At 49.6% G+C, this 115,343-nt stretch carries 92 protein-coding genes, 2 tRNA genes and 1 pseudogene (2 of these 95 cut by a window edge); 50 read left to right on the top strand and 45 right to left on the bottom strand.

The features are described from left to right. A protein-coding gene (locus JT719_RS16735; protein ID WP_207434573.1) for a TROVE domain-containing protein crosses the window boundary here: on the bottom strand, positions 1-1,276 show its 5' portion. The gene continues 242 nt to the left of window position 1, outside the view; the window shows 1,276 of its 1,518 coding nt (coding positions 1-1,276); it begins with the start codon at positions 1,274-1,276; the stop codon falls past the left edge of the window. Between the two features lie 277 nt (positions 1,277-1,553). On the opposite strand from JT719_RS16735, the gene JT719_RS16730 reads away from it, so the two are divergent. After that, on the top strand, positions 1,554-2,618 hold the full coding sequence (locus JT719_RS16730; RefSeq protein WP_207434572.1) for a WD40/YVTN/BNR-like repeat-containing protein: 1,065 nt from the start codon (positions 1,554-1,556) through the stop codon (positions 2,616-2,618). An 81-nt stretch (positions 2,619-2,699) separates the two neighbouring features. Here JT719_RS16730 and JT719_RS16725 read toward each other — a convergent pair whose 3' ends face one another. From JT719_RS16725 to JT719_RS16710, 5 genes and pseudogenes are all read right to left on the bottom strand, one after another. Further along, positions 2,700-4,121, bottom strand: a complete 1,422-nt coding sequence (locus JT719_RS16725; RefSeq protein WP_207434571.1) for an RtcB family protein — start codon at positions 4,119-4,121, stop codon at positions 2,700-2,702. A 227-nt stretch (positions 4,122-4,348) separates the two neighbouring features. After that, positions 4,349-7,198, bottom strand: a complete 2,850-nt coding sequence (locus JT719_RS25280) for an IPT/TIG domain-containing protein (RefSeq protein WP_242693313.1) — start codon at positions 7,196-7,198, stop codon at positions 4,349-4,351. 1,647 nt (positions 7,199-8,845) lie between these two features. Beyond that, positions 8,846-9,184 (bottom strand): annotated as a pseudogene (locus JT719_RS25665) (6-bladed beta-propeller); the annotation flags it as partial. A 472-nt stretch (positions 9,185-9,656) separates the two neighbouring features. Then, entirely contained in the window at positions 9,657-10,724 is a 1,068-nt protein-coding gene (locus JT719_RS16715) for a DNA polymerase beta superfamily protein (protein ID WP_207434563.1), read from the bottom strand. Continuing rightward, positions 10,693-11,475 (bottom strand): nucleotidyltransferase domain-containing protein, encoded by a 783-nt coding sequence (locus JT719_RS16710; RefSeq protein ID WP_207434562.1) that lies wholly within the window; start codon positions 11,473-11,475, stop codon positions 10,693-10,695. The genes JT719_RS16715 and JT719_RS16710 overlap by 32 nt, the downstream gene beginning before the upstream one ends. 96 nt (positions 11,476-11,571) lie before the next feature. On the opposite strand from JT719_RS16710, the gene JT719_RS16705 reads away from it, so the two are divergent. Continuing rightward, positions 11,572-13,311 (top strand): WYL domain-containing protein, encoded by a 1,740-nt coding sequence (locus JT719_RS16705; protein WP_207434560.1) that lies wholly within the window; start codon positions 11,572-11,574, stop codon positions 13,309-13,311. Positions 13,312-13,579: 268 nt separating this feature from the next. Continuing rightward, the gene (locus tag JT719_RS16700; protein ID WP_207434558.1) at positions 13,580-15,133 is read left to right on the top strand and encodes a glucuronyl esterase domain-containing protein; all 1,554 of its coding nucleotides are present in this window, start codon (positions 13,580-13,582) and stop codon (positions 15,131-15,133) included. Positions 15,134-15,524: 391 nt separating this feature from the next. On the opposite strand, the gene JT719_RS25555 is transcribed toward JT719_RS16700, so the two are convergent. Further along, the gene (locus JT719_RS25555; RefSeq protein WP_207434556.1) at positions 15,525-18,527 is read right to left on the bottom strand and encodes a DUF7619 domain-containing protein; all 3,003 of its coding nucleotides are present in this window, start codon (positions 18,525-18,527) and stop codon (positions 15,525-15,527) included. 1,670 nt (positions 18,528-20,197) lie between these two features. Here JT719_RS25555 and JT719_RS16690 point away from each other — a divergent pair. Continuing rightward, the gene (locus JT719_RS16690; protein ID WP_207434553.1) at positions 20,198-20,548 is read left to right on the top strand and encodes a hypothetical protein; all 351 of its coding nucleotides are present in this window, start codon (positions 20,198-20,200) and stop codon (positions 20,546-20,548) included. A 483-nt stretch (positions 20,549-21,031) separates the two neighbouring features. Here JT719_RS16690 and egtB read toward each other — a convergent pair whose 3' ends face one another. Next, complete coding sequence (egtB, locus tag JT719_RS16685) at positions 21,032-22,186, bottom strand: ergothioneine biosynthesis protein EgtB (RefSeq protein ID WP_207434551.1); 1,155 nt, start codon at positions 22,184-22,186, stop codon at positions 21,032-21,034. A gap of 7 nt (positions 22,187-22,193) precedes the next feature. Then, on the bottom strand, positions 22,194-22,475 hold the full coding sequence (locus JT719_RS16680; protein ID WP_341350779.1) for an L-histidine N(alpha)-methyltransferase: 282 nt from the start codon (positions 22,473-22,475) through the stop codon (positions 22,194-22,196). Between the two features lie 302 nt (positions 22,476-22,777). Here JT719_RS16680 and JT719_RS16675 point away from each other — a divergent pair, with 302 nt between their 5' ends. From JT719_RS16675 to JT719_RS16650, 6 genes are all read left to right on the top strand, one after another. Further along, complete coding sequence (locus tag JT719_RS16675; protein ID WP_207434544.1) at positions 22,778-23,032, top strand: hypothetical protein; 255 nt, start codon at positions 22,778-22,780, stop codon at positions 23,030-23,032. A gap of 223 nt (positions 23,033-23,255) precedes the next feature. Next, entirely contained in the window at positions 23,256-23,684 is a 429-nt protein-coding gene (locus JT719_RS16670) for a hypothetical protein (RefSeq protein WP_207434542.1), read from the top strand. 92 nt (positions 23,685-23,776) lie between these two features. Beyond that, positions 23,777-24,355, top strand: a complete 579-nt coding sequence (locus JT719_RS16665; protein ID WP_207434540.1) for a hypothetical protein — start codon at positions 23,777-23,779, stop codon at positions 24,353-24,355. A gap of 30 nt (positions 24,356-24,385) precedes the next feature. Next, the gene (locus tag JT719_RS16660; RefSeq protein WP_207434538.1) at positions 24,386-24,865 is read left to right on the top strand and encodes a hypothetical protein; all 480 of its coding nucleotides are present in this window, start codon (positions 24,386-24,388) and stop codon (positions 24,863-24,865) included. A 222-nt stretch (positions 24,866-25,087) separates the two neighbouring features. Next, positions 25,088-25,513 (top strand): VOC family protein, encoded by a 426-nt coding sequence (locus JT719_RS16655; RefSeq protein WP_207434536.1) that lies wholly within the window; start codon positions 25,088-25,090, stop codon positions 25,511-25,513. Positions 25,514-25,682: 169 nt separating this feature from the next. Beyond that, the gene (locus tag JT719_RS16650) at positions 25,683-26,108 is read left to right on the top strand and encodes a hypothetical protein (RefSeq protein WP_207434534.1); all 426 of its coding nucleotides are present in this window, start codon (positions 25,683-25,685) and stop codon (positions 26,106-26,108) included. 440 nt (positions 26,109-26,548) lie between these two features. On the opposite strand, the gene JT719_RS16645 is transcribed toward JT719_RS16650, so the two are convergent. Next, positions 26,549-26,620: transfer RNA gene (locus tag JT719_RS16645), tRNA-Glu, on the bottom strand. A 178-nt stretch (positions 26,621-26,798) separates the two neighbouring features. Here JT719_RS16645 and gap point away from each other — a divergent pair. The 3 genes from gap to JT719_RS16630 all read left to right on the top strand — a co-directional run bounded on the left by gap (position 26,799) and on the right by JT719_RS16630 (position 29,232). Next, positions 26,799-27,797 carry a type I glyceraldehyde-3-phosphate dehydrogenase gene (gene gap, locus JT719_RS16640; RefSeq protein WP_207434529.1) on the top strand — a complete coding sequence of 333 codons (999 nt, stop codon included), beginning with the start codon at positions 26,799-26,801 and terminating at the stop codon, positions 27,795-27,797. 179 nt (positions 27,798-27,976) lie between these two features. Further along, positions 27,977-28,882, top strand: a complete 906-nt coding sequence (locus JT719_RS16635) for a diacylglycerol/lipid kinase family protein (protein WP_207434523.1) — start codon at positions 27,977-27,979, stop codon at positions 28,880-28,882. Positions 28,883-28,887: 5 nt separating this feature from the next. Then, a complete protein-coding gene (locus JT719_RS16630; protein WP_207434521.1) occupies positions 28,888-29,232 on the top strand; it encodes a translation initiation factor in 345 nt (114 codons plus the stop codon). Positions 29,233-29,933: 701 nt separating this feature from the next. Here the strand turns inward: JT719_RS16630 and kdsB are convergent. Further along, positions 29,934-30,680 carry a 3-deoxy-manno-octulosonate cytidylyltransferase gene (gene kdsB, locus JT719_RS16625; protein ID WP_207434519.1) on the bottom strand — a complete coding sequence of 249 codons (747 nt, stop codon included), beginning with the start codon at positions 30,678-30,680 and terminating at the stop codon, positions 29,934-29,936. Between the two features lie 161 nt (positions 30,681-30,841). Then, positions 30,842-32,518 carry a T9SS type A sorting domain-containing protein gene (locus JT719_RS16620; protein WP_207434518.1) on the bottom strand — a complete coding sequence of 559 codons (1,677 nt, stop codon included), beginning with the start codon at positions 32,516-32,518 and terminating at the stop codon, positions 30,842-30,844. 290 nt (positions 32,519-32,808) lie between these two features. Between JT719_RS16620 and JT719_RS16615 the strand changes: the two genes are divergently transcribed. The 8 genes from JT719_RS16615 to JT719_RS16580 all read left to right on the top strand — a co-directional run bounded on the left by JT719_RS16615 (position 32,809) and on the right by JT719_RS16580 (position 38,764). Beyond that, the gene (locus JT719_RS16615) at positions 32,809-33,036 is read left to right on the top strand and encodes a DUF2905 domain-containing protein (protein ID WP_207434516.1); all 228 of its coding nucleotides are present in this window, start codon (positions 32,809-32,811) and stop codon (positions 33,034-33,036) included. An 85-nt stretch (positions 33,037-33,121) separates the two neighbouring features. Further along, on the top strand, positions 33,122-33,886 hold the full coding sequence (locus JT719_RS16610; protein ID WP_207434514.1) for a YdcF family protein: 765 nt from the start codon (positions 33,122-33,124) through the stop codon (positions 33,884-33,886). Positions 33,887-34,084: 198 nt separating this feature from the next. Beyond that, complete coding sequence (locus JT719_RS16605; RefSeq protein WP_207434512.1) at positions 34,085-34,630, top strand: RNA polymerase sigma factor; 546 nt, start codon at positions 34,085-34,087, stop codon at positions 34,628-34,630. A 2-nt stretch (positions 34,631-34,632) separates the two neighbouring features. Continuing rightward, positions 34,633-35,472 (top strand): anti-sigma factor, encoded by an 840-nt coding sequence (locus JT719_RS16600; protein WP_207434510.1) that lies wholly within the window; start codon positions 34,633-34,635, stop codon positions 35,470-35,472. A 144-nt stretch (positions 35,473-35,616) separates the two neighbouring features. Then, a complete protein-coding gene (locus JT719_RS16595; protein ID WP_207434508.1) occupies positions 35,617-36,219 on the top strand; it encodes a DUF2064 domain-containing protein in 603 nt (200 codons plus the stop codon). A gap of 201 nt (positions 36,220-36,420) precedes the next feature. Then, the gene (locus JT719_RS16590) at positions 36,421-37,110 is read left to right on the top strand and encodes a DUF2461 domain-containing protein (protein WP_207434506.1); all 690 of its coding nucleotides are present in this window, start codon (positions 36,421-36,423) and stop codon (positions 37,108-37,110) included. Between the two features lie 244 nt (positions 37,111-37,354). Then, a complete protein-coding gene (locus JT719_RS16585) occupies positions 37,355-37,819 on the top strand; it encodes a peroxiredoxin (protein ID WP_207434504.1) in 465 nt (154 codons plus the stop codon). Positions 37,820-37,876: 57 nt separating this feature from the next. Beyond that, positions 37,877-38,764: a TolB family protein gene (locus JT719_RS16580; protein ID WP_207434502.1), complete on the top strand. Its 888-nt coding sequence runs from the start codon at positions 37,877-37,879 to the stop codon at positions 38,762-38,764. An 87-nt stretch (positions 38,765-38,851) separates the two neighbouring features. Here JT719_RS16580 and JT719_RS16575 read toward each other — a convergent pair whose 3' ends face one another. The 3 genes from JT719_RS16575 to JT719_RS16565 all read right to left on the bottom strand — a co-directional run bounded on the left by JT719_RS16575 (position 38,852) and on the right by JT719_RS16565 (position 42,055). Then, a complete protein-coding gene (locus JT719_RS16575) occupies positions 38,852-40,171 on the bottom strand; it encodes a metal-dependent hydrolase family protein (protein WP_242693312.1) in 1,320 nt (439 codons plus the stop codon). Continuing rightward, a complete protein-coding gene (locus tag JT719_RS16570; RefSeq protein WP_207434500.1) occupies positions 40,161-41,117 on the bottom strand; it encodes a PhzF family phenazine biosynthesis protein in 957 nt (318 codons plus the stop codon). Before JT719_RS16570 ends, JT719_RS16575 begins: the two co-directional genes overlap by 11 nt. A gap of 134 nt (positions 41,118-41,251) precedes the next feature. Beyond that, positions 41,252-42,055, bottom strand: a complete 804-nt coding sequence (locus tag JT719_RS16565; protein ID WP_207434498.1) for a DUF1206 domain-containing protein — start codon at positions 42,053-42,055, stop codon at positions 41,252-41,254. A 1,369-nt stretch (positions 42,056-43,424) separates the two neighbouring features. On the opposite strand from JT719_RS16565, the gene JT719_RS16560 reads away from it, so the two are divergent. Together JT719_RS16560 and JT719_RS16555 are read left to right on the top strand one after the other, a co-directional pair. After that, positions 43,425-43,507: transfer RNA gene (locus JT719_RS16560), tRNA-Leu, on the top strand. Positions 43,508-43,700: 193 nt separating this feature from the next. Continuing rightward, on the top strand, positions 43,701-44,483 hold the full coding sequence (locus JT719_RS16555) for a hypothetical protein (protein ID WP_207434496.1): 783 nt from the start codon (positions 43,701-43,703) through the stop codon (positions 44,481-44,483). A 438-nt stretch (positions 44,484-44,921) separates the two neighbouring features. On the opposite strand, the gene JT719_RS16550 is transcribed toward JT719_RS16555, so the two are convergent. From JT719_RS16550 to JT719_RS16525, 6 genes are all read right to left on the bottom strand, one after another. Continuing rightward, complete coding sequence (locus JT719_RS16550) at positions 44,922-45,596, bottom strand: outer membrane beta-barrel protein (protein WP_207434495.1); 675 nt, start codon at positions 45,594-45,596, stop codon at positions 44,922-44,924. Between the two features lie 424 nt (positions 45,597-46,020). Next, a complete protein-coding gene (locus JT719_RS16545) occupies positions 46,021-47,589 on the bottom strand; it encodes an NFACT RNA binding domain-containing protein (protein ID WP_207434493.1) in 1,569 nt (522 codons plus the stop codon). 2 nt (positions 47,590-47,591) lie between these two features. Then, positions 47,592-48,353, bottom strand: coding sequence for an MBL fold metallo-hydrolase (locus JT719_RS16540; protein ID WP_207434486.1), 762 nt, complete (start codon positions 48,351-48,353; stop codon positions 47,592-47,594). Further along, entirely contained in the window at positions 48,350-48,628 is a 279-nt protein-coding gene (locus JT719_RS16535) for a hypothetical protein (RefSeq protein ID WP_207434485.1), read from the bottom strand. The genes JT719_RS16540 and JT719_RS16535 overlap by 4 nt, the downstream gene beginning before the upstream one ends. 27 nt (positions 48,629-48,655) lie before the next feature. Further along, complete coding sequence (locus JT719_RS16530) at positions 48,656-49,033, bottom strand: response regulator (RefSeq protein ID WP_207434484.1); 378 nt, start codon at positions 49,031-49,033, stop codon at positions 48,656-48,658. Positions 49,034-49,035: 2 nt separating this feature from the next. Then, positions 49,036-54,300 carry a PAS domain S-box protein gene (locus JT719_RS16525; protein WP_207434479.1) on the bottom strand — a complete coding sequence of 1,755 codons (5,265 nt, stop codon included), beginning with the start codon at positions 54,298-54,300 and terminating at the stop codon, positions 49,036-49,038. 162 nt (positions 54,301-54,462) lie between these two features. Between JT719_RS16525 and JT719_RS16520 the strand changes: the two genes are divergently transcribed. Together JT719_RS16520 and miaA are read left to right on the top strand one after the other, a co-directional pair. Then, positions 54,463-55,548 carry a glycosyltransferase gene (locus JT719_RS16520; RefSeq protein ID WP_207434471.1) on the top strand — a complete coding sequence of 362 codons (1,086 nt, stop codon included), beginning with the start codon at positions 54,463-54,465 and terminating at the stop codon, positions 55,546-55,548. Beyond that, the gene (gene miaA / locus JT719_RS16515; RefSeq protein WP_207434469.1) at positions 55,545-56,471 is read left to right on the top strand and encodes a tRNA (adenosine(37)-N6)-dimethylallyltransferase MiaA; all 927 of its coding nucleotides are present in this window, start codon (positions 55,545-55,547) and stop codon (positions 56,469-56,471) included. The genes JT719_RS16520 and miaA overlap by 4 nt, the downstream gene beginning before the upstream one ends. 84 nt (positions 56,472-56,555) lie before the next feature. Here miaA and pfkA read toward each other — a convergent pair whose 3' ends face one another. Next, positions 56,556-57,527: a 6-phosphofructokinase gene (gene pfkA, locus JT719_RS16510; RefSeq protein ID WP_207434467.1), complete on the bottom strand. Its 972-nt coding sequence runs from the start codon at positions 57,525-57,527 to the stop codon at positions 56,556-56,558. A gap of 303 nt (positions 57,528-57,830) precedes the next feature. Between pfkA and JT719_RS16505 the strand changes: the two genes are divergently transcribed. Beyond that, a complete protein-coding gene (locus JT719_RS16505; RefSeq protein WP_207434463.1) occupies positions 57,831-58,259 on the top strand; it encodes a tellurite resistance TerB family protein in 429 nt (142 codons plus the stop codon). An 11-nt stretch (positions 58,260-58,270) separates the two neighbouring features. Here the strand turns inward: JT719_RS16505 and JT719_RS16500 are convergent, their stop codons facing one another. The 12 genes from JT719_RS16500 to JT719_RS16445 form a co-directional block, all read right to left on the bottom strand. Continuing rightward, positions 58,271-58,909 (bottom strand): hypothetical protein, encoded by a 639-nt coding sequence (locus JT719_RS16500; protein ID WP_207434461.1) that lies wholly within the window; start codon positions 58,907-58,909, stop codon positions 58,271-58,273. A 106-nt stretch (positions 58,910-59,015) separates the two neighbouring features. Next, a complete protein-coding gene (locus tag JT719_RS16495) occupies positions 59,016-60,773 on the bottom strand; it encodes an SLC13 family permease (protein ID WP_207434459.1) in 1,758 nt (585 codons plus the stop codon). Positions 60,774-60,929: 156 nt separating this feature from the next. Then, the gene (locus tag JT719_RS16490; RefSeq protein ID WP_207434457.1) at positions 60,930-62,123 is read right to left on the bottom strand and encodes an aspartate aminotransferase family protein; all 1,194 of its coding nucleotides are present in this window, start codon (positions 62,121-62,123) and stop codon (positions 60,930-60,932) included. Positions 62,124-62,464: 341 nt separating this feature from the next. Beyond that, entirely contained in the window at positions 62,465-62,920 is a 456-nt protein-coding gene (locus JT719_RS16485; protein WP_207434455.1) for a hypothetical protein, read from the bottom strand. A gap of 10 nt (positions 62,921-62,930) precedes the next feature. Continuing rightward, a complete protein-coding gene (locus JT719_RS16480) occupies positions 62,931-63,350 on the bottom strand; it encodes a hypothetical protein (RefSeq protein ID WP_207434453.1) in 420 nt (139 codons plus the stop codon). 56 nt (positions 63,351-63,406) lie between these two features. Further along, positions 63,407-63,946 (bottom strand): RNA polymerase sigma factor, encoded by a 540-nt coding sequence (locus JT719_RS16475; protein WP_207434451.1) that lies wholly within the window; start codon positions 63,944-63,946, stop codon positions 63,407-63,409. A gap of 176 nt (positions 63,947-64,122) precedes the next feature. Further along, on the bottom strand, positions 64,123-65,079 hold the full coding sequence (locus JT719_RS16470; protein WP_207434449.1) for a transketolase family protein: 957 nt from the start codon (positions 65,077-65,079) through the stop codon (positions 64,123-64,125). A gap of 4 nt (positions 65,080-65,083) precedes the next feature. Next, positions 65,084-66,409: a vWA domain-containing protein gene (locus JT719_RS16465; RefSeq protein ID WP_207434447.1), complete on the bottom strand. Its 1,326-nt coding sequence runs from the start codon at positions 66,407-66,409 to the stop codon at positions 65,084-65,086. A 123-nt stretch (positions 66,410-66,532) separates the two neighbouring features. Next, entirely contained in the window at positions 66,533-67,390 is an 858-nt protein-coding gene (locus JT719_RS16460; protein WP_207434445.1) for a transketolase, read from the bottom strand. 151 nt (positions 67,391-67,541) lie between these two features. Then, positions 67,542-67,988: a thioredoxin-dependent thiol peroxidase gene (bcp, locus tag JT719_RS16455; RefSeq protein WP_207434444.1), complete on the bottom strand. Its 447-nt coding sequence runs from the start codon at positions 67,986-67,988 to the stop codon at positions 67,542-67,544. A gap of 190 nt (positions 67,989-68,178) precedes the next feature. Beyond that, positions 68,179-70,095, bottom strand: coding sequence for a M23 family metallopeptidase (locus tag JT719_RS16450; RefSeq protein ID WP_242693311.1), 1,917 nt, complete (start codon positions 70,093-70,095; stop codon positions 68,179-68,181). After that, the gene (locus JT719_RS16445; RefSeq protein ID WP_207434443.1) at positions 70,082-70,693 is read right to left on the bottom strand and encodes a fumarylacetoacetate hydrolase family protein; all 612 of its coding nucleotides are present in this window, start codon (positions 70,691-70,693) and stop codon (positions 70,082-70,084) included. The genes JT719_RS16450 and JT719_RS16445 overlap by 14 nt, the downstream gene beginning before the upstream one ends. A 234-nt stretch (positions 70,694-70,927) precedes the next feature. On the opposite strand from JT719_RS16445, the gene JT719_RS16440 reads away from it, so the two are divergent. Then, on the top strand, positions 70,928-71,728 hold the full coding sequence (locus JT719_RS16440; RefSeq protein ID WP_341350774.1) for a M48 family metallopeptidase: 801 nt from the start codon (positions 70,928-70,930) through the stop codon (positions 71,726-71,728). A 454-nt stretch (positions 71,729-72,182) separates the two neighbouring features. Here the strand turns inward: JT719_RS16440 and JT719_RS16435 are convergent, their stop codons facing one another. After that, entirely contained in the window at positions 72,183-73,004 is an 822-nt protein-coding gene (locus tag JT719_RS16435; protein WP_205502616.1) for a 3'-5' exonuclease, read from the bottom strand. A 10-nt stretch (positions 73,005-73,014) separates the two neighbouring features. After that, positions 73,015-74,397, bottom strand: coding sequence for a UDP-N-acetylmuramate--L-alanine ligase (locus JT719_RS16430; RefSeq protein WP_207434442.1), 1,383 nt, complete (start codon positions 74,395-74,397; stop codon positions 73,015-73,017). Positions 74,398-74,938: 541 nt separating this feature from the next. On the opposite strand from JT719_RS16430, the gene dnaB reads away from it, so the two are divergent. Then, positions 74,939-76,519, top strand: coding sequence for a replicative DNA helicase (gene dnaB / locus JT719_RS16425; RefSeq protein WP_207434441.1), 1,581 nt, complete (start codon positions 74,939-74,941; stop codon positions 76,517-76,519). Positions 76,520-76,709: 190 nt separating this feature from the next. Continuing rightward, complete coding sequence (locus JT719_RS16420) at positions 76,710-77,168, top strand: GNAT family N-acetyltransferase (RefSeq protein WP_207434440.1); 459 nt, start codon at positions 76,710-76,712, stop codon at positions 77,166-77,168. 372 nt (positions 77,169-77,540) lie between these two features. On the opposite strand, the gene JT719_RS16415 is transcribed toward JT719_RS16420, so the two are convergent. Then, the gene (locus tag JT719_RS16415; RefSeq protein ID WP_207434439.1) at positions 77,541-79,382 is read right to left on the bottom strand and encodes a glycoside hydrolase family 15 protein; all 1,842 of its coding nucleotides are present in this window, start codon (positions 79,380-79,382) and stop codon (positions 77,541-77,543) included. A gap of 241 nt (positions 79,383-79,623) precedes the next feature. Here JT719_RS16415 and JT719_RS16410 point away from each other — a divergent pair, with 241 nt between their 5' ends. The 12 genes from JT719_RS16410 to JT719_RS16355 all read left to right on the top strand — a co-directional run bounded on the left by JT719_RS16410 (position 79,624) and on the right by JT719_RS16355 (position 91,503). After that, positions 79,624-80,073: a hypothetical protein gene (locus tag JT719_RS16410; RefSeq protein WP_207434438.1), complete on the top strand. Its 450-nt coding sequence runs from the start codon at positions 79,624-79,626 to the stop codon at positions 80,071-80,073. Between the two features lie 220 nt (positions 80,074-80,293). Next, positions 80,294-82,165 (top strand): S41 family peptidase, encoded by a 1,872-nt coding sequence (locus JT719_RS16405; protein ID WP_207434436.1) that lies wholly within the window; start codon positions 80,294-80,296, stop codon positions 82,163-82,165. A gap of 219 nt (positions 82,166-82,384) precedes the next feature. Further along, positions 82,385-82,879, top strand: coding sequence for a hypothetical protein (locus JT719_RS16400; RefSeq protein ID WP_207434435.1), 495 nt, complete (start codon positions 82,385-82,387; stop codon positions 82,877-82,879). Between the two features lie 71 nt (positions 82,880-82,950). After that, complete coding sequence (locus tag JT719_RS16395; protein ID WP_207434434.1) at positions 82,951-83,679, top strand: hypothetical protein; 729 nt, start codon at positions 82,951-82,953, stop codon at positions 83,677-83,679. 727 nt (positions 83,680-84,406) lie between these two features. Further along, complete coding sequence (locus tag JT719_RS16390) at positions 84,407-84,850, top strand: hypothetical protein (protein WP_207434433.1); 444 nt, start codon at positions 84,407-84,409, stop codon at positions 84,848-84,850. 277 nt (positions 84,851-85,127) lie between these two features. Next, entirely contained in the window at positions 85,128-85,616 is a 489-nt protein-coding gene (locus tag JT719_RS16385; RefSeq protein WP_207434432.1) for a GyrI-like domain-containing protein, read from the top strand. Positions 85,617-85,689: 73 nt separating this feature from the next. After that, entirely contained in the window at positions 85,690-87,624 is a 1,935-nt protein-coding gene (locus tag JT719_RS16380; protein WP_207434431.1) for a sialate O-acetylesterase, read from the top strand. Positions 87,625-87,877: 253 nt separating this feature from the next. Beyond that, positions 87,878-89,416 carry a carbohydrate-binding protein gene (locus JT719_RS16375; protein WP_207434430.1) on the top strand — a complete coding sequence of 513 codons (1,539 nt, stop codon included), beginning with the start codon at positions 87,878-87,880 and terminating at the stop codon, positions 89,414-89,416. A gap of 351 nt (positions 89,417-89,767) precedes the next feature. After that, on the top strand, positions 89,768-90,148 hold the full coding sequence (locus JT719_RS16370) for a PH domain-containing protein (protein ID WP_207434429.1): 381 nt from the start codon (positions 89,768-89,770) through the stop codon (positions 90,146-90,148). Between the two features lie 188 nt (positions 90,149-90,336). Then, positions 90,337-90,723 (top strand): methionine-R-sulfoxide reductase, encoded by a 387-nt coding sequence (locus JT719_RS16365; RefSeq protein ID WP_207434427.1) that lies wholly within the window; start codon positions 90,337-90,339, stop codon positions 90,721-90,723. Between the two features lie 11 nt (positions 90,724-90,734). Beyond that, the gene (locus JT719_RS16360) at positions 90,735-91,214 is read left to right on the top strand and encodes an AAA family ATPase (RefSeq protein ID WP_207434426.1); all 480 of its coding nucleotides are present in this window, start codon (positions 90,735-90,737) and stop codon (positions 91,212-91,214) included. After that, a complete protein-coding gene (locus JT719_RS16355) occupies positions 91,183-91,503 on the top strand; it encodes a peptide-methionine (R)-S-oxide reductase (protein ID WP_207434425.1) in 321 nt (106 codons plus the stop codon). Before JT719_RS16360 ends, JT719_RS16355 begins: the two co-directional genes overlap by 32 nt. 298 nt (positions 91,504-91,801) lie before the next feature. Here JT719_RS16355 and msrA read toward each other — a convergent pair whose 3' ends face one another. Continuing rightward, entirely contained in the window at positions 91,802-92,488 is a 687-nt protein-coding gene (gene msrA / locus JT719_RS16350) for a peptide-methionine (S)-S-oxide reductase MsrA (RefSeq protein ID WP_207434424.1), read from the bottom strand. Positions 92,489-92,785: 297 nt separating this feature from the next. On the opposite strand from msrA, the gene JT719_RS16345 reads away from it, so the two are divergent. The 6 genes from JT719_RS16345 (at position 92,786) to JT719_RS16320 (ending at position 100,270) form a co-directional block, all read left to right on the top strand. Next, entirely contained in the window at positions 92,786-93,640 is an 855-nt protein-coding gene (locus JT719_RS16345; RefSeq protein ID WP_207434423.1) for an ABC transporter ATP-binding protein, read from the top strand. Beyond that, a complete protein-coding gene (locus tag JT719_RS16340; protein WP_207434422.1) occupies positions 93,630-94,400 on the top strand; it encodes a hypothetical protein in 771 nt (256 codons plus the stop codon). The genes JT719_RS16345 and JT719_RS16340 overlap by 11 nt, the downstream gene beginning before the upstream one ends. 17 nt (positions 94,401-94,417) lie before the next feature. Beyond that, positions 94,418-94,795 (top strand): GntR family transcriptional regulator, encoded by a 378-nt coding sequence (locus tag JT719_RS16335; RefSeq protein WP_207434421.1) that lies wholly within the window; start codon positions 94,418-94,420, stop codon positions 94,793-94,795. A gap of 6 nt (positions 94,796-94,801) precedes the next feature. Then, a complete protein-coding gene (locus JT719_RS16330) occupies positions 94,802-95,533 on the top strand; it encodes a head GIN domain-containing protein (RefSeq protein ID WP_207434420.1) in 732 nt (243 codons plus the stop codon). 809 nt (positions 95,534-96,342) lie between these two features. Continuing rightward, the gene (locus JT719_RS16325) at positions 96,343-98,853 is read left to right on the top strand and encodes a TonB-dependent receptor (RefSeq protein WP_207434419.1); all 2,511 of its coding nucleotides are present in this window, start codon (positions 96,343-96,345) and stop codon (positions 98,851-98,853) included. 370 nt (positions 98,854-99,223) lie between these two features. Further along, positions 99,224-100,270, top strand: coding sequence for a ferredoxin--NADP reductase (locus tag JT719_RS16320; protein WP_207434418.1), 1,047 nt, complete (start codon positions 99,224-99,226; stop codon positions 100,268-100,270). 250 nt (positions 100,271-100,520) lie between these two features. Here JT719_RS16320 and JT719_RS16315 read toward each other — a convergent pair whose 3' ends face one another. The 3 genes from JT719_RS16315 to JT719_RS16305 form a co-directional block, all read right to left on the bottom strand. Further along, complete coding sequence (locus tag JT719_RS16315; protein ID WP_207434417.1) at positions 100,521-100,976, bottom strand: hypothetical protein; 456 nt, start codon at positions 100,974-100,976, stop codon at positions 100,521-100,523. Positions 100,977-101,125: 149 nt separating this feature from the next. Continuing rightward, positions 101,126-103,594, bottom strand: a complete 2,469-nt coding sequence (locus tag JT719_RS16310; RefSeq protein ID WP_207434416.1) for a S9 family peptidase — start codon at positions 103,592-103,594, stop codon at positions 101,126-101,128. A gap of 371 nt (positions 103,595-103,965) precedes the next feature. Then, positions 103,966-105,141: a transglutaminase domain-containing protein gene (locus tag JT719_RS16305; protein ID WP_207434415.1), complete on the bottom strand. Its 1,176-nt coding sequence runs from the start codon at positions 105,139-105,141 to the stop codon at positions 103,966-103,968. A gap of 174 nt (positions 105,142-105,315) precedes the next feature. On the opposite strand from JT719_RS16305, the gene JT719_RS16300 reads away from it, so the two are divergent. Together JT719_RS16300 and JT719_RS16295 are read left to right on the top strand one after the other, a co-directional pair. Further along, positions 105,316-105,648, top strand: coding sequence for a hypothetical protein (locus tag JT719_RS16300; protein WP_207435141.1), 333 nt, complete (start codon positions 105,316-105,318; stop codon positions 105,646-105,648). A gap of 135 nt (positions 105,649-105,783) precedes the next feature. Next, the gene (locus JT719_RS16295) at positions 105,784-106,155 is read left to right on the top strand and encodes a hypothetical protein (RefSeq protein ID WP_207434414.1); all 372 of its coding nucleotides are present in this window, start codon (positions 105,784-105,786) and stop codon (positions 106,153-106,155) included. Positions 106,156-106,262: 107 nt separating this feature from the next. Here the strand turns inward: JT719_RS16295 and JT719_RS16290 are convergent, their stop codons facing one another. Beyond that, positions 106,263-107,024, bottom strand: a complete 762-nt coding sequence (locus tag JT719_RS16290) for an MBL fold metallo-hydrolase (protein WP_207434413.1) — start codon at positions 107,022-107,024, stop codon at positions 106,263-106,265. A 183-nt stretch (positions 107,025-107,207) separates the two neighbouring features. After that, positions 107,208-109,154 carry a glycoside hydrolase family 2 protein gene (locus tag JT719_RS16285; RefSeq protein ID WP_207434412.1) on the bottom strand — a complete coding sequence of 649 codons (1,947 nt, stop codon included), beginning with the start codon at positions 109,152-109,154 and terminating at the stop codon, positions 107,208-107,210. 610 nt (positions 109,155-109,764) lie between these two features. Between JT719_RS16285 and JT719_RS16280 the strand changes: the two genes are divergently transcribed. Next, the gene (locus tag JT719_RS16280; protein WP_207434411.1) at positions 109,765-110,895 is read left to right on the top strand and encodes a glycoside hydrolase family 43 protein; all 1,131 of its coding nucleotides are present in this window, start codon (positions 109,765-109,767) and stop codon (positions 110,893-110,895) included. A 465-nt stretch (positions 110,896-111,360) separates the two neighbouring features. On the opposite strand, the gene JT719_RS16275 is transcribed toward JT719_RS16280, so the two are convergent. Further along, positions 111,361-112,362, bottom strand: coding sequence for a PorP/SprF family type IX secretion system membrane protein (locus JT719_RS16275; protein ID WP_207434410.1), 1,002 nt, complete (start codon positions 112,360-112,362; stop codon positions 111,361-111,363). 4 nt (positions 112,363-112,366) lie between these two features. Further along, positions 112,367-115,343, bottom strand: partial view of an Ig-like domain-containing protein gene (locus JT719_RS16270; protein WP_207434409.1) — the 3' portion only. Its footprint extends 680 nt past the window's final position; 2,977 of the gene's 3,657 nt are visible here — the last part of the coding sequence; its start codon lies beyond the right edge, outside the window; it ends in the stop codon at positions 112,367-112,369.

Below are 115,343 nucleotides of genomic sequence, written 5' to 3'. Positions count from 1 at the left end.
GGCAATCGGTGAAGAACATGATTTTGTCTGCCTGCACCTTGCATTTCCTAAGGTTTTGCAACACCAGGTACCCGTTGGTACTGTAACCTACCTCGCCCTCGCGGCGATGGAACTCCTGCACATTGGCCAGCACGCGTCCGCGAGGCAGATTGATGACCTTCCAGGTGTCACCGAACATGCCCGAAACCACACGCTCGCAGCGGTGCTGCAACAGCATGCCCAGCATCAGCCCGATGTCATACAGCTGCACCTTGCTTTTAGGCGAAATGGATTTCTGCATGGATCCCGATACGTCACAGGCCACCACCACCTTCTGTTCCTGCGAGAAGCCGGGCAGGTTGCGCACGCTGTGCTGCACGGCTTGTTCCAGGGCATCCAGCACGCGTGCGGTGTCTGGGTACTTTAGCACCTGTACCTCCCGGTACGCAGACAGAAACCGGAAGGGCAACTGCCTGGCTTTCTGCACCGCCACGGGATCAGCCAACGTTTGACACACTTTCTGAATGTGGGCCGCCGATACCTCGGCCTCCAGAATGTTACGCAGGTTACGCAACAAGGCCATGTACCCCAGTTTGCCGCTGTCAATGAGTTCTTCCCATTTGGCGCAGAATGCCAATGCCTTTTCCTCGGCAAAGTCAAACTGCTGCTGCCCCAGCCCCGACAACTCGGTTTCCCAGGTATAGGGAGTGGGCAAGGTGTTGGTGGCGATTTGATTGAAGATGGTTTGCTGCTGCGCGTCTTTGGGCACCGGGTGGGCCAGAAACAAGGCATCTCTCAGTTTGATCTCGGCCTCCCGGTTGTACTTGGCAAACTGGTAGGCATCAAACCGGTTGAAAGCCATGGCAATACCCCGCTGCAACTGCTTGGACAACTTGTGCAGCTTCTTGGTGCCGGTACGCCCGTTACGGAACTGGTAATACGCCAGCAACTCGGTGATTTCATCGGCGCGCTGCAGGGTCTGGGCCACGGCCCGGCTCACCAGGTTATCGCCGCGGTGTACCAAGGCAAGTTCCACTAACAGCACCAAAGGAACGCTGCGCAGGTGCATGTGCGTTCGGGCGTAGAGGGCCAGTTTTGCTACAAACTCCGGTTCGTTCTGGGCCACCAGCACCTGCAACTGCTCCAGACGGGCAGTAGCGGTCTGATAGAAAGAGTCCTGCAACGAAGCTGTTACCGTGGCGGCATACAGCTCTGCTTTTGGGCCCAGCTTCCAGGCCAAGGCTCCCTCATGGTTCAGGGTCTCGGTTTCTTTTGCTTTGAATACGTTGAATCGCATCGCCTTTGTGGTTAGTGAACGATACAAAGGTGGAGGGCTCCTGCGCAGTCTTTTTGCGCAGATGAAGAGGAGAAGAATTTTTTTGAAAATTTTTTGGGGAGAGGAATACAGCTTCAGCAATAGGATACCTTCTATAAGTTCAGCTTTCAAATTCTACTGCTTTATTATTCAACTCTCTCAATGCAGCTAAGCCGAGCAAGCAACCAGAAGACAACAGTGGTATGCAACCATTCTTTGGGCAGAAGGCTCTTTTTAGTAGTTCTTATAAGTTAATGAAATGAAGAAAAGTTATTTGCTGCTCAAGGTATTTATCCTTTTCACCTTCCTGATGGGGTGTAGCGAGGACGACGAAGAAACCATTGGCGAGCCCCAACCTGTTGCCTTCAAAAATTTTGGATTGGCGAACAGAATCGTGTATGAACTGAAGACAAAAGATGGGTTCCTGTATGCTGCCACAGATAATGGATTGTTTTCCAGAAATCTTACCGGAGCAGCAGATTGGCAGCCGGTAGGCTTACAGGGGGAGATTGTCAAGACTATGGTCTTCCTGCCAAACAACGTTATCCTTGCCGCCGGCTCAAACCAAAGCAAGACCACGTATAAAATCTATAAGAAGGTGGGTGGCAGTGCTGCTTTTCAGGAGGTGGCAAACAATTTTGGCGGTGGTTTTCCAGAATCACTGAACAATTTCTTCTACCTGGAAAACAGCCAGGAAATACTTGCGGTAGGGAACACGGTCATTGCCAAATCCACCGATCTGGGAAGTACCTGGACACCCCTGCAAGGAGAATGGCAGGGCTTGGGATCGGGGCTGGATTTTGTTCAGGCGAACCCTTTGAACGGGGATCTTTGGTCTGGCGGACAGAATGGAATAGAAAGCTTTACCCTTTTTAAATACTCCCAGGCTCATAAAAGTTGGAGTAGCTGGCAAGGTCTGCTGCCGGCCCCCAGTGTAGCCAAGGATATTGCCTTTGATAAGACTAATGCCAATACTTTACTCATTGGCGGGGAAGACGGTATCATCAAAACCACCGACAATGGCGCTACCTGGACTACCATCAAGCACGATGACCACAAAGCCCGCTTTTACTTTGGGGTTGAAATAGACGAAACAGACAATAAAACCATTTACGCGGCTAGCTGGCTAAAGAACTTTGATCATCCGCAGCCGCTTATCCTCTACATTTCCCGAGACGGTGGAGCCAATTGGGAAGAATTTGCGCATAAGGACGCAACTCTGTTTGGAGGGGTGTGGGACATGGTGCAGGTTAAATCTGGTAACCAAACCAGGCTGTACATGGGCCTTTACAAAGGCGGGGTGTATGAGGTTACGGTGAATTGAAGCAAAGGGTGAAACTAACCCGTACTTAAAAAAGTAAAGCCTCCCATTGGCTAATCGTGCCAGGGGAGGCTTTCCTTTTTATTAATCATTCTCTAAATACTGCTCATCGCCGCACATGCGCACAATCTTGGGCGAGAAGGTTCCCACGACTTCTACCAAATCTTGTTGCGCAGCCATCACCTGGCGAATGTCTTTGTATGCCATGGGAGCTTCATCCAGTCCGGACCCGATTACGTCAACGCCTGCTTCCTGTAAATGCCGCTGTACCTGGGCCGCGGAAAGCGTGTTCTTAGCCTGGGTGCGGGACATCTGGCGTCCGGCTCCGTGCGAGGCAGAGTTCACCGAGGCGGCTGTTCCGCGCCCCCGCACAATATAGCCGGGAGCCGTCATAGAACCCGGAATAATTCCCAGCACACCCATGCCGGCGGGGGTGGCGCCTTTGCGGTGTACAATCAACTCCTGACCATTGGCATCCTGTTCTTTCCAGGCGAAGTTGTGGTGGTTCTCTACCCTCGCCAGTGGTTCCAGGGCCAAAGCCTTGGCTAGACGGTCATGAATCTGGTGGTGGCACGCGCTGGCGTAGTCACCGGCCAGGTTCATGGCGAGCCAGTATTCCTGACCCGCCTCAGTGGTCAGGTCCAGCCAGGCTAAGTGGCGGGCCTCCTGGGGCAGCGGGCAGTTCTGCATGGCCAGTTTGGTGTAGTATCCGGCAATGTTGGCCCCCAATCCACGCGAACCCGAGTGGGAAAGAACCGCCAGGTAATCGCCCACAGGCAACCCAAATTCATTCTGAGCATCGGGGAGGGCAACCGTCCCGAACTCCACAAAGTGGTTTCCGCCCCCTGAAGAACCCAATTGAGAAAAGGCACGGTCTTTCAGGCTGCGCAGCACCGGAATCTCGGTGAACTCTGCTCGGTCCATTACGGCATGGTCCATAGGCTTCTGAAACGTTGCCCTTCCAAAGCGGGTGTTATCCACCAAAATCTTCTTTAATGGCCCACGGTTCTGGTCTATAAACCCAGATGGGGCAGGGTAGAGGGTAAGGCACATTCGGCACCCGATGTCTACGCCCACGCCATAGGGGATCACCGCATTACGGGTAGCCAGTACCCCGCCAATGGGCAAGCCATAGCCCTGGTGGGCATCGGGCATGAGGGCACCGGCTACTGCCACTGGCAAGCGCATGGCCGTTTCCATCTGCCGTTTGGCGCCCTCCTGAATCCCCGCCCCATCGTACACTGCAAAGGGCAGCGGAGCTTCGTGCAAGGGGATAACACCGGGATTTACTTGTTCTGTCAGCGCCTCGGCCAGTGAAGCAAGTTTTTCGTGCGTCAGAAACTCCGCTGGATTTGCCAGAACCTGAGCCGTAAGCCGAATCTGATCTTCTAAAGAAAAGTGGTGGTAATGCTGCGCCATCAGGCGAAGGCTAATGCCAATCGTCTTTCCTTCAGGGTACCCCAAGGCAAGAAGGTCTTTGCCGGTGAGGATAGAAGTATTTGCCATAGTTTTCAATAGGTAAGTGGTGAACTATGGCAAAGAGAAAAGGTAGGTGCGCAGTGTTTTTGCGCAGCAAATTGCATGAAGTAAGTTTTTAGCGTGTTTTTTGTTAAACGGCTTGAAATCAGTTGACTTGAACTAAGGAGGTACATGCATCAACCTGACTTTCTCAAAAAAATAAAGCCAAGGAGTGGAGCCTTGGCTTTATCTTTTAGAGAAAGAAAAAGCTCCCTCTACAGAAGGTTGATCCGTTTCACCACTTTCACTCTGGATGTTTGAATTACCAGAACGTAGATGCCGGTAGGAGAGGAGTCAAGGTTGATTTCCACCTGGGCTAACTGGGAACTTGCAATAGGCGCAGATATTAGCAGCTTGCCAGCCAGGTCAAAGACCTGTACAGCTTGCACGTCAAAGTCTGCTTTGATGAAATCTACGGTAAGCCGGTCTGGGGTGGGGTTAGGGTAGATTTGGATGGCTTGGTCTGGGGTAAGTTCCTCCACCTGGAAGCTCGCCTCGGCTCTGCCGCCGGCACCTGCAACGGTAACCTTCCCGGTGACGGCTCCCCTGGGCACCCGAACTTTCAGCACAGAAGCCGAGGTACTTAAAACAGCCGCTTGCACTCCGGCAAAATACACGGTGTCGGTTTGGTTCAGGGTCATGAATTCCTGCCCCATGAGTTCCACTACCGACCCCATGCTGGCCGAGGCGGGTTTGATCTGGGTGAGCACGGGAGCTGGAATGATCTCAAATCCATGGGAAGCTGTTCCGCCCGGCGTGGTCACGTTTACCTGACCAGAAGTGGCTCCCTCCGGAATACGGACCAGCAGTTGGGTTTCGCTTGCCTGTAGCACCTGAGCAGGCTTTTCCCCAAACAAGACGCTGTTACGGCTAGCCTGTGGGGCAAAGTTTGATCCGGAAAGCGTAAGGTTTCCGCCTACCCGCTCTCTCAGTTTGTCCACGCCTGAAATCACCGGTGGGTACCAGACATGGTAAACAGAGGTACTCTGGGCTATACCTCCTTTCGTCTGAATGCTAAACTTCCCTGATTCTGCCCTGGCAGGAACCCATACCCGCACAGAATTGGGCCCAAAGCCGATGATGGAGCACGGGATGGTACCCAGGGTAATACTTTCCACCAGGTCTTCAGAAAGATGGTTGCCCTCCAGAGTGACCACAGCGCCGATGATACCTTCGGCGGGGCTGAAGCTTGAGATTACCGGTGGTTGGTACACCGTAAAAGCTGAATTGCTGGTCCCATGGCCGTGTTCGGTTTCCACTTTGATGGGGCCAGTAGTAGCTCCTGCAGGCACCTTTACGGTGAGCGAAGTAGGCTGAGCAGACACCACTTCGGCCAGTTGGTTATTGAACCACACTTTGTTATTCTGGGTGCTGCCTGAAAACTTAGTACCCGTGATGACTACCTCAGCACCATGTTTCCCGGCTGATGGGGAGAAACCAGCAATAACCAGGTGATGCCATACTTTGAAGTTTTCTGCAGTCTCTACCTGGCCGCCCAGCGTTTTCAACTTGATTTTACCAGAATAGGCGTTTTCTGGCACTCTTATTTTTAACTGGTTTTCGGTGGCTTCCAGCACTTGGGCTTCTGCTCCGTTGATGGTCACCGTGTCCTGCAGAAGTATTGGAGAGAAATGATTGCCTGTAAGTGTCACCACCTGGCCGGGAACAGCTTCCTGCGGGCTAACAGAAGTGAGGACAGGGGGCAGATAAATGACAAAGTCACTGCTGCTGGTAACGGCTCCGTCTGCGGTGATTATTTTGATTTTGCCGGTAAAAGCGTTGGAAGGTACCACCACCTTTAAGGAAGCTTCACTAGCATCTAGCACCTGTGCCGGTACTCCGTTGAACGTGACCTGGTTTTTTGCCGCAGGTACCGCGAAGTTCCTGCCGGAGATGATGATTATCTGGGCTGCCCGGCTTTGCGTTGGGGTGAAATTGGTGATAGAAGGTGAAGCAACCACTTCGCTGGCCGAAAGCTGTTTATCAGCGTTTACAACCGGCGGCATGTCATAGAGACGGTTTACAGTGGTGTTGGTTCTTACCGGCTCGTTGTAGTCAAAGAAGATATCTGCGAAGTTTTCTATCAGGTGTTTCTCGGGGAGGTTGGCCTTGGGGTTGACACTGAACTGGATAGAACCGTTACTTCTTGCCTGGTCTACCGAGCTGTCTGGCAGCATGATGTTGTTGAACGTGAAGGTGAGCACTGGGCGCTCTTTGCCTGTCACAGTCAATTTGTAGGGGTGTGAAACAGCGCCTATTTGCAAGGACCCCAGATCTACATCGGCGGAAAGCGTGTCTACCACTACCACCCGATAAGCCACATCGGTACCCGTGTTCTGGAACCGCACCGTGTAGCGCAGAGGAGTGTTCGTGGGCGTGTAGTGCTCAGCGGTGAGGCCTACGGGTTCTACCTGCTTGTCATTAGGGTCAAAAGAGTCAATAATGGGGAGACATTGCTCTGTTTTCTCTGGCTCAGGATCATCCACGGGGAAAGCCATCATGGGTATGGCGGGTATTCCGGTGTTGCGTTGCTTTATTTCCACGTTCGCACTGGCGAGGGGCTTGATAGGATATCCTGTGGGCTGGTCGGCCTCTACGCGTATCACCCGGCCCGTTGTGGGAAACCGTAGCACCAAACTATCGCCGGCGGCCAGTTTATACCGGCTGTTCAACGCCAATTCGGCATCCTGGAGAACCCGGTAGGAGAGGCTGTCGGTCATGTCGCCGGTGCCCTGGTTCTGGATGACAAAGCGGGCTTGGGTGCTCTCGGTGGCCGCTCCACTTACCGCTATTTCAGCTTTGTTCCAGTGGGAAGGTTCTGGTTTGGCATTGGCAGGTGTAATCCAGGCTTTGGTGCAGACCGTCAGTCCTCTTATGTCAGGATTATCGCAGGATACGGAGTCAATGATGGAGATGGTACCGTGCTGGCCGGGCTCCAGGTTACCCACCTCAAAGACGTAATTGCCTTTATGGTCCTGGTAATGAGGCAAAGAGGCGGAGATAAAACTAACTTCTTGCGGCAACTGCAGCTTTACCTGTGCCCCCCTTGCTACGGCAAACCCCATGTTGGAGTAAGAGACCGTGGTTACATTCTGAAAACACCTACGCCGGCGGTCTGAGCTAACACTAACATTCAGGAAGGGGGATAAACGGACACTAAGGCCTATATCAGGACCAGAAACCTGACTAAGATAGCTTTTGACCGGCACTATAGTGGAAGAAGGGCAGTTAAATCTAATGTCCCTTCCAACTTCTTCTCCAGGTAAGATAGGGCTTACTGTGTATCTACCTGTATCAACAGGAATTGTGTATAGACCGGTATCATCTGATATTCCGTAATAGGGCCCAGGCTCAGCTTTCATTACAATTCCAGCTAAAGGGGTTTCTGTTACATCTTGTACACAATTAGAATTAGAGTCTTTGAAAACCCTGCCAGTGATCACTGAGACTTTAATTGGAGCACTAGAAGTTTCTTCGTTTGAAATATGCTCATTCACATAAGAGAGATTCAATACTAGGAGTTTTGTGTTTTTCCTGTTTATAGATAAATACCCAGAAGAGCCATTGATTTGGTTTATCTGAGTTCCTGACGGGTTATAAATACGAATGATATTGCCTATCCCATTCCAGAGATACAGATTGCCATGGCCATCTGTCGCCATGGAAGAGGCTTGGAGTTTAAATCCGGCAAACATAAATCCCTCTTGCTTTGGGGTTTCAAATACATGTAGTAATTCAGCTTTTGAGTTGAATTTATGAATCCTATACCCATCCATATCTAAGACAAACATATTGCCATCTGGGTCCAGGGCAAGATTAGAAGGCATATACAAGCGCCGGCTATTTGTGCTGAGCCCGTAGGTGGTAATTAGCTGGCCCAGAGGATTGTATTTTTTTATAGTCCCTCTATAACAGTCTAACAACATGAAATTTCCATAGTAATCTATCTGGAAGTCACCTTTTAAGTAGGCATAGTAATTGGCAGGATCAAGGGCAACTTCAACAGCAGTTTTAATAAATTTCCCCTCATTTGAGAACTTCTGTATTCTAGCTCGGCCTGTATCCGTAGACTTAATCTCTAAACAATAGATATTACCTGCTCTGTCTGACTTTATAGTGATAGGAGTCCATTGAGGACCATCTTCATTGCCTTTATAAGCAAATTCCTTTACAAATACCCCAAAAGAGTTATAGTGCCGGATAGCATAGGTAGGTTCTCTTTGCAAAAGAAAAAATTGTCCTTGATCATCTTGCGTTATACCAATAAACTCTTTCTCGTTGCCAATTTTCTTCTTTAGTTCACCACTGGCGCTGAAAACTTGTATGGTGCCTGTACCAATGTTGCCTCTGTTTGTCACATAGACGTCTCCGTTATCGGAAATAGTGATTTCAAATCGGCTACCCGTAAAGCTGCTGACTCCATTTACCGAGGAGGTATAGCTTTGAAGAAACTGACCGGAAGAGGAGTATTTGTCTACTCTTGCAGGACTGGTGTTGAACACATAAATGTTCTCTTCTTTATCAAGCCCTAAAGAATTAGAAATATTGAACGTTGGGTTGTTTTCAAACTGAATCTGCATGCTGTCAATCAACTGCAGGTCTTCTGTTAATTTATAGAGTTTACCATAAATGCCCAGTACATACAAAGTACCACTAGGGCCACTTTCAATAGCGACAGCTTTTTTGTGGACTGTATCACCGGGGAACACATAACTTTTCAGAAATTCGCCTTTGTTGTTGAGTTTCTGTATTCGGTTATTATAGGTGTCTGCTACATAAATATCCCCCTGTTTATCCAGAGTAAGATCATTGGGATGATAGAAATTTTGAGGCCCTATTCCTTCGGAGCCTACTTTCATAACCACTTCCCCTTTGGAATTAAGCTTCTGCAGGTTAGAGTGATAAACATCCACTAAATAGATGTTGCCCTCTTTATCTAGTTCAAACGACTGGAAAGTTCCTGGATCATTGTCTCTTACCAGATCCAATTTTTTAAGGAGATTTCCATCTTTATCAAGGGTTTTTAGGATGTTGTGCTCCAAGACCACCATGTTTCCTTCCTGATCTAATTCTAGTTGAAAGGGAGTAGATAGGGGTGTGCCTAAAGTACGGGAAAAGGTGAAGCCGGTGTTTTGAGCCCGTAATTGGAAAGAAAGTAGTAAAAAGAAGAAAACTAAAGGTAGCTTTTGTAAAGCTATTCTCATAAGCAAGCGGGTTAGGAAAGATTCAATATTTTATAATTTATTGAGATAAAGGTAAGCCAAAGAACCTAATTAAGTAATAGTGATTTTAGTTAGGAGCAAAAAATAGAAAATCGTGGGATCATGTATTTACTGCCAAATCTGATGTAGGCTTGTTTTGCTATAATAAGCTAAAAACAAGACCAGGACATTGAGTTAGCAAAGGCGGCTTCTTAATCAATCATAGGTTGTTAAATTACTTTAATTTGGTTTAGAATGAGAGAGTTCTACCTGAAAAGGAAATGCCAAAAGCCAAATAAGGGCAGGAGTTCTACCATGATTTTCAATTGAATTCATGGTAGAACTCCTGCCGTATCTGCACCAGCGTTTGGTTGATTCTTTCCAGGTCCGGTTCATCGGGCAAGTCTGATGCGGCGTAGAGAGAATCCATCTTTCCGATTCGTTCTTCGGCCATGGCAACCAGGTCTGCATACTCAAAAGCTCCGGAGCGGATTTTTAGCAGGAACTCCCGGTTGGGCCGGCGTACCACAATCTGGCCGGTGCGGGCAATTTCCTCGGCCATGTCCAGCAGCCGGAACGTGTGCATCAGGTTTTTGGCGTCATAGTTCTTGCCGTGTGAGAGGGTGTTCTGGTAGCGGGCATCGTTGCGTTTCTCTACCCATTCCCAATACTCCTTGTACTCTCTGCAGTAAGTGGAATACCCGTTTTTGTTGAAGGACATCACCGCCATAGGGGGCAATCCCTTAGGGATGGAACTGAGTGAGATATCATTGGCTACCTCGCTTTGTACAATCCCCTTGAATTTTACATCCTCCGCAAAATAGAGCCCGTAGAGTTCTGGCATATGCGGGATCTTGGCCAGGCCGCAATCTTCCTGTTTTAACCCTTTGGCTTTTAGAAACTCCTGGACCGGTACCGCTCCCTGGCCTTGCGGCACATAGCAGAAATCAAGCACAGATTTACGCTCCGGCTCCACGGGGTTCACTATTTTCTTGTTGAGCCCCTTGGCTTTCTTCACCTGGGTGAGCGCGTACCCGGCAAAGGTGTTTTGGCATAACCTGGAAAGAAATAACCCGGGGGTAAGGTGCCGGAACAAAGGATGCTGATACAGAATGCAGTCCTGCGGCATGGCCAGCAACTCCAGCATGTTAGGGTTGTTTTTGCCCAGTAATTCCAAAAATCGCTTCAATTCATAATAAACAATGTCGTTGCTCTCGTTGCTGAGCTGGTCAGTATAGGTTAACCCGTAAAGGTCTTCCTGCGGAAGGAGGTACACTCCCCGGATGTCAGTATCTGAGGTGGCGGTGTCAAGTCCGTAGGCTCTGCTGCCGCTGATGGTTTCCAGCAGCAGCAGGTTTCTAGAAGACAAGTTGTGGAGGCTGAGTGTCATAATCAAGAATTGTGTTACGCAGAAGTTGGTTTAGCGCTGTGGTGGAGCCTTGCGCCTTGGGTAAGCTACCGGCTTTTGCTTCGCAGTATTGCAGCAGACCCATTACGAAGGTTTCTAATGTTTCTTGTTTGGGATGGCGGTAACTCTCATCAACCTTCGTCTTTACCTGGAGTAGTTGCTGAATCTCTTCCCGCATGGTTTGGTCCTTCACCAGAGGAAGCAGGTCCTGAAACAGCAGGGGCGGAATACTCTTATTCTCCACAATCCAGAGGCTGGCTAAAGCGGTGCGCAGCAGGTAGAAGTAGCTTTTGAGCTTCACTTCGGGTTCCGGCGCACAGGAGTTGTAATAGTTGTAGGCCATGCTCAGGTAGTGGTGGAGGCCCGCCCTGGCCGAGAAGTACGCCGGAGCCGTTTCCTGCATCTTTTCCAGAAAAGAGCCCCTTTTCAGGTACAGGATAGGTGACTGCATTTTCTCAAACACAGAGGCATTGGACTTACGCATTAGCCTAAGTGCCTTCCTCAGTTCCCAGCCAACAAAGTCCAGGTCGCCTTCCAGCCATTCCAGGGTGTCTTTCTGTTCTTCCAGCGTAAGGTACCAGTCGGGTTGGTGAGTATAGACAAAGCGCACATCGTAGTCGCTGTCAGGAGAAGGGAAGCCCCAGGCCCGGCTGCCGCTCTCCACCGCAAACAGAATGGTGATCTGGTGGGTGCGCTCCAGTTCCAGAAGCTTCTGTAGAATCTCGTTTCTCATCTTCGGTCTCTTTTGATGCCTCAAAAGAAAGGAGGCACTGCGCAGTGTTTTTGCGCAGCAGAAAGTTTTTTCTAATTTTCTTCCAAATTCAACTCCATGCCCGTTAACCGCAACGCCCTCATCCGGTTCAGAACCATTGACAATTGTCTCAGAAACCGCTACCGTAAATGGACCCTGGAAGACCTGATTGAAGCCTGTTCCGAGGCGCTGTATGAATACGAGGGCATTGACAAAGGCGTGAGCCGCCGCTCGGTGCAGATGGACCTGCAGCTGATGCGCAGTGACAAACTGGGCTATAACGCGCCCATTGTGGTGGTAGACAAGAAGTACTACACCTACGAAGACCCAAACTATTCCATCACCAACATCCCGCTCACCGACCAGGACCTGGGCAAGCTCACCGAAGTGGTGGAAATCCTGCGGCAGTTCAAGGGCTTCACGCACTTCAACGAACTCAACGGCATGGTGCAGAAACTGGAAGACCGCATCCACACGGCCAAAACCAAACAGGCACCCATTATTGATCTGGAGAAAAACGAGCACCTGAAAGGCCTGGAGCACATTGACACGCTGTACCAGGCCATCCTGAAGAAGAAAGCCATCAGCCTTACGTACCAGTCGTTCCGGGCCAGGGAGGCGAGTGCTTTCCATTTTCATCCTTATTTTCTGAAAGAGTACCGAAACCGCTGGTTCCTGGTGGGGGTGCGGAAAAAAGACCAGCCGGTGCTCACCCTGGCGCTGGACCGCATCATCTCCGTGGGAGACGCGGTGGTGCCCTACGTGGAGAACACCACGTTGGACGTAAGCACCTATTTCAAAGACGTGATTGGCGTAACCGTGGCCAACGATGAACCCCAGACGGTGGAGTTGTATGTCAACGCCGACAATGCGCCCTACGTGCTCACCAAACCTTTCCACCTCACCCAAAAACTGCTGGAAAGAACCAGTAACGGCATCATCATCCAGATTCAGGTGCAGCTGAACTTTGAGCTGGAGCGGGAGATCCTGGGCTTTGGCGACTGCATCAAGGTCCTCAAACCCGAACGGTTGAAACGCCGGATCCAGGACAAAATGAAGAACGCCGCTGAGCTGTATGAAAAGGAACTGCGCCTGATTGAACTGGAATCTAGCCGCAAGAAACTGTTGCGCAGCGGCACGGCCATTCTGGACGGCATGTACACGCAGAAGGAGGTAGGCAAAATGCTGTCCATCATCCATCGCGCCACAGAAGACCCCAACCGTTTCAGAAGGACCGATGACCTGTTTGCCATCCGGGGCTTGCTGCAGGAAATCCCTAAGCTGAAACCGGTGCTCTTCAACCAGAACCTTTGCTCCCTAGTGAAGGAAGGATTTGGGCAAGACTATTTCCTCACCAAGGCCATTTACTTTGACAAACCACCAAAATCTAACTGGTATGTGACCTGGCACCAGGATGTGCCCATCAATGTGCAGGAGAGAGTGGAAACGGAGGGTTTCCGGGGGTGGACCAACAAAGCCGGCCTGGTGAGCGTGATCCCGCCGCTGGAATACCTGCAGAAAGCCTTCACCGTGCGCATCCACCTGGACGATACCGACCATAAAAACGGCGCCCTGCGCGTGATTCCCAAAACCCACTTCCAAATTTTGACGAACGAAGAAATAGCGCATATGCGGGAGGCGGAGGAAAGCAAATGCTGTAAAGTGCTGCGAGGTGGAGCGCACCTGATGAAGCCCCTGACCCTACACGCCTCCTCCAAAACCGAAGACGAAAGGCACCGCCGGGTAATCCACCTGGAATTCAACTGCCTGGACCTGCCCAACGGACTGGAGTGGTTGGAGCGGGAATTCTTAAGTTAAAGAAGGCTTCTTAGTAGCATCTTGTCCCTGGCACGCTTTGGGTTAATCTTCAGCTACGGAGCATCTTATCACCCGATTGGGAGGGTAAACTAAATACCGAACCTGGCCTTTAGCTACTCTCAGGGAAAATGTGTACTTTATTAGAGCGGGTAGAGGTTGGCCCTAAGTGAGTTCCGTATTTCCGCTGTGTTTTACAGAAAGAGCAACCAAAACAGAAGAATAGTCATTGACCTACTAATGCCATGCCCCACCTTAAAAATCTACTTTATTGAAAAAAGCCTTTTACCTTCTGTTTGCCTTTTCAGTTTCTTCTGCCACGGCGCAGCAGGCGGCAACCAAAGCAAATACGAACTATCCGGCCCCGGTGAACTTCACCGCCGAGCAGGACCACCAGCACATGATGAGGCAGCTGGGCATCAAGGCGCTCCGGCCCGGGCCCAGCGGAGACGAGAAGTCCCCCAACGCAGCCAACTACGACGAGGCCAAGGCCAACCCGTACCCCAACCTGCCCGAGCTGCTCACCCTCAAAAACGGCAAGAAAGTGACTACCCCGGGCCAATGGTGGAACCAGCGGCGGCCCGAGATAGTGGAGGAGTTTGAACGGGAGATTTTCGGCCGGATTCCCAAAAACGTGCCCAAAGTGACCTGGAAGACCCTGGTCTCGGAGCGCGAGATGGTAGGCTGGATTCCGGTGAACGCCAAACAACTGGTAGGCCAGGTAGACAACTCGCAGTACCCCTTGCTGGAGGTGAACATCAACATGACGGTGGTCACGCCCGCCAACGCCAAGGGTCCGGTGCCGGTGCTCATGATGTTCGGGCGCAGCGCCTTGCCGGCCCCGGCGCAGCCGCCCAAGGAAAGCCTGGAGAAGATCAACGCCGCCATGAAGAAACTGCTGGTGGAGGCAGACCCCTCGCTGAAGGCCGTCTTTGAGCAGTACCCCGCCTACACGCCCATCGCCCCGCAGGGGCCTCCTCCGATTGGTCCGCCCCCGGCCGGAGATCCACCTCCCACGCACCAGTTATTGGCAGCCGGTTGGGGCTACGTCCTGATTGAGCCCGGCAGCATCCAGGCCGACAACGGCGCGGGCCTCACCAAGGGCATCATCGGGCTGGTGAACAAAGGCCAGCCGCGGAATCCTGAGGATTGGGGTGCCCTGCGCGCCTGGGCCTGGGGCGCCTCCCGCGGACTGGACTACCTGGAAACCGACCCGATGGTAGACGCCAAGCGGGTGGGCATCGAGGGTGTGTCGCGGTTCGGGAAGGCGGCGCTGGTGGCGCAGGCCTTTGACCAGCGGTTCGCGGTAGGTCTCATCGGGTCTTCCGGCGAGGGCGGGGCCAAGCTGCACCGCCGTAACTTCGGCGAGGCCGTGGAAAGCCTCACCAGCAGCTATGAGTACCACTGGATGGCCGGCAACTTCCTGAAATACGGCGCCTCGGAGGCTACCTTCGGTTCCAAGACCGCTAATGACCTGCCGGTGGACGCGCACCAGCTCATCGCGCTGTGCGCCCCCCGGCCCACCTTCATCAGCTACGGTATCCCCGAGCAAGGCGACGCCAAGTGGCTGGACCAGCAGGGCAGCTACATGGCCACCGTGGCGGCCGGACCGGCGTTCAAGTTGCTGGGCGCCCGTGACCTGGGCGTTGGACACGATTACAAAATTGCCAAAATGCCGGGCGTAAACGTGAGCCTGCTGGACGGGGAACTGGCCTGGCGCCAGCACGACGGCGGCCACACCGATGCCCCCAACTTCAAGTTCTTCATCCCCTGGGCCGATAAAATGCTGAAAATGAATACAGAACCTGCTTCCTCAAAGCGCTAAGCGGGGTAAGAGGTAATATGGTGGATGTCAGTTAACTTGAATAAGATTCAAGTGCTCTGCGGGTAGATAGATCTCATTTGCTTGAGGCATCAATCCAAATCCTGGTTTTCAGTTTCTGCGTTCTTTTTACAAAATCAAGGCAAAAAACGGAACCATTGAAGATTGAAGGTGCCACAGATCTGGACAGTAAACCTTTGTGAGGTAAATACATTTGCTGACCAGAGGAAAACCGGTAAATAATCTCTATCAGGAGCACTGTATCACAAAAAAGCCCTCAGCATCAGCTAAGGGCTTTTTGATCATAGGAAGGATTATTGATTCAAAGGCTGTAATCAAAGCATATCATCTATTAAAAGCTGTCAACCGAAATGAAGTAAAATGAATTTATCGTCTACAGCAGCGATATCTTTTTCACTACATTGCCTCGACTGGTTTGTACTACCACCAGAAAGAGCCCGGGCTTCTTGCTTGTTAGATTTACCTTAATTTGCTCAGAATACCCCGAATTCACCTTTTCAGAGTAAACGAGCTTTCCTGTTGGGTCAAATACCTGCACGGTCTGCACATCAAAATCGGCTTTGGTGAAGTCAACCGTGAACCGGCCTGAGCTGGGGTTAGGGTACACTTGTATGGCCTGATCTGGGGTGAGTTCTTCCACGGTAAAGTCTTTTTCCGCCCGGCCACCCAAACCTGCGACCATTATTTTACCGGTGACAGCCCCGCGCGGCACTTTCACTTTCAGGTTGGTGGCAGAGGCCTGCAGCACCACCGCCTTAGCGTCTCCAAAGCTCACTGTATCCTGTGCTCCCAAGGTGTAAAAATTCTCTCCCTTCAGTTCTACCACGGTACCAACACTTGCTGCTTCAGGCAGCACCTGGGTGAGTACCGGGGCGGGAATAATTTCAAAAGGGTGGGTGGAAGTACCGCCAGGGGTAGTCAGGCTTACATTCCCGGTTCTGGCTCCATTGGGTACGCGCACCACTAAACTGCTTTCACTTGCTTGCAACACAGTTGCTTCCTTGTCTTCAAACATAACCTTGTTTCGAAGGGCCGCAGGGGCAAAGTTCTCTCCCAGAATGGTTAGGTTTCGGTCAACCCGCTGTCTGACTTTATCAAAACCAGCTATATGTGGGGTGTGCCATACGGTGTAAAGCGTAGTACTGGTAGCGGTTCCGCCTTTGCTCAGGAGGGTGAACTTGCCTGTGGTAGATCCGGCTGGTACTTTGATGGTTACAGATTTTTGGGTAAAGCGCACTATCTCACAGGTGAGTAACCCTAATTGGACCGTTTCTACCAGATCAGCGCTTAGATTCTCTCCCTGCAAGATCACCTCTGAGCCTACTACGCCTTCGGAAGGAGAAACTGAAGCGATGGTGGGCGGATGGTAAATAATGAAGTTATCAGAACCAGTGGCCACCCCGTCTGGAGTGACTAGTTGTAACTTACCAGAAATGGCGTTTGAGGGTACCCGCACCCTCAGTTCTGTAAGGCTTGCGGTTTCTACCGGCGCAACCACTCCGTTGAAGGTGACCTTGTTGTTTGCCGCAACTACTGAGAAAGCTTTGCCAGTGATTGTCACCAAGGTTCCGGCCTTACCTTTATTTGGCGTGATGCCCGTGATGGTGGGGGAGGCCACTACTTTATCTGTGGAGAGCTGCTTGTCTCTACTTACCACGGGAGGCATGTCATAGATGCGGTTTTGGGTAGTGTTGGTCCGCACGGGCTCGTTGTAGTCGAAGAAAATATCGGCGAAGTTCTCAATAAGGTGTTTCTCCGGTAGGCCTGCCCTGGGTTTGACACTGAATTGGATGGCTCCGTTGCTGCCTGCCTGGTCGCGGGCGCTGTCTGGCAGCATGATGTTGTCAAAGGTAAAGGTAACCACCGGCCGTTCCTTCCCGCTCACACTCATCCGATAAGGGTGCGAGACCGCCCCAACCTGAAAAGTACTCATATCCAGATCTGCCGACAAGGTATCTACCACTACCACCCGGTAAGCGTAGTCTGTGCCCGTGTTCTGGAACCTGACGGTGTAGCGCAGCGGGGTGTTGGTAGGAGTGTAGTGCTCAGCGGTTTGCCCCACCGGAATTACTTGTTTGTCATTGGGGTCAAAGGAGTCAATGATGGGAAGGCATTCTTCGGTGATTTCTGGCTCGGCATCATCGGGAGGGAACGCCATCATGGGCAGGGCAGGGATACCGTTGTTCCGGGCCTGTATTTCCAGATTGGCGCTGGCCAGAGTCTTGAGCGGGTGACCTTGGGGCTGGTCTGCCTCCACCCGCACTACCCGGCCATCGGTGGGGAAGCGCAGCACCAAGCTGTCGCCAGCAGAAAGCTTGTACTTGCTGGAAAGGGAGAGCTCCAGGTCCTGAAAAACACGGAATGAAAGGCTATCTGCCATATCGCCTGCGCCCTGGTTTTTCACCACAAACCGGGTTTGGCCCTCACCCAGATCACTGCCGGTGATCACCATGTCTGCCTTGCTGTAACCAGACTCAAAAGGGTAAGAGTTGGAAGGGGTGATCCAGGCTTTGGTGCAAACCGTAAGTCCCCGGATTGTGGGGTCGGCACAGGAAACCGAATCTGTGATGGTGATAGTGCCGCGTTGGTTAGGCTGCAGGTTACCAAGTTGGAAAACAAAATTCCCGTCCTCGTCCTTAGTATGCGGCACACTGGCAGAAATAAAGGAGACAAATTCTGGCAGGCGTACTGTCACCTGTGCATTGGAAGCAGCCGCAAAGCCAGTGTTTGAGTAAGAGACTGTAGTGGTGTTGCGGAAGCACCTACGCCGGCGGTCAGAGGAAACACTTACGTTGAGATAGGGGGATAGGGTGACTTTGGTCCCGAAGTTGTTGCCGGCAGAATAGTTGCCAAAGCTCTCAAAGTGAACCCCTCGGGCAGCGTCACCAGACATACAGGTGGTGGTCAGGGATTTGCCTGAGGTATTTTCTGCCAGCGGCCTTACTGTATAAGTGCCTTTTCCCACCAGGAGCCGGTAGTTGCCATTCTCATCCGTTGCCCCATAGTACGGGCCCGGCTCGGCTTTCACAATGATATCGGCAAGTTGGGTTTCATTGGCATCAACCACACAGTTAAAGTTATTATCAAGGAAGATGTTGCCCTCAATCAGGTTGTATTCTTTAGGCGATGCAGTTGAATAGACTGTGACTATATCATATTGCGGGTCAGCCATGGCCAATAGGCTGCCGCTTTTGTTCATAGCCACACTTGGTGTGTTGATGGGGAGGGCAAAATTCAACCTCCCGGTCAGGTCATAATATTTTACATAAGCACCTCTTACGCCTAAATGGCTGTCTCCCAGTGTAGCTACCAGAATATTCCCGAATGCATCTGAAGAGATACTGGAACGAATAGCATAGTAATCTTCTTCTTTCACATCAAAGGAACCGTATTGTTGGATAAACTTTCCGGAAGAGGAAAATTTCTGTATCCGTTTGCCATTTAAATCTAAGACAAAGACATTTCCGGCCGCATCTACCGTAACATCTGAGGGCCTATGTAATTGTCCGAGGCCTTTCCCAACAGGTCCAATTTTTGCGATAGTTTTTCCATTTGAATCTAGTTTCAATAAGGCGTGATTATCGCCATTTTCATAGCTGGTTACATAGATATTACCTTCATGGTCAACTGCTAAACCTGCTGTGACATACTGTCTTTGAGTACCATGGTAGAGACCCGGCTTTGGGCCTACAAACGTTGTGATCTGCTTCCCTTCAGAATCAAATTTTTTGATGTGGGAGAATGAACCGTAGTATTCTAAAATATAAATAAAGCCCTTTTCATCTATTGTAACTGTTAAAGGGTTCAGGAGATAAGCAACGTTTAGTTTAAAGGTTTTATCTTCCTCCCCTGCTGCATTGTATTTAATGAGTTGTCCTTTTATATGATCCAGTACATAGAAATTGTCAAGTTTATCAAAGGTAACTTCATAAGGGCGTCTCTGGTTACCTATTCTTTCAACCAACTTATGCTCCTGATCATATTTCAAGATGTGGTCTCCAGTTGTACTAACCATTTTCATGTACATATTATTCTCATCATCGAAAAAAATCAAACTTCCCCTTTCCGCATTGATTGGAAGTCTTTTTTTCAAAGTGCCATCTGGAGAAAAGACAACGATAGGCCAATTGATTGTATTGATGTATATGGAACCGTTGTTGTAGGCGTAGAGGTCACCGTTTTTATCTACCTCTATTGCTATGGCGTAAGACTTGTTAAACCCGGTTTCTTTCATAACAGCATCGCTGATACGCTGTATGATCTTACCCTCACGGTTCAGGAGTGTTATGTAGGCAGTTGGACTCCATGCACTTGTTTGGACCTCAGCTACATAAAAATTATTCTGGTTATCAAAGGTGAGGTTTATGTAATCTGAATTCCAGATTGGATTAGGGTTTTCAAGTGTAATAGTTTCTAGAACAACGCCTTCTGAGTTATATACGTGAACCTTCCGGTTAATAGGATCAAATAGAGTGACATGATCATTTCGATCAAGAAGTATCCTCAGATTTGCTCCAGAAATCTCTTCTTCTACTGGAGGGAACGTCTTTATAAGCTTACCTTTCTGATCATGCTTTTCAATGCGTTTTTGCTGTGCGTTTAGAATATAGATGAATTGTTCCTGATCAACCACCAGACTTAAAAACACACCCTCACTATTATTATACCCGGCATTGTAATCCTCTACATTTACCCTGAAGTCCAAAAGAATTTTTCCGTCCTTCACTTTCACAACTCTGGACATTTCTGTTAGGTAGAAGTTTTTTTCGTTATCCATCGCCATGCTATAAATATTCATAGCAGGCACACTACCTATTTCAAACTTTTTCTGATATGGGGAGTTTTGAGCAAATGAATAGAAATATGGAATCAGCGTTAAAATCAGCAGTAGAAGTTTTTTCATGTATACCCTTTTCAAATAAAGACTTAGGTTGGTATAAAATATTGAGTAAGGTAAATATATGGATTTATAGTGCTTCAGTAGATGAGCTTTATAAAATAAATTAGAAAGCAAAAGAGTGTCTGGTCAAATACTTCAAGTTAATTGTGGAGCAAGGTCTAACTACTTACCGGATGGTAACTGGACTTTCTATCCCTGTCAGTTTTTTTTATAGAATTTCTTTTATCAAGATGAACATGTATTATAAAAGAAGTTGGGATGAAGTTGTGTTCTATGAAAATGAAGAATGGGGCATTCCTGTTTACTATTTTGAAGTAGATCCAACAGGGTGGCCCATTCGGCAAATTGAAGTTTATAGCAATGGCAAAAGACTAAAGTATAGCCTGGAGAACCCTGCTGATGATTTTGGAATGCTGAGTGATCAGAGTCTAGACTTGGCTGAATTTGATAATTACATCATACCAAAAGAAGAGTTTGACAAGGAGTGGAACAATTAGGTCATAGTACCTCAAGCCTTGACTAGTTTCATGTATCTCTCCCCTTGAACCACTAATTTTTCCATAAGTAAAGCAAATATTAATAAGCCCTTAGAGGTATAGAATAGCTAACGTAGAGGTTACATCGTAAGCTAGTACAAAAACTTCTACCAGAGTGTTTATTCATACTTTGAAACTGAATCCCACCTTTGACTAGGGAACCTTTTCCTCTACCATTCTTCTTAAGAAAGTAAATACTTAATTCCTGGCAACTACCTTTTCTGCCAAACCCCGGGATACCAGAATGATAAGGAAGCCAGCGTGGCTGGCCGCCGGAAACATCACGTATTACGCGTGACTTGCTTTGGCAAGCCAACCTTCATTAAAACCATAGCTTCAAAGAATGTTCACAAAAGGCCTTAGCAAAGTCATCTAGAAGACGACGAATAGGGTGTTGGTGAATTTCAGGTATTTTTTGGGCAATCTTTTCATAAAATAGCCTGATTACTCAGCGAGCCTGATTCCGGTGAACTGCCATTGGTGCTGCGGGTGGAAGAAATTGCGATAGGTCTTGCGGCTGTGACGGGCGGGCGTGGCCACTGAGGCGCCGCGCAGCACCATCTGGTTCACCATGAACTTTCCGTTGTATTCCCCAACTGCACCCGGGGCCCGGGTAAATCCGGGGTAGGGCAGGTAAGCGCTGTTAGTCCATTCCCAACGGGTGCCCCAGGAGAACCTGTCGGCAGCGACTTCCCACTCCGCCTCTGTGGGCAGCCGTTTCCCTTTCCAGGCGGCGTAGGCGGCCGCCTCGTAGTAACTGACGTGGCAGACGGGTTCACTTAGCTGAATTTCCTGCAAGCCGGCAAGCGTGTAGTGCATCCACTTTCCGTCCATCTGGTGCCAGTACAGGGGCTGGCTGGCGTTCTTTTGCCTGACCCAATCCCAGCCTTCGGCGTGCCAGAATCGGAAGTCGCGGTAGCCTCCGGCCTCTATAAAAGCCAGGTATTCTCCGTTGGTGACTAGGTTTTGGGCTATCCTGTACTCCTGCAGGTACACCTTATGCCGGCCCAACTCATTGTCAAAGCAGAAGCCTTCCCCTTCAAAGCCTATATCGTACACCCCTGCTTCCAGGGTCAGGAACTCGTCTGTGGAATTCTGGGATTGACTTACTTTTACCTGAGGGCTGTAAACCGGCAGCAGGGGGTTGTGGCCAAGGATGTACTTAATATCGGTGTAGAGTAGTTCCTGGTGCTGCTGCTCATGATTAAGCCCCAGGATGATGAGTTCAGAAACATCTGAAGGTAACTGATCTGTTTGCAGCAGGTGCTCCATGCCCCTGTCTACATGGCGGCGATAGGAATACACATCTTCCACCGAGGGACGGCTCAGGTTGCCCCTGTCCGTGCGCACCACCCGGGCGCCCACCGTCTCATAGTAACTGTTGAAGACGAAGTTATATTGCGGGTCATACTCGCGGTAGCCGGGTAGGTTGGGCAAGAGCACGAACGTCTCGAAAAACCAGGCCGTGTGCCCCAGGTGCCACTTGGGAGGGCTAACGTCCCCGATGGGCTGCACCACATAATCCTCTTTCTCCAGGGGGGCGCAGATCTCCTCGGTGAGTTTCCTTACTACCCTGTATTGCTCCAATAGATTATTCATTTTCGTCTTAGTTTAGAAAATCCAGCCTTAAAACCGCGGCCCAGAACGTATCCATAAACCAGTCCTTCGGATCAGAGCAGGAGTAAACAGGCTCAAACCCTGAGCTATGGGCAAGTTCCCAGATCTCCTCCAACGAATATTTCTGGAATATGTCCATAAAGATAGTTTCATCCCGGGTGAATGCAATCTGATTTCCGACGATAGTGGCGGTTTGGTTCGCAGGCTGGCCAGGTAGCTTTTTCAAGCCCCGTTTATTGAGGTCATAGGTATGGTAATGCTCAAATGGCACCAAGTCTTAAATCGCTACCCCTTTATCTCTAAGCGCCTGAAAGAGGGGCCGTTTGGATCAAGTACAGCAAAACCACCAAGATCTACACCCACCTCACCGCTCACGCCCTAGATAAGATCATCAGCTCGCTGGATAATCTCTAGCAAACTGTTACATTAGCTACAACATATATGATCATGTACCTGTCTACACTACTTCTTAAACACAGCCACCATGATGGCTCGAAAGCAAGCTGCTGGAGTTACATACATAGTGCAGATAACCGTATGTTGTGGTATATACAGTAGTTAGGCAACATTATAATGAAAGAAATTGTCGAGAAGATTATTGAAGAGCTAAAACTTAATACAAAAATCCAAAAAACAGATGTACACACATTTGATTCTGGTGCTTATATGATTGATATCTGGAAGGATGATAAATTTTATTGTATTCAGCTATTTGATAATAAATTTGGTTTAAGCGAAGTGGATAAATATGATTTTAGCACCATTCCAGATTTCACCTATGAAACTTATGATGAATTTAAGTTCAACCTCAATAATATGCTTCAGTAGATAAATAATTAGAACCGTTATTATGTTCTGGATACCTATACTTTAGAAACCAGAGCAAAATAAAAAATAAATAACGGTTGCCTAACACTGTATATACAAAACCCTTGCCTCGCTGCGGCCTTTGCATATACTAAACGTTAGGTGCAAATAATTTACATAAATGAGGTTATTAATCATCTGCTTTTTGATTTGTAGCGGAAACTTTATGTCATATTCTCAAACAATGGAGAACAATCCCTTAGCAAGAACACTAGATACTTTCAAGCGTCACGAACTAATTTCTGGACCTGCATACTTGGAATTATCAGAAAGAGTAGTAAGAGGAGAGATAACTACTAATAAAGAACTAGTTGACCTTTTGACAAAACTCCATTTTGAAGGACGACCTGAAGATGTACAAGAAATAATCAAACTAAGAGATACAAAAGAAAATTATTATTATGTAGTACCTCGTGTTTTTGTAGATGTTGAATTGCCTCAAAAATACTCTGACTTAATTGTCAATTTCTATGAACAAGGAGTAATAAATAAAAAGAGCAAAAATAAGCTTCTTAAAAGTTTAAAGACACCATCTTCTCTAATTGATGTTAGAGTGCAGGAAGGAACCTTTCATTATTTCTATCTTAAAAGCATTTCTGAAGTAATAAATTAATAAAATATCAGCACTTAATACTGCATAAACGTCGCCCTTCAGCAACGGCCTTGAGCGTCGTTTATACGAAACCGTTAGGTGCAACAAGTAAAATGAATAAAGAGCTAATAAATAAATCCATAGAAACAGAGAGACTGCGCAACGAAGACTATTGGAAAGATAAAACCAGTTCAATAGCAGGTTTGTTCATATTTTTTGCCTTATGGGTATTAGCGGCTATACCCCTGAAGTATGAAGAAGCTCGGGTTAGCGGATTTACGACGTGGCCTCTCTTCATTGTCCTAGGCACCTTATTCAACTACCAATTGCTAAGATTCTTAATAGAAGATGATTTGCAGAAGGTTTATACAGGTTTAGATGCTCCTACCAATCAAAGGGCTGTGAGCGCCTGTTTAGAAAATTTGAGTTGGACAATTGTTGAAAAGAACAAAAACCTGATTGCCGCACAGATTAGTTCGGTTTACGGTTTGCTTGGGCAAAGGATGGTTGTGATTTCTAGTGAAAACTACATCTACATCAATGTCAAACACATAGGCACAGGAAATGGTAGATTCCCTTCTCTGTTTGGACTGAACAGAAAGAGAGTAAGCCAATTGGTTAGTGAATTAAAATTGCAGCACCCAACATCGCATAAACAACAAGCTACGGCCGACGGCCTCGCCGTAGTTTAGCCCAGTACGTTAGCCAAATTTAAAACAACAATGGAAATCCTGAAGAAAATAACCGACGCTATCTACGGTACTGAAAAGGTGAGGAGAAACTACTCTACACAATATCCTAATGAAACTGTACTTGCAGCGGACGCTTCAAAAGGAATAATGACCAAAGGCAATAAAGCCACACAAAGAAGCTTGGACTGGGCTACTTCACAGAGAGCTGTAGTCTTACTGACTGACAAAAGGGTTAAATGCGGTAAGTGGGACATTCCCCTTGACAGTATCGAATCGGCCCAGCTTGTAAAAATCAACACAACCTTCGGACCTGGTCAGGTACTTAAACTAGAAACAAAGGATAAAGAGAACTACCAGTTCGGAATGCAAATGAACCGCGAATGGACTGAGCAAAATGTCCTGCCAATAACTTTAGAAAGCGGGAGCGTAAAATATTCTCTTATCAGTATTGCGCTCCGTCTGTTACTGGTTGGCTACTTATTCTACTGGCTGTTTGAAGAGTTTAATTAGAAAAACTTTGCCTAACAACACCTAAACTCTAGCCTTGGTCTATGGCCACCACCGCCGGTTAGTCCATCACGTTTGGATTCATTGTGATTGCGGCTTACGCTAATTCATACTAGCATATTCATGTAACCTTTGTCGCAATCAACCTCTTTTATGACGCGATTACACCTTATTCCTTTTCCTGTTAAGCAGTATGTTAGAACCCTGGGAATCAATTTAATAACTATGGCGCTAATTAATCCTCACATTAACTTCAATGGGAATGCCGAAGAAGCATTTACCTTTTACAGATCAGTATTTGGCGGAAAGTTTGCAAAAATCATACGCTATAAAGATATATCGAACCCTGAGTATACAGTAGCAGAAGATGAGACAAATAAGATAATGCACATTTCTTTGCCAATTGGTGATAACGTTTTAATTGGCAATGATGTCCCCGGATTCATGGGAAAAGTTAATGAAAACGAAAATAGATCTAAAATATCTGTTAGTGCAGAAAGCCGTGAAGAAGCTGACAAATTATTTTATGGGCTTTCTGCAGAAGGGGACATAGAAGTGCCTATTGGAGACAATCCTGAGGGATCATGCTTTGGAATGTTTAGAGACAAGTACGGGATTGAATGGATTGTGGAATTTGAATCAAAGTTTTAAGGGTAATATAAAAAACAACGAACCCCTATTCGTTTGCGGCTTGTAAAAGGCGGGCTGAAGAGCTTCTTAGAAATGATGTTGTAAAATAAACATTTGTTCTTCGTAGGAGCTTTAGTGCTGAAAATCTGGCCCTGCGCCAAGCTGCAAACCCTCAGGCGCAAGTGAAAATATGTGGAAAGAGATTATAACAAAAGCTGATATAGAAGAACTGCTGCATAACTATGGATACTTCCATGACAGTTGCTTGCGTGATGTCCATATATCGACAAGAGAATACGTAGATGAAAGATTAGCAATGCACTTTGACAATAAGAATGTTGCTACTCTAGTATTTCAGCGTCAATTTGATCAGAATACAATACTTGAGTTGAAGTTTGAAGATGTCTGCAGGTTTAGTTTCTATCCATTGCAACCCGACTATAATGGGGTAATCTATGATGTGACATTCAAAAAAGAAGAAGATATCTATTATTGGGCTGATGAGCCCGAATGGGAAATTGGAGACGAAGACGCTAACTGGATTTCCGCCAAGAAAGCCTATTGGAGATATAGACCTGGATTAAGAGGAAGCGTGACAAGGTTAAAGGAAGAATAAATAACACTAGCATTTAACGGTTAGGCGAAACGTTGACGGGCTCCGCCGCCATTCAGCTAAGTACGTTAAGTTCGTATTTTATCCCAAGAGCCACTTCCACGTCCTGATCAACTCACTTCCTTGCGCGACTGGTGTGATACTTATCAAGTAAGACTAATGTCCAAATTAAGTTGTGGCAAGGGTAAATAGGAGGGGAGCAGAGAAACAGACCTTCTGAGATCTTGTTTACCATGCCTGGCCAGACATGTTTCAACCGGAGTAACAGGCCCCATCTGATCTGTCCAAGCTACTGAACCTATGCTGGGTGAATCGGCAAGAAGCCCCACCCGGATATCGGCTTTCCTGGTAATATAATACGGTAGAGAAGCAGAAGTTGTACGTAAAGAGGTAAGCGGTTAAAAGAAAAAAGCCAGTAAGAGATTTCTTACTGGCTTTTGCTGTAGTCCGTAGGGGAATCGAACCCCTGTTACCAGAATGAAAATCTGGTGTCCTAACCCCTAGACGAACGGACCATGTTTCCGTTTTGATGATGCAAATATAGAGGGCGTTTTTTTATCTGCAAAGCACCCTTCCCAAAAAAAATCCGTTTAAACGCTAAATAGCTCAAAATGAGCCCAAAAATTTTTAGTTTGTTTTGCCTGCGGGAACATGTAACTTGCCGCGGTTTAATAAGAACAAAATTTACTCAACATGTCTAAAAAAATAAGAGTAGCCATCAATGGCTTCGGCCGTATCGGCCGTCTTACCTTTAAGACCCTGGTAGAACGTGGAAACGTGGAAGTAGTAGCGATCAACGATCTTACTGACAACGCTACGCTTGCCCATTTATTGAAATATGATTCAGTGCATGGCCGTTTCAACGCGGAGATCTCTGCCGATGAAAACAGCATCACTGTAAACGGTCAGCGCATTGAGGTGTTTGCTGAGCGTGAGCCAAAGAACTTGCCTTGGGGTAAACTGAACGTAGACGTAGTATTGGAGTCTACTGGCCGTTTCGTAGATGAGAAAGGTGCCGGCGGACACTTGGAGGCTGGTGCCAAGAAAGTGGTGATCTCTGCTCCTGCTAAAGGTAACATCCCTACGGTAGTATTGGGTGTGAACGAAGAAACCCTGACTGGCGAAGAAACCATCGTTTCTAACGCTTCATGTACCACCAACTGCCTGGCGCCAATGGCTAAAGTATTGGATTCCGCTTTCGGGATTGAGAAAGGGTACATCACCACCGTACACGCCTACACGGCTGACCAGAACCTGCAAGATGCACCGCACTCAGACCTGCGTCGTGCCCGTGCTGCTGCCTTGTCTATTGTGCCTACTTCTACTGGTGCTGCCAGAGCAGTTGGGTTGGTGTTACCTCACCTGAACAAGAAACTGGACGGTATTGCCATGCGCGTTCCAATTCCAGATGGTTCTTTGACAGACCTTACCGTGATCCTGAAGCGTGAGGTAACCAAAGAAGAAATCAACGCGGCAATGAAACAAGCTGCTGACAATGAACTGAAAGGTATCCTGGAGTACACTGAGGATCCAATCGTATCGGTTGACATCGTAGGTAACCCACACTCTTGTATCTTTGATGCAGAGCTTACTTCTGTAAACGGTACCCTGGCCAAAGTAGTAGGCTGGTATGACAATGAGTTCGGTTACTCTAACAGAGCTGCTGACCTGATTGAGCGCCTTGGTGCATAAGTTACCAAACCTTTTATAGGAAGTGGTGCTGCCTTCTGGTGGCACCACTTTTTTGTTTATTTTTACCAAAACAGCCAAAAAACAGGAAAGGCAGACCCATGCAATTGCGCTCTTTACTAACGCCAGAATTTCTTAAGGCACGGCAGTCTGCTGCATCAGACCACATACCCCAGAGATCCATGCAAGAGACGGTTGCCCAAGAGAAAGCCTGCTTTATTCTGAACCCCAGATCTGGGGTGCGGAGCAACGTCTCGGTGCCCGACTTGATTGCCCAACACCTGGATACCAACCGTTGGAAACCTGAGCTCATCTTTACCGAGTACGCCGGACACGCCACCGAACTAGCGCAGCAAGCCGCCGCCGATGGGGCCCGCCTGGTAGTAGCCGTTGGCGGCGATGGCACGGTGAACGAAGTAGCCCGCGGACTCAAGGGTACTTCCTCCGCCCTGGGTATTCTGCCCAAGGGTTCGGGCAACGGATTAGCCCGCCACTTAGGCATTCCCCTGATTTTGCCCAAAGCCCTGGCTTTGCTCAACCACCCCACTTTTCACCGCATTGATTCCTGCACCATCAACGGCCATCCGTTTTTCTGCACCGCCGGGATTGGGTTCGATGCCATGGTAAGTTCGGCTTTCGCCCAGAGCACTAAACGCGGTTTGAGCAGCTACGTGCAATTAGTGGTGCGCGAGTTCCGGAACTTCAAAGCCCAGAAAACCACCGTCCGTATCAAAGACCGGGAGTTGTCGTCTGAGTTCTTTGTGGTGGCCTTCGCCAACGCGTCACAGTACGGGAACAACGCCTACATTGCGCCCATGGCCGATATCCAGGACGGTTTGATGGACGTCTGCCTCATCCGGAACGTGGGCGTAGCCGAGGCTTTTCAGTTGAGCTATGGGCTCATGACTAAACAAATTGCCACCTCCAGTCTGGCCGAGTTCCACACTTGTGCCACGGTTCACGTACAATGCGAAGAGCCCCAATACTTCCACGCCGACGGCGAATTCATGGGCTTGGCGAAGGAGTTTGCAGTGCAGATGTTTCCGCAGTCGTTAGAAGTAGTGGCCTCTTTACAGGCAAAAGCATAATTTTTATGAGTAAGAACAAGAAAGGCCGGGAAGGCGTGGTCTACTCCACCAACCCCGATTTTGAATACGAATACGAGCAAGGCGAGGAGGTGCAAACCCTGCCTCCGCAACAGCAAAACCTGCGCGTGCAACTAGATAAGAAAAGCCGGGGCGGCAAGCAGGTTACGCTCATCACCGGTTTCGTAGGCCAGGACAGCGATCTTCAGACCCTGGGGAAAACCCTGAAAACCAAATGTGGGGTAGGCGGCAGCGCCAAAGAAAACGAAATCACCATCCAAGGCGATTTTAGAGACAAAGTACTGCAGATTCTGATAGATATGGGCTACAAAGCGAAGAAGTCCGGAGGCTGAGGCCGGTAATTTTCTCAAAGGTACGCCTTCGATTTAGGCCTGTTTTCATCAAAACAGGCCGGAATTGAAGGCTTTTTTTATTTGATTGAGGGTGAAGCCCGATTGGTGATATATCTATTGGGATGAACATTCTCCTGCCTCTTTGATGAGGGATTCTGTTGTTTGAAAGGTTGCTTCTAGAACAGTCTGGTTTTAAGTGAGAAAAGCAGTGGCTAGCTGGTAAAGACGCTATTACTACTACTTAGAAAAGACATTCTGGAATACGTGCGGACACGAGCCGGAGGCTCGCGCCAGCGGATCTAAGGACCTGTCTTTGAGGCTATTGCCTCACGGCAGTTGCAAACTGCCGACCATGGTAGGTCCAAGTCACAGACTTGAACCATGGAAAGGAAAGGTAATGGTTGTAGGAGACAAGGCACTGCCTTGTCTCTACGAGGCTACGAGGACCAATATCGTCACCGATTCTATTACTTTCCCCGATTCCAGTCTTTCGGGCGAGCGCCTTAGCAGGTACCGGTGCCGACAGGCATTGCGACCGAAAGGGAGCAAAGGAAGCTGGTACAGCGCGAGCGCGGAAGACTGGACCCCGCGGCCGTGAGCGCACGGAGGGTAACTATGAAACTATCAAGTTCATGAGTCACTGGATCAGCGGTCACATCGCCAGCAATCGCAAACTACAGGACCAAATACTGTAAGGAAACTTACCCTTGGCTCTGCAAAAACAAAACTGCTTTCTCCAAATCAGCTGGCGTATCAATGCCAATAGTTTCCAACTCCGTCACGGCAGTGATGATCTTAAAGCCATGCTCCAACCACCGGAGCTGTTCCAAAGACTCTGCTTTCTCCAGGGGAGAAGGTTGAAGTTGCGTGAGTTGGGCTAACACCGAGCTTCGGTAACCGTAAATCCCGATGTGCTTATAGAACCCGTGGGCCGAAAGCCAATCCTGCTGATCCACGCCGCGCAGGTATGGAACGGGGTGGCGGCTGAAGTACAAGGCCTGCTGCTGCGCTCCAATGACTACCTTCGGGCTGTTGGGGTTAAAGAGTTCTTCCTGAGACTGAACAGGTTTAATGAGGGTGGCAATCTGGGCTTCGGGTTGGGCAAAGCAGCCTACAACTTTATTGATCTGCTCGGGCTGGATGAAAGGCTCATCGCCCTGGATGTTCACCACCACGTCAAACAATTCACCTAGTTGGGAATAAGCTTCCTGGCAGCGGTCGGTGCCGCTTTGGTGATGGGAGGAGGTCATGACCACCTTTCCGCCAAATTCCTGTACGTGTTGCCAGATGCGCTCATCATCGGTGGCCACTACCACTTTCTGCAGGTTGGCTTTTTTCGCCTGCTCGTACACCCGTTGGATCATGGATTTTCCTTCCAGCATCACCAGGGGTTTGCCAGGGTATCGGGTAGAAGCAAAACGGGCAGGGATTATTCCAACAGCATTCATAAAGTCAGGATTCAGGTGGGGTTTACGGGTTTGTTAACGTTACAACTGCGGGCAAAGGTATTCAAAAATCAGAGGAGTGCTTTGCAAGCCGGCAATGGAATAAACAGGAACCAGCGTTAGGTTTTAAGGCCGATTTCTGGAAAACGGCTTGAAAACAGAGGTTATCTGGTAACCACCAGGCGCTGCTGGAAGACCTTTTCTTTTTGCGGAGTCACCCCGGAAAGGACATATACACCTGCCGGCAGGGAATCTGTGCTGAAAAGAAAGGTAGTTTCGCCCGCCCGCACATGGTCTTTTAGCAGAACGGCCACCAGCTTTCCTTCCAGAGTATGCAGGGTGACGGTGAGTTCTGCCGGTTTTTCCATCCTGAACAGTAACGTAAACCGGGCTGAGGTGGGATTGGGGTGTATTCTGGTGCTTTTGGCATACCCGGGGGAAGGGGAACTTAGCACGTTGGGGCTTGCAATCTTGGCCAGATACGGCTGCCGTGTTCCGCCACCCGGCCCTGCGCCCACAATGGCACAACCCTGGACCCACGCAATACCGGGTTTGTTAAACTGTCGGCTTACCCCGGTGTAGTCACCCAGGATGGGAACATGGTTCTCGCCTTCCCTGATGCGGACCGGAGCCGAGAACTCTCCCTCTGAATTCACGAAAACACCCGAGAAACCCGGGAACTCAGAAGGAGAGGCGTGCGCATACACAATCAGGGCAGCATGATCGGTTTCCGTCAAACCCATGTACACCAATGACGGAAAGGCGGCATCCAGCGCCTCGGGCACCAGGCTGGCCTGCACCGTGGGGGTAACCGATTGAAGGTTGGTGATTTGCCCGTAGTAAATGCCCGCTCTGGGGTTTTCTTCTGAGGCGTTCAAGGCATTCATCACAAACCGGATGCGCTCACCGTGCAGAAAGGCCTGCAAAATACGGGCATCGTTCCGGTCAAAGACATAGGTGGAGTTCTTTTGCCGAACGTTGGGAGGTAAGGTATAAGGAGTAACTCCTGAGCACTCCACTATGGTGATTGCCGCCGAATTGCTGGTTAGAGGGGAGGAAAGCCGAACCAAAACCAATTTGCTGGATTGGTTGGCCGTGATGGCCTCGTTAGAGAGAAAGTAAAAGGGCAGCGTTCCGGCTACGGTACTGCTTTTAACGGGCGTGAGGTTGAAAAGGGCCACGCCGTTGTGCTTGATGGAATGATGGTACCGGGTATCTGCCAGGGTTAACGGCTGACCCGAGAACAGCTTCTGTTTGCTCAACTGCCAGATCACCGACTGCCGGAAACCAGAGTTCTGGACCGAGCCATCGGTAAAGGTGTTGCAGGTGATATAGAGTTCTTCCTGCGAAAGGGCAATGGCCGGGAAATCACTCCAGGTACCATCGTTCAAAGGATTGCCGTTCAGGTGATAAGTGTACCAGTTACCCAGCGGATCACCAGAGGCCGACACCGCCACATGAATCTGGCTGGAGGCGGCTACGTTACCCGTCAGGAAAACCACCACAAACCGGTCCTGGGCTGGGTCATACACCACGTGCGGATCAAACCCATTCACGGCCGGCGTTTGCGCGAAAGCCGAAAGCGACTGGCTTTTTAGCATGGTACCAGCTTCATTGTGGATGGCAATCCGGCCGTTCATCACGCTTACAATCATCCCCGCGTTGGAAATGGCCATGTCATCGTCATTGGGAATGCCGGGCAACTCATGGCCAAAGAATCCGTGTTCTATTTTGGGCGGCCTTGCCGTGCCCAAAGTCTGCGGCGTGGCTTGGCCGGGCTTCCGGGCAGGTGTTTTTTGAAGCAGGCTGAGGCTATCTTTGATTTGTTTGAACCGGGCCACCGAAGCGCTTATCTGCGGAGCCGGAACAGACTTGGTTTTGAGGGCAACTTGAAAATCTGGACGAGAAATAGAGAAGTTTATCTTTCCTGGCGCAGCTACGGAAATGTTTTTTGTCTCAAAAAAAGTTTGGCCGTACACAGGTAAAACGGCAAGCACAAGCAGCAGGAGAATAAGTTGAAAAGGGCTAATAGCCGGGTAGTTGGCTTCTTGCCCGGTAAAGAAGCGTGTTGTTTTACTAAACCGCATGTCTGAGTTTATTTACACAAAAGAGCTAAAAAGTTAAGAAAAGGATGCAGCCCATAGGAAAGTATTTAGTTGTTCTGGGATTAGTCATTGCCGGTATAGGGCTGTTGCTGTGGTTGGCTGGTCCGCGCCTGGACTGGTTTGGGCGCTTGCCCGGCGATGTGCGGGTAGAGCGGCCTGGGTTCAAAGTCTTCGCCCCGTTCACTACCATGCTGCTGCTAAGCCTGCTGCTCAGTTTGGTGCTTTGGGTGATCCGGCGTTTCTTTGGTAGTTGAATTTGAAAAATTGCTTTCCACAGGTTCCTGGTAGCGTGGTGTACCGTGGTGCGCGCGCGGCTTGCCATGTGGCTTCTTACTTTCTATGTTTTTCCTGCTTTCTAAACTTCTCCAGTACTTAGTTTCTCCGCTGCTTTGGATCATTATCCTGCTTGTTTTAGGGCTTCTTTTCAGAAATCCGGCTAAAAAACGAAAAGCCTACGGTGCCGGTATTCTCCTGTTGCTGTTCTTCACCAATCCTTTTCTGCTGAACGAAGCCTGGTTGGCCTGGGAGCCATCGCCCATCTTAATGCGGGACGTAGCTCAATATGACGCCGCCATTGTGCTCACCGGGGTAACCGAAGTAAACAAATCACCGCATGACCGGGTGCATTACCGCGAGGGGGCCGAACGTATCTTAGATGCCATTCAGCTCTACAAAATGGGGAAGGTGAAGAAAATCGTCATCTCCGGCGGCTCAGGGGCGATAAAAAAGGTAGCCAAGACAGAGGCCAGCAATCTGCAGCAAACCGCCTTGTATGCCGGGGTTCCGGCCCTGGATCTGCTGCTGGAAGAGCGCAGCCATAACACCCGCGAGAACGTCCAGTTCACCAAAGAACTTCTCCAGGGGCAACGTCATTTGAAGAAGCTGGTGCTGATCACCTCGGCGTTTCACATGCGTAGAGCCAAAGGCTGCTTTGACAAAGTAGGGCTGCCGGTGGATACTTTCCCCGCCGATTTCCAGACCCATGACCGCAGCTTTCACCTGGATGACCTGCTCATCCCCAATCCCGAGGCGCTCTGGAAATGGTCGCATCTGATTCATGAATGGGTAGGGTTTGTTACGTATAAAGTGCTGGGCTATTCCTGAACTGATTTTTTGTAAAATGCCCCAAACCAAATCCTCTAGGCAGCGTACTAATACGGAGTTTTGAATTTCGGCTTTACCTGCTTCAAACATTCCCCCACTTACGGTGTTTACAAAAGTACGTAAAGCATGGAGCATCCATTTCCCCTGCATAGTCATCACTGTCGGCACCAAACATGCGCGGCTTAACACCTTTATTGGTTGGATACATCATCTAATATTTCATCAGAAGAGAAACTGGTGGCCCAGTTGCGGGCACAGGACCAGAAAGCCATCACTCTTCTTTACCGTAACTACTCGGCAGCTTTGTACGGGGTGATCCTCCGTATTGTGAAGCAGGAAGAGGTAGCCGAGGACGTATTGCAGGAAAGTTTCGTGAAGATCTGGTCCGCTTTTCCTACCTATGATGAGCAGAAGGGCCGGTTGTTTACCTGGATGCTCAACATAGCCAGAAATCTCGCCATTGATAAAATCCGCTCAAAACAATACCGCGTAAGTTCTAAAACGCAGCCCATGGAAAACACCGTTACCACGCACATGGTAAGCAGTGACGGAATCAAGCCAGACCACATCGGGTTGCAGGAAATGACCGAACAATTGAACCCGGATCAGAAAGTAATCATAGATTTAATGTACTTTAACGGTTTCACCCAGAGCGAAGTGGCAGAAGAGCTGAATATTCCATTGGGAACGGTGAAAACCCGGGCTCGGATGGCCATTAAATTCTTGAGCAAATTAATCAAATAGAGTTGAACATACAGGAGTATATAGATTCAGGAGTGCTGGAGCTGTACGCAGCCGGTGGACTGACCCCTGCCGAGAGTGCAGAGGTGGACCGATTAGCTGCGCAACACCCCCAGGTACGCATGGCTTTGGAGGAATGCCTCCGTACCATGGAAGCCTATGCTTTAACCCACGCCAAAGCCCCACGCCCTGAACTGGAAGATCAGATCATCCGCCAGATGGAGGCGGTTACCCCGCCCCGCAAAGAAACCACGCCGGTCAACGGCCGGGTTCTGCCTTTAAACCCAAGTGCCACAGAGGAGTTTACAGAACGGTCTAATTCCCGCTGGTGGCAGATGGTGGCAGCAGTATTGCTGGTTTTGAGTGTGGGCTTCAACGTGTACCTCTACAGCAACTTACGGAACACCCGGTCTGAGTTGGCACTTGCCCGCCAGGACTCCCGGCAGTATGCCTTGCAGGTCAGTCAGCTGGAGCAGCGGAATTTCCAATCAGAGAGTTTACTGGGAGTGCTCCGTAACCCCAGTACCGTGTTGGTGCAGTTGAAAGGCGTAACCCAGCACCCCGATGCCCAGGCCACTGTGTTCTGGAACCAGGAAACCAAAGAGGTTTACTTTGATGCCTCCAGCTTGCCCAAGGCTCCTACCGGTCGGCAATACCAGCTATGGGCCCTGGCGCAGGGCAAACCCATAGACGCCGGGGTGGTGAAATCCACCGACAGTACCTTGCAGCGCATGAAAGCCATTGAAGAGGCCCAAGCCTTTGCCGTGACCCTGGAGCCGGAAGGAGGAAGCGTAAACCCTACGCTGGAGGAAATGTACGTGATGGGTAACAGCAACAGTAAATAAGATTCCCCTGGAGTTGAGTTTTTTACTTCTTTAAATAAAGAGGCGTTTTCTTTCTATTAGTAACTGATGAACTTCCCTAATCATACAGGAAAGCTAATTATTCCCTTTTCCCTTGTGTAGTATCTTTTGGCAGGGTATACCTCTATGACGAAACGTTTACTGCTCATTTTAGTCCAAACTCTTGAGGTAGGCAAAACAAAGCCACATCCGGCTCATTCCTTTGGAGGTGAGCAAGTGTATCAGGTTTTCAATCACTTTTCAGAGCAATCCCACATTAATAACTTTCCTGTACCCGTCACCAAATGGGTTTGCCAGGAAGAAAACCTTGCGGCTGAGGATTTCCGGTTTGATGGTTCATGGGAGCGGCAACAGGTACCAATTGACAGAGAAGTGGGCTACCGTCTGCAGTTTTTGTTTGCCAAAGGGCTGGTAGAAGGTTACTCGCCAATCATCATGGTGGGGAGTGATTGTCCTAACCTTACACCTGAGTTACTGCAAGAGGCCTACCAAAAGCTAGAAACCAGCGATGTGGTCTTTGGGCCTGCTAAAAGCGGAGGTTATTACCTGCTGGGCCTGAATTACCTGGTGCCTGAATTGTTTACTGACATTCCCTGGGGCACCGAACAGGTTCTCTGCTTCTCCCTTACAGCCGCTTCTCAATTGCAATTAAAGGTAGACCTGCTGCCAGAACTCCACTGCCTGGAAGAAGAAACTGTGCTTCACCATGACCCGCACCAGTTGAGGTGATTTCCTGAGTTCGTTACCTGAAATGGAGTAATCGCTTCTATGCAGGTATCCTATCGGCTGTTTTAGGTCTGTTTCTATCAAAGTAGGGCTGAAACAGAATTTTAGGGGAGGAAAGACGTTTTGTTGCGGGAACTGGCCGGAAGAACTTACTTTTACCCTTGTTTGTTCTGCCCACGGCACAAGCCCATCTAACGAGACCTCATGAAAAAATACCTAGACCAATCTACCTTAGATTTTATCCGGGACCTTCGCCAGAATAACCAACGGGAATGGTTTGAGAAGAACCGCAGCCGCTACGAGGCCGCCCGTCAGGATTTTATCTCTTTCCTGCGCACCCTCCTGAAAGGAGCCGTTGCCTTTGAACCTGCTCTGGACGGACAGGAACCCAAAGACCTCATGTTTCGGATCTACCGCGATGTTCGGTTCTCAAACGACAAGCGGCCTTATAAAGAGCACATCTGCGCCTACATGGCCGAAGGCGGCCGCAAGACCATCAACCCCGGCTTTTACCTGCACATCAGCCCAGATGATGGATCTTTCCTGGCCGGCGGGGTTTGGATGCCGCCCGCACCAGAGTTGAAAGCCATTCGGCAGGAGATAGACTACAATTATGAGGAGCTAAAGGCGCTCTTAAACGATCCTACCTTTAAGAAATACTACAACGGGGTGGGCGGGGAGAAACTGAAAACCACTCCCAAAGGCTATGACAGCGAGAACCCGGCCATAGAGCTGCTTCGGCACAAAAGCTGGAACACCACGTACATGCTACCGGATGAAGTGGTCACCAGTGAACGCCTCTACGAGGAATGTCTGGGAGCCATGAAAGCCGTAAAGCCGCTTAATGATTTCTTCCTGCGCCCCATGCAGGATCTGAAAGCGGAAGAAGTTTAATCAGTTTTGGTGCTGTTTTTCCATATTCAGGCTTAAAACAAGGAGGCGTTTCTCATTATAAGAGAAGCGCCTCTTTGTTTTAACATCTCCCGAACGAGTGGTTTTGCTAGGATTAAGAGGTGCTTATTCCTTAAGAGGAGAGAATGGTTGATTGTTTAAAACAATGAGCATCAAACCGAGGTAAATTCAAGGAGTTGCACTAATTTGTCCTGCCGCGGGCAGCGGCGTAAACTCACCAAGAACTATGTTAAAAGAAGGAGAAAAAGCCCCTGATTTTGAATTGCCAAACCAGGCCGGACAGCTTGTTCGGTTATCTGATATCCTGAAGGAGAAAAATGTGGTGCTGTATTTCTACCCCAAAGATGATACGCCCGGCTGCACCAAAGAAGCCTGCTTTTTCCGGGACCTGTACGAAGACTTCAAAGGCCAAGGCGCCGAAGTGATTGGGGTGAGCTCAGATGATGCTGCCTCTCACGGGAAATTTGCCCAGAAACATAACCTGCCCTTCGTTTTGCTAGCCGATGAAGGCGGAAAAGTAAGGAAGCAGTTCCGGGTAGGCAAAACCCTGGGTTTCATTCCCGGTAGGGTCACCTTTGTGATAGATCAGCAGGGCACCATCCGGTATTCCTTTAATTCCATGACCAAACCTCTGGAACATGTGCAGAACACTTTATCCGTTTTGCGCAGCATGAGCGAGGCAAAGCTTTAATATGCCTGTAGCTTAGATTATATGTTAAGTATAACACCCGTTTACAACCTGTTTTCTATGAAAGTCTTCAAAAGGAGTTTGCTCTTGGTTTGGCTAGGGATAGTAGGTGGAGAAGCGGCAGGTCAGGGCATCCCGGACACTGAGATTTTCCTGGTTTTCCTGAAAAAACAGAAAGAGACGCTGCAAGTGGGGCAGCCCACCAATATCACGCAGCGTTCTGGCTATGACAATCAGCCCAGCTTCACTCCAGACGGCAAGTTTATTTTGTATGCCTCCCAGCAAGACGACCAGCAAACCGATATCTTTCAATACTCTCTGGAAAGCAAAAAAACGGAACAGCTCACCAGTACTCCGGAGGCCGAGTACTCACCGCTGGTTACGCCAGATGGCAAGACCTTCTCTGTGGTGCGGGGAAAAGAACAGCATCTCTGGCGCTTTCCGTTAAAGCCGGGTTCCGGCCAGCCTGCCTTGCTCATGAAAATGCCTCAGTTGATAGGCTATCATGTTTGGTATAACCCAGATACCTTGCTTATGGCCGCGTTCCGTGACCAGCCACCCATGAGTTTATACGTGGGAGCCACCAAAGGAGGAGAGCCCGTGAAGCTGGAGGAGCCAGTAGGCCGAAGCCTGCATAGAGTACCCCGGAAGGCGGCCATCAGCTATCTAGTTCCTGTTTCAGATTCCATTGCTGAAATCAAGCAATTGACCCTGAAAACCGGAGCCAGGGAAACCCTGATTCAAGCCTTACCGGGCAGTCAGGATTTTGCCTGGCTACCAGATGGACGGTTGCTCATGGCCCAGGGAGCCAAAATATTTGTCTACCGCCCCGGCACCGATCCACGCTGGAAAGAGATCGCTGATCTGAGCAAGCACGGCATCAAAACCATCACCCGCCTGGCAGTAAGCCCAACCGGTGAGCAGTTGGCGTTTGTGGCAAGTTTATAGAGAAACCTAAAACAAAGAAGCTGTTTTAGGCCTGTTTTATTGTAATCAGGCCCAAAACAGCTTCTTCCTTTTTACTGGTGTGCAGAACTACCGCTGCCGGTAAATCTTGCCGCCTTTCATCACCAGCCGTACTTTTCTTACCGCCGATATGTCTTTGGTGGGATCTCCTGACACCGAAATCAAATCGGCTAGTAGGCCTTCTTTTACCCTGCCCAGCCGGTTATCCAGGTGAAATAGCTTGGCGTTTCCTGCGGTGGCTGCCCGTACTACTTCTAAGGTTGGCATGCCGTAATCTACCAGCATCTCCAGTTCACGGGCATTGTCGCCATGAGTGAACACGCCTACGTCACCGCCTACGCTAATGGGCACCTTGGCGGCAAGAGCGGCTTTAAAGCTGTTTCGCTTTTGGGTGATGCGGGCAGGCTCCGGATCAGTGCCTTTGCGCCAGCCGTTATATTGCAGAATGGCATCTCCGGCGGCCAGGGTAGGGCAGAGGGCCACGTTTTTCTTCGCCATCAGCTTGAATACTTCAGGGGTGCCGTTGTCACCGTGCTCAATGGTTTCAATCCCGGCCTCGGCGGCTCTCCGCATTCCCTCTGGGGTACTGGCGTGCGCCACCACCGGACGACCGCTGCTGGACGCAACTTCTACCATCAGCTTCAACTCGGCCAGAGTAAAGGTGGGCAGGGCTTCTCCGTTCGGTCCCCAGCGGTAATCAGCGTACACTTTGATGATATCGGCTCCTTTACCAATCTGATCCCGTACCACACGGGTGATGTTGTCTACGCCGTCGGCGGCCTCGGCTCCCTGGGGTACCTCAAACGCGGGATCAAAACCTTTAGGGCCGTAGCTGCCCGTAGCAATGATGGCTTTGCCCGCCACCAGCATGCGCGGCCCCGGAATAATTCCCTGGTCGATGGCTTGTTTCAGGCCTACATCGGCATACTCGGCTCCTTCAGAACCCAAATCTCGAACGGTGGTGAAGCCGGCCAAAAGCGTGTTTCTGGCGTGTACCGTAGCACGGGCCACCCGCAGGGCATCGGGCTCCTTCAAGACCTGATCGTTCCAGGAGGTCTCGTTGTATGGGTGCAAAAGTAAGTGCGAGTGCCCTTCAATAAGCCCCGGCATCAGGGTTTGGTCAGGAAGGTCAATGGTGCGGGCATTCTGTGGCAGGGTGAGGGAGGAAGCGGGGCCGGCAGCGGTAATTCGCTCGCCCTGCACCACTACAACCCAGTTCTTGTGCAGTTCCTGCCCGTCAAAGACCTGGCTGGGGCGAAGAACAAACGCAGAGTCTGTTTTGGGGCTGTTTTGGGCAAAACTCTTCGAAAACAGGGAAACCCCCAGCCACATCAACAGCGGGAGCCATAAGCGATATGGTTTTGGCAACTTGATTAGACTAGCGTACATACCATTCCCCTTTCGCGATAAGTTGCACCTGGCCGCCTACAAAAAGCTCATAATTTTTTGCATCGGTTTGTCGGCCTTTCAGCTTGATGGTAGAGTTGCGGTTGATTTCGTAGCCTTGCTCCACCAAAACCTCCACTTCATCCTTGCCGAAGTAGTGATGCTTCAGGAGGTAGGCCAACAGGCAGCCGTTGGCACTTCCGGTAGCGGCATCTTCAATCACTCTTCCGTTCTCCAAGGCCAGCATGCGGGCGTTAAGTTGGTGCTCTGGGGAGTAGGTCTCGGGACAGAAGAAGTAAAATGCTACCGTCATACCGTCTGCCCGCTGCGATTTATATAGCCCGTGGTGCTGCAGAAAGGAGAGCAACTTCTCAGGCTGGGTTTGTAGTTTCTGGATGTCTGCAAGACGATGAACCGGAATTATGAGGAACGGCAACCCGGTGGATACTTCCTGCACCGGAAAATCTGGGTGCAAGGCTTCTGCGGGCAAGCCGAAAAGATCAGCAATTTCTGCTTTGGCTATAGTTTCGCCAAAAAAGGGATTGATCTGGCGCATCAAAAGAAAATCAGGTGAATCGTTGGCGTAGGTGATTGAAACCGGAATCTGGCCTACTTTCAGGCTCAAGCTTAAATCTTGTATTTGTTTCTGCACCAGGAACTGCTGAATCACAAAGGCAGTGCCCAGCGTTGGATGTCCGGCGAAGGGAACTTCATATTCTACCGTGAAGATCTTTGTCTCAAAGCCATTCTCAGAAGGCTTATCTGAAAGAATAAAGGACGATTCTGCGAACCCAATTTCCTGGGCTATCTGCTGCATCTGCTCTGTGCTGAGGCTATCTGCATTTTGGAATACTGCCAGCTGGTTTCCCTTGTAAGGAGCATTGGCGAAAACATCCACTATATAAAAAGGTAACGTTTGCATGGCCGGAAGATAGCAAGTATCTGCCATATGAGCCGCTTTGGAAGAAGGTAGAAGCCGTAAGTGGTGTCTTTATCCTTGAAAGTAAAGAGTATAGGCTTTGTAAGTTGCTGCCCTAACATTTTCTATAGCAATCAAGGAGGTGGGGGAGGGCAGCTGCTGAATCAGTCTACAGAGATGTCACTGTACTTTGCCTGCACAAACATAAAGATACCGTACCCAATCAATCCCAGCGATACAATGGCTAACAAAACATTCCCGAAAGGGGAGGTCTGTAGAAAAGTAAATGCTCCTTTGGTTCCTTCTGCTTCTTCAGGCCTGTGTAACCAGGCGGCTCTCACAAATAGGAAACCAATAATACTAAAGACAATTCCGCGGGCAGCAAAGCCCCATTGGCCTGCTCTTTTCAGTAAATTAAACCTGTCAATTGGAAGGCCTTTCACCTCTTTCATGAAAGAACCAGTCACTGCTTTTTTGATTTGGTAGATACCGTTTCCGATGGTAATTAAGCCAATAATTATCGCCAGGTACATCCCGAATGGTTTACTTAATAATTCGGTGGAAATCATCTGCTCCCTATTACCCTCTCCACCAGAATTTGTCTGTGTTCCTGTACCTATTTTGAAAGCTAATATCGCTAAAGCTCCGTAGATAAACCCACTAAAGGCATAAGCTGCTCTTTTCAACAATCCTTTGCCGCTATTGCCTTTATGCTCTGTATCTTTTATTGCTTGTACAAAGCGCCACAAACTATACCCGCCTAACCCCGCAGCTAGAATGCCTAACAAAAAACTCCCTCCCGGAAGTGATTTGACTTGAAGTAAAGCATCAGAATTTGAGGATTTCTGTCCTCCCACGCCAAAAGCAGACATAGCTGTTAGGACCCCAACAAGTACGTACACCATGCCTTTTGCAACGTATCCAGCTTTAGCAAACGTTTCAATCCATTCTTTTCTGCGTTGATCCATTAACGGTAATATATTAAAACAAAAATAAAGTGTTTAGTTGCTAATGTTTAAGGCCTTTAATTCGTTATTTTTAGTTTCTGTAATAACTACTATTTATTAGAAAATTAGTTTTCTATTTCCTTCTCGATTAATCAAAGTGTAGTTATTTATAGAAAACGTGACAACCTAGAAGTTATTAATGATAAAAATTTTAGCATTGTTCCTTGGCAGAATTGCCTACAAGTCCTAGAAGTGACTTGACTGTGTTGAAAAGCCTATCGTAAGATTTAAAGCTTAGTGTATTATATGACTGTATTATGATTTGATATACAGGGGTATATGATTTTTGTGTTCTTGTTTAACTTTAAATGTTGTTAGGCCACTTTCAATTAAGGGAGCAATAAAAATGAAGTGACAACTCTGCTTTAGTGAAGTAGAAATATTGTTTAACACCTTAATGCTATACGCAGGTTTGATATCATTGTTGTAGATTTTATTAACACCTAGTTTGTTATGTTAAATTTCTATTGTCGTTATATATTATTTATAAAGTTTGTGTATTGATATCATTCTTGTTGCGGGTTGATTATTGTTTAATTAGATGTTGGTAGATGGAATTTTTTATTATGCCATCTATTTTAATTTAATCTGTTTCAGCTTGATTTCGAGGATGTAAGCAATACGTTATTTTAAAGTGTTAAGTGAATGATTATTTAATAATATATTTTTTAAGTAGATAGTTGTTGTAAAATAGGCTTTATTGCTAGAAAATATTTATTACTATTTAACCTGTTTATTTTAAGGTGTTATATTGCTAAGTTGGGTTTTGTTTTAGAATGTAAATATGAATTATAAGTTTATATTAATAATAGATGTGGTGATGTTGTAGTTTAAATTAGATTGTTTTATTAAACAGTTAATTTAATCTCTTAACTGATTGCTTGAAGTAAAATGGCTTCTGTGTGCATATATTGGTAATGGTCAGTATTGTTAAAATTAAAGTGATTCATTTTATGTTTTAACTTTGACCTATTTTTCAAGGTTCCTTAATGCCTTTCCTGATTTATATATGGTTTTTATATGTTGCAGCATTTGTTTATATGTTTAAATTTAAGTGTTTGTTTTATAAGAGCAAGCTTGAATAGATTTGTACGATGTATGTAATTCGTATTGTTACAAATGTCTCGATTATTTAAGTTAATGTGGAAAATCAGTAACTCTGCTATAGAGCTTATTGTTGTATTGAATAAATGTAAGTAGATGGTGGTTACTGTTATTTCTAAGATTGAAGCTTAGTGAAGGATTAAAAGTTTTAGAAAAGGATTTGCACAGAATGAAAGGATAGTATACATTTGTACCATCAAACGGGGAAAAGCCTTGTTCGTGATTTGCGCACGTGGTGAAACTGGTAGACACGCCATCTTGAGGGGGTGGTGCCCTACGGGTGTGGGAGTTCGAATCTCCCCGCGCGCACTAGTAACAACTAAAAGCCTTGTAAGCCAAAACTTACAAGGCTTTTTCTTTTTTAGTTGCGATGGAACAGTATTGAAAAGTCTAATACTACTAAACAACACCCAATAAATAGAATTATTTTATCCACCTGATAATAAGAAGTTTATACTTTTAAATGGTACTTCCCATTCCTTTGAAGCAGATTCTGTTTTACATGCTTCTACTCCTTTCATTGTTATCTTATTCCTGCTCCGATGAGGATGAAGAGACTCATCTTCCTTCTGAACCTAGGCTTTCAAAAGTCCTTGTTAAGAATACCAGAATCAATGTAAATGACCTTCTGACTTTCACTTATACTTACAGGAGTGGCTTACTTACAGAATATAGGGGTAAAAGTGAGATAATTGGGTCGCTCTTTAGTTCTAGTTATACTTATGACAATAACAGGCGCCTCATTCACGCACAATACCCCGAGGATAGTGACACTCTTATTTATGATAAAACGGGGAGGTTGAAGTCGGCTACAGTGACCGAATTTGATCGGGGCTTTCGTACTACCCGTACTTATTCATTTGTATATGACACGGGAGGAAGGCCAAAACGCGTCAACATTGGGGGAGACTTTGGACCATCCCATGCTCTGTTGCTTTCTTTTGATGATTGGGGGAATGTAATCAAGGAGGAACTCTTTAGGCTGGATGATACTACCCTATCTATAAAGGAGTACACAACACGGATTACTTATGATGCAAAGAAAAACCCTTGGCGCGGAGTTGGAAGCCCGTTCATTGATGTATTCTTTGCTCCTGAAAATTCTATTTTATCAACTGGGCATCAATTTATCGCCTTTTTTAGTCCCAATAATCCTGTAGAAATCAAAACAGATATATTCTATGCAAATGATACTAAAATTGAATACGAGTATAATTCTGAAGGTTACCCTAAGGAAATAAGATTCGGTGATCTGGTGCAAACCCTGGAATACATCAGGGATTAACTTCTGCGATCTTATTTTAATGAGTTAAAATCATCATCGTATACCTTGGTGTAGGGTTGATAGGTACAAAGGCTCAAAAGTGATATAAGTTTGATCAGATTAAGTTATGTTACTTATTATCCATTTGTTGGCATAAGCTTTACTCTAAAAAGTATAAACGAAGGAACACACAAATATGACAAAGCCCTATTTGTGTGGGTTATAGTAGGTTCAGGCAGTTCGGTCAACTGGAATAAGCAAAGCCTTCTATCTCGGCGTAAATCTTTCCTTTGATAGATTTTTACCGAGATAGAAGGCTTTGCTTTGACTTAGGACCAGGTACGCGGTACACCTGAAAGAACAGCAGAGAAGTTAAGCTCCCTTGTTTTGGAATCAAACATAATCCCCGCCTGCAAGAACAAAAGGAGCAATTATACCTTATGCCTATGAAGAAACAAACTACCTCTGCTTCAAGGAACCTTTGTTTGTTCTGAACATCAACCCGATTGTGACTGCGCTACCCCCAGCGTGTTGCAGATAATACCTGCCGTTCATCCTCTCAAAATACTTTTGACGGTCAAATTCATACCGGTAGTTCACAAACACATAAACATTGTTGAAATAATAGCCTACTTCTGCTCCTCCAACAGGCGAGGCCATGATGCTAGGGGTTTCGAAAATAGTGCCAGGAACATAGTAGTGCCGGTCATACTTAACCGGCACTACTGCTCCGTGGACAGCCATTCCAGCCTCCGCCAAAAGTCTAAGATTAGCCGATAGGGGCAACTTGTATCCAATAAGTGCTGGAACCTGGAGGTAAGTCACCGTTTTCGGTTGTCTTTCATAGAAGGTGTTGCCTTGGTGGTCGGCCCCTTTTACTATTCGGTTAGCTTCCAGCTTCAACTGCAGGTATTTATTCAAATCAGTGGTAAGGGTAATGCCGTACGTGGCATCCTTGTGCGGCACAAAGTCATCTCCGCCGGTTCTCATAAGATCAACCTCAGTACCCTTTACAGAGAACTCAGTAATGCCTCCTTTGATGCCAAAATAAGTCTTAGGTGTAAACGAGGCTTCTTGCGCAAAGGAACTCTTAGCTAATGCTAGCAGGAATAGAAGTGAGTAGATTTTCTTCATTAAATCTAAAATTGAATTTTTATATCAGTGACTTAACGCCAAAATTACGTAGATAAATACTATTTACAACACCAATACGGCATTAGTCTTATACCTATTTAATTAATCTAATATGGTCAGATTGCAGGTACTGTGGTCTTGGGCAAAAATTGAGTGTAGTACCCTGTTCTTTGGTATACAAGATTGTATTACAGCTCTGGCCAGAGGTTTCTAGGTTTTATGGAGAGATTCAAAATCGCGTGGTGAACAGGTTATCGTCTGCAAAAGGGATGCATTGGAAAAGAAAGGAAAATCCATCAACCGCATACCCAAAGAGCACCCTTGTAAATCTGGATCTTCCGGTAAGGGAGGATTGAATTACAAATGTTCTAATCTGTTTTTAGGGTGTTTTCATTAGAACTCCCCCAAAAAGGTTCCTCTAAATTTACCCCTCAAAACTTTGCCTGAAAGGGTTCTCAGGCTTTACCAGAAGTACTTTCTCTCGTTCTACTATCACAGAGCCCGGGGCGGCCCCTTTGGCCTTTCTGACGTACTTTTTTGGGGTATATAAAACAGGGCAGAGGCTATCGGTTCTTCGTTTAGAGTAAAAGGCGGCTAACTGAGCAGCGGCTTCCATAACAGGCGCCGGAATGGTTTTCCCGGCCTGGTTTTTAATGACCACGTGGGAGCCAGGAACATCCTTGGCATGCAGCCATAAATCGTCTTTGTGGGTATGCTTCAGCGTCAGCTTATCATTGGCTTTTGCATTTTTTCCAACCAGAATCTTGTAGCCCATCATCTCAAAGGTATGATAGGGCAGATCAATCTGGGTTTCTGCTTTAGCAGGACTGTGCTGTTTTAGGAAAGCTCTAAGCTGTTGGGCTGTCTCAACCCCTTCAAGTTCATCCAGGAGCCTGCTGAGGCGTTCCACTTCTCCCTCTTTCCGGGTTGCGCGTTCCTCCAGCAGTTTAAGTTCTATTTTCTGGTTCTTTGCTTTTTTATAGAGGCGCTCCGCGGTTTTTTGGGGTGTTTCCGTAGATTTCAGAGGAATGACCCGAGCGGTGTCATGGTAGAAATCATACAATTCAACCTCTTTGCTTCCCGCCGGAATGTTGGTGAGGTTGGCCATGATAATGTCAGCCGTCTGAGCATAAGGAGTACCATGATCCCACTTCTCCAGTTGTTCCTGTATCTGCCACCAGATTTTCTGGGCACCTTCCAGTTGCTTGCTAATCTGCCGATGGGTAGTACCAAAGTTCTTCTGAAAGTATTCCTGCGACCTATACTGCGGCACAAAGGCATTAAGCGCAGTAATAGGGTCAGAAAAGGTCTCCTGGATCTCACCCAGGGGCAGCAGTGAAAGTCGGAACTGCTTATTGAGGTTGATGAGATAGTAGGAGGGTGGGTTCTCCAATACCAGCAGCATCTCTTGTACCATGTTCCACTGCTGTTCGGGAGATACGGTGTCATAGCCCTTTTCCTGTAAGTAAAGTAAGGGAACCTCGCCCAGCGTAGGCAAGAGCTTACGGAGATTCTGAGGCTGTTGCAGGAAAACCTCTTTCTCCAGCGAGAACTCTTTATCCATCAAGCGGTAATCCAACTCCAGGTCTTTGGAGAGCTTCTTATGGAAAAGCTCTTTAGCCACCTCTTCCACAAAGAGAACCACGTTGGAGCGATTTCCAAAAAGCTTGAATAGAAGCACCCGTTGGTTGGTGAACCGAATGTAAAAGCTCCGTTCCTGTTGGTGTACCAGCACCTCCAGAACCTCTTGCCCAAGTAAATCTGGAAACAGGTCTACCGAGTTCTGTTTGGCCCGATGAAAGGATTTAGGAAACTGCAGACTGGAAAACGTGGAGGTCTGGATGGCTTTGATATAAAACTCCTCCTCGTCTTTGTATAAACCAAGCATCAGCTCATCTTTCTCCTGACTGAAAGCCGCCTGAACGGTATAGCCTCGTAGCTGGCTATCCAGTTTTTGGGCCAGTTTTCGTAAAAAGTAATAATTCTGATGCACGTTTATAAACTAAGGACAAGGCCATCATAGGCCAGATTCACGAAAGATGGCAATTCTTTCTCCACCTCCTGATGCAACCCCAGAAGATGACTTATGTGGGTGAGATAGGCCTGCTCTGGACCAATTTCCTCCAATACAGCCAGGGCTTCGGACAAGGAGAAGTGGGAGATGTGGGGCTCCTTCCGGAGGGCATTCAGAACTACCACTTTAGAGCCCTTGATCTTCTCCTTCTCCGCATCAGAGATGAAGTTCGCATCGGTGATATAGGTGAAATCCCCGATCCGGAACCCGAACACGGGTAACCGGTGATGCAGTACGTTGATGGGCGTCACCGGTATGCCAAACACCTCAAAAGGCTCGTTCTGGATAGGGTTCAGTTCAACCCTGGGAACGCCAGGGTACGTGGCGTTGGTGAAGATGTAACTGAACTCCTGCTGTAACTGGTTTAACACCCGCTGATCGCCGTACAGGGGCATGTCCATGTGCTGCATGAAGTTATACGCCCGTATGTCATCCAGACCGGCCGTATGGTCTTTGTGCTCGTGGGTGAACAGCACCGCATCCAGCCGTTTTACCCTTTCCCTGAGCATTTGCTGTCTGAAATCTGGCCCGGAGTCAATCACCAGTGTTCTGCCTCCTACCTCCACCAGAATAGACACCCGCAGCCTTTTATCCCGGAAATCTAAGGAGCGGCAAACCTCACATTCGCACCCAATGACGGGTACTCCCTGAGAGGTGCCAGTTCCTAAGAAGGTGATTTTCACGCAGAGGTTATGGTTTGTTCTTTGATGGCCAGGTACAGTTCCTGACTTTCGGGGCGAAGGCTCTCCGGGTTGATGTCTATTGACCGGAGAATCTCCACTAAACAATTGATTCTTCCCTCCAGAGGGAAGTACTTATTGATTACGGCTACTTTGGTGTCTTTCAAGATACAGAACCCTGATTTGAAAGTACCCTTCTCGTAACGCAGCATGTAATCAGACTCCGCAAAAATATCTTCTAACCGGTTTAAAAAGGGCCGGGTGTACTTCAGCTGCATACGCAAGTAAAATGTTAAATAGGATTCTTAGTGCACGTACTCCTTCACGGTTTGCACCAGCATGTCAAAATCCAGAGGTTTAGGCAAGTAGGCGTTGATACCTGCTTCTTTGAATTGTTCCAATGTGTAGTTATTGGCATTTCCTGTCACGGCAATGATAGGAATCTGGGAAATCTGCGGGTCCTCGTTCGCCCGAATCTCCTTGGTGCACTCCATCCCGTTTTTCACCGGAATATTAAGGTCCATGAGAATGGCGTCAATTTTCTGGTCTTGCACCTTCTTCAGAACTTCCCCGCCGTTTTTCGCCGACACTACTTTGTAGTTCTGTAGTTCTAAAATTTTCTTGGTGAGGTTCAGAATTACTGAGCTATCCTCTGCGATTAAAATGGTTTTAGGCTCGGCCATGGTCAGTTCGATAAAATTTTATTTCGAAAGTTTGCTCTAAAATTAGTAAAACTTGTTTCTAATTCGGAAAAGGTATCTTCAACAAATGTTAATTTACCTTTTAATATATCATGTTCCAACTCTTTGGCTATGGTTGAAACAGTGTCTAAGCCTAAAGTGGAGGCAGTACCTTTGATTTGATGCAGTGTACTCAAAATACCTTCATAATGTTGTGCAGCCACTTCTTTTTTGGCTTCTTCCAATAATTCTGAGGTCTCTTCTTCAAATTCAATGTAAAGCTGTAACGCAAAATCATCTCCACCAATGCTTTTCAGTTGCTCCACCACGTCCATGTTAATGGAGAATTCTCCATCTGGCTGGGGCGCAGAAACCGGCACAGAAACTTCAACTTGTTTTCTTTCTGCCGGGGTACTGTTGCCATACCACTTCTGAATGCGGTGGTAAAGGTCCGAAATCTTCACCGGTTTGGAAACATAGTCATCCAGGCCTTCATTGATGAACTTCTCGGCATCATCCTTCATAGAATAAGCGGTCATGGCAACAATGGGCGGGCATTCCGTTCCCAACAGCTTCTTGAGCTCATGGGTGGCGGTGACTCCGTCCATTTCCGGCATTTGAATATCCATGAAGATGAGGTCATACTGCTTTTGGGTAGCTTTCTCTATTGCCTCAAACCCGTTTGAGGCCACATCAGCAAAACAGCCCATTCTTTCCAGCAGTTTTAGGGCTACTTTCTGGTTAATCTGGTTATCGTCTACCAACAATAATTTTGGCTCAGGATCAAACTGCCCAATCTCCTCCAGTTCTTTGGCAGATTGCAGCTGTTCATGGATCTGCTTGATATCATCGGCCTCGCGGCAGAGAATCGTAAACCAGAAGGTACTTCCTTTGCCGGGTTCAGATTCCACGCCTATCTGTCCGCCCAGCAATTCACTTAATTGCTTGGAAATGGCAAGTCCCAAACCCGTTCCTCCAAAAGATTTGGAGGAGGAATTGTCTAGCTGGGTGAAATTGGTGAACAGCAACTGAATGTCTTCCTCACTGATGCCAATACCGGAGTCTTTTACCCGGAACATGATCAGGTGTTTATCATCTTCGCCCTCCACTCTGCTTACTTCTACACTAACAGTGCCCTCATTGGTGAATTTGATAGCGTTAGAGGTAAGGTTAGAGAGAATCTGCAACAGTCGGGTTTCATCTGTAATGATATACCGTGGGGTATCTTCTGATATCTCGTAGGTGAAGGTAAGGTCTTTCTGGGTGGCCCGGTTGGCGAACAGAGAATGTATCTTGTCCAGCACGTAGAACAAGTCTATGCCGGTTTCATGCAGCTGAAGCTTACCCGCCTGAATTTTTGAGAGATCCAGAATGTCGTTGAGAATATCCAGCAGGGCATCAGAGGACTTGCGCAGGGTGTCTATGTAGTCGGTCTGTTCATCGTTGGAAGCCGTGTGATGCAACAGATCAATCATCCCGATGATGCCGTTCATTGGGGTGCGCAACTCATGGCTCATGTTAGCCAGGAACTGGTTTTTGACCTGCAGCGAGTTTTCGGCTACTTCTTTCGCTCTGATCAGTTCCCGTTGCGTTTCTTTCAGCTCCGTAATATCCCTGCAAACTCCTTCAATGGCTACGGGTTCCTGGTTCTGGTTCAGGATCAGGCGGGAGTTGATCAGAACTTCTATTTCCTGTTGCTGGTTGGTGCGCAGCGTGGTTTCAAAGTTCCGGACCGTTTTCTGGTTGAAGAGCATTTTCAGCAGTTCTTCGCGGTCTTCTGGGTAGACATACAGCTGGCTGATGTTCATGCGCATGGCCTCGCTTTGGGTATAGCCCAGCACCTCCTGCACAGAAGGGCTTATCAACTGGAAGTCGCCCTCAATGCCGGTTTTGTAGTACAGATCCTGGAATGACTCAAAGATCTGGCGGAATTTCTCTTCGTTCTCGGCCAGACCCAATTGGGAGATTTTCTTCTCAGTGATATCCAGGGCGATGGCAGAAACGTCTTCAAAGCTACCATCCTCCAGGTAAATAGGATTCAGCAGAACCTCACGCCATTCGCTGGTGCCGCTTGGGTGCCGCAGTTCAATTTCAAACTGCTGCGGCTGGCCTTCAAACGCCCGCTCATAGGTTTGCTTCATCACTCCAAAGTAATCCTCATTGAAGAACGAACCCACCAGTTTGCTGAGTTTTGTTCCTTGTTCCGGCAGGTTACCCGTCCAGTTCTGCACTTCATGCGAGAAGTTGCGGTTAAAGGAAGTAAGTTGGTATTGGCGGTTAATGGACCACATAAGGTGGTTACCGCTTTCAAAAATGGCTTTTAACCTGGCGTTTTGCAGAGTGATTTGCTCTTCGTTCCGTTTCCGTTCAATGGCAAGCGCAACCTGGTTGGAGATGAAGTGCAGGATCTCAATATCAGTGCTCACATAAGCCTCTGGGTTTTTGTAATCCCGCACGGCAATTACCCCAATGATGCGGTCGCCAATGGAGAGGGGAGAGGAAAGCATCACTTCTGGTACCACACCGTTCACCTCAATCTTTTTCTCATCCACCAGCTTCATGAAGTCTGCTTTGGTGGCGTACAAAGGCTTCCCGGTTTTGATAATATACTCGGTCATGCCCATGGAGAAGGGGCGTGGTGCCGCCGGTTCATTGGAGAGCTGGTCTACATAGTACACAAAGTTGATGAGGTCTTTCTCCTCATCAAACAGCGCGATGTAGAAGTTATGGGTCTCAATGATTTTGCTCAGTTCCCGGTGGATGGCGCTGTACAAAGACGGTAAGTCTTTGGAGCTGATGGCCAGGTTGGCAATGCTGTAGTACACCTTCTGCAGGCGCTCGGCCTTAATACGGTCGGTGATGTCGTGCAGGATGGCGCGGGTGGCAATGGGTTTGCCATCTTGCCAGCTGCAGTTGATACTACCAATGAGGTGAATCGGCTTGCCGCTTTTGGTCAGGAAAACGGTTTCTATTTTGTTCACATCTTCGCCTTTGTACAGGTTGCGGAGCTGGTAAATGAGCTTGGCTTTGTAGTAGGGGTGAACAATGTCATTAAGGGTCAGGTTTTCAATGTCATAATCGTTGTAGCCCAGTTTCTCTTTCCAGGCCCGGTTCACGAAAATGAATTTGTTATCGGTGGAGATGTTCTGGATCAGGTCATGCGCGTTGTCAAACAGATCCTGGAGCCTGATCTTGTTGTCTTTCAGGGCTTCCATGGCAATCCGCTTGTCGGTCATGTCTTTCCCCACGGCGGTGATCCCCACCACTTGCCCTTCGGCATCCATCTCAAACATGATGTTCCATCGCAGAATCTTCACTGACTGGGATTTGGTGATCAGGTCCCACTCATAGTAGCTGCGCAGGCTCTTGTTCTGCAACGCCTTCTTGATTTCCTGAATGCGGGTTGATCTATCCTTCTCAGGCACAAAAAGGTCATAGTAGTTTTGGCCTACCACTTCCTCGCGCTTGTAGCCGGTGTATTGCAGAAAGTAATCGTTCACGTACACCACCCGCAGGTCAAGGTCCATGCTCACATAGGCCAGGTTCACCTGGCTCAGGAACGTACGGAACTGGTGCATGGATTCGCGCAGTACCTCTTGGCGGCGCAGCAGGGCTTGGGCTTCTTTTTTGGAGGTGATGTCCCGCACAATGCACTGGACAAAGTTCACTCCCTCCAGCTGGATGGCGCTGATGCTTACTTCACAGTCAATGATGGTACCATCGGTTTTCTCAATGCGCCACTCAAAGGAATGGGGTTTGCTATCCTGAACGGTGCTTTCAATCATCTGCAATGATTTTTCCACCGAGGAGGTGTTATCTGCCTGCAGCCCCGGGGAAAAATCTGCCAGACGCTTGCCAATGATATCCTGCTTGTCACAGTCTAACAGCACAGTCGCCTGGAAGTTGCAATCGGCAATCTGGGTATTGTTCAGCAGGAACACGGCATCGTTGGAGGACTCAAACAAGGTCTTGTATTTGCCTTCTGAGTAATGCAGTTCCTGCCGCAACTCAAACTTGGAAAGGTAGGAGCTTACCTCAAACCCAATATGGTTCACAAATTCAGTAAGGCTGGAGGTCATGTGGGCGGCATCATCTATCAGCAGCACCAACGTGGCCAGGTAATATTTCTCGGTACTGACAGGCATGGCCAGCAACTCCCTTTTGTTGAAGAGGTGCTGAAAATTGCGCGAAATGCTTAGGATGGAACGGTCTTTACTTTTGTTTTCCAGCTGTTCCAGAAACTCCGGCGCTAAGGCTAGCACGCTCTTTTCCTGAAGCAGAATGGAATGCTCTCCTTTGCTGGTCACCAACTGCACCATACGCGTAGCCGGCTGAAACACGTACACGCCACCACCACTTATGGTAGGCAGTTTGATCAGTTCGGTGAGCACCCTAGACAGAATATCCTCGGGCGTTTTCAGGTTAGAGAACTGGGGCAGCAGCTTGTTCATGAATTCCTGCTGCTCTTGTTTCTGCTTGCTGTTTTCTGCCTCGTTTTCTGGTTTTTCAATGAATTTGGCGGTACCCAATACCACGTCCTGGCCAAAGTACTTGCCGCTTTTAAAGGAAAGCATCAGCGGGAAAGAGGTGCCATCAGTCATGGTAAACCACCACACAAACCGCTGGGTTTTACCGCTGCAGGCCTGCAGAATCCGTTTCTTGAAAGCGATCTTTTCTGATTGGTTTAGCTCAAACGCCTCAAAAACGCTTTTGCCTATGAGGCTCTGCTTTTCCAACTGGATGACCTGCAGCGCTTCTTTGTTGACGTCAATGAAGATGCCTCTTTTGTCCAGGATGAAGAGCGGGTCGCTGCTTTCTTCAAAGATGCTGCGGTAGCTTGACTCAGTCGCGAACATGTCGCCCACCGGCATCACCTCGGCCGAGGCGGAACGCAGGGCGATGTAAAGCAAATCAAACCCGTTTTGTTTTACCAGGCTGGACTTGAAGTACAGCAGGTTGGCATCCAGGGAGGTCTCTTTGGACTGGATAAAACCACTTATGTTTTTGCGGTGCCGCAGCAAACGTATGTTACGGTCAAAGGCTGTATGATACTTCTCATCCAGCATTTCCTTGATGTTCTTATCCGGGGAAATCACATTTCCTCTGAAGAATGCCTCTCTGGCTTGCCGGTTAGAAGAAAGGATGGTGCCATCTGGCTGACAGACAAAAATGCATTTCCGGCTCCCGCTCACATGCTCCGCAAAATCAATCAATTGTGCTGCGGCTGCAATTTGTGCTTCCCGATCTACAGAGGTTTGAATTGTTGTCATATCCAGTGATTCTTCTTGTTCAGGTAATAACCAACCTTTGTTTTTGCAGCACTTGGCTGGAAATAACCTATTTTAGCAAAAATAACTTAAAAATCCATTTATTGCATGGAGGGGAAGCGGCCACAGAAAAAAGCTGCTTGGTTTAGTCCCTTATTCCAGAACATGGGTAAATCCATCGTCTTCACGGTTACCACCGATCTGAGCCATGACCAACGGATGCAGCGCATTGCCGGCAGCTTGGCGGCTGCCGGTTTTAACGTGACCCTGGTAGGTCGAGCCTTACCCCAATCCCCCGCACTGAAATCGTTGCCTTATCATCAGCACCGGATCAGGTGCTACTTCCTCAAGGGGCCGCTGTTTTACCTGGAGTACAATCTTCGGTTGCTCCAGTGGTTGGTTTCAAAGCCTTACGATATTTTGGGCACCATAGACGCAGATACGGCTCTGGCAGGGGTAGTGGCGGCCACCATCAGGAAAAAAACACTGGTGTATGATGCCCACGAACTCTTCCCGCAGATGCCCGAAGTGGTCAACCGGCCTAAAGTGAAGAAGCTCTGGGCTTGGCTGGAAAAAATGGCCTTCAGGAAAGCCACGCTGGCCTATACCGTGAGCGACTCTCTGGTGCAGTATTTCCAGAAAACCTACGGCAGAAAAGTAGAGCTGATCCGGAACATGCCCTGGTTACAGGCAATCACTCTTGTGCCTGACTCTCCCCCGTACTTTATCTACCAAGGTGCCCTGAATGTAGGCAGAGGATTGGAAAACACCATCAAAGCCATGCAGGGTGTTCCGGCCCGCTTGTTGATTTGCGGCGATGGGCCTTTGAGGCAAGGGCTGGAGCAGCTAACGCAGCAACTAGGCTTAGAAGATAAGGTCATTTTCAAGGGGAATGTAGTACCAGATGAGTTACGAATGATAACGGAATCGGCGGTGGCCGGAATTATGCTGCTGGAAAACCAGGGACTGAGTTATTACTACTCGCTGGCCAACAAGTTTTTTGATTATGTGCAGGCCGGTATCCCTCAGGTGTGTGTGCCATTCCCCGAGTACCAGAAACTGAACGCTCAGCACCAGGTTGCCTTATTGACTTCCTTGAAAGTAGAAGAAGTGCGTGCCAGCTTGCTAACTTTGCTGCAGGACCAGACAACGTACCACCGGTTACAACAGAATTGCCTGTTGGCCCGCCAGGAATGGTGCTGGGAGCAGGAAAGCCAGAAGCTGGTGGTACTTTACGCGCAGTTAACATGAAGAACGGTAAATTTTTAGTGGTAGTGGTGGGGCCCACCGCGGTTGGCAAAACCGATTTCTGTGTGCATTTGGCGCGTCATTTCCAGACCGATATCCTCTCTATGGATTCCCGGCAGTTTTTCAAAGAACTCAGCATTGGAACCGCCAAGCCAAGCCCAGAAGAGCAGGGGGGCGTAACGCACCACTTCATTGATTCGCACTCCATCCTGGAAGAATATAATGCGGGCGCTTTTGAAGAAGATGCCCTGAACCTGTTGAACAGCTTATTCCAGGAACACCAGGTGGTGATAGCCACGGGCGGATCTGGGCTGTACGTGCGGGCTCTGTGTGAGGGGTTGGATGAAATGCCTGAGATTCTGCCTGGCGTACGGGAAGCGCTGACCCAACAGTTGGCGCAGGACGGATTGCCTACCTTAGTAGCCCAGCTTCAGGAACTGGATCCGGTGTACGCCGCGCAGGTAGACCCTCAGAATCCGCAGCGGGTGGTACGGGCCTTGGAGGTTTGTTTAAGCAGTGGCCAGCCGTATTCTTCTTTCAGGACCAGGAGCAAAGAGCGTGCAAGAGACTTTCACATCATCAAAATAGGCCTAAACAGAGACAGGCAGGAGCTTTACGACCGCATAGACCTTCGGATGGACCTCATGCTGGAGCAGGGGCTTTTAGAGGAGGTAAAACGCATGTTGCCGTACCGAAACCATCAGGCATTGCAGACCGTGGGGTATACAGAGCTGTTTGATTACCTGGACGGAGCCTACCCTTATGAAGAAGCCGTACGGCTGCTGAAGCGCAACAGCCGGCGCTACGCCAAACGGCAACTGACCTGGTTCAACAGAGACCCGGAGGTACAGTGGTTCCATCCTGGGCAGTTCTCAGAGGTGCTGGATTATATTAAGGCCCAGATGAGAAAAGCAGGGGAGCAGTAAGGCTTAGAGCAAAGAAAAAGCGAATCGGGGCTGTTTTCCAGAAAACAGCCCCGATTCGCTTTAAAAGCAACTGGTGCTTAAAGGTTATACGCTCAGTACTTCCACTAATTTGAGGAAGCTCTCGCTGATTGGTTTCTTCTTGGTGATGGTGTCATGGAAAGGAGTGTACACCAACTCGCCGTTGATCACACCCACCATTTCATTTGAACGGCCGGCAAGCAGACCTTCTACAGCCGCCATTCCCATCTGGCTGCTCAGCAGGCGGTCGGCAGCGGTTGGTTTACCGCCGCGCTGTACGTGCCCGATGATGGTTACTTTGGCATCCATTTGCGGAAGCGCTTCCTTCACCTTGGCGGCAATCTCAGTGGCACCACCTTCGTCGTCGCCTTCGGCCACAATGATAATGAAAGACGTCTTGGAGCGGCGCCAGCCTTGCTGTAAGGTATCAATTACCTCTGGCATAGAAGTGATAGTCTCAGGGATCATCACCATCTCAGCGCCCCCGCCAATGGCGCAAGGCAAGGCAATGTAACCAGAGTCTCTACCCATTACCTCCACAAAGAATACGCGTTCGTGACTGTCGGCGGTGTCTCTGATCTTGTCAATGGCATCAAGGGCGGTGTTTACGGCGGTGTCATAGCCAATGGTGTAATCGGTACCGTACAGGTCATTGTCAATGGTACCTGGGCAGCCGATGATCGGAATACCGTACTCCTCATGGAAGATCTGCGCTCCGGTGAACGTACCGTTTCCGCCAATAGCCACAATTCCCTCAATCCCGAACTTGGAGATCTGGTCAAAAGCTCTTTTTCTGCCCTCGGGCGTATGGAATTCCAGGCAGCGGGCCGATTTCAGGATGGTACCGCCTTTTTGGATTATATTACTCACGGAATGCGAAAACAAGCGGTAGATCTCTCCCTGGATCATTCCGTTGTACCCGCGGCCAATTCCGTATACTTCTAATTTATGGTAAACTGCTGTCCGCACTACGGCGCGGATACATGCATTCATGCCGGGAGCATCTCCCCCAGACGTAAAAACGGCTATTTTCTTCATCTTAACATCTAATACGGAGCCACAAAGTAAGGCAATACCTTACAATTCTCAAGTTTTTGTGGCCTTCTATCTTATAAAAGATTGTTCTTGGGCTCTCTTACAAGCAATTCCAAATCACACTTTACATGGGAAAAGTTTCTGAAAAACGCCTTTCAAGAAAAATTTCAATACTTTTCCTGAATAGGTGCAGCAAATTTCTTCACTTTTCGTAATTTATAAGGTGCAAATTTCTTTGTGCAAGAATTTGCGTAAAGGTAAGGCAAGCCCGGGAAATTTTCTGACCACCACCAATTCAGTAACCCTATGTTTTCAATTTTTGAGAGTGAGGAAACAAAACGGCTCAAAAGCCATATTGTTAATTTAGGCGCATTGGCTAAAATTGATGGGCATATAGATTCGGCGGAGATGGAGCACATCATCTCTATTGGCGAACGCAAAGGTATGCGGGCCCAGGAAGTGCGCGCGCTGCTGGCCGATAGTAGTAACGTGAAACTAACCATGCCCAACAATGACCTGGACCGGTTTGATCAGATCTATGACCTGGTGGAGATGATGCTGGCTGATGGCATTGTGGATGACAGCGAGATGGAGTTCTGCGTTGACATTGCCACCAAAATGGGCTTCAGAAAGGCCGTAGTAGGGGTCCTGATCAAGAAAATCACCACCGGGGTGAAAGACGGCCTCTCCCGTGAGGAAATAAAGGAAGAAGCCATCAGCTTTCTGGAGCTGTAAGCAGCAAGCCCTCAATCTCCGGTTTCAAATTTCCTGAATTTGCCGTTGTCCCACACGTACGTAGCCGTGTAGTTCTCTGCGCCCACTGAAATCCCGTCTAAAGGGATACTCATTTGTTTGCGGGTGGCGTAATCATAATACTTAGCGGTTTTCTTGGCTAAGGTGAGATACCGGATGCTCCTTTTCTTGCCGTCAATATCAAACAACTGGTGCCTTTCCAGCAGGTGCTCCTGAAAATCGGCTTTGTTCTTCAGGAATGCATACACAAAGGCAGAATCCCTTTCCAGTAGCTGAATGGCGTAATCCTGTTGCTTGTCTCCGTTGAAATCGGCTTCCAGGTAATAAGGGCCTTGTTCCTCTTTGGGTACCCGTTGCACGTCATAGTCAGTCAAGGTAGGGAATTGCCACAGGCCATGGGTTCGGTCCAGGTGGACTTCCAATTCGGCGGGCAGTTGTTGTTTCACGTCCAGGGGTGGGGTGGAGGTAGTAGCCGTGCCGTCTTCCGGCGCATTGGAAACAGAATCCACTACCTGCTCCAGGGAAGTGCTGGCAGAATCTGAGGCAGGCGGAAGCACCGACAAATCTTCCGGGTCTTTCTTGGGAGAACACCCCAGCAACAAAACAAAGCCGAAGCAGAGTACACGGTTCATACGCCTAACAAATGGTTCCTTACCAGTACGCGAAGCTTCCTCTGCCTGTTGGCTAAAATCCAGTTTCTGGCTTGTTTTCTGAGAAACAGCCGTAAAACAGCAAAATCTATAGTGGCCAGAAAATAGGTACCAGAAACAGGATAATCAGGACCAGGATAAGCGTGAGCCCCGACCCAATCTTAAGGAAATCCTTGAACGAGTACTTGCCCGGGCTATAAACCAGGATACAGGAGGGCTCAAACGGGGTAATCAAGGACACCGAGGCTGAGAGCATAATGGCGATAGCGAACGTGCGCGGATTGGCGTCTAGCTGTTGGGCCGTTTGCAGGGCAATGGGCAGCACCACCAGCGCGGCCGCGGCATTGGACATGGGTTGGGTCAGGAAAACGGTTAGTAAAATAAACCCCGCCAGGATGACCAGTATACCAAATGGTTCCAGCATATCTACGATAAACTGGGCCAGAAACTTATCTGCCCCGGAGTTTTCCATGGCCATCCCGAAGGCCGTCATACCGCCAATCAGCACCAGCAAACGCCAGTCAATCACCTGGTAAGCCCTGTCGGTGGTTATACATTTGAAAAGCACGCTTAAAACGGCCGCTCCCAGAAAGCAAATGGAAAGCGGCAGCAATTCAAAGCTCCCCAGCAGAATGGCGGTGATAAAGAAAATAAGCGTGAGGATGCCCTTGCGCTCCTTGAACAGGATAGGCTTGAACTCATCCAGCACCGCTAAATGCTGATGCGTTTTAAGGTATTCCAGCCGCTCGGCGGAACCTTGCACCAGCAACAAATCCCCCAACTGGAGCTGCACGTCCCCAATCTTGGTCCGGATGGTTTCGCCCTGGCGGGAAACCGCCAGCACCACCAGGCCAAAACGCCGCTGGAATTCCACTTGCTTGATGGTACGTTTCAGGAGGTCAGACTTACCGGTAATCAGGATTTCGGCCAGCCGTATATCGCCGCCCACTAAATCTTCTTCCACAAATACGTCGGCCAGGATCTGGATTCCCTTGGTTTCCTTTACCTTGATAAGGTCATCAATCTCGCCCTCCACCAGTAGGATGTCCTGGGTTCTGATGCGGGTGCGATAATCTGGCAGGAAATTTTCCTTGTTCCGAATGATGTTCAGGATCCGGAACCCCATTTTAGACAGGTCAGAGGCGAAGGCTACCTGCCCGATCAGGGGGGAATCATCCTGCACAATGATCTCGGTAAGATAGGTTTTGATGTTGTATTTGGTGGTAAGGCCCTGCGAGGTGCCCGCTGGCAGCATGCGTTTGCCAATGGTCATCATGTACACAATGCCCACCGCAAAAATGATGAGCCCTATTCCGGAGAATTCAAAGAAACCGAAGGGCTCCATGCCCGCTTTGCTCACATAACCGCTTACCGCCACGTTGGTGGAGGTTCCTATGAGCGTACAGGTACCGCCCAGAATGGAAGCATAGGCCAGGGGCATCAGGTATTTAGAGCTACTGGTGCCCATTTTCTTGGCCACTCCCACAATGGGCGTCACAAAGAGAGCCGTTACGGTTGTGTTGTTCATGAACGCCGAGATAGCCCCGGGAATGACCATGATGAACAGCAACAAGGCGGTGGGCCGGTGCCCGGTATGGCGCATGAGCCAGTTCACCAGAAAGTCTAAGATGCCCGTGTCTTCCAGGGCGGCGCTCAGCACGAAGATGGAGGCCAGAATAATAATGAAATCGCTACTGAAACCGGCGAACGCTTCGGCGGGGGTAATGATCTGGGTGCTCGTTAAAACAATAAGCAGGATGAGGGTCACCACATCCACAGAAAGTTTCTCTGAGGCAAACAGGCCTATGGCAAGCAATAAAAGGCACAGGACTAAAGCTATCTCCATGCAGAGGAGGGGGATTATAGGTAAGTGGTTCTTTTCTTAAGCTCAAAGAGCCAGCATGTAAATGACTGGCTCTGATTCGTGCTTGTACTGTATGTGGGTTTAAAAGGTTCAGAAATTAAATACGGTTTATTTTTGGGCTGTTTTCTGCAAAACAGGTTAGAAACCCAGTTCCTCAGTAATAGCCGTTAAAATAAGATCACAAGCTTCGTCTATCTCCTGGAAGGTAATGGTAAGGGGCGGCGCAATGCGCATGGAATTGTCACAGAACAGGAACCAGTCGGTGAGCACGCCTTTCAGAATTGCATTATCTATGATGGCTTTCAGAATCTCAAAGGATTCAAACTCCACGGCCATCATCAAGCCCTGGTTTCTGATCTCCTGAATAGCAGGGTGCGCCAGCCGTTCTTTGAACCGGGCCGCTTTGGCCGGAACCTGCGCTAGAAGTCCTTCTTCCTGAATCACCTGTAACGTAGCCAGAGAGGCCGCGCAGGAAACCGGATGACCGCCAAACGTGGTGATGTGGCCCAGCATGGGATCATTCTTCAGAGAATGCATGATCTCACGGCGCGAGATAAACGCCCCAATGGGCATTCCGCCTCCCATACCTTTGGCGCAGGTGAGGATATCTGGCACCACGTTAAACTGTTCAAAGGCCCAGAAAGTACCCGTCCGCCCGAAACCGCTTTGGATCTCGTCCAGGATCAGCAGCGCACCTACTTCCGTACACCGCTGGCGCAGGGCTTGCATGTAATCCTGGGTGGGCACCCGAACGCCGGCCTCGCCCTGCACAGTTTCCAGGATGACGGCCGCGGTGCGATTGGTAATCAGGTCCAGGTCTTCCAGTTGGTTGTGCCGGATGTGGCGCACATCTGGCAACAGCGGCCGGAATGCCCGCTTGAAACCCTCTGAACCGTTCAATGAGAGGGAACCCTGGGTAGAGCCGTGGTACGCATTGTTAAATGCCACCAACTCCGTACGGCCGGTGAAGCGCTTGGCTAGTTTACAAGCTCCTTCCACTGCTTCGCTGCCAGACGAAACAAAATACACATTGTCCAGGCCAGTGGGTAAGGTTTGAGCCAGGGCATGGGCCAGTTGCGCCGGCGGTGCCTGCACAATCTCCCCGTACACCATCAGGTGCAGGTATTTGTCTAGCTGCCCTTGAATGGCCTGTAACACCCGTGGGTGGCGGTGCCCCACGTTGCTCACCCCAATCCCTGAAATCAGATCCAGGTACCGCTCCCCGTTAGGACCGTACATGAACACGCCCTCGGCACGCTCCACTTCTAAGAGCAAGGGAAAATCGGTGGTCTGGGCTTGGTGCTGAAGAAAGAGCTGGCGCGGCGATAACATAATATTTTGATTTAAGTCAGCCACAAAGATACGAAGATTGCCGGTAGGCGTGGGATTTTGGGGGAAGTTCAGCCAAATGGATAGAAATGTTTGACCTGGTTCCCTCGCTCGCCTCCGGCGAGTGTGCGTTATTTTGCGGCGTCCCGCCGCTATGCATATATTCCCAGTGTATGAGATTACAGTTAAGGCCTTCCCCATCGCGGCCAGAGGCCGCCCTATAACTCACACTCGCCGGAGGCGAGCGAGGGGAGGTGGTTAACGATTTCAGCTCATTTTCACCAAAACAGGCCTAAAAAGAAAAAGGAGACTTTCGTCTCCCTCTCTACACTAAAACCAAATTGTTACTTGCTGGCGGTTTGCAGGCGCTCCAGCAGCAGTTTCGTGAATTCCCGATCTGCCCGGTAAAAGGTGGCCAGTTGCCGGGGGCTGATGATGCGCAGATAACGCTCCATGTAATCTCTGTCCAGGTCCAGTTCCCGTTGGCGCAGGTTGAGCCGGGTTTCCAAACCGGCTTGTATCTGCTCATCAGAAAGGTTATTCAGGTTTTCTTCCTTCACAGAGCGGCTTTTCTGGCGGAGCTCGTTTCTGCGGCTTTCGTGCTCTTTGTAAAGGGGCCAGAAACGTTGAGCCTGCTCAGTGGTGAATTTCACCTTGTCAGAGATGAAGGCGATTTTAGCCGTCTCTATCTTCTCTATGCGTTCTCTACGTTCTTCTGGAGTTTCTTTCTTCTGCGCCTGGGCGAAGGAGACCGACCCCATCAGCAGCAGAACCAGAAACACTACTCTTGTTACTTTCATTCTCTTTATATTAACGGTACTCATACGCTTCTTCCAACAGCTCTTTTCTTTGCTCTTCGGTTATGTCTGAGGAGCGTACATCCAGAAACTCCAGAGACTCCCGAGGCTTCACGGCGGGCACCTCGGCCAGATCAGAGGTTTCCAGGTCCACGCGGGTGGTGAGGTAATGGTAGATGTCTTTTTGGGATACCTGCGCCATTACTTCCTCAGCAGATGGATCTGTGTTGTAGTACTGGGTAGCCAGAAAAGACAAGGCAAACACCACCCCCAGAGAAGCACCCGCCACCGCCGTTCTGAACTGCCGGAACCACGTAACCGGCGATGCGGCCGGGGCAGAGGCGTAAGCGGTACGCTGCATAATGCGGGTAGGCAGGGCATCAAAATAATGCTCGGGTACCTGAAAGCCCGGTTCTTTGGGTAGTTCTGTCATGTCAAACTCCTTTTTCATTTCCATCTGCCTGTTAGATTGAAGTTAAGCCCTGAGGTTTAATCTTTTTTCAAATATTCTTCAATTTTTTTCACCGCAATGTGGTAAGAGGCCTTGAGGGCCCCCACCGAAGTACCCAGAATCTCAGAGATTTCCTCGTACTTCATTTCATCAAAGTATTTCATGTTGAAGACCAGCCGTTGCTTGTCGGGCAGACGCAGAAGCGCCTTCTGGAGTTTCAGTTGGATCTCGTCGCCGGTGAAAGAATCTGAGGAATCCAGTTTCTCAGAGAGCTCAGCGGCTACGTCGTGGAGGGGCAGGAAGAAGCGTTTCTTTTTGGAGCTCAGGAAGTTGAGGCACTCGTTGGTGGCAATGCGGTAGATCCAGGTGTAGAGCTGGGAATCTTTGCGGAAATTTTCCAGGTTGGTCCACACTTTCACAAAGACCTCCTGGGTCAGGTCATCGGCATCGTCATGGTCAATCACCATTTTACGCACGTGCCAATACACCTTCTGCTGGTACTTGCGCACCAGTTGGTTAAAAGCCAGGTTGCGGGAATCTGGGTTCTGAAACTTCTCTAAAATCTCTTTGTCTTCCAAGGGAAGTTAGCTGTTCGGTGTTCGTAATCAGTTGGGTAAGGCAAGTAGAGGTTTATTCAAATGCTGAGATGATGGAAGAAAAAGCTTCTGTTTTAAGGCTATTCTAGCTAAAACGGTCTTAAAACAGAAGCGAGTTCATTTACTGGTTTAACAAACTGATCACGAACACCAAAAAACTATTGCTTACGGGCTATGGCGCGCTTGGCGGCGTCTACAATGCTTTGCTCGTTTAGGCCGTATTTCTCCATCAACTGCTCAGGAGTACCGCTCTCGCCAAAGGTGTCTTGCACGGCCACAAACTCCTGCGGAGTTGGCAATTGCTGCGCCAGCACCCGGGCCACAGATTCGCCCAGGCCGCCCATGTAGTTATGCTCCTCGGCAGTAACTACGCAACCGGTTTTGCGCACCGATGCCAGAATAGCCTCGGTATCCAACGGCTTGATGGTGTGGATGTTGATGATCTCAGCGTCAATGCCTTGCTCTTCCAGCAGTTTGCCCGCCAGAATAGCTTTCCATACCAGGTGACCGGTAGCCAGGATGGTGACGTCTTTGCCTTCGTTCAGCATGAGGGCTTTGCCAATCTCAAATTTCTGGTCGGCAGGGGTGAAGTTAGGCACCACCGGACGTCCGAAACGCAAATACACCGGACCTTCATAATCTGCGATGGCAATGGTAGCGGCTTTGGTCTGGTTGAAGTCACAAGGGTTGATCACCGTCATGTGCGGCAACATTTTCATCATGCCTATGTCTTCCAGAATCTGGTGGGTAGCTCCGTCCTCGCCCAGGGTCAGACCAGCGTGCGAGGCGCAGATCTTCACGTTCTTGCCAGAATACGCCACTGACTGACGGATCTGGTCATACACGCGCCCGGTAGAGAAGTTAGCGAAGGTACCGGTGAACGGAATCTTACCGCCAATGGTCATACCGGCGGCAATGCCTATCATGTTGGCCTCCGCGATACCTACCTGGAAAAAGCGCTCCGGAAACTCCTTGATGAAGTCGCCCATTTTAAGGGAGCCCACCAGGTCAGCGCACAGCGCCACCACATTGGGGTTGGTTCGGCCTAATTCCAACAAACCGGCCCCAAAACCGGAGCGGGTATCTTTAGATTCTGAGTAAGGGAAATCCTTCATCTTATTAGTTGAAAAGTTTTATCGTAGTGGTCAAATTTGATTTAATACTAAAGTCTTTCACATCTGTGAACTGGCTGCCTTTGGCAGATCTTATCCTGAACACCAGGCGATAGCGGCCCGGCTGCAGCGGAACACTTATTTTGCTGCTGCCCTCTGGCATGTTCCAGATCCATTGCTGGCTACCGTCTGGTTGCAGCAGGTAAAGGCTGCCGTAGCCCTGCAAATCCTGCGTAATGCTCAGGGAGCCGGGTGGGGCAAAGGTCACCTGTGTGGCCTGGCCTTGCTTTACCGTAACAGTTTGCCTGATGCGCGGCAAGGTGAGCAGCTCCACTTCATAGGTACCGGCCAGGTACTTCTGCTGGCTGGGGAACCGTTGGGTATTCAGGATATAGGGGCTGCCTTTTTCCCGCACCAACGCCGTCATAGACCCATAGGAGGTAGGCGCATCCTGCCGAAGGTACAGATACCCCTGCGGGGCTTTCACCCGGAATACGTTGTGCTGGCCTGGCTTGATGTTCAGGTTCTTGAGCTGCACCGCCGGGATGGTGTTCACCACCAGGTCATACGAAAGCAGGGCGTCAATCTCCAGCACATCGGTTTTGCCGGTAACATCCATGTAATGCACATAGTTGTACTCGGGTTGGTCGGTCACGTTGTTCATGAACGTCATGTTCACGTTGGTTTCCACCGGCCGGCCGGCATCATCTGTGAGCTCCACTGAAACGGTGGTTTTCTTCAGGGCGATACTGATGACGTTGTCCAGCACTTTCTGGAAGGTCTTGATGTCTGAGGCATTATAGTACTGCCCCATACACCCAAACTGCTGCGCATAACCGGGGTCATCGCCCAGGCCAATGATGAACGGTTTCAGGAACACCCGCTTTTTCTGCAGGGCCAGTGAGGCCGCACAAGGGTCTCCGCCGCAACTCTCCAGGCCATCGGTGATGATCACGATAACGTTCCGGGAGTTTGGGTCCTGCGGAAAGTCCTTCGCCGATTGTTCCAGTGAGTAGGTAATGGGCGTGTTTCCTTTGGGCGTAATCTGCTGCAGCCGCCTTTTGATGTTGTTGGCGTTGTGCGCCGCAAACGGTACCTCCAGTTTAGTGTCTTTGCAGTTCTTCTGGTTTACCGGTGTCTGGTGCCCGTACACCCGCAGCCCAATCTCCAGGTTGGAGTAGGAGTCCAGGGAGTCGGCCATGCGGGCCAGCATGCGTTGCGCAACTTTCCAGCGGTCACTGGTTTCCCATTTAGCCATCATGGAACCCGAGGCATCCAGCAGAAACAACAGACGGGTTTTCTTAGGCGGCGGCGCGGGTTTGTTTTGGGCCATGGCAGGCAACGCCAGGCAGGCTCCCAACAGGAGACAACAGAACCACAGACAAACAAACCGCAAGCGCTTCATACCGCAGAGAAAACACAGGCCGGTACCGCAGCACCAGATCCAGGAAGAATATTAATAGTCGTTGAGGGTTTCTTTTAGTTGAACCAGCGCTTGCTCCAACTGGGCATCGTTAGGGGCAACACCGTGCCATTTGTGAGAGCCCATCATGAAATCCACGCCGTAGCCCATTTGGGTATTCATGAGAATACAGATTGGCTGGCCCTGGCCGGACAGTGATTTAGCTTCGTCCAACACCGGAATGAGGCTGGCGAAGTTGTTACCGTTGTCGCAGTTCAAGACCTTCCACCCGAACGCCTCAAACTTAGCGCGCAGGTTACCCAGGCTCATCACCGCATCTACCGGTCCGTCAATCTGCTGGCCGTTGTAGTCTACGGTCCAGATGAGGTTGTCTACTTTGTGGTGCGGGGCATACATGGCGGCTTCCCAAATCTGGCCTTCTTCCAACTCACCGTCACCGGTTAGCACGTACACCAATGAATTATCGTTGTTCAGTTTCTTGGCCTGAGCTGCTCCAATAGCTACGGATGGACCCTGGCCCAATGAACCAGAAGCGATGCGGATGCCAGGCAGACCTTCTTCGGTGGCCGGGTGACCCTGCAACCGGGAGTTCAGCTTACGGAAAGTAGCCAGTTCTTTGGGGTCAAAGTAACCAGCTCTGGCCAGCACACTGTACCAAACTGGAGAGATGTGGCCGTTGGACAGGAAGAACAGGTCTTCGCCGATGCCGTTCATGTTAAACGCTGGGTCATGCGTCATCTGACGGAAGTACAGGGTTACCAGAAACTCGGTACAGCCCAAAGATCCGCCGGGATGGCCGGAGTTTACCGCGTGGACCATGCGCACGATATCGCGGCGTACCTGGTGAGCCACGTTCAGCAGTTGATCTGCATCATAATTGAATGGATTCATGCTATTGAATTCAGGTTTTGGTGGGTTGATAAATTGAAAGTAGTACTCTGTTCTGTTAATCTGTTTCAGGCCTGGTTTTACGGAAATGGGCGTAAAACAGAAAAGGGTTGCAATTCCCTACCAAAAGGAATCACAACCCTCTTACTTCTGGTTATTTCAGCAACTGGGCCGTATGGTTTTTGGTGTCTACCTTGGTGATAAGGTCTTCAATCTTGCCTTCCTCATCAATCACAAACGTATAGCGCATGGTACCCATGTACTTACGGCCGTACATGCTTTTCTCCTGCCATACGCCGTATTTCTCCACAATCTGCTTGTCAGTATCGGCCAGGAGCGGGAAGGGCAGGTTGAATTTCTGGATGAACTTCTGGTGCGATTTTTCATCGTCTACGCTTACGCCTAGCACCACGTACCCTTTGGCTAAAAGCGCATCATGGTTGTCGCGGAGGTTGCAGGCCTGAGCGGTACAGCCCGGCGTATCGTCTTTAGGATAGAAGTAAAGCACTACTTTCTTTCCTCTGTAATCACTCAATTTTACAGGTTGACCGTTCTGGTCTTTCGCCTCAAAATCTGGGGCAATGTCACCTACTTGTAGCACAGTTTTATTTTGTTTGTCTTAAAATCAAATCTGGTTCAACCGTTGGTGTTGGTGGCAAGCAGCAGAGATAACCAACGGATGTTTTCAGGCTCTTTTCTTAAAAGTAGCCATAAAACGCTAGTTTATTGCCTGGGTAGCGCAAAAATTTGCCGCACCGGCCAGTAAGAACTACCAAAAACAGGAATGCTCCTTAGATTTTGGTGGTAAAAACGGCTTCGTTGCCCATGGCATCCTTCACCCGCAGCACCACATCTCCCTTCAAAGGTACTGTTTTGTCCAGTTTCTCTGACGTGAGCAAGGAGGCTTTGTGCTCCCATTTCAGGAGAAGCCATTGGCCGTTCACCTCGCAAGACCAGGAGGCAATCCCGGATAAATTGTCTTTGATCCGGAAACTGATCTGGTTAGGCGATTTGCTGGCCAGTTTTATGGTAGGGGCCACGGTATCGCTCAGCACTTTGAACTTGCCCAGGTCTTTGGCCGAGAACGTAATGGCGTCTCCGTTCCAGGTGCCTCCCAGAAAACCGGCCCCGCGTCCCCAACCCAGGGAGTAGACCGCCGCCTTTGATTTATCTGCGGGCAGTTTGGAAGGCCTGATGGTGACCTTGGCTGGCTGGAACAAGGTAGTCAACGGGTTGTTGATGCTGAACACATCATTCGCGTCGCGGTCGGTTTGCAGGATGAGCGTGTCATACAGAGACTTCTCGGCGAAGGTGATGTCCAGAAAGCGGTTGGAGTACAGGTACTCGGTGTTAGGCGGTACCATGTGGCTGAAAGGGAAACGGGCTTTGATGCCGGCTACCTCGGCAGAATCTGGTAACCCGCCAATCAGGTTGTAGAGGTACACAGATCCGGCGCTGGTGGTGTAAGAAGGGATCACCGCGTACTTGTAATTGCCCATGTACAGGTCCAGGTTGCGGGCCTCGGTGGCAGTATCGGCTACGGTAATTTTCAGGATGCTGCCCATTACTTCGTGCCCAATCTTTGGTTTCACCACTTTTGGCGTAGCCAGTGCTTTATAGGCGCTGCTTTCGCCTTTGATGAAGAAACGCAGCTGGCTGGTGTTCTTGTAAGAATCTAAAAGATCTGCCACTACCTCGTACACTTTGCCTTCTTCTATCCTGAACCGGCCACGGTTGGCGTCAATTTCATAGATTGGCAGTGTGTTGCCGTCTGCTACGTACAGCCGCTGGAACGCTCGGTTATTTAGTTTCAGCACCGGGAAGTTGATGTGCGCCGAAACTTGGCGTTGCTTGTTGAAAGGAACTCCGTCAATGGTATGCCGGTAGATGGTTTCCCCGTTAATGCGCAGTTCCATGGCCTGCACGCCGTTGGTGTTGGCCGCTCCGTTGTATTGGTCAATGGCCTGGATTTCCAGTCCCAGCAAGCCCGCGGCCGAAATGGTGTCTCCAATGGTATAAACGCTCCCCTGTTTCACTGGGGTGAATTCACGGCGGGTGAACTCGCCATTTACCCGGCCATCAATCCCCTGAGGGTTCAGGGCGAAGTTGTACACGGTGGGAGGGATTTGGTCCACAATCTCCGTGAAGCCGTACCGCAGCGGGTTGAGGAGGTTGTCTTTGGTATCGCGGACCTCAAAGTGCAGGTGCGGGCCGCCCGAACCACCAGTGTTGCCGGAGAAGGCAATCACATCGCCCTTCTTAACCGGAAACTGCGACTCATTGAAAAACGCCTCTACCTCAAACGACTTCTTCTCATACTGTAAGCCCAGCATATAGTCAGCCAGGGCCGGTACAAACTGGCTCAGGTGGGCATACGTAGTCACCAGCCCGTTGGGGTGTGTCACATGGATGATGTAGCCGTAGCCGTAGCTGGAAACCTTTACCCGGGAGATGTAGCCATCGCCGGCGGCATACACCGGCAGGCCAATCTTGCCTTCGGTTTTGATGTCAATTCCGCCGTGGAAGTGGTTAGGCCGTATCTCGCCCATGCTCCCGGAGAGAAAGTTCTGGGTACCGGGTTTGATGGGAAATACAAAAGGATTTGCGGCAAACGGAGCCTGCTGGGGTTGTGGTGCCTGGGCCAAAGCGGCCCCGCCAGCGCCCAAAAGCAAGGCTGCCAGGTATGTTCCTAAACTACTTAACTTCAAAGTTCAATAGGGTTTTGTCTTCAATAAACGCCTCTAGTCTGTCACCTATTTTAACCGGACCCACCCCGGCCGGAGTACCGGTAAAGACAAGATCGCCTTTTTTGAGGGTAATAAACCGGGACATATACGCCAGGATGGAGGCAAAGTCATGCAGCATCATGCCGGAATTTCCCTGTTGCTTAACCTCGCTGTTCAGTTTGAGCCCGAAATTGATGTTATCAAAGGCCGGGAACTCCTCCACGGGTAAAAAGTCAGAGATAGGGGCAGAGCCGTTGAAGCCTTTAGCCAGGGTCCAGGGCAAGCCTTTGGCTTTGGCTTTGGACTGCAGGTCACGGGCCGTGAAGTCCACCCCAACACCGATGGCGTCAAAATACTTGGCCGCAAATTTAGGCTGGATGTTCTTGCCCTCCTTGCTGATGCGCAGCACCAGTTCTACCTCGTAATGGATGTCTGAGCTGTAATCTGGATAATAGAAAGGCTCATTGTTGCGCAGAACGGCGGTATCGGGTTTAAAGAAAATAACGGGCTCTTCCGGCACCTCGTTTTTCAGTTCGGCAATGTGCTCTGCGTAGTTCCTTCCTATGGCAAGTATTTTCATGACTTTTTTGTTTTCAAAGATAGGGCTTTCTGCCTGCCGCCTCAAGTTTGGAAAAGACTCTTACGGTAAAAATAAAATTGGCATGGAATTGTATGGAGTAAAAAATAGATTTGCGCCCGGATAAACCTAAGGTTAACACTTTGTCTTGTATTCTCCGTATAGTTCAACGGTCCTGTACAGAGGCAGAGCGCCCGGCGGAATCCAGTTTTTGTACCACTTAACCTATCTATGAAAATGAGTATGTTTAAAAATGCACTGTTTACCTTGGCGGTTCTGCTAATGGTGGGGTGTACCACAGTTCCTATCACCGGACGCCGGCAACTATCGCTGGTGAGTGACCAGGAAGTGATTGCCATGTCTTTCCAGGCTTATAATGAGACCTTAAAACAAAGCAAATTATCTACTAACGCTTCCCAGACCGCCATGGTGAAACGGGTGGGCCAGCGCATCCAAGGCGCGGTGGAACGGTACATGGCGCAGAACGGACTTTCTTCCCAACTGGAGGGGTATCAGTGGGAATTCAACCTGATTGACGATCCTAACCAGCAAAACGCCTTCGCGATGGCGGGTGGTAAAACTGCCGTGTACACTGGTATTTTGCCTATCACGCAGAATGAAACCGGACTGGCCGTAGTAATGGGCCACGAGATTGCCCACGCCATTGCCAAGCACTCCAACGAACGCATCAGCCAGCAGATGGCGCAGCAATACGGCGGTGCCGCCCTTGGTGCGGTGGTAGGCGCAAGATCTGCGGCCGCCCAGGAAATCGCGAACACCGTGTACGGAATTGGAACCGGCGTAGGCTTGCTGAAATACGGCCGCGATCAGGAGTCTGAAGCAGACCACTTAGGGTTGATCTTCATGGCTATGGCCGGTTATAACCCAGAAAGCGCCGTAGATTTCTGGCAGCGTATGGCCGCCGCTGGCGGAGGTGGAACCCCTGAGTTTCTGAGCACGCACCCGTCCAACGAAACCCGTATCCGTAACATCCAGAACCACTTGCCAGAAGCCAAAAAGTATTACGCTGCTCGCTAAGTCATGAAAGCAAGAACGAAATGGTTTGTGTTCGGTGCCGTTTTAATGGCCCTTTTGCTGAAATCTGATAAGGCTAGATAGTAGCGCCTTGCACGTATCAGGTAGCACGACCTTCCGAAACAGAGAAGCCTTTTTCACAAGAAAGAGGCTTCTCTGTTTTTAAGCTGTTTTCAGGAAAACAGGCCTAATACAAATATCTACTATGGCGCGGAAGTTACTTCCGTGACTTGAGCATATCAATAAGGAAAGGCACGGAAGTAACTTCCGCGCCATATAGGGGAATTCCCGCGCCATATAGGACTGCTTTTGGTTCTAAACAGCAAGGCCTCCTTCAAACAAAGGAGGCCTTGCTGTTTACAGGCTTATTTTATAACACTAAGTTAAATTGAATCCAATAATGTCTAGTTGCTTGAACCTAATGTCTAGCTACTTGATACGTGCTACTTGCTACCAACTACAGTTTCATGGCCGTTTGCTGAAGGGCTCCGCGGAGTTTAATGCGGGTCAACACTTTCTTGGTGTAGAGCGGGAAATTGCCTTTCATCATCCAGTCATAGTAGCTAGGCTCTTTCTTGAGCACCTCTTCCACCACTGAGTTTTTGTGCTTCCCGAAATTAAAGACTTCCACGCCTTGGGCATTGTACACAATGCAGCCAGACAAGTCGGCGGTTTTCTGGAAGGTGAACTTGTGCAGGGCCTGCATGTCGTTCTGAACGGGAAAATGAGACTGGTCCTCTGCCCCGGGAAGCGGAACATTGGCATAAAGGCTCACCTGGCTTTTCAGGATCTCGTACGTGGCGATGGTATCTGCCTCGGCGGAGTGGGCGTTCTCCAGGGTTTTGTCGCAGTAGAACTTGTAGGCCGCCGAAAGGGTGCGCTGCTCCATCTGGTGGAAAATACGGCACACGTCTACAATGGCGCGGTTCTCAATGTCAAAATCGATGTTCACGCGCAGAAACTCCTCGGCTAGCAACGGAATATCGAACCGGATCAGGTTGAAACCGCCTAAGTCACAGCCCCGCAGGAACTCATCCAGCGATTTAGCCAACTGCGCAAAGGTGGGACAATCGGCCACGTCATCGTCATAGATCTTGTGGATCATGCTGGACTCAATGGGGATGGGAATGGTGGGGTTGACGCGCCGGGTCTTGAGGATTTCCTCGCCGTTGGGCATCACCTTTAACATACTGATCTCCACAATACGGTCTTTGCAGATGTCCACGCCCGTGGTTTCCAGGTCAAAGAAGACGATGGGCTTGCGTAGATGTAATTTCATGCGCCAGAGGTTAAGAAGCGGTGATTTTATTGGCTAGTTCCTGCAGATCCAGGTTCCCGAAGTTACCCGAGGTCATCATGAGCAGGTTTTTGTCTTTCCAGTTGGTGTTGAGCAGGTACTCCTGCAGGGCCTGGTTATCGGTATACACTTCTATCGCTTCATCGCCAAAGGCAGCCTTCAGATCTGCGGGATCCAACGGAGGCATGCGTTTGTGCTCCAGGGTCTTGGGGTTGAAGTAAACAATCTTCACATCGGGCGCCAGGAAGGTGCCCTTGTACTGCGGCAGAAAGTCTTTGTTCAGGCTGCTGAAGGTGTGCAGCTCCAGGCAGGCAATCAGTTCGCGCTCCGGAAACTGTTTCTTCAGGGCTTCAGACGTGGCTTTCAGCTTAGATGGTGCATGGGCGAAGTCTTTGTACACCAGGGTGCTCTCGCTTTCCCCAATCTTCTCCAGGCGGCGGGCGGCTCCTTTGAAGGTAGCCAGCGCCTCATAGAACGCCTGCCCTTTAATACCGATCTGCTTGCAGACTTCTTTGGCCGCGGAGATGTTGCGCAGGTTATGCTCGCCAAACAGTTGGATCTCTACATCGTCCTTCTTGGTTTTGAGTACGGTTTTGCCATTCTTCTTGATCTTATGCTCATGGATGGTGTAGCCAATGTAATTCACGTCTGAATTGTTGGGTACGCATACTTCCAGCACCTGCTCATCGTCCTGGTTGTAGATCAGGGTACCGGCTTTTGGCGTCATGTCCACGAAAATGCGGAACTGCTCGCGGTAGTTCTCCTCGGTTGGGAACACGTTGATGTGGTCCCAGCTGATGCCACTGATTACCCCAATGTGGTGGTGGTACTTATGGATTTTTGGTACCCGTTGAATTGGCGAAGACAGGTACTCATCACCCTCAATCACAATGATGGGAGCTTCCTCGGTGAGTTTCACCATGAGGTCAAAGCCTTCCAACTGGGCACCCACCGCGTAATCAAACAGGCGGTTGTGGTATTTGAGCACGTGCAGGATGATGGACGTGATGGACGTCTTGCCGTGGCTACCGGCAATCACAATGCGCTGCTTGTTTTTGGACTGCTCGTAGATGAACTCCGGGAAAGAGAAAATGGGAATGTTGTTCTCCTGCGCGAAGAGCAGCTCGGGATTATCTGGGCGGGCGTGCATGCCCACGATCACGGCATCAGGGAGAGGGGAGAGTTTCTCCGGGAACCAGCCTTCGGCTTCGGGGAGCAACCCGTCCGCTGCCAATCGGCTTTTGGCCGGTTCAAAAATCTCATCGTCAGAACCGGTGACTTTCAAGCCTTTCCGGTGCAATGCCAATGCCAGGTTATGCATAATGCTTCCCCCAATGGCAATCATGTGGATGTGTTGATACGCCGCTGTACTCATGTAATCTCGTTCAAAGAGAGCAAATGTAGTTAAATTCCCCTACGCACTACTGCTACGCACCAAACGGATTTGTGGATATCTGCCCGGAAATTTGTGGATTACTTTTTGGGGTGCTGAATGGGATTAAGCTTCACCTTGCTCATTTCTTCCTAGAAAAGTTGGGCTGTTTTGGGCCTGTTTTCCCAAAATCAGGTCTGAAACGTGCCTCATTTTGAACTGTAGCGGCGTTACACTGTAACGCCGTGGTGCTTCAACCCAATACCAGCTTAAAGCTAGAATATCGCCTGGTAGGAGCATGATCCATTAGCAGTACCGTTCTAGAAGGTTTGCTGCTGTTCAGTTGCATAGAGGCCCGGCGTTACAGTGTAACGCCGCTACAGATTAGCGGAATAAAAGCTGTTTTAGGCCCATTTCTCAGAAAACAGGTGAGAAAAGGCAAGAACCTGGGGTCAAGAAATCGTTTTTTTTTATCTGAAGATTGTGGATATGTAGCCCTGTTTTGTGGATTACCTGAGGCGCTAATTCGCTTACATTTGCTCTTATGGAGGAGACGAAATTAAAAGCCACGCGAGGAAAAGCGGCCTGGAACGCCAAAGCTGCTGTGCCTCAGGGATTAGGAAAACTTCCGCCTCAGGCTCTTGAGCTGGAAGAAGCGGTGTTGGGTGCGCTCATGTTGGAGAAAGATGCCCTCACGGCGGTTATTGACTTATTAAAACCCCAAAGTTTTTACAAAGACGCGCACCAGCGCATCTTCAAGGCAATTCTGGCTCTGTTTGACAAGTCAGAGCCGATAGATATTTTAACGGTTACCCAGGAGTTGCGCCAGCAGGGCGAGCTGGAGTTTGTGGGCGGTGCCTACTACATCACCCAGCTGACCACCCGCATCAACTCGGCTGCCAACATTGAGTACCACGCCCGTATCATCACGGAGGCGGCCATAAAGCGGGACCTCATCAGCATTTCCTCTGAAGTGCTGGGCCGCGCCTACGAAGACACCACCGACGTATTTGAACTCCTGGACTCCACCGAGGCCAAGCTGTTTGAGGTGTCTGAATCCAACATCCGGAAGAACTTTGATGACATGCAGTCTTTGATGCACAAAGCCATCAAGGAACTGGAATCCAAGAAAAGCCAGAAAGAAGGCTTGACCGGGGTGCCCAGTGGCTTTACCGCCCTGGACCGCGTGACCTCCGGCTGGCAGCCTTCTGACTTGATCATCCTGGCAGCCCGTCCGGCGATGGGTAAGACGGCGTTCGTAGTTTCTGCCATGCGGAACGCCGCGGTAGATTTCAACAAAGGGGTGGCTATCTTCTCGCTGGAGATGTCCTCCATTCAGTTGGTGAATCGTCTTATCTCGGCAGAGGCCGAGCTGGATTCTGAGAAAATCAAGAAAGGAAACCTGGCCGAGTATGAGTGGGCACAGCTGAACCACAAAATCTCCCGCCTGAGCCAGGCACCTATCTTTATTGACGATACACCGGGTCTTTCCATTAGGGAGTTGCGGACCAAGTGCCGTCGTCTGAAAGCGCAGCATGACATCCAGATGGTGATCATTGACTACCTGCAACTTATGAGCGGAAACGCCGAGGGCGGCAAAGGCGGCGGTAACCGCGAGCAGGAAATCGCGTCCATCTCCCGGGCCCTGAAGCAGCTGGCCAAGGAACTGAACGTGCCGGTGATCGCGCTTTCGCAGTTGAGCCGGGCCGTGGAAACCCGTGGCGGCGATAAAAAGCCAATGCTTTCTGACTTACGTGAATCTGGTTCCATTGAGCAGGACGCCGACATGGTAGTGTTCCTGTACCGTCCGGAATACTACGGCATCACCGAGGACGAGATGGGGAACCCCACCATTGGCGTGGGTGAGGTGATCATTGCCAAGCACCGGAACGGTGAGGTGGGCAGCGTGAACCTGAAATTCATTGGTAAATTCACCAAGTTCGGGAACCTGGAAGACGGCTTTGGCCAGGGCAGCAATCCGTTTGAAGGCGGGGCTGGTTTCCCTACCTCAGATTTTGATGGTCCGGCTTTAGGCGGAGGTCCTAACACCATCAGGTTAGGCAGCAAAATGAACGAGGGCGGCGGATTCCCGGCCTCTTCGTTTGATGACGCGCCTCCGTTCTAAGTAGAAATTGCTACACTAAAATATCAAGGCCATTCCTTTTGTACGGGAATGGCCTTTTTTGTCTAATTTCCTGAAAAAGGACTCAAAACAGATACTGCCTGATGTTGTGAGGATGATTGCAGCACGTTATTTCTTTCTTTCCCAACATTCTACTACTAGTGTTATGAACCCTATCTTCACCCATAAACCCATGCACTTCCGCGAAGCCAACGTTTCTGATATCCCCCAGATCCAGCGGGTGAGGCATTCTGTGAAAGAGAATGTTTTATCAGACCCCTCCAAGGTCACCGATCAGGATTGCGAAGAGTACATTACCCAACGGGGCAAAGGCTGGGTGTGCGAGGAAGCAGGAGTGGTGGTGGGCTTCTCCATCATCAGTCTTCAGGACCACAACGTATGGGCGCTGTTTGTAGACCCAACCTGGGAAGGCAAGAGCATGGGCCGAACGCTGCACCACCTGATGCTGGACTGGTACTTTAGTCAGACCAACCACCCCGTATGGCTCAGCACCGAATCTGGTTCTAGGGCCGCAAGTTTCTACCGCAAAGCCGGTTGGACAGAGGTAGGCCCCTACGGCAACAATGAAATCAAGTTTGAAATGACGCCGGATGCGTGGTTGCAACACCGCCCCGCACAAGGCGGGGTGTGAGTTTTCTGTTGACCGGAAACAGCGGCAGTTTTCTGAAAAATAAGCTCAAAATGGCTTACTGCTAGCATATTGTATCTCCTCGCTCGCCTCCGGCGAGTGAGAGTAATAGGGGCGGCGTCTCGCCGCCAGGTACTTAACCAGAAATTTTTCCCGCATTGCTGCCAGAGGCCGCCCGGTTACTCACACTCGCCAGAGGCGAGCGAGGGAATTATTTTCAGGCGCTTTTCGGTGAGTCATTTTGCAGCGACGGAACGCTGCAGGTTAAATTGGAAATAGCAACCCATCTGCGGCGAGATGTAGCGCAATGGCTCACCCGTGTACAAGAGGCGAGTGAGCGAGGGTACCATCCTACAAAAGCCCGCTACTAAGAAACTATATAAACAGATCTCTGCCGCCGTGCTTCTTGTCACCGTTAATCTGCCGGTTGAGTTGGTAGGCTGCGCTGATGAGCGCCAGGTGGGTGAAGGCTTGGGGGAAGTTGCCCAGTTGTTCGCCTTGTTTACCTATTTGTTCAGAATACAGGCCCAGGTGGTTGGCGTAGCCCAGCATGGTCTCAAAGTGGAGGCGGGCTTTGTCGTGTTGGCCGGCTTTGGAGAGGTTCTCGGCGTACCAGAACGAGCACATACTAAAGGTGCCTTCATCACCGGAGAGGCCGTCCTCGGCACCGTCATTGAGGTTGTAACGGTACACCATGGAGCCAGCCATCAGGTCTTCTTCAATGGCTTTTAGCGTGGAAAGCCACTTAGGATCTACCGGGCTGATCATGCGAACCATAGACATCAACAGCACGGCAGCATCCAGAGTTTTGGCCCCTTTGTACTGCACAAAGGCTTGTTTTTCCTCGCTCCAGTGGTTTTCGTAGACTTCTTCGTAAATGGTATCGCGTACTTTCAGCCATTTGGCCAAAGGAGCGGGGAATGATCTGCCCTGGGCAATCCGGATGCCCCGGTCCAGGGCAACCCAAGCCATGATTTTGGAATATGTAAACTCCCGTTTCTCGCTGCGTACTTCCCAGATGCCGTGGTCGGGGCGCTGCCAGTTATCCGCCACAAAATCAATCATGGAGCAAAGGGCTTTCCAGAAGGCATACGTAATGGGGCCGCCGTATTTGTTGTACAGGTAAATGGTGTCAATCAACTCCCCATATATGTCTAACTGGAACTGTTGGGCGGCCTGGTTGCCAATGCGCACGGGGCCACTTTTATAATACCCTTCCAGATGGCCCAGGATGGTTTCGTGCAGATCGGTGGAGCCGTCTACGGCGTACATGAGTTGCAGGTCTGAGGGGTTGGGCATTTCCTTGCAGCGGTCCATCACCCAGAGGCAAAACTTGCGGGCCTCGTCCATGTACCCCAGGCGCAAAAAGGCATAGATGGTGAAAGCGGCGTCCCTGATCCAGGTGAACCGGTAATCCCAGTTGCGCAGGCCGCCAATGGCCTCGGGCAAACTGAAGGTAGCAGCGGCCACCGTGGAGCCGTAGGTGCAGGAGGTAAGCAGTTTCAGAGTGATGGCCGACCGCATGACCATTTCCCGCCAGTAGCCCTGGTACGTTGATTTAGCCACCCATTTGTGCCAGAACCGATACGTGCGGCGCAGCGTGTCTTCATAGTAGGCCATGAGGTCCGGCGAAAGCTCAGGCCTCTCCGCCGATTGCCCGGCCATCACAAAGCAGACCGTGTCGTTTTTGGCTAGGGTCCAGGTGCCTTTTAGGTTTCCTTTGTGGATGGAACAGGGCTTGTTGGCCGTGAACCGGAGCACGGTACCATCCTGTCCTTCGCTTTTCAGGAGGAAAGAGTTCTGGCCCTGCCGCGAAATAGTGTGGGTGGCGCGGGCATAGTCAAACCCGGGTTTGCAGTCCATCCGGAACGTCATCTCACCTTTTACTACCTTCAGCATGCGCACAATGACGCCGCTTTCCTCCTGGCCTTTCAAGGGCATGAAATCTATGAGCTCGGCCATGCCACTTTGGGTGTAAAACCGGGTTTGCAGAATGGCGGTGTCTGGGATGTACTGCTGCCGGCTCCGGTATTCCTTTGTATCGGGTTGGATGTTCCAGTAGCCTCCTTTTTTATGATCCAGCAGGCGGGCGAAAAGGGTAGGAGCATCGAACCGGGGGAAAGGGAGGTAATCCAGGGAACCGTATTTAGAGACCAGTGCCACCGTGTGCAGATTTCCAATCAGGCCATATTTTTCAATAGGAAGGTAGTGTTGCATGCCATAACCAGTATTTATACTATAACGGTTTAAAGCGGCGAGTGTTTAAACTCTGTTTTGGTAAGCGCCCTGATTGCCACTGAGATGGGCTTCTGTTTTAGGCCTGTTTCAGGAAAAAAGACGCTAAAACGGCTTACCCGCTTCAGCCCTTCCGCCTGATTTTCGTATAGCAAATGCCTGCCGGTTTTCGTTTTTAAATCTGTTGTGGTAAGTTAGGGGCAGTGAGGCTTAGTTATATTAGATGAAAACGTTTCAGTTAAAAAGAGGCAGTTTACGGATGGAAGGCGACCGCATCTTCATCAGCGGAGACCAGGCCAGATATGTGAAAGTGCTGCACCTGATCTCGGCGGTATGCTGGTCGGTTTTCTTCTCTTTGCAGGCCCAGAAACACTACAAAACCTTTCTGCTCACGCGTGACGTAACCCAACTGGTTTTCCTGGTTATTACCACCCTCATTGTGGCGTTTTGGGTGTACGTGGGGTATACCCGCGGCATCCTGGACTCGGGCCGGGATGAGATTCACGTAAAGCAGATCGTGAAGGCCCAGAAGAAACTGCGGGCCTCTGATGACGTGCCCATGGTAACGCTCTTCCTGAACAACAACCGGCGGCGTACGTTGGAGTTCAATGATCTGGATGACCTGCACTTTGCTGATTCTTTGGCCGGGCGGGGCGTTTTGGTGGTGGATTAGCAAAATAAGCCTTTCCCCAGAGACGTTCTTCTGATGCATTGTTTTGAAGCTGTTTACGCCAAACCAGGGCAAAAACAGGTTTTGTGATTCGGTACTTCGGTTCCTGGTACAGGGAGGCTTTCCTTGGCTTACCACAGGAGGTAGTTGGTTTTCGTAAACGGATTGGAAAACAAGGCAAACGTAGCCCTTGTTGATGGCAGGCGCTGAAGATGTGACTCATATGAAGAAAAACTACCCAATATATTCCCGCTCTTTGTTTCCCTCAAGGTTTCAGGTAAACGGCTGGCACTGGCTGCTGCTGCTCCTGCTGTGTTTTCTGCCTGGGTTCAGGGTATGGGCGCAGGAAGACTTTGACACCCAGAAGCGCCTGAACTTTTTCCGGACCTGGGGACACGTGAAATACTACCATCCGGCCTCGGCCATGGGCCAACTCAACGCCGATTCCCTGTTTCTGCAGCAATTGCCAAAGGTAGACTCTGCCCAGAACCAGAAGCAGGCGAATGCCGTGTTCAAGCAGCTATTGAAGGAGGTTGGGGTACCTGCCTCAGATAAAGTGGGGCCGCAGAAAGACAATCCCAAAGGCTCTTTTCTGCTGAAGAACCTGGACGATTCCTGGCGCACCAAGGGCAAGTTCCTGTCTGGCGACAACAAGAAACAACTGGAGCGCATCTTTGAGCGCCGCTACACCGGTGACCGGCACCATTATACGTACGTGCGCAACAATCCGTACGGGGGTGTCATGCCGCATGAACCTGCCTATGAGTTAGATCCTAAGGAGAACGTGCCGTATCCCTTGCGTATGCTGGCGCTGGCCAAGTTCAAGGCTTTTGTAGATTACCTGTACCCCTACAAGCACCTCATGGATGAAAACTGGGATGAGGCCATCACGCAGGCCCTTCCGCTGTTTGCCCAGTGCCCCACCCGCGAAGAATACGAACGCCTGTTGCTCACCCTCAATGCCAAGTTAGATGATACCCAGGCGTATTCCTTTTTCCGGCAGCTGAACTACAAAGAGCAGTTGTTCAGAAACCGGTACTACCCCCCGTTTGATTATGAGGTAGCCGAAAAGAAAATCATAGTTACCGGAGTCATTGACCCCGTCCTTTGCAACCGCTCCAACATTAAGAGGGGCGATGTCATTGAGATGCTGGACAGCGTAGCCGTAGCGGAGTGGGTAACCGCCCTGGATGCGGTTTTGTCGGTCTCCAACCAGCAGGCCCTCTGGGCCCGGGTGGGCGAGTGGGGCGATAACCTGCTGTTCCGCTCAGAAGATCCCCAAATGAAGGTGCAACTCACCCGAGGAGACGAGCAACTCACCACTACCTTGCGGCTAATGAATCCCTCGGTAACAACCAAAGCCAAACTCATAGATGCCTATTTCAAGAAGAAACAGGCGGCCCCGGCCAAGAAAAGTAAGGGCCTGGTTTATGCTGCCAAGGGAATTGTGCACTTCAAGATTGATGACACGTTCAGGATGATCAGGGACGAGTCTTCTGAGGAGGACTTCAGGTTGATGGATTCACTGTTTACCCGGGCCATGAAAGCCAAGGGCATTATCTTTGACATGCGCGGCGAGCCAGACAACAGCGATTTTGTATTTTATTACCTGTTCAAGAAGTTCGGGAAGAAAGGCCACCATTTTGCGCGTTACTACCAGTTAAATCCCTATCACCTGGGCACATACCGTTTGCTCACCCAACCAGAAGTGTACTACCCCTCAGAGATCACCCCGGAGGAAACTACCTATCCGGGTAAAGTGGTGATTCTGGTAGATGGCTCCACCCACACCATCGCTGAGTGGCACACCATGAGTTTGCAACGGCTTTTCCCCAACAGTATCACCATAGGTGAACAATCTGCCGGTGCCGATGGTGACGCCAAGAAAATGGTACTGCCTGGCAATTACATGGTAACCCTCTCGGGCAACGGCATCTATTACCCCAATAACTCCGTGACCCAGCGCGTGGGCGTTCGCCTGGACGAAGAAGTGCACCCCACCCTGAAAGGTGTTTTAGCCAAGCGAGATGAATTGCTGCAAAAGGCCATTGAGCACATCAACGGGGAAGAAAAGAAGACCGCCGCTAAGCAGTAAATTCAAGTTACAAACCCCAGAAAAGAAACAAGGAGTAGGCTGACTATAAGATTTGACTTATATTCAGCCTACTCTTTTGGTTTTTGGAAGGTACATGGGGATGAATCAGAAGACAGGAGAGAGCCACAAAAGCCAAGTTAGAAATAAATTGCATTGTTAAAGAACCGCTACAAGATTATCCTATTGGTTGCCACAGTCACCTGTCTCTACGGTAACCAGATGTCTATTGCTGCAACTTCTAAAATCTTGTTATCTGAACGCCAAGCTCCACTGGAACAAGATTCAAGCAAAGTGGCTTTTACCTCAATTGAGCAGGTAGTGAGAGATTCTAAACAGAATACCTGGGTTGAAATAAAAGGCAATAGCGCCTCCCTAGCCCTGCATTTCAATCCAAATCTGAAAGATACTCTTTCGGTTTCCTACTCTTCTGAGTGTTGGCTATATTTTCCCTATAAAATTGAAAATGGCAGGCTTATACTCTATTGGTATGAAATAATTGATAGTAAATACAAGGACTTTGAAGTAGTGAAAGCCATAAGAAAAGTAAAGAAGAAATACAGGGGCCAACCCTTTCTGGTATTAGAACTTGCCAATGAAACCACCCTTAGGGCTACTTATCTTCTTCCAGATTTGATTAAAAAGATCAACAATTCCAGCAAAGAGCGCATATTATTCCCCAACACATTCACTGTAATACCAGAAGTATATTTATAAAAAGGAACCCTCAACCTGTATAAACACCGTGTTAGATAAGTCTCTCCTGTGTTTATACCAGATGTGAACTGATGAAAAGATATAAAAGGAAACTAATCTTAATTCTATTTTCTGTAGTTGTTTTTGTAGTAAGAACCCAGGCCCAGACAGATTCCACCAAAAACCAGGTTGTCGGTGGGTTTCTGATCATGCCGCTGGAGTTTCCGGTTATAAATAAAACCAAGCTTAACAAAGAACTCAACGCATATGGCTTACCCTCTGCAAACCACCCGGCGGCGGCTATCGGGATAGGGCTTCAGCTTTTCATCAATCGGTTTATTACCACCTTTTCTTTCAACAAAACCACCAGGAAGAGCGATAAAGACACCTACCTGACGGAAGTGGAATACCGCTCTACTTCGTTTAACGTAGGGTATGACCTAACCAAAAACGCTTCACATTCCATTTACCCTTATGTAGGGTTTAAAGGCAGTGGTCTGAATTATCTGTACCGGGAGAAGCTACCGGATGAAACCTCAATGGAGCAATATCTGGAGACGGATCTTCGGTATAAGGAAATCACAAACTCAAGAGGCCACCTGGATCTGGGATTTGGAGTATCGCATCAATCCTTTTACCTGGTAAACTGTAGAATTGGTTATTTGCTTCCCCTTGAAAAAGTGAGATGGAACATGAATAATAATCAAACTACCCTTGGTGATTCACCTGCCATTAGGTACACTTATTATTTTACTTTAACCTTAGGGATAGGAACTATTGTGAGTGAAAGACAGGCAAGACAACACTTCACTTCAAGGTGAGGGAATACGTTTTTCTGAAGCTCATTTTTTGCTTCGTTTTCAAATAATAAGACTTAAACTGGTCTGCAGCAGATCATTCAATTAATTTGGTTGCCGTTTAGAATAACTCAGATAGAGTACATCAAACCAGTAAATTCCTGCAGTTTGGTGTGAAGGTTCACCTGCCAAAATTTAAGGATAGGTATTTCAAAAAGACACGCTCCTCTGGTCACCTGAACCATAACTTCAGAAAGTAATCCTTCTCCGCTTTCGCAACGTTTAAGTACATAGTCGGTGAGAGAACTCAGGGCAGGTTTTAATCCCTCTAAGACAATAATCCTTCAAGTACGGCTATTCAGTGCGGTGACCATCCGACCCCATTAATGACTTTGGTGAAGTAAGAGCCCCAAAGTATCTGCTATTGTTTGCATTTTAACCCTTCTTTTTGGAAAACAGCCAAAAAACAATCGCTGATTGAATTACTGCCATAGTGCAGTAGTGGTAAACTGTTTCTGAGCTGTCTTCCTGATAATGAGGCAGAACTGGCGAGAGCTTTCCTGTGCTAAAGCTTACTGCATTCAGCCATATTTCCCAGATCACAAGTTCGCTTTCACGGATAAACATTGCTCAGGCAATTGTATTCACTTTGTAGTAAGCAATTCTATCAGGTGAATCAGTTGCCGAAACTTCTAAGAGGATATTGCCTCCTATGATTTTTATCAGTCACTAATCAATAAAAAGAAAGAATATGCACTTGAACTTACTATTCTCAAAATGGACGAAGGTGGCCGGTTTACTGTTGATTGGCGGAGCCTTGGCCTGGATCCTGAAATTAGGGGTTATTATCTCCACCAACGGTAGAATCATTGATACCGGTGCCGCCGCTTTATTGATGAAGGTAGGACTTATACTGCTGGCGGTAGGCTCCACCGGAATAGGGCATCGGCTGAGTTTGCACCGTGCCGTTCTCATTAAGGTAGTTGCCATTATTCTTTCACCAGTGCTAGCTTTTGGCTTGTTTTTGCTGTTCGCCAAAGTTGTAACGCCGCTTATCAGCCCCGTAATTGAGAGCAGCAACGTTTGGTACGCCCAGCAGGAGGCACCCATTGGTCTGGCAGTTTTGTTTTTCCTGACGGTGGGGTACCTGCTTTTCAGGAGCTATAAACCGGCCTTACCCAACCAACCCGCTTAACTCTGCAGGAACAGAGAAAATAGTAAGATACCCCAAAAGAGAAGCTTGCCTGGTGCAAGCTTTTTTTATGGAATTTGTCCGGTGTTTTTGCACTGGTTTCTTTGGTTCAGGTGAAAAACAGAAGCAGCTAAACTATCCAACCACGCAGGTTGGTGTTCATTGAAAATAAGCGGCTGGTTGGTCTTTACCACCTCTTTTTAGAAGTAGCTCAGCTGACTGAAAGATTGGCACAACTCCTGCAGGTGATTACCTTAGCGAAAAGAACCAGTCACCTCCAATGGATTTACAGCCTAGAATAGAAACACTTCCCCAGACAAGACTAGTTGGCAAACGAACCACCATGTCTTTTATGGCAAACCAGACCCAGGCTTTGTGGCAAAGTTTTATGCCCAGGCTTAAGGAGATTAAAAACAGCGTAGGCTCTGAGCTGTATTCAGTGGAAGTTTACCCTTCTCCTGAGTTCTTCAGAAACTTCAACCCCGCCGGGGAGTTTGAGAAATGGGCAGCCGTGCAGGTGACAAATTTTGATTCTGTGCCGGCAGAGATGGAGACTCTGGTGATTCCGGAAGGGCTGTATGCGGTCTTCACCTACAAAGGCAAAGCCAGCGACGGTGTCAGTACTTACCAGTACATCTACGGCACCTGGATTCCAGATTCTGCCTACAACCTGGACAATCGGCCGCATTTCGCGCTTATGGGAGAGAAGTACAGAAACGAAGATCCGGCCTCAGAAGAGGAGTTATGGATCCCTATCACGCATAAATAAGAGCAAAAAAACCTTATCTTAGGGTGATTAGAACCTACGTAACGCCAAAACTAACCTAACAACTTCCTTTTAAATGAATAAGCTAAAGGCACTACTTTTATCAGCTTTCCTGTCTGCCTCCACTTTTGGCTATAGCCAAATCAAGTTACCGCGCCTGATCAGCGACGGGATGGTGTTGCAGCGGGATGCCAAAACCAAGGTCTGGGGCTGGGCCGCTCCGCAGGAGAAAGTCACCCTGGCCTTCAATAAAAAGACCTACAGCGCCACCGCAGATAAAGACGGCAAGTGGCAGATCACTTTGCCTGCCCAACCGGCAGGAGGGCCCTTTGAAATGAAGTTTGTGGCCAGCAACAACATCACCGTAAAAGATATTTTGTTTGGGGATGTGTGGCTGTGCAGCGGGCAATCTAACATGGAACTCACCATGGCCCGGGTTAAAGACCGTTATGCCAACGTTGTCACAAAAGCCAATAACCCCAACATCAGGCAGTTTGAGGTGCCAGACCAGTTTGAGTTCAAGCAACCCAAAGAAGATCTCAGCGGCGGTCAGTGGATCAAAGCCGACCAAGAGAACATCCTGAAGTTCTCCGCGGTGGGTTACTTCTTTGCCACTGAATTGTATGATAAGTACAAGGTGCCGATGGGGTTGATCAATTCGGCGTTGGGTGGTTCTCCGGCCGAGGCATGGATCAGCGAAGAAGCCCTCATAAGTTTCCCTACCCATTATGCCGAAGCCCAGCGCTTCAAAGACAGCTCGGTGATCTCTCAGATAGAGGCCGCTGACCGCAAAGCGAACCAGGAATGGCATGCCCAACTGAACCGCACCGATGAAGGTCTGAAAGGCCAGTGGAAGAACCCCGCCTTGAACGATGCCTCCTGGAAACAAATGAACGTGCCCGGTTACTGGGCCGATACCGAATTAGGCAGGGTCAACGGCTCGGTTTGGTTCCGGAAAGAAGTGGAGTTGCCCAGGACTGCCGCCGGAAGCCCGGCCAGGCTGCTGCTGGGAAGAATTGTGGATGCTGACTCTGTTTTCATCAACGGCGTATTTGTGGGAACCACCAGTTACCAGTACCCACCCCGTATTTACAACGTACCCGCCTCGGTGCTGAAAGAAGGCAAAAACGTGATCTCGGTAAGAGTCATCAATCAGTCGGGGAGGGGAGGTTTCGTGACCGATAAGCCCTATAAACTGGTGCTGGGCCAGGATTCGCTTGACTTAACCGGACCGTGGAAATACAAATTGGGGGCTACCATGGCTCCTCTTTCGGGGCAACCTCCTGTACGCTGGAAACCAACCGGCTTGTTCAACGCCATGATTGCTCCCTTGACTAACTATACTTTCAAAGGGGTGCTTTGGTACCAGGGCGAATCAAATACGGGCAACCCAACCGAGTACGGGCGCCTGATGCCAACCCTTATTCAGGACTGGCGCGCCAAGTGGAACCAGGCCAATCTCCCGTTCATTTTGGTGCAATTGGCTAATTTCATGGAAACCACCAAAACACCGGTAGAAAGTAACTGGGCCGCCACCAGACAGGCACAATTGAACACCCTTTCAGTACCCAACACCGCTTTGGCCGTAGCCATTGACCTGGGTGAGTGGAATGATATTCACCCTTTGAACAAACAAGATGTAGGCAAACGCCTGGCTTTGCAGGCCATGAGAGTAGCTTACGGAGACAAGAAGGTAGTAGCCTCTGGGCCAATGCTGCAATCCGTGAAAAAGGATGGAAACAAACTCGTTCTGACTTTCTCAGATACCGGCAGCGGCTTAATGGCTTTGGGGAACAAAGACCTGCAGTATTTTGCAATTGCCGGACCAGACAAAAAGTTTGTGTGGGCCAATGCCGTGATCAAAGGCAACACCGTGGAAGTTTGGAACGAGGAAATCAAGAATCCGGTAACGGTGCGCTATGCCTGGGCCGATAACCCCGAAGGAGCCAACCTGTACAACAAGGAGAAGCTGCCCGCTTCTCCTTTTGAAGCTTCTGTAGAAGTAAAATAGAGTTCAGCAGATCTGATTGAAGAGCCCTCAGGAGTGTAGCCCTGGGGGCTTTTTTGTGGAGATTCCATACAGATTAGGATTTCAGGATGCCATAGAGTAAACCTGTTGCAGGTTTTTCTGCGTAAAAGATTAATTAGCCTTAATTCAAGAAACTCCTAGGATTCTTTTAAGTCATTCTGGTGAGCGCGGGTGCCGTTAGCCAGGAAGAATTCCTTAGGAAACACGGAAAGCTCCTCACTGGCGAGGGGAAGGAATGGAATTAGCTTTCAGACTGTTCCGGGACACGTTTATTTTCACCACCAAACGGCTCATCCTCACAGGAACTATGACAAAACTCAAGCCACTTCTTTCATTGAGCCTCCTGGCTCTCAGCACTCTTTCGTTCACCGCTGAGGCTCACCAGAGACCCTACTTCGGTGCACCACTTGAGCTTCCGGCCCGCGTAGAAGGCGAGAACTTTGACCGCGGCGGCAGGAAAATCGCTTACTATGATACAACCCCCGGAAACCGTGACCAGGCTTACCGAACGAGCGAGGACGTGGACATTGCCCGTAACGTACATACCTCGGGCTGTCACATCAGCGCCATCCGAAGCGGCGAGTGGCTGGAATACACGGTCAGGGTCAAGGCCGCTGGCGAGTATGATTTCACGGCATCCGTGGCAACCACCGCTTCCGGCAAGAGCTTCCAGATGCTCATTGACGGTGTCAACCTGATGGGGAATATTGAGGTCCCTAACCGGAACAGCTATCAACGTTACTCCCTCACCGCCGCCAAGCGCGTGAAACTGAGCGCGGGCAAACATTTGCTGCGGTTCCAGACGCAGTCTGAATACTTTGATGTAGATTTCTTTGAATTCAAAAAAGCAAGCAATGATCCGCCGCCGCAGACCGGCAAAGTGAACCTGATTCTGGACCTTGATATCTTCAACGACTCAGATGATGCAGGGGCCCTGGCTGTCCTGCACAGCCTGATCAGGTCCGGCGAGGTAAATGTCCTCGCGATGATGGTCACGGTTTCTTATCCGTATAGCGCCCCTGCCGCCGATGCCATCAATACTTACTTCGGACACCCGAATATCCCAATCGGGACTCTACAGGATAATACCCTTCTCCCCACGGGCGGCTGGTACAGCCAAATCTCCGCCAACTACCCCCACGATCTCGTCAACGCACCCAATGCGACGACTCTCTATCATCAGATTCTGTCCCAACAGCCAGATAACAGCGTCGTGATCGCCACCCTCGGGCCGCTCCGCAACATTGATAACCTGATGTTATCGTCGGGCGGAATGGACTTGATCCGGCGCAAAGTGAAGAGGCTGGTTGTTGCGGGCGGCCGTATCAACGAAGACGGCTCTTCCGGAACTTCTTTTAACTTCAAGATGACGGCAGCCAGCACCCAACGGGTCATCAATAACTGGCCGGTGGAAGCTTGGTTTGTGCCCAACCAAGTAGGGGACAGGATAAAGACAGGAAATCGCCTCCTGGGCGCCAAGTCTAACTCCAATCCCGTGCGCAAGGCTTATGAAATAGCTAAGAACCGTTACGATGGCCCCGATTTCCGGCCAAGTTGGGACCAAATGGGCGTGCTGATTGCGGTGCGGGGCCTCTGGGACGGCAAGCTGACTTCCGTGACCAGTGGACAGCTGAGGTCCAACTCGGGCGGCAACGTCTCCTGGAAATATCCGTCGCGCAACCACCCAGACAAAAATCACCACTGGATCAAGCTCAACACGAACGCGTCCAAAATCAGCGTCCTGGTAGAGAAAATGATGATGATTGATCCGTGAGTTGGAGAACTACGATTCTTGTAAATGAGACAGGGCTGATTTGAGTTCTGAGGCAGCCCTGTCTCATTTTTGTGTGACTAACGGACCTGTTGAAAGGGCCGGGAAATTAACGGCTTCTAGCAACTTTGCGGTACTAGGCCGTTCCGCAAGGTTTGAAAGCAGCGGTAAGCTTGGATTCCGCAGATTTTTGTGCTTCCACGGATGCGGCTAAAAAGCCCTTAGAATTGTATTCCTGAGGGCTTTTTTGTACATTTCTCTCAAGGTTCAGGCAGAAGAGGAAAGGGAGTGCGGTAACCGGTTACAGCGTAGCACGCGATAAAAGAAAAAATCAACCCTCTAACCAAACAGCATATGGGATTCTTTTCTGCCATTCTTGGAAACGCCGGAGCCGTTAGCCAGGAAGAATTGCTTCGGGAATTTGGCAAACTCCTCACCGATGGGGAAGAAATAGAACTGGGCTTCAAACTGATGCGGGACACCTTCATCTTCACCACCAAACGGCTCATCCTCATAGACCGCCAAGGCTTCACGGGCAACAAAGTGGAATACCTTTCTATCTCTTACCGAAGCATCTCCCGGTTCAGCGTGGAAACCTCGGGAACTTTTGACCTGGACGCCGAACTAAAGATCTGGATTTCCAGCGAGGTAGAACCCAGCATCAGGAAGAAATTCAGCCGGGCCGTGAACGTGTATGATGTGCAGAAGGTACTGGCCTATCATGTATCCAGGTAAGCGAGGATAAAAGAATACTGCTGAGCGCCACTTCTCAAGGGAGGGGCGTTTGCTGTTTTAGGGCAGTTTCCCCTAAAATACCGCCAAAACAGCGTGGCGGAATTCTCTTTACCTTTGCCCTGTTAACCCTACAGTAACGAGACTGGCCAAAAGCCAGTACTATACCTGTCTTAAACCTCAAAAGCAACATGGAAAACCAAGAGAAAAAATATAACGACCTCACCCCAGAGGAAGAATACGTGATTCTGCACAAAGGCACCGAGCGCCCCTTTACCGGCAAGCTGTACACCAACAAAGAGGCCGGTACCTATGTGTGCCGCCGCTGCAATGCCCCTTTGTACCGCTCTGAAGACAAGTTTGAGTCGCACTGCGGATGGCCTAGCTTTGACGATGAAATACCGGGAGCCGTAACCCGCGTGCCAGACGCCGATGGTCGCCGGACCGAGATCATCTGCTCCAACTGCGGTGGCCACCTGGGTCACGTTTTCCTGGGCGAGCGGTTCACCGCTAAAAACACCCGCCACTGTGTGAATTCCATTTCTATGGCCTTTGTGCCGGCCAAGGATAACGCCTAAGTGGCAGCCAGGTGGAGGCTATTCTCTTCATGGGCTTGCAGGCGTCTGGGAAGTCTACGTTCTATAAGAAGTACTTCTTCAATTCCCACGTGCGCATCAGCCTTGATCTGCTCAGGACCCGTAACCGGGAGCAGAAGTTTCTGAACGTGTGCCTGCAGACCAGCGCCAAGTTGGTGGTAGACAATACCAACCCCAGAAGAGAAGACCGGGCCCGGTACATTGCCTTGTGCAAAGAGCGAAGATACCAGGTGATCGGGTATTTTTTCCAGACTTCCCTGCCCGATGCCCTGGCCCGCAATAACCTCCGCGAAGGAAAAGACAAAGTAAAAGACGTCGCCTTGTATGATGTACGCAAGAAGCTGCAGCTCCCGTCTTTTGACGAAGGCTTTGACCGCATCTTCAGCGTGCGCATCCAAGGCGATGACTTTTTAGTACAGGAATGGAAAAAAGAGGCCGGAAATGTTTCAGAACCGAAGGATAGATTGGGCTAAAAACCAGCAGAACCAGGACGAAGGCGTGTACCTCTGCAGCCGCTGCGGTACCCCCTTGTTTTCCTCGGCCCAGAAATTCGATTCTAAAACCGGCTTTCCCAGTTTTTGGGGTCACCTGGAGCAGAATGTGCAGCAACACTTACTGGACACCTACGGCCGGGAGCGCATCCAGCTGCTCTGCCACCAATGCGGTTTGCACCTGGGCCACTTGTTCCAGGACGAAAGAACTCCCACCCACGTTCGGTACTGCATCAACGCAGATTCCATCCGTTTGCAAAAAGAAGCCTAAGAGTTTTAGGAGGCACAACTGTCTACCGCTGGCGCGAGCGTCCCGCTCGTGTCCCTATGCATTCCTGATAGTTCTCCTTCCTCTATGTCATCTTGGAAAGATCTTGTGGGCGAACGGTAAAGGCGTTTCTTTAAAGCCTTCTAGCTTGTTCACAAGATCCTTTCAGGATGACAAAACAAGAAAGAGCGTTCTGCAATGCGTGCGGACACGAGCGGGACGCTCGCGCCAGCGAGACTATTCCGTTTTCAGCCCCTTTTCAGGAAATAAGCCACAAAGCAATTTGAACATGCAGGGCTTGCTACAGAACGCAACCAGTTCTTTCCTGCGCTAGAAAATAGGCCAGCAGCGTATTCTGGATAGGGTGGGAGAGTCCCAGGCTGGCCATTTCTTCCTTGAACCTTTTCTTCTCTCCGTAACCGCCTAAATAGCCATTCACCCGGGCCACCGCCGTAGAATTATTGAACGCCTCCGGGTCACGGTAGATCTTTTGCAGTTCGGCTAGAACTGCGGGTACCCGCCTAAGTTTCCATTTCTGGTGCCGTTCCTCGGCCAGGTAAAAAGATTGGTAAGGCTTCAGTTCGGTTTGTATGGGTTGCTGCAGGCGGTCTTCGGCTGTTCTTATCGCTTCTTTGGCGGCTTGTTCCTGCTCTGGGGAATGGTAGAAAATAGCCGAGGTGTATTGCCTCTTGCGGGGCTCTTTGGTTGGGGTATGATGCCTGAAAAATTGCTCCAGCAATTGGGCATAAGTGATCTGGCTAGGATCAAACTCCAACTGAACAGTTTCAATGTGGTCGGCCAGGTTGCGGTAGGTGGGGTTCTCAGTGCTTCCTCCGGCAAAGCCCACCCGGGTTCTGATCACTCCGCCGGTAGCCCCAAACAACCCTTCAGGTCCCCAGAAGCAGCCCATGGCCAGGGTTGCCGTTTGGGTTGTTGCATAGGTCAGCTTATCTAAGGCGGGTATCTTATCTTCTTCTAAAGGGTTCATAGGCTCTTGTACGAAGAATAAGAGAAGGGGTGCACCATACACCTGGTACACCTCCGCCGGTACCTCAAGGCACTAAAAGCTACCCGTTTCTGAGGTAAAATACTGAAAACAGAAAGAAAACAGGTTCAGATGACCTGCCTCAAAATGCCCTTGTAAGCTGTTTAGAGACGGTTTTCTCAGGAACGTGCTACCCATCCTGAAAAAAACTCAAAATATTTTACCGGAGATATTGCTTTTGTGAAAACCCTTTCTACATTTGTAGTGTACTATGTAACTAATACAGTAAACAGCTAGGCTATGATACACATCAACAACTTAAGTTTCGGGTACAAGAAGGGCAATCTGTTGTTCCAGAACCTGGAGCTGTCGCTGTCCCGGGGGCACATCTACGGCCTGCTGGGAAAAAACGGGGCCGGGAAATCTACGCTGCTGAAGAACATGATCGGGTTGGCTTATCCTAGAAGCGGGTCCTGCACCATTGACGGCGCCGATGTTTCCAAGCGCTCGCCCAAGGTGCTGGAGAACCTGTACTTCATCCCAGAAGAAATCTATGTGCCTTCGCTCTCCACGGCTAAATTTGTAGCCAATACAGCCTGTTTTTACCCAAAATTCAATGAACAGGAGTTTTATGGGTATCTGGCGGAGTTTGAGGTGCCCCGCCATGCAATCCTGGACAAGCTTTCCTTCGGGCAACAGAAAAAGTTCATGATCGCCTTTGGGTTGGCCTCCAACACCGATTTCATTGTAATGGATGAGCCTACCAACGGTCTTGACATTCCCTCAAAAGTGCAGTTCAGGAAAATCATAGCCTCTGCTCTAACAGAGGAACGGTGCATGATCATTTCCACCCACCAGGTGCGGGATCTGGAAAGCTTAATTGACACGCTGGTGGTGTTGCATAACCGCGAAGTGGTCGTGAACCAGGAGCTGGACAAAATCGCCGAAAAACTTTTGTTCACCACTTTGTCTTCAACCGAAGGCCATGAGGTACTCTACGCAGAAGAATCTTATCAGGGCAAGCACGCCATTTTGCCCAACCATGATGGGATCTATAGCCGGGTAGACATGGAGCTATTTTTCAATGCCATCATCTCAGATAATCAGCTGCTATTACATATGTTAAAATCTAACCAACTGGAAAATGCAATTTAGCTTGAAACGGTTTTGGTGGTTGTTTAAGAAACACACCGCCGAACAATATAAATATTACCTCATGTCAGTGGCTGTATTGATGGGTATAATGGCCATTTTCATAACGTTCCTGATTTATTCAGAAAATCAGCCATTTGATGCCGGTAAGCAAACCATCATGTTTATTTTGCTACTGTTGGCCACGGGTACCATTTTCACCAGTACCGTCTTTGCCCATTTAGGAGAGAAACGCAAAGCCATTGCCGCGCTCACTCTACCCGCCTCTCATTTTGAAAAGTACCTGGTAGGTTGGCTGTATTCCTATGTGTTCTTTCAACTGGTGTACATTGCCTGCTTTTACCTGGTACTCTTCATAGTGCTGCCGCTGGATGATTGGGGAGGAAAAGAGATAGAATATATGGCTTTGTTCGGGACCGATGATGCACCTGAAGTAGCGCTGTTGTTGTTCCTCTTCCTGCACTCCATTGCCTTCTGGGGATCTATTTTCTTTGAAAAATGGCATTTTATTAAAACTACCTTCTTATTCATTCTGGTGGTTTTTGCGGTAGTGCTCCTGAATACCGGGGTATGGCAAACGATTATTGACGGAGACATTGGAGATGTGGGACCGTTTGAAAACATCAACTTCATGCGGGGAGAGGAGTTATACCAGGTGAGGTTTCCGCATGACAACGAGTTCCTGATGAGACTGGCGCTGGTGGGAACGGCCCTGTTTATATGGGCAGCAGCCTACTTTAGGCTGAGAGAGAAAGAAGTGTAGGCAAAAGAAACCAGACTATGGAATTTAGAAACAATGAAGCCATTTACCTGCAGATTGCCGCTTACGTGAGCGAGAATATACTGCTGGGCAAATGGCTGCCGGAAGACAAGATACCTTCTGTGCGTGAACTGGCGGTGGAGCTGCAGGTGAACCCCAATACAGTCATGCGCACCTTTGAATACCTACAGAACCAGGAGGTGATCTACAACAAGCGCGGAATAGGATTCTTTGTAGCTCCAGATGGGGTTGGCAAGGTGAAGAAATACCGGAAAGAACGCTTTCTGCAGCAGGATCTGCCCGAATTCTTTCGCAACGTTATTCTGCTGGACATCCCCCTGGAGGAACTGCAGCAACTGTATGAACAATTTAAGTCAGAACATTTCACGCTTAACTAGAAGAACATGAAAAAGAGTAATATTCTGGTACTGGCAGGCTTGGCCTTTTTCCTCTGCACCTTAACAGCCTTCAATTTTATCATGAAGGCTGAGTATGAGACCGGCCACTACAAAGACCCTTATTTTAGTTTTGTGCAGAAAGATTTCGCTGGGTTTACCTCTGTAGAAGTGAATGGGGCCAGCAGAATGACCGTATACATCGTTCAGGGCGACTACAAGGTAATGGCGCACGAAAGAGTGCAGGAGTACCTGCAGTTCAAACAGCAGGGAAACAAATTGATTGTGACCGTGAACGAAAATGATGATTTCATGAAGTTGTACGGTTCCCATTCTGTCCTGATTTCCTGTCCAACCCTCACCTCCGTAACTGCCAATGGCAGCTATACCTTCAAAGGCAATCCCATCACCGACAAGGCGTTTGACTACCTGCGGAACAAGGTGCTGGTACAAGGGTTTAAGCTAGACAGTCTGCAGGTAACCCAGGACCACGCCACCCAGGTAGATCTGGAAGGAAGCACCGTTGGTAAACTGTCGGCTGTGGTGGGCCTCACCCCCGGTAGCACTTCTGTTCTGAGTATTGGCGGCACTAATAAGATACAGGCGGCAGACTTACAGGTGAACAGCATCAGTACCTTGAACCTGCACAATGTGAGGATACCGGCTGTTTCTTACCAGTTCTCTGACAGCGCCAGGGTATTCCTATCGGGTACTGCTCTCGCCAGTTTGAACAGGAAGTAAGAATAGGAGCAGCTATCTTGTTTTCGTGCTGTTTTCAGGAATTTAGGCTTGAATCAGCATTCGTTTAACATACCCACGTGGTTGTAATCTTGAAGTAGGATAATAACAGGTTCACACTTGTTGAGCTAATTGCTAATGGGTTGTCGTTTTGTAAGGATTTTAGGGTAAAGCAATTCATCCGTACTGAAATGAATGGCCCTAAGATCCTTACAAGAAGACAAAACCAAAGAGTACGCTGCTGATAGAAAGCCGGAAGAGTGCTTTACTACCCCTCAATAACCATTTTGCCTCCTTTTGCGTGAAAGAGGCCAAAATTGGAACAGTCAATCTAGAAGCTAATCCCAATTACAACCATTAGAACTAAAACCTGAAAACCCATTCCAAAAGGCCATCAGGAGTTGCCCCCTAACACAACCTGACCATTTACCAGAAAGCTGAGGAAGCCATGCTTCTCCGTTTTCTCTGCCCAATTCTCATTTCTGCACCCACCTGAATACTGTCTTACCAGCACCTGCAAATTTGGAGCTCAGTAGAAGTATGCTTTTCAACCACCTGATCACACACTTTACCAGTTACAAACCACATTCAATAGGTCAGCATGCCTGTTAGACTTGGTTTATCACATTTTTCCCGGCTTTCATCACATTTAATTTCGCTTGGTCGAAATGCTGGCTAACCTTGACCTATCAATTACAAACCACCGTGGCCTTTTCTGTTGGAGGTTTATACAATTCCAAGAAGAGGAAGAGGCTTCCGCATGGGAGTGCTACTGGTTGATGACTCTTTTATGAACCCATAAATCTAAACGTATGAGAAAACTATTACTTTTTGCAGTAGCCGGAGTGCTGGCTGCGCAGCCCACTATTGCCCAAACTCCGCAAAACAAACCCGTTGCTTCGGCCCCTCAAAACAAACCGGTTGTCCCGGCAGCACAACCTACCCCTAAGGGAAACGGGAAAATAGCCGGGGTCATTCTGGACGAGACCGGGAAGAAACCGGTGGAGTTTGCCACCGTTACCCTGGTTGACCAGGCCACCGGGAAAACCATAGACGGCACCGTGTCTGATGACAAAGGCAAGTTCTCTTTGGTGCGCGTGGCCGCTGGTCAGTACAAGCTTCTGGTAAGTTTTCTGGGCTACCAGAACAAGGTGGTGGAAAACATCACGCTGGGCAACAAAGAAGAAGTGAATGTGGGCGTCATCTCCCTGCAGACAGATGCCAAGGTGTTAGGCGAGGTCTCCGTAGTTGGCGATAAACTGCTGGTGGAAGACAAAGTAGACCGCCTGGTGTACAACGCCGAAAAAGACATCACTAACATAGGCGGCAACGCCAGCGATGTCCTTAAAAAAGTACCCGGCTTAACCGTAGATTTAGAAGGAAATGTGGCTTTGCGGGGAAGCGGGAACATACGCGTATTGATCAACAACAAACCTTCTGCCATGATGGCGTCCAGCATTGCTGATGCCCTCCGGCAAATCCCCTCAGACCAGATCAAGAGCGTGGAGGTGATCACCAGTCCCTCGGCTAAGTACGATGCCGAAGGTACTGCCGGAATCATCAACATCATTACCAAAAAGAATAACCTGCAGGGCCTGAACGGTACGGTGGCTGGTTCTTACGGCGTGCGCAGCAGCACGGCAAACGCAAACGTGAACTACCGCAAAGGGAAAGTGGGTTTCAATACGGCCTTCGGGCGGAACTGGCGGAACAACCCCGCGGAGAGCACCCGCGAGACCGTGTACAACGGCGTGCCCGGCATTGATCGGCTGAGCCAGACCATGGATGGAAAAAGGAATGGAGTGTTTCAGTTCCTGCAACTGGGAGTAGACTATGACCTTTCCAAGAAAAGCAGTCTGTCGGCTGGCTTCCGGATGCAGGGCGGTGAATTTGCCTACGTAACCAGCCTTCGTTCCACGCAATACTTAGAGGGAGCCGTGATTGGGGGCAATACCCGCAACAACCGCAATGAGTTTGACAACCTGAACTACGATCTCAACCTGGATTTCACCAAGCAGTTTGCCAAGCCCGGGCAGGAGCTGAGCGTTTTGGGCCTGTTAAGCCGAAGCAACCGCGAAAACAACAACTTTGCCGATGTCTATAACCGCGATCAGCAACTGGGTTCCAAAGAGCAAAACCTGAACGATGCCTACAATGAGGAGAAAACTTTTCAGGTAGACTACACTCATCCGTTCAAGAACAAACACCTGCTGGAGGTCGGAACGAAAGCTATCCTGCGCTATGTAGAAAGTGATTTCCGGTTTCTGGAAGCTAAGCCCGCCTCTGCCTCTTTTGTGACTGATCCGTCCCGCACCGATGTGTTTTCTTACGACCAGAATGTAGGGGCGGCGTATGCATCCTATGAGTTCAGCCTGAACAAGAAGTATAACTTCAAGGTGGGTTCCCGCTATGAATACACGCACGTGAACGGTGATTTTGTCACAACCAGAACCACGGTAAAGCAAGACTACGGCAACTTTATCCCCAGCGTGGCCATTTCCAGAGCGTTAAAGAACAACCAGACCCTTAAGTTCAACTACACCAAGCGCATTCAGCGGCCGCAGTTGTCTTTTCTGAACCCCTTTGAGAACCGCACCGATACTTTCAACATCCAGGTAGGGAACCCTAATCTGCAGGCCGAGATCACCAACTCCTATGAAGTTGGCTACAGCACCTTCTTCAAAAGCGGGGTATCTGTGAACGCTACGTTCTTCTGGCGCCAGACCAACAACTCCATTGAGGCGTACACCTTACCAACCGAAGGAGGCGTGAATTACACCCGCTTCGCGAACATCGGCCGGAATGCCAGTTACGGGATGAGCCTTTTCGGGAGTACCAAGTTCCTGAAGAAAGGGAACCTGAGCGCCAACCTGAATGCCTTCTACCTGAATCTGGAAAGCGAATCTGCCCTGGTGAACGCCTCTAACGGCAGTTTCATGTACAATGCCAACCTGAATGCCTCCTATACTTTCAACAAGGGCATCAGTGCCCAGGCTTTCGGGCAGTTCAACTCTCCCCGCGTAACGCTTCAGGGCAAAATGTATCCTTTTACCACCTTCAACTTTGCAGTGAAGAAAGACATCCTGAACAAGAACGGCAGCATCAGCGTGGGCGTGGAGAATCCGTTCAGCGAGCGCCTGAGACAGAAAACGACCTTCAGAACGCCTACCGCAGAGCAGGTGAGCAACATGTACATCTATGCCCGGCAGGTGCGGGTGAGTGCCAATTACAAATTTGGGAAGGTTACTACCAAACAGCAGCCTAAGCGCAAAAAGAAAATCAACAACGATGACGCCAAATCAGACGGAGACAGCAACTCCTGACCTGGTGTCGCGCATGGACATATCATATTATACATCACACTGTAACAGATTGTCATCCTGATGATGATTGTGTTCATAGGCCTCGGACTTCTGCTAAGCTGTTTCTTTTTTAGGTTGGTTTGTTTGTAGAGACTGGTAAAGTGGAAGCGTTTCGTTTCTGGGTTATTTCCCCAAAATAGCCCGGAAACGAACGAGGCTGATGTGATGTAATTAGCTTAAACTAAAAAAGGCGTCTATTTAGAATTTCCGGTTGGAAAAGTAAGCAACCAAGCGTATCCTGAAAGTAGCCGTGGACTGGAACCCTGCTTTCCTGCATTATCTCTGAAACTGTAAATTACGTTTAGAGATACGATAGTCAGAAAGCGTTTAGATGGACCCACACTACCACACACTTACCATTACCAGCATTAAAGAAGAAGTACCAGGCGTAAAGACCTTTGTTTTTGGCGGGGTGGAGGCCAGAGCCATATCGTACCTGCCAGGCCAATACCTTACTTTGGTGGCAAAAGACGCCAAAGGAGAAGAGGTGAGGCGGTCTTATTCTATCACCTCCTCACCGGCGCTGAACGAGGACCTGGCCGTTGGGGTGAAAAGAATAGATAACGGTTTTCTCTCGCGCCGCTTAGTGGACCACGCCCAGGTAGGAGACCAAGTGCAAACCATTGGAGCCGCCGGGTTTTTCACCTTGCCAGAAGATGTCTCGGCTTATAAGCAACTCTTTTTCTGGGCAGCCGGTAGCGGAATCACCCCCATCTATTCTCTGCTGAAAACGGTGGTTCACCACTTTTCAGAGGTAAAAGTGGTACTGGTGTACAGCAACCATTCACCGGAGTCTACTATTTACCTGGAGGAATTGAAGCAGCTCGCCGATCAATTTCCCGACCAATTACAAGTGCATTTTCTATTCAGCATCTCCCGGAGGCTAGACCAGGCCCGCCTGCACAAAGAGTTACTGAAGCAACTGGTGAAGAAGTATGCCCTAGTGTCTGCCGCTGAAATATTATGTTATGTTTGTGGTCCTGAGAATTACCGGAGGCTGTGTTTGTATGGATTGAGGGAAGTAGGGGTGCCCGCCGCCAACATCAGGCAGGAAACCTTTAGCACTACCAAACTGCTGACCAAAGTTACCCCGCCGGATACTGATCCGCATACCGTCACCATTCAGTACAACGGACAAACCCACCAGCTTCACCCGCAATTCCCCGATACCATTCTGCAGGCAGCCAAGAAGGCGGGGCTTTCATTGCCGTATAGCTGCGAAGCCGGCAAGTGCGGAAACTGTGCCGCGGTTTGTTTACAAGGTAAAGTATGGATGTCTTATAACGAGGTACTCACCGACCGGGACATAGCCCAAGGCTTAACCTTGACTTGCGTAGGCTACCCGGTAGGAGGGGATGTGGAGCTGAAAATCAAGTAAGGACTAAGTAATCGTTTCAATCCTTCTTTCCGCAAATCACCTTCAAAACGTCTTCATCTGACAAAAGTGGCAGAGGAACAAACCCCGTAAGACTTAGAGTGGGAGAGGAATGAGATAGTGGTGGGCATGACAAACTCCCTCAACAGGAATTTGAAACATCCGTATCCAGAAAAGTTGAGGATTGATATTCCAACAAACGTTTTAAAACAGAAGAGCCCCTGGATTGCAGGGGCTCTTCTGTTTTCTATTTCTATGAAAGTGTTCGTTTGCCAAAGGGCTGCTGGGATTGATCGCTCTTCCCAACGGTCAGAAGCCATTCTAAGGCGGGCTCCACTTCTTCAAACATTTTGATCTGGAACTTGTCTCCTATGAACTGATGAAGCTGGTGGAAGGACATTTTGCCGTACACGCCGGGGGCCAGCACCTGGCTCATGTATTCCAGCCCTAGTTCCATTACCCGGGGAGTCCAGAACTGCACAATCCAGTCGTTGGCTACGGTCCAGGGGCCAATTAGCTCTTTGTGGTTGTTCAGCAGCCGTGGACAAGGTTGCTCCTCCAGCATTTTTATATATAGCGTTCCTCCCTGCTTCACGGTGTCAAGCGTCTGGATTCCGATCCACTGTGCATGGATGTAAGAATTATCCGGGGCCCGCTCCGCAATGAGGAAAACGTCCCCATTGGGTTTCTTCAGTTCTACTTTAGCCATTGAGTAAGCATTGTAAACAAGCGAGATCCTGTCAAATCTCAGAGTGCCTGTTTGGTTTGTTGTAATGTCTGTTAAGTTCTACCTGTAAGAACTCAAAAAACAGGCCCTTGTTTTAAGAACGGGCCTGTTTTTTCAAATGTAGCACAAAACTATAGCTTGGTCTGCGGCTGCGGCTTATTTTTTACATATTTCTCCAGCCATTGGTCCATTTCCCACAGCATGTGCATGATGGATTCCTTGGCGCTGTAGCCGTGGCTTTCGGCCGGAAGCACTACGTAGCGGGTGGTGGCCCCGTGTCCTTTCAAGGCATTGTAGAAACGTTCGCTCTGGATAGGGAAGGTACCGGAGTTGTTATCGGCCTCGCCGTGGATCAGCAGCAGGGGTGTCTTGATTTTGTTGGCGTAGTTGAACGGCGACATCTTGGCGTACACCTCCGGCGCCTGCCAGAAAGTGCGCTCCTCGGCCTGGAAACCAAACGGCGTGAGCGTACGGTTATAAGCTCCGCTACGGGCAATACCGGCGGCAAACAAATCTGAGTGCGCCAGCAGGTTGGCCGTCATGAACGCTCCGTAGGAGTGTCCGCCCACGGCTACCCGGGTTGGATCTGCGATGCCCATTTTGGTGACCTCGTCAATGGCGGCTTTGGCGCTGGCCACCAGTTGCTCTACGTACGTGTCATTGGGTTCGGCATCGCCTTCGCCCACAATCGGAATATCGGTGCGGTCAAGCACGGCGTAGCCGCGGGTTACCCAGAACAGCGGTGAACCGTAGCTGATGCGCGTAAACTCATACGGCGATGATTTCACCTGACCGGCCGTAGCCGCATCTTTGAACTCCCGCGGGTACGCCCACAGCAACATAGGTAATCGGCCTTGCTCTTTCTTGTAGCCTTTGGGGGTGTACAAGGTGGCGGTTAGGGTAACGCCGTCGTTCCGCTTGTAGGTAAGCAGTTGTTTGTCTACCCCAATCAGCTCCGGCGATGGGTGCGGGAACTTGGTAACCGCGGTTAACTTCTCGGACCCGACCTGGCGTAGAAAATAGTTAGGCGGATCGTTCTCTGACTCCCGACGGGTAATGAAAACGCCTTTATCGGCATCCAGTAAATCTACCGGCCGCTCGTAGAACGGGGCCTCAGAACGCCACAGGATATCGGCTTTTTTCGTGTTCAGGTTGAATTTGCTCAGGAAGGGCCGGTTGCCTTGCGGAGATCCGCCTTCACTGATCATATACAGGTTCTGGCCAGATTTATCGGTGAGCAGCACGCTACGCCCGTATTGGTTTTTGGTCATCACCGGCGAGCCGGGATCTGTGTACAGGTCTTCGTAGGAGCGCTCTACCAATACCACCGGCTCGGCACCTGGCTGGCTTGGTTTCACGCGTAATTGGCGTTCCTGGCGCGTTTTCCACCAGCGTTCGGTCACCAGCGCCAGGTCATTGTTTCCCCAGGTGATGCCGCTGAATCTAAGCTTGGTGCCCACCAGTGCAACCGGCTTTTGTGTGAACGGGGCGGTTTGCAAGTACACTATGTCTCTTACCGGCACGTCTTTTTTGTCATCGCCGCCATCCTGCGCTTCTACCCAGTACAGGGTTGCGGGCTGATCTGAGCGCCAGTTCACGTTTCTGGGACCAGCCGCCACGGCGTTGAACCCAACGGGTATGTTTTCGCCCAGCGGAATGTCTGCGATCTGCTTCACCAGTTTGCCTTGCCTATCCCACACCTGCACCGTGTACGGGAACAGGCTGGAAGGCACCAGATAAGAATACGGCCGGTGCGTGGTGGCTACCAACACATATTGCCCGTCTGGCGACACGCTGAACGACCGGATGATGCCCTGCTCGCCAACCTTGGTTTGGGTACCGTCTAAGGAAACCTGTACCAATTGGCTGGTAAGATAGTAGTCAAACAAGGCTTCGTCCTGACGGTTCTTCAGCAGATCCTGGTACGTACGGGAAGGGGCGGTGCGGCCCAGGTTTTCCTGGATGATTGGCCCTACCGGGGTGGTCTGTGATTTAGGCGCATCTCCGCGCAAGGGGTTCACTACCTTCACCAACAGCGTTTTACTGTCAGGAGTCCAGCTAAAGGCGTTGCCCCAGGCGTCGTTCACGGAGGCGGTGGTGAGTTTACGCGCTGAGCGGTCCTGTACGTTGAGTACCCACAGTTCAATTCCGTTGCTGATGGTGTTCAGGAAGGCCACTTGCTTTTCATCCGGCGACCAGGTCACATCGGAGATCTTGGCGTTGGCCGGTAGTCCCTGGATGGTGAATTCCTGACCACCTTTCACCTTTTTGACTTTCAGGTTGTTGAAAGAGGAACCTCGGCTGGCTCCGTTCACCGCCGGGTTGATGCGCAAGCCGCCAATGCGGGCCTCTGGGGCAGCTACTTCTTCAATGGAAGGAAAACCGGGACGCTCCATCACCAGCATCCATTCGCCTTTGGAATCAAAACTAACGGAAGGGGTGGCCGGAGCCTCCACCAATTTGGCAATAGACTCAGCTGGGCGTTGGTAGGGGACGTTGAGGTCTTTCGTGCCCTGGGCATAAGCTGCCGGCCCCGTAAGCGAAAGGGCCAGAAGCCACACAGCCAATCGGGAGCGGCGGGAAATGACTTTGTTTGACATGTTTGTGTGTTTGGTGGAAGGATGTAGAGAAGCCAAGTTACAAAACAAATGGCAGATATGTTTTGAAGCTAGTTTCCGGAATTCAGCCTAAAACCGAAAAGAAAATCATGTAAATACAGGCTGGATAAGCCTTTCAATCCCAACCAGACCTCGCCTTGAATTGGCGGTATTATAAGGTTTGACTGCCTTTTGAAGAAATTAGGCAATAATCACTCACCCTTGCCTCAACTTAAGCAAGCGTAAGTTTATTTGCCAGAAGTTGGCCACCGCTGCTAGAGCTTAACAAAGAGTTTCATCTCATTCCAGGCACATGCAGGCAGGGCAGTTTAATACTTTACACTGGGCAGTGGTGAACAAAGGAGAATTGAGCTTTACTTGTTTTCAGCCAAAGATTGCCTGTAGAACAAAGCGCTCCGTTGCGAGGGCGGGGTCTTGATGTATCTCTCCAGGAACTTCTCTTGCTGGTCGGCGTGGGTAAGGGCTTTATCCAGGGTCTTATGCAGGGATTCCACGTTGAGCAGCAGGTTGGTATTATCCAGCGGCCTTATTTTGAGCAAATACGCCTTCGCCTCTTTGAAGCTATGGGTGTAACTCTGCATCATCTGCCTTACTTCTGCAAGGTTCTTTTGGGGCATGAAATGGTTATTGCGGTACCGGATGAATGTGTTGAACTTTTCTATCCCGGCATTATAGGAGTTCACGGCGGCATTGTAAAGGTCAATGGCGTCGTTTTGCAGGGCAATGCTCAACTGCTTTTTGTTATGGTTAAGTTGCTCCAGCACCACCGGCGGGATCACTCTGTTGGCTTCCATTCTTCTGATGGTGCCTATCAACTGAGCTTTGTCAGAGGATGCTTCATAAGCGGCAAGAGAGTCCAGCACGTGAAAAGTAGGTTTGCGTACTGCCGTTTTGGGCTTGCCGTAAATGAATTCCTGGAAGGTGAGGGGCTGGGGCAGAAACTGCCACAGCGGATCAAAGGGCATGTGGGTCTTGATCATGGTTTCCGGGGAGACCATGAAGTGCCGGTCATTCACGCGCCGGATGTACAGGTTATTATCCACGTAGCCCGCGCCCCAGGTAGGGTCAAACAGATACCATTGGCCGTTGAGGCGGGCAGCGGCCCAGGCATGCGTCATGGGAGTGGGAGTGTTTCTTGGAATCACAAAACCGGTAACCACGTGCGCGGGGATACCCGTTTTGGTACAAAGCTCCTGAAACACCTCGGCGTAGCCCTGGCATAAGGCTTTGCGGGTGCGTAAGGTCTGGCTGATGAGAGCTTGCCGCTCATAATACTCTGAGGCATTCTCCAGCCGTAGAATATCATAGGAAATGTTGTTTGCCAGCCAGTAGTAAATGGCTTTTACTTTCTCCTGCGGGGAAGGATAATGGCTGTTGATGTAGCGCGCAATCCCATCGGTGGTTCTGGTTTGCTCCACCGGGATGGGAATAGTAATCACCTCATTCTCCCGTAGGGCGGCAGGTCTGTTCTGTGCCGGTGCCGGAAGAGTAAGGAATAGAAGTAAGACTAGGAGGAAAAGTTTATCCATTGACAATCACCCGGTGTACAGGTGCAATTGAATATTTTCTACCAGATCAACAGCATTGAGAATGAGAACGTTTCAACGTTGATTCCTAAAAACAACGCAGAAAACGCCTTGCATCATATTTTTTGGCTTTATACTTGCACCCTCTTTTACAGATGTAAGCAAAGCAGCCCTTTTATGAGAAAACAATTTGTACAAATGCTCGCCCTGGTGATCATTCTGATCAGTGTGGCAAGTTGCTCAAGTTCCAGGAATACTAGCAGTTCACGCTACCCCACGGGTACCAGAACCTCCAAAAGCCAGAGAACCTCAGATTCTTTCCCCGGTATCATTTTTCCGGGTAGCAGAACCTCCACCGAAGGCATGCCTCCCGGCCAAGCCAAAAAGGTAAACGGCGACCAATCTGCCCGCGCGTACGCACCGGGTCAGCAAAAGAAAAATAAAGGAGTTGGCAAAGGAAACGGCAACGGCAATAAAGGCGGAAAGAAGAAAAAAGGCAAAAAGCACTAAGCTTCTTTTTACCAATCAGTTGAATTAGAGGAGAGTCTGCCCGGCAGGCTCTCCTTTTTTGTCTTGTTTAGATCAGAAAAGCCTCAAACTCCACCGGGTCCTCTTCGTACACAGTAAAAACTAATTACTAAGAATATGGCAACAAAAGACGATAAAGATCTGAGTGGAAAAAACACCACCAAGAATATAAACGAGGATTACAGCGAGAGAAACTCTATGGGCAACAGCCCAGATCCATCGGCTAAACGGAACATCGGGTTGGGCGGAGATACCCAGCGTAACAGCCAGAAAGATAAGTTGGAGAACCTGCACATTGGTGGAAATGAAATTACCGGCTACGGTGCCAACGACCACAGCGAAACCGAATCTATTTCCCAAGGACCCGGTTTTGAGTACGAAGGCAGCTACGAACCCATGGACGGAAGCGCCAACGGGGTACGTATGCATGATCAGCCGCTAGGCAGCAAAGACACCGAAGACGAGGAAACCGATTACAACCGGTTGTAACCTTAATCAACTAAAACAAGAAGCCGGCCTGCTGTTCTTCAGCAGGCCGGCTTCTTGTTTTAGCCTTGTTTCAGAAAAAGAGGCCAAAAAGGTAGGCTCCATCAATTCTACTCGGCTGATGGGTACCATTGCCGCAAACGCACCTCAATGTCTTTCTTTCCTTCCTCCACTTTGGCTTTAAAGGCGTTCACGTCGCTCAGTCCACCCTGGCCGCGGTAATGGTAGGGGTACACAACTTTGGGTTTGAACGCCAGCACCCCCGATGCCGCCTGGTTAATGTCCATGGTGTAAGGCAGGTTCATGCACACAAACGCCACGTCAATGTTCTTGAGGGCCCGCATTTCAGGTATGTCTTCGGTGTCACCGGAGAGGTACACATTTTTGTTCCCGATGCGGAGGACGTACCCGTTACCACGACCTTTGGGGTGCATGGCATCAGGAGCCTCGGGCAGGTTGTACATAGGAACTGCCTCAATCTGGATACCTTGTTGCTGGGTTTGGGCACCGTTTTTCAGCACCACCGCTTTGCTTTTCAGCTGTTCGGGCAGTTTGTCTACCACCGCCTGAGGTGCCACAATGGTAGCCCCGGTAACAGGCAGAGCTTGCAATGTGTTCAGATCCAGGTGATCGGGGTGAATGTCGGTGATGAGCAATAGGTCTGGTTTGGTGATTCCCTTGTAGAGGGCGGCTCCTCCGTAGGGGTCTACCCAGATGGTTTTGTTGTTCCACTGCAGCACTACAGACCCGTGGGTGATGGGCTGAACGGTCAGGTCTCCCTTTTCGGTTTTGATTTTATCGGCAGGGGCAAGGGTCTGAGCCCACCCGGGAATTGCACAAGCCCAGGCAAGCAGTAAAAAAAGTTTTTTCATAGCGATGTTCTGTAAGGTTACTGGTTAGGTTATACTTTGAAATTCTAAGTTATACTTTAAGATCCTGAAAGGATATAAGCTAGTTGAAAGCAGTGGCAATACAAGAAGAACCTGTTTTAGGAGCGATTTAGTAAAAACACTTCTAAAACAGGTTCTTTCCTTCAGCTTAAAAACCTGAAAAGGTTATTCAGACTTTTTTTTCTTTTTGCGTAACCGTTTACTGGGCTTGGCGTCAAAGCTGAAGCCTTGGGTGCTCAGCAGCCCTGGAGGAACGGTAAGTTCTCCCGAATGGAAGTCAATGAGCCCGTTTTTCTCTTCCTCAATGTTGGTGGCCTGCGTGTACACATCACCGGCAATACGGCGTTTGCGGAGCTCCTGCTTGAACGTCCTGATCTTCTCGGTACGCTCCTCGGCGCTCTCGGGCCCGCCGTAATCTGAGAACCCAAAGCCTCCCCACTCACTTACAATCAGCGGGGTTTGTCCGCGGTAGAAGTAATGGTCACCAATTACCAGCGGTAACACGGCTACGCCTTCCATTTCGCCGGCGGTAAGTTTGTCTAACAGTTTTTTCCATTTCTTTACCTCTGGCGTGTACAAGTGGGCAGTGAGCAGATCGGTTTTAAGTTTTCCTTCGTAGGAAATATGCTGCCATCCGTCATTGTCCACCACCAGGAACTGCGGGTACCTGATCTTCATGAAGTGGAAAATATCCATGATGTACTGGCGGGTTTCTGGGTTGGTAGCAATGTCTTGCGCACCCCAGTCCTCGTTGTACAAACTCCAGATCACCACCGATGGGTTGGTTTCAATAAGCGCCAGCATGCGCATCAGTTCGAGGCGGTGGTTTTCGCGGCTGCGTTTGGTAGAGGAGTGCGGACTAGGCACTTCCACCCAGAGCAGCAGCCCCATTTCATCGGCCAGGTTATAGATACGCGGGTCAATTCCGGCAATATGCACACGCACCAGGTTGCAACCCAATTCTTTCATGGCGTACATATGGCGCTTCATTTCCTCGTAGGTAGCAGTACCGGGCTGGTACAGAATGCCGTCAATGTAGATTTCCTGGTTGTTGAGGTAAATGTGCCGACCGCGGGCTTCAATCTTCCGCAAACCAAAGTGTCCTTCAATCTCGGCGGAGTAGCCGCTGGCATCAATCAGTTGGGCCACAAAGCGGTACAAATGCGGATTCTCGGGGCTCCACAATTCCGCGTTGGGCACTTCAATCACCACGTACTGTGACCGTTGACCGGCCTCCAGTTTAAGCGGGTAGTCAGACGTGGCCAGGGGCGGAGCATCATCACTGCCATCACGTTCATAGATGTTCAACCGAAGCGTGTATTGGCCCGGGTCATGGATTCTGGTGGTAAAGTTGAAGCGCACCAGGGAGTCTTCAATAAGGCCCTGCACCCCAACCCGTGAGCGGAGGCGGTTGCGTTCAACGGTCTCCAGCCATACACTGCGCACCGGACCGGCGTAAGTTTGGTACCAGATTCCGCCCCGCTTGTACACGTGCGATTCCTGTTTACCGCGGGGCACCTCGGCATCCATGCTGTGCGACACCCGTACCGTCAGCCAGTTGATGGGCAGCAAATGGTCTTCGTTTATCTCAAAAGAGAAGGAGTTGTACTCCCCGTAGTGCACCTCGCCGCCTTCAATATCGGTGAGCAGACGGCCGTTGAGCCAGACCCGGGTTTCGTAGCCGCAGGCGCCAAAGGTGATCTGGTAAATCCTTTTTCCGCCGCTTTCCAGTTTCTCTGGTCGGGTGAATTCGCGCTCATACCAGGCAATCACTTTGTCTTGCCAGGCTGGGGTCTGCAAATCTTCTTTGTTCTGAGCCATGTGCTCCTCTACAGAGCCCGGCCAATTAGCCGTATGCGGATATTTATGCCCCAGGTACCAGGCCTCCCGTAATCCGCGGTCGTCCTGATCCAGGGAGAACCTCCATTCCCCATCCAGCAGCGAATACGTGTTAGGCCTAAGTACCACCCTGGGGAGCGGGTTTTCGGCGGTGCGGGCAAGGGATTCCTCTTCTTCTGCTACTTCCGCCTCGGTTGGTACCTCATGATGTCTTAAGCCAGTTGATTCTTCAAAGCTCTCGGTGACGCTGAGATTTGGGTGATTTGCAGTCATAAATATTCTTTCGTTAAAGGGGTGTCATGAATCTCTACGTCTTAAACGAAGATTTTTTTAGGGAAGGTTGTCTAAATTCTAAATGAGTTTGCCTAATCCTGAGTTGATTGGATTAGGCCCTAACTTAATGCCCAGGTTTATCATTGGGCCCGTTCTGCGAAGTAGTACCTGAGGATTGGTGTTGCTGAATTCAGGCTTTTTTATAGAAAATAGGCCTGAAACGGAGGAAGAGGCAATTTCTACCTATCCTGAAAAGGAAAGATGAAAATTAGGATACCTAAGATTAGAAGCATGAAACAATAGTTTGGAGCGGGTTAACCTGATTAGAAGCTTTGGACGCCGGGCTAAGCCGTTTTGGATCATTTAAATAGTAGTAATACTATTTGTTGACTGAGTGCGGCGGGAGTTTAATGAATTTCCTTTTCACGGACCAGAGAATCAACTATAAGAAATGCCTCAGTAGAAGTGAAGGGCGAGAAGGGATGGGATAGATGGAGTTGAAAGATTTGCAAAACAGGTAAATCAAAGCTGATATATTTTTATGAAATCGGTTGCAATAGTAGGTGATATTTGCATATCTTCACCAACTAAACAAAAACTGCCAACACAAATGACAAGACCTAACTCTGCCAAGTACCTTCCTTTGGTATTTCTTGCGGCTTCTGCGTTCAACAGCGGCTGCCAAAAGCAAACCACATCAGACAATGCTTCTGCAACGCAGGTGCAAAGCACGGCTACTACCCAAGACACCACAACCGCTGCCAAGACTCCTCAGTATCTGTCTCAGCCGTTGGTAACGGATATTTATACGGCAGACCCTTCTGCACACGTGTTCAACGGAAAGATCTATATCTATCCTTCGCACGACATCAACGCCGGTACGCCGGAGAATGACAACGGCGATCACTTTGACATGCGCGATTACCATGTTTTCTCCATGGATGACGTGAACGGCAAAGTAACCGATCACGGGGTGGCGCTTGACATCAAAGACATTCCGTGGGCCAAACGCCAATTGTGGGCACCAGATGCGGCTTTCAAGAACGGGAAATATTATCTCTACTTCCCGGTGAAAGACAAGCAAGACATCTTCAGAATTGGGGTAGCCACTTCTTCTTCTCCAACGGGTCCTTTCAAGCCAGAGGCTAAGCCCATTGAAGGAAGCTTCAGCATTGACCCTGCCGTATACACCGATACCGATGGTACCTCTTACATGTACTTTGGCGGAATCTGGGGTGGTCAGTTGCAGCGCTGGGCGAAAGGCAAATATGATTCTACCGCCGCTCCTGAGCCTACTACCGGAAACGCGCTTCTGCCTAAAATGGCTAAAATGCGGAAAGACATGCTAGGCTTTGATGGTCCGGTGAAAGATGTGGTAATCCTGGGCGAAGACGGAAAACCTTTCCCAGCCACCAACCACGACAAGCGTTTCTTTGAGGCTGCCTGGCTGCACAAATACAACGGTAAGTACTACTTCTCTTACTCTACCGGTGATACCCACAACATTGCCTATGCCATCGGGGATTCTCCTGCCGGACCTTTCACGTACAAAGGTGTGCTCCTGAACCCGGTACAAGGCTGGACCAACCACCACTCAGTTGTTGAGTTCAAAGGCAAGTGGTACCTGTTCTATCATGACACCCAATTGTCTGGTAAAACGCACTTGCGAAACATCAAAGTTACCGAGCTGACCCATAACCCAGATGGTACTATCCAGACCATCACCGCTGTGAAGTCATAAGGAAAGATAAGTTTTTTCAACAGCAAGGCCCTGCTTCTGACTTGAAGCAGGCCCTTGCTGTTTGGTGGCTTTCTTCTTAGAAGGAAGGAGTTTGTCTAATGGTGATTGTTTCTGTTTTGGGGGTGTTTTCTGGAAAGGAGGCAGAAAACGGTAGTAGGTTGATGCTGTTGTAAAATATGGTTGAAGAATGTGCAAGGCGGCCAGAGGCCACCTAATAACTTACACTCGCCAGAGGCGAGCGAAGGAGGGTTTGACTTCGCCCTATATGGGTTAGGCCATTATGCTTATAAAATTTGCATCGGTAGAGACAAGGCACTGCCTTGTCTCAGGCATTCCAATGTTTCTGAACGGAGGATGCAGGACTATCAACTGAATTGGTGCTGATTATCCAAAAACAGCTTAAAAACAGCGGGGCCGATTTCCTTAGAAATCGGCCCCGCTGTTTTCAGGTAGTAAGATGAAGAATTAGTGCATCCATCTTGGGCAAACCACTTTCCCTTTGTTGAAGAGCTTCAGGCCCAGCACAATTTCGTGGGAGCCGGAATTAGCTACATTCAACGGGGAAGTGTTGTAGTCATAGGAATAGCTCACGTCCATGATGTGGCTGATGTTTACGCCTGTCATCAGCGCAAAGGCATCCTGGTTGCGGTAAGAGACACCTACCCAGAAACGCTCCGCGTATAATGCTCGCAGGTTGTAGTCAATGGTGGTAGGGCTGGGATTGGTCAGCTTCACCAGCACCGACGGAATCAGCGTCACCTCCCGGCTAATGTCAAATTTGTAACCGGCGGTTCCAATGAAATGGCGTTGCAGGATCCCGTTGGTTACTTCGCCTTCCTCGGTATTCAGGTCCCGCTCGCTTTTGATCAGCTGCGCGCCAGACAATCCCACGAAGAAATGGGGAGAGTAAATCCAGGTGCCAAGCCCTACGTCAAAGTAATTGCGGTTTACGTAGCTGCTGGAGATAGCCGGATCTGGGTTGGTGAACGTGGCCTCGGCCGGGTTAAAACTGTTCCTCAGAATACCCGCGCTGGCTCCCATAGATACCGTAATGGTACGGGTAATGGGCAAGTGGTACGCGTAGGTCAGATTCACGTTGGTGCGGCGCAGCGGACCGGTTTTGTCGCTGATGGCCTGGATACCCACCCCGTGGTGCGGGTACGCCCGCACAAAGCGGTTCCGGTTCACGGTGCGGGTGCTGGTGAGGCCTTTGCCTGAGCGTACGCTTTTCACTTCCTTGTTCAAAGGGGTATGGGCACTCACGTGGTAGGTTTTGGGCGCGCCCTCCAGACCAATCCACTGCTGGCGGGTCCCAATCTTAACTTCTGTATAGTCCTCAATCCCCGTGATGGCCGGATTCAATAAATAACTGTTGATCATATATTGGCTGTACTGCGGCCGTTGCTGTGCCCAGGCAGGCACGGTCAGGAGCAGGAAAACCAGAAGAACGCCTAAATTTTTCGTCATCGGATTATTTGATAATGGTGACACTGCCCGTGAATGGTTTCTCGTCTTTGTTCAGTCTGATGATGTAGTAATAAGTAGCCAGCGGAAGCGGGCTGCCGTTATGCGTACCATCCCACGGTTGAGCGTAGCCGTTTGATTTAAACACCTGGGCACCGTACCGGTTGAAGATCTCTACCGTTGCGTCCGGGTAGTTTGCAATGTTTTCAATCTCCCAGTATTCGTTGACCCCATCGCGGTTCGGGCTGAACGTGTTCACGATTTTGATGCGCGGCAAGACGTTGATGGTCACTTCATCGGTGTCCTCGCAACCATCAAAGGAGGTTACCTTCAGGGTGTAAGTGGTGTTCACGTTTGGAGTAGCAATCGGGTTGGCCGATTTAGGATCGCTGAGGCCAGTGGCCGGAGTCCACTCGTAGGTTGTTCCCCCAGACCCGCGCAGTACCACAGATTGTCCCTGGATGATGGTGGTATCACGTCCGGCATCTGCTACCACCGGAATGATGCTCACCCGTACCGAGGTGCGGTTAGCGCTGGCGCATTGGTTAGGGCTTACCGCCTGAACATAGTAAGTAGTAGTAGCGCTCAGCGAGTTAGTAGTGAATTCTGCTCCCACAAACACCGGGGTTCCTCCGGTTTCCTGGGTGAACCACTCATAGGTGTTGCCGGCACCCGCATTGGTTACCCGCAGGGTAGCAGGCACCTCGGGGCAAGTCTGCACATTAGACGCTTCTACGGTTGGGGCGCTTGGTGCTTTCTCTACCGTAATAGCAATCACATTAGAGACATTTGGCGGACAGGTTGCACCTGGTACTCTCACGGTTCTTCTGAACCAGGTATTTTGAGAGATGAACGGAGGCGTGTAATCCTGGGTGTTGTTGGTACCCGCTGCTGGATTAAAACCGGCAGTGGCACTGGTGGTGCTGGTTTCCCATAAATACTCCAGTGCAGCTCCGCCGCCACCGCTGGCCGGGGTACCCGTAAAGGCCACCGTTTTGCCTTGGCATACGGTATTCTCAATAGAAGAAATGTTGTTGTCAGTGATGGGAGGTACCACCGTAATTACTACTACATTACTTCTGTTTGGATCACAGCCACCCTCGCGCACCGAAACCGTTCTCCGGAAGTAAGTGGTTTGGGTTAAGACCTGAGGAGTATAGTTCTGGCCGTTGTTGGCGCCTGCAGCCGGGCCAAAGTCATCTGGGTTGCCGGTGAGGCTGCTTTCCCAAAGGATCACCCGGTTGTTGGCCGTACCGCCGCCAGTAGGTACCGAGCCGGTTAAGGCAGCCGGAGCAGTCCCGGTAGAGCAGATGGTTTGCTCTCCCTGGATGGTGTTGTTGGCCACTGGCGGAATCACAATGACTCTTACCGCATCAGACACCGCGGTACAACCGCCCTGATTGATTCTTCTGCGGAACCAGGTGGTGGTTGAAAGAGCACCTGGTGAGTACACCACTTCGCCGTTGATACCAGCCGCCGACGCGAAACCAGCCGTAGCACTTACGGTGCTGCTTTCCCAGATGATGGTAGCAGTAGCGGCGGGTTGAGAACCGGTGATCTGAGGAGCCTCAGCGCCCTGGCAGATGGTTGCCACAGTGTCTCCCTCAATGTCAACGGTGTTGTTGGTGATGGGCGGAGTTACCGTTACCATGACCACATCACTGGTGTCTGCCGAGCAGGAACCTGAGGTTACCAGACGTCTGAACCAGGTAGTCACTGTGAGCGGTTGGGCTGGCGTATAGTTACGGGCAGTATTGCTACCAGCGGCATCCCGGAAATCAGTTGGGTTGCCGGTCTGGCTGGTTTGCCATTTGTATTGGTAAGAACCTGTACCACCGGTTGGCAAAGAACCACTGATGGCCCCTGGGAACGGCTGACCCGCGCACAATTCCTGTTGGTTTTGCGCCAGGGTAATGGTGTTGTTTTCCATTTCAGGCACTACGTTCACGGTGAAGGCCGTACGGGTAGGGCTCTCGCAGTTTTGGGCGTTTTTGGCGGCTACGTAGTACACCGTGGTAGTGAGCAGCGTTCCGGTCTTGAATTCCCGGCCGGAGCCCAGGCTTGTACCGCCGGTCTGCTGGGTGTAGAACTCAAAGTTGGTTCCCGGACCGGTTGGGCGGATGGTGGTGCTGTCGCCGCTACAAATGGTCACGTTGTTAGGCGTGAACTGCACCGCTCCTGGAACAGCATTGATGGTAATGGTGGCCTCGGCGGGTTGCTGCTCAAAATCTCTTGAGTTCCCGCATTCATTCTCAAAGACGACGTTCACTTTGTACTCCCCAACATTGGCAAAGCGAATCTCAGGGAATTTAGAGGATGGGCTGGTGCCGTTAACGAACGTCACTCCGTTATTCGGGCTCACCGTCCACCGGAAGTTCTTTTCGGTGTTACCAAGATTCAGGTCATAATTGACTTTCTGGGCGTCAAACAGAATGGTGGCTGGTCCGCAGGAAGTGGAGTCAGCGAAGAGGTTTACTTCCGGCCGGGCAATCAGAACACTTTGGGTGGCCGTATCGGTACCGCAGCTGTTTGATACAATTAACCGAATGTTATAGCGGCCTTCCACATCAAACTGGAGAACCGGTTCCTGCGAGGTGGAGTCGGTGCCCTGGATAAAGGAAACTCCACTGGCAGGTTGTCCCTGGTTATTGGTTACCCTGTACCGATAGGTGAGATTGCCCCCTCTAGAGGTATCGGCAATGGCAATGATGACCGGGGTACAGTTCGCGGGATTCAGACGTTTTTTCCCGCTATTGGCATCAAATTCAGCCTCGGGCTTTTTATTGATCTCGAAGTTCTTGGTATATACGGAGTCGCACCCGTTCGCCCCAATGGCTCTGATGGTGATAGGGAACGAACCGGTGGTATCGTATGGAATGGTGTTTTGAATAGCCTGAGTAGACGTGAACTGTTGAGGCAGAAACGTCTGTGGACCAGCACCATCGCCAAAATCGACGATGTATGAGGTTACATCACCTGAAGTG

It is taken from the genome of Sabulibacter ruber, assembly GCF_017355955.1.
GTDB classification, from domain to species: Bacteria; Bacteroidota; Bacteroidia; order Cytophagales; family Hymenobacteraceae; genus Nibribacter; species Nibribacter ruber_A.
This window is presented reverse-complemented; position numbering and strand designations above follow the sequence as displayed.

Coding starts and splice junctions, on each gene's coding strand:
- JT719_RS16730 (WP_207434572.1), top strand. CDS start 1,554: ATGAAGAAAAGTTATTTGCTGCTCAAGGTATTTATCCTTTTCACCTTC.
- JT719_RS16725 (WP_207434571.1), bottom strand. CDS start 4,121: ATGGCAAATACTTCTATCCTCACCGGCAAAGACCTTCTTGCCTTGGGG.
- JT719_RS25280 (WP_242693313.1), bottom strand. CDS start 7,198: ATGGGGTTTGCCGTAGCAAGGGGGGCACAGGTAAAGCTGCAGTTGCCG.
- JT719_RS16715 (WP_207434563.1), bottom strand. CDS start 10,724: ATGACACTCAGCCTCCACAACTTGTCTTCTAGAAACCTGCTGCTGCTG.
- JT719_RS16710 (WP_207434562.1), bottom strand. CDS start 11,475: ATGAGAAACGAGATTCTACAGAAGCTTCTGGAACTGGAGCGCACCCAC.
- JT719_RS16705 (WP_207434560.1), top strand. CDS start 11,572: ATGCCCGTTAACCGCAACGCCCTCATCCGGTTCAGAACCATTGACAAT.
- egtB (WP_207434551.1), bottom strand. CDS start 22,186: ATGAATAATCTATTGGAGCAATACAGGGTAGTAAGGAAACTCACCGAG.
- JT719_RS16675 (WP_207434544.1), top strand. CDS start 22,778: ATGAAAGAAATTGTCGAGAAGATTATTGAAGAGCTAAAACTTAATACA.
- JT719_RS16670 (WP_207434542.1), top strand. CDS start 23,256: ATGGAGAACAATCCCTTAGCAAGAACACTAGATACTTTCAAGCGTCAC.
- JT719_RS16665 (WP_207434540.1), top strand. CDS start 23,777: ATGAATAAAGAGCTAATAAATAAATCCATAGAAACAGAGAGACTGCGC.
- JT719_RS16660 (WP_207434538.1), top strand. CDS start 24,386: ATGGAAATCCTGAAGAAAATAACCGACGCTATCTACGGTACTGAAAAG.
- JT719_RS16655 (WP_207434536.1), top strand. CDS start 25,088: ATGGCGCTAATTAATCCTCACATTAACTTCAATGGGAATGCCGAAGAA.
- JT719_RS16650 (WP_207434534.1), top strand. CDS start 25,683: ATGTGGAAAGAGATTATAACAAAAGCTGATATAGAAGAACTGCTGCAT.
- gap (WP_207434529.1), top strand. CDS start 26,799: ATGTCTAAAAAAATAAGAGTAGCCATCAATGGCTTCGGCCGTATCGGC.
- JT719_RS16635 (WP_207434523.1), top strand. CDS start 27,977: ATGCAAGAGACGGTTGCCCAAGAGAAAGCCTGCTTTATTCTGAACCCC.
- JT719_RS16630 (WP_207434521.1), top strand. CDS start 28,888: ATGAGTAAGAACAAGAAAGGCCGGGAAGGCGTGGTCTACTCCACCAAC.
- kdsB (WP_207434519.1), bottom strand. CDS start 30,680: ATGAATGCTGTTGGAATAATCCCTGCCCGTTTTGCTTCTACCCGATAC.
- JT719_RS16615 (WP_207434516.1), top strand. CDS start 32,809: ATGCAGCCCATAGGAAAGTATTTAGTTGTTCTGGGATTAGTCATTGCC.
- JT719_RS16610 (WP_207434514.1), top strand. CDS start 33,122: ATGTTTTTCCTGCTTTCTAAACTTCTCCAGTACTTAGTTTCTCCGCTG.
- JT719_RS16595 (WP_207434508.1), top strand. CDS start 35,617: ATGACGAAACGTTTACTGCTCATTTTAGTCCAAACTCTTGAGGTAGGC.
- JT719_RS16590 (WP_207434506.1), top strand. CDS start 36,421: ATGAAAAAATACCTAGACCAATCTACCTTAGATTTTATCCGGGACCTT.
- JT719_RS16585 (WP_207434504.1), top strand. CDS start 37,355: ATGTTAAAAGAAGGAGAAAAAGCCCCTGATTTTGAATTGCCAAACCAG.
- JT719_RS16580 (WP_207434502.1), top strand. CDS start 37,877: ATGAAAGTCTTCAAAAGGAGTTTGCTCTTGGTTTGGCTAGGGATAGTA.
- JT719_RS16575 (WP_242693312.1), bottom strand. CDS start 40,171: ATGTACGCTAGTCTAATCAAGTTGCCAAAACCATATCGCTTATGGCTC.
- JT719_RS16570 (WP_207434500.1), bottom strand. CDS start 41,117: ATGGCAGATACTTGCTATCTTCCGGCCATGCAAACGTTACCTTTTTAT.
- JT719_RS16565 (WP_207434498.1), bottom strand. CDS start 42,055: ATGGATCAACGCAGAAAAGAATGGATTGAAACGTTTGCTAAAGCTGGA.
- JT719_RS16555 (WP_207434496.1), top strand. CDS start 43,701: ATGCTTCTACTCCTTTCATTGTTATCTTATTCCTGCTCCGATGAGGAT.
- JT719_RS16550 (WP_207434495.1), bottom strand. CDS start 45,596: ATGAAGAAAATCTACTCACTTCTATTCCTGCTAGCATTAGCTAAGAGT.
- JT719_RS16535 (WP_207434485.1), bottom strand. CDS start 48,628: ATGCAGCTGAAGTACACCCGGCCCTTTTTAAACCGGTTAGAAGATATT.
- JT719_RS16530 (WP_207434484.1), bottom strand. CDS start 49,033: ATGGCCGAGCCTAAAACCATTTTAATCGCAGAGGATAGCTCAGTAATT.
- JT719_RS16525 (WP_207434479.1), bottom strand. CDS start 54,300: ATGACAACAATTCAAACCTCTGTAGATCGGGAAGCACAAATTGCAGCC.
- JT719_RS16520 (WP_207434471.1), top strand. CDS start 54,463: ATGGGTAAATCCATCGTCTTCACGGTTACCACCGATCTGAGCCATGAC.
- miaA (WP_207434469.1), top strand. CDS start 55,545: ATGAAGAACGGTAAATTTTTAGTGGTAGTGGTGGGGCCCACCGCGGTT.
- pfkA (WP_207434467.1), bottom strand. CDS start 57,527: ATGAAGAAAATAGCCGTTTTTACGTCTGGGGGAGATGCTCCCGGCATG.
- JT719_RS16505 (WP_207434463.1), top strand. CDS start 57,831: ATGTTTTCAATTTTTGAGAGTGAGGAAACAAAACGGCTCAAAAGCCAT.
- JT719_RS16500 (WP_207434461.1), bottom strand. CDS start 58,909: ATGAACCGTGTACTCTGCTTCGGCTTTGTTTTGTTGCTGGGGTGTTCT.
- JT719_RS16495 (WP_207434459.1), bottom strand. CDS start 60,773: ATGGAGATAGCTTTAGTCCTGTGCCTTTTATTGCTTGCCATAGGCCTG.
- JT719_RS16490 (WP_207434457.1), bottom strand. CDS start 62,123: ATGTTATCGCCGCGCCAGCTCTTTCTTCAGCACCAAGCCCAGACCACC.
- JT719_RS16485 (WP_207434455.1), bottom strand. CDS start 62,920: ATGAAAGTAACAAGAGTAGTGTTTCTGGTTCTGCTGCTGATGGGGTCG.
- JT719_RS16480 (WP_207434453.1), bottom strand. CDS start 63,350: ATGACAGAACTACCCAAAGAACCGGGCTTTCAGGTACCCGAGCATTAT.
- JT719_RS16470 (WP_207434449.1), bottom strand. CDS start 65,079: ATGAAGGATTTCCCTTACTCAGAATCTAAAGATACCCGCTCCGGTTTT.
- JT719_RS16465 (WP_207434447.1), bottom strand. CDS start 66,409: ATGGCCCAAAACAAACCCGCGCCGCCGCCTAAGAAAACCCGTCTGTTG.
- JT719_RS16460 (WP_207434445.1), bottom strand. CDS start 67,390: ATGAATCCATTCAATTATGATGCAGATCAACTGCTGAACGTGGCTCAC.
- JT719_RS16445 (WP_207434443.1), bottom strand. CDS start 70,693: ATGAAAATACTTGCCATAGGAAGGAACTACGCAGAGCACATTGCCGAA.
- JT719_RS16440 (WP_341350774.1), top strand. CDS start 70,928: ATGAGTATGTTTAAAAATGCACTGTTTACCTTGGCGGTTCTGCTAATG.
- JT719_RS16435 (WP_205502616.1), bottom strand. CDS start 73,004: ATGAAATTACATCTACGCAAGCCCATCGTCTTCTTTGACCTGGAAACC.
- JT719_RS16430 (WP_207434442.1), bottom strand. CDS start 74,397: ATGAGTACAGCGGCGTATCAACACATCCACATGATTGCCATTGGGGGA.
- dnaB (WP_207434441.1), top strand. CDS start 74,939: ATGGAGGAGACGAAATTAAAAGCCACGCGAGGAAAAGCGGCCTGGAAC.
- JT719_RS16420 (WP_207434440.1), top strand. CDS start 76,710: ATGCACTTCCGCGAAGCCAACGTTTCTGATATCCCCCAGATCCAGCGG.
- JT719_RS16415 (WP_207434439.1), bottom strand. CDS start 79,382: ATGCAACACTACCTTCCTATTGAAAAATATGGCCTGATTGGAAATCTG.
- JT719_RS16410 (WP_207434438.1), top strand. CDS start 79,624: ATGAAAACGTTTCAGTTAAAAAGAGGCAGTTTACGGATGGAAGGCGAC.
- JT719_RS16405 (WP_207434436.1), top strand. CDS start 80,294: ATGAAGAAAAACTACCCAATATATTCCCGCTCTTTGTTTCCCTCAAGG.
- JT719_RS16400 (WP_207434435.1), top strand. CDS start 82,385: ATGTCTATTGCTGCAACTTCTAAAATCTTGTTATCTGAACGCCAAGCT.
- JT719_RS16395 (WP_207434434.1), top strand. CDS start 82,951: ATGAAAAGATATAAAAGGAAACTAATCTTAATTCTATTTTCTGTAGTT.
- JT719_RS16390 (WP_207434433.1), top strand. CDS start 84,407: ATGCACTTGAACTTACTATTCTCAAAATGGACGAAGGTGGCCGGTTTA.
- JT719_RS16385 (WP_207434432.1), top strand. CDS start 85,128: ATGGATTTACAGCCTAGAATAGAAACACTTCCCCAGACAAGACTAGTT.
- JT719_RS16380 (WP_207434431.1), top strand. CDS start 85,690: ATGAATAAGCTAAAGGCACTACTTTTATCAGCTTTCCTGTCTGCCTCC.
- JT719_RS16375 (WP_207434430.1), top strand. CDS start 87,878: ATGGAATTAGCTTTCAGACTGTTCCGGGACACGTTTATTTTCACCACC.
- JT719_RS16370 (WP_207434429.1), top strand. CDS start 89,768: ATGGGATTCTTTTCTGCCATTCTTGGAAACGCCGGAGCCGTTAGCCAG.
- JT719_RS16365 (WP_207434427.1), top strand. CDS start 90,337: ATGGAAAACCAAGAGAAAAAATATAACGACCTCACCCCAGAGGAAGAA.
- JT719_RS16355 (WP_207434425.1), top strand. CDS start 91,183: ATGTTTCAGAACCGAAGGATAGATTGGGCTAAAAACCAGCAGAACCAG.
- msrA (WP_207434424.1), bottom strand. CDS start 92,488: ATGAACCCTTTAGAAGAAGATAAGATACCCGCCTTAGATAAGCTGACC.
- JT719_RS16345 (WP_207434423.1), top strand. CDS start 92,786: ATGATACACATCAACAACTTAAGTTTCGGGTACAAGAAGGGCAATCTG.
- JT719_RS16340 (WP_207434422.1), top strand. CDS start 93,630: ATGCAATTTAGCTTGAAACGGTTTTGGTGGTTGTTTAAGAAACACACC.
- JT719_RS16335 (WP_207434421.1), top strand. CDS start 94,418: ATGGAATTTAGAAACAATGAAGCCATTTACCTGCAGATTGCCGCTTAC.
- JT719_RS16330 (WP_207434420.1), top strand. CDS start 94,802: ATGAAAAAGAGTAATATTCTGGTACTGGCAGGCTTGGCCTTTTTCCTC.
- JT719_RS16325 (WP_207434419.1), top strand. CDS start 96,343: ATGAGAAAACTATTACTTTTTGCAGTAGCCGGAGTGCTGGCTGCGCAG.
- JT719_RS16320 (WP_207434418.1), top strand. CDS start 99,224: ATGGACCCACACTACCACACACTTACCATTACCAGCATTAAAGAAGAA.
- JT719_RS16315 (WP_207434417.1), bottom strand. CDS start 100,976: ATGGCTAAAGTAGAACTGAAGAAACCCAATGGGGACGTTTTCCTCATT.
- JT719_RS16310 (WP_207434416.1), bottom strand. CDS start 103,594: ATGTCAAACAAAGTCATTTCCCGCCGCTCCCGATTGGCTGTGTGGCTT.
- JT719_RS16305 (WP_207434415.1), bottom strand. CDS start 105,141: ATGGATAAACTTTTCCTCCTAGTCTTACTTCTATTCCTTACTCTTCCG.
- JT719_RS16300 (WP_207435141.1), top strand. CDS start 105,316: ATGAGAAAACAATTTGTACAAATGCTCGCCCTGGTGATCATTCTGATC.
- JT719_RS16295 (WP_207434414.1), top strand. CDS start 105,784: ATGGCAACAAAAGACGATAAAGATCTGAGTGGAAAAAACACCACCAAG.
- JT719_RS16290 (WP_207434413.1), bottom strand. CDS start 107,024: ATGAAAAAACTTTTTTTACTGCTTGCCTGGGCTTGTGCAATTCCCGGG.
- JT719_RS16285 (WP_207434412.1), bottom strand. CDS start 109,154: ATGACTGCAAATCACCCAAATCTCAGCGTCACCGAGAGCTTTGAAGAA.
- JT719_RS16280 (WP_207434411.1), top strand. CDS start 109,765: ATGACAAGACCTAACTCTGCCAAGTACCTTCCTTTGGTATTTCTTGCG.
- JT719_RS16275 (WP_207434410.1), bottom strand. CDS start 112,362: ATGACGAAAAATTTAGGCGTTCTTCTGGTTTTCCTGCTCCTGACCGTG.